This is a genomic window from Bacteroides acidifaciens, assembly GCF_024623065.1.
In the GTDB taxonomy this organism is placed as follows: domain Bacteria; phylum Bacteroidota; class Bacteroidia; order Bacteroidales; family Bacteroidaceae; genus Bacteroides; species Bacteroides acidifaciens.
The window spans coordinates 1-92,375 of sequence record NZ_JANJZR010000010.1; the positions used below are offsets into that span (position 1 = coordinate 1).

A 92,375-nucleotide genomic window follows, 5' to 3' on the forward strand; every position below is an offset into this window, starting at 1 on the left:
AACAATGCGCTGTGTACAATAAAAAGTCTCCATGAAAACTAAAGAAAGGGAGACTTTTTATTGTGTGGACTATTATTTAAATTGAGGAAAAAGATGAGGGGGGCTTTTTAGTCAGCCCCAAACCATGCGGACAAAATTATATCGAACTTACGTTAAATAAAGGAAACAACTTGGAACTTACTTCTTGTGACAGCAACATTTGCCATCACACTGTTGTCACACCGTGCTGTCACACTCTAACCTCGCACTAATCAGCCCTTTAAGTACAAAAATGTGACAGATGACAGCAAGTTTTATTTCTTATATATATGGAGAGAGGTTTTATTCTTGAGAGCATAGCGTTCATCGACTACTCTATCCGTAGGGGAAAAAGTAAAAATCAATCGCCACTCTCCTTCCCGGTAGATAAATTTACGACCGTTCGCGCCTCGAAGAATCGCCTTATGCTTTTCCTGCAAAAAGGTTTCAATACCTTGGGGCATCCCACTACCCATTGCTGCAAATTCCACTGTAACAAAGAAATGCGGTATGGATATTTCGGCTACTTTCTGGAATATATGGTCGGTTATTGTCATTTCTTAGTTTCTTTCGATACTTCCAGAAGCTTCCCATATGCATCAAAAGACTTTCGCGAAGCCAATGAAATGGTTATCATCAACGACAGCATGGAGGCGGTGAAGGTGATTACCATAATCATCATCTGATATTTAATGGCAACGTTCGGAGTACTTCCGCCTAGAATCTGTCCAATCATTGTCCCCGGGAAAGCTACCAATCCCATTACAGCAATATTCGCAATCAACGGGCTGAATGATTTAATAATCGCCTGCCGGATAAACGGTGCCTGCGCTTCCTGTCTGGTAGCCCCATTGCCCAATAAATATCTATATAATTGTTGTTCACGTTTCAATCCGCTATAATAAGTATTCAAGGCAATAACATTGCTCGAAAGCATATTTCCCATCAGAATACCGAATATCGGAACAAAGTATTGAGCACTGAAAATATTATCCAATTGAAGAACAATACCTATGAAATACAACCCTACCAACACGACACTGCAAAGAAACCCAACTGAAATCGGAATCAGCAAAATACTGCGTTTCAACTGGGTACGTACCAATGCGGTTTGTCCGGCTACGAATATCATAATAATCACCCAAAGGAAATTAATCCAGGGATTATTCCATAAAAAAAGATATTTCAAGTACATGCCGATGAAGAACAGTTGGATAATCATCCGTATTGTACCGATCACGGCAGGTTTCAGTAATCCTGTCTTGAATTTCCATAAATAAAAGAACGGAATGGCAAGCAGAAGCAAGCCTATGGCTAAGTTATAATATGATATGTCAATCGTTCCCACGGTATATATTCTTACTGTTTTATTCGATTTGGATTATAGTTCTATTACATAATGACACCCCGATGCAAAGTCCTTGTCGTGAGACACAGCAAGTACAGCCGCTCCTTTTTCCGCCTGTCGCCGGAAAAAAGAAAGCACTTTATCGGTTGTTCCGGAATCCAAGGCAGAAGTCGGTTCATCTATGATAATGAGAGGTTTATCAAGCATCGCAGCCACTGCAAGCATAATACGTTGCCGTTGTCCGCCCGAAACTTCATTCACTCTCTTTGTATATAATTCGTGATCCAATCCCAATTCGTCAAAGCACGCGAAAAGCCTTTCTTCCGAAAAAGGAACCGAGCGGTTCACTTTCAACTCGAACGGCAGGGCGACCATTTCCTTCACCCATTCAAATGGTAACGCTAACTCTTGCGGAATCCATGCAATCTGACGCCGGACACTATCAATAGTGGATCTATCAAGAAATATTTCCCCCACTCGAATAGTCCCTTCTTTCAATGGGACGAATCCCATCACTGCATTCAGCAACGATGTTTTTCCGCAACCGGATTGTCCTACGATACAGGCTGTTTCTCCCCGTTCCAGTTTCAGGTTAAAACCGGAGAAAAGCACTTCTGTCCCAAAGGTTATGCAGGCGTTATTGATATGTAACATTTATTTGTTCTCTTGAAATTCTCGCCAAAAGTACACAAAAAACAAGACTTTTCGGATATCGATGGGAAACAAAAGCGGGAGGTTTTGTATAAATCCGACAGAACGACATGTTTTGTCGTCATAGCTCATTATCTTTGCCGGTAGAAATCCAAAAGAAAGCAGACTATGGGAAAGAAATTGGAAGGCATACAACGAATGCTGGTTATTATCAACAAATTGAAAGAAAGGCAACGTTATGTTCCGCGTGAAGAGCTGGAGGAATATGTGCGGCTTCGCATGGAAGAGCGTGACGCGACGCCTGTTGATATTCGGACCATACAACGTGATTTTAAAGATATAGAAGATTTGTTCGGTATTTGCGTCCGCTTCGACAAAAAACGGAACGGCTATTATATCAATGAAGAGGACAGTCTGATTAACGAGCAATACGAACGCCTGTTGCTGAACTTCGATTTACTGAATGCTTTGGATAAAACATCCAATCTGCATACTTATGTCCTTGCCGAACATCACCGTCCGTCTGACACCGAATGCCTTCCGGCATTGATAAAGGCCATCAAATTCTCTCATCCGGTAGCATTCGATTATATATTATTGCTGTCCGGTAAAACTTTGACATGATAGGAAATGGACTATTTTTATCTCATACAGCATGAAACAGACTCGTATAGATGTCTTTTAAGGGCTTTTTGATGCTTAATGCTACCAATTTCACATCGCCTCAAATGACAAGCCCTTTTTCGTAAAACAGGTGTAACTTATTATATTTGTAGAGAATATATGATTTTGTCGTTTTTTACCGGACAGCAATAATTATATATATGTACGCGAAGAAGGCAGAATGCGTGAAAAGAAAGTCCTTCCCCATTATCTGAAAGAAGACCAGCAACGCTGGTATCTTCTCGCCTACGATAATAACGTGCTGAAAATATTCAACGTAGACTGTATCCGTAACCTCCGGATTTATTATGAAGAAACCTTCAAGAAAGATATGAATATTGATGCAAACGACTTATTTAAGGACAGTTATGGTATCTGGAACCAGCCGGATATTCCCATAGAAAATATTGAATTGAGTTACAGTGCACTAGATGGCAGATTCTTAAAATCTGTTCCTCTGCACCATTCGCAGACAATCATTGTAGACAACGAAACAGAATTCCGGATTACATTGCGCCTCCGTATTACCAATGATTTTGTAATGGCGTTGCTTGCACGTAGCAGCTCACTTACGGTAATCAAACCGTTACATCTTCGAGAACGCGTCCGAAAGGTGTATGAAGAAGCACTGCAGAGGAATGCATGAAAATAGAACTTCAATTTCCTAAATATGAAAATAAAAAAGATATTCAGAACCGTAGGTATCTCAGCTCTTGTTGTTGTCTTTAGCTATTTTGTCTATCAAGACCAGTTGGCACAGAAAGAATTAATGAGAAGTCTTGACAGGAATGCTTCGTCCATTCATCCTGATTCCGGCAATTGTTCATACACCTCTTCTTCACTGAGCAACGAAGATGAACTTCTTCCGAAAACAGAAAAGAAGGAAAATGACTCCAACACTTATTACCCGGAAGATGATTTCAACGGACGTTTGGATGATTTTCTTGCCGATCCGGAAGATGAGATGACTTTTCCATCGGAAGTTTTCGATACACAAATAGATGAATGCGATGATGAACTGATAGAAAATGAGATTGATTATTAGCGAATAATTTATACGCTAAAAACAAAAAACAATGCCCTTGAAGTGTTATATTGCAAAAGATTGTCTATATTTGCAACGTTGTCACAAGTAGTTGTGCAACTTTACATATAATTAATAGATGAAAGTGTTTTGCTTTTATCCTTATTCGGGAAATCTGGTAAATTTCAAAAGGAACAGGGATAACAATAACACTCGTCACTTGTATTCCATTATGCGCTGTCATGTGCATATCTATACAAGTGTGGGGTATTGTTTATTTGTTCCTTAGGTTTACCAGAGCCTCCCGATAGATAAACAGATGACTCCACACTTTCTTTTTTATGTATAACCTCATTTTAGGGAGTCGAAATGATATTATAAATAGGATGTTTATGGAAAAAAAATCGGCAATTCCCAAACCAGAAATTGGAGTTAGGATTCTTCTTTCTCGAAAAATTGGTGTAAAAAAACATAATGAAGACTTTTTAATTCTAACAGCGCTATTCTGTTTATTCATGTTATGTTGGATATTTGCGTTTTTAAATTTTATAGGAATAGATGTTTAATAATATAAACTTTGATTATATGGAAAACAATAATGAAATGAAAAAGATTGATTCTTCAATGGTTGAATGTCCCTATTGCAAGAATGTGATAGAAGCTCCTGATAAACCGGACGTCATATTCAAATGTCCCAAATGCCATAAAGAACTCATTACTTACGATAAAAGGAAAGAATCTGACATATTATCAAAAGAGCAGAACGCATACTGAGAATCGATCAACTTCCTTAATATTTATTCCCAAAAATATCTATTTCCCTGTTAGGCATTGAGCCGAATCCAGAAAAATCAAAACTATGGGAAGAGGGGATTAAATTTGTGGTAATAGCTGCATAAGTGTTAAAGAAATATTTGACGAACTATTATTTATGAACAGAATTACATTAAAACCATTTGTAAGAGAAAATTTAGACATTTTGTTTGTCGGCTTAAATCCAGCCGTCATATCTAATCAGAAAGGACATTACTTTTCAGTAAAGCAATCTTTTTGGAATCAATTATATAAAAGTGGACTGATTTTAAAAGAAGTCGATAAAGAATATGCTGATGAATGTATATTTGGAGATACAATCTTTAATATTAATCAACGGAATTTTGGTATAACAGATTTAGTCACTAATATAGCAAACAGCAATAGTACTGAAGTCACCCCAACTATGGCGCACTGCATACAATTAGAGAGAACAATTCTTGAATACAAGCCCAAAGTAGCAATCATTTTACATAGTAAAGTCCTTAAAATATTTATTCATAAACATTTGGGATTAAAAAAGAAATACTTTTCTAATTGTGGTAATATGGGGCAATTATTAAGAAATAGTGATACGACCTTTTTCAATATTGCCTTTCCACATGGAAACGCAATACCTGATGCTGCCAAAATTGAAAGATATAAAGAAGTGAAAGAGTTTATTTTAAAATAGATGCATAACAAAATTGCAACAAAGTGTAATGAATCGATTGATAAACAATTTATTACACTTTGTTTTTCTATAAAACAGCCAAGAGAAGACAAATCACTGTTGTTATCTTGAGATTTTCGCCTGAATTATGTCTATTGAAATTGCCTATGATTCAAACCTTACTCTGCCACCCACTTTTCAATGTTTCTTGTCTCAGCGCTGAAATTCACCCCTATTTTGAACAGTCGGCGCTCGTCACTCTCAAAAGGTTTCGCATAATGTTTCTCATTAATCTGTCGCAAAGCCTCTTCAGCCGTACCCTCCAGTTTGAATTCCATGACATAGATAAATTTATCAGTTTGCAAGACAAGATCGATACGTCCCCGACTTGTATGATATTCTACTTTTACATAAAAACCGACTAATTTGAACACGATAAAGAGAACATTCTGATAATGCAATTCCAAATCGCGAACCATCTCATAAGGAGTATCTGCAAAAAAACTCTGAAGACGACGGAAAAAAGAATCATAATCTCCAGAACGGACTTCACGAACGAACTTCTGAATCTCAAAAGATGATTCTACGGCATTTATATTGGCATAAAAAGGCATGAGATATTTCACAAAACCTTCCTCTACTTCACGATTGGGAAATCCCAAACGATAAGTCTCAAATTCACGATCGTAGCCTTTTATGGTAAGATAACCGCTCTGATAAATCACAGGGATAGGATTGTCGGAAGTTGAATCAATACTATTCAGTACATCAGCACTGGTTTCTTCATGAGCCATCCGGTGAAGATCGTAATGATGTTTTTTTAGCAATTCGACCAAATAAGTAGGTGTCCCCGTTTCAAACCAGTAGTTACCAAACGTATTGTATTTAAGTGTATTAAGTAAGCTAAACGGATTATACATACCTACAGAATCATGAGTAAAATGATAACCATCATATCTTTCACGCATTTCAGTACAAATTTTATCATACGCCAAATTCTGCGCATCAGCAAATTCATGCAATTCTGTTTCAAAGTTCTCATGCAACTCATGATCACTGATTCCGCAGATTTCAATGTATTGCTGACGCATAGATATATCCTCCAGGTTGTTCAGGTCACTAAACACGCTCACCTTTCCGGATTTTGTCACTCCTGTGAGCATGCCAAACTTAATGTAGCCATCCTTGCTTTTTAAAGCTCCATAAAAGGCCTTCAATGTATCACGAAAACTCTTCTGAAGTTCATCATTGCCGATTGCCTGCAACATAGGCTTATCATACTCATCCACCAAAATAACGACACTCTGTCCCGTCTGCTCACAAGCACGCTGAATCACACCTTGAAAGCGAGAAGCGAATGTTTTCTCGTAATCCTGTGCGCCATAGAGAGCTTCCCAACCGCGTAAAGCACTTTCTAAAACTTGGTCGAGCGCTTCGGGAGTCGTATATTTCTCCGCATTCAGATCTAAATGCAAAATGGGATATTTAATCCACTCCTTTTCCAGCTTCTCCATCGCCAATCCTTCGAAAAGTTCTTTTTTCCCTTGAAAATAGGCTTCCAAAGTAGATAGTAACAGGCTTTTCCCAAAGCGACGTGGACGACTTAGAAAATAGTAACTGCCCGTTTTCACCATCTGATAAATCAAGGCAGTTTTATCTATATAGCAATAACCACCTTTACGTATTTTTTCAAAGTTCTGTATGCCAATAGGATAAATTTTGTTACTCATATACTCATATTATTTAGGAGTTGACAGATACAAAGATAGACTTTTCCACCCAATAACACAAAGTTCGATATGAAAGTTTTTTCTTTCATCGTTTAATGTAAAGTTTTCCAATTTTAATTTATCTTTGTCTCACTAATTAATTCAAGAAAAGTTATGATACTGAACGAAAGAGATGCCCGTCACGAGCATGTACTACAAGTAGCCCGCCAAATGATGACGGCTGCGCGTACTGCTCCCAAAGGAAAAGGAATCGATATTATCGAAGTGGCACTAATCACGGATGAAGAGATTAAACAACTATCGGACACTATGATAGCTATGGTAGAAGAACACGGAATGAAATTTTTCCTTCGTGATGCTGACAACATTTTAAATGCCGAATGTGTTATATTAATAGGAACGCGCGAGCAGGCACAAGGCTTGAACTGCGGCCATTGCGGTTTCACCACCTGCGCCGAACGTACCGAAGGAGTTCCCTGCGCATTGAACAGCATAGATGTAGGCATCGCCATAGGCTCCGCCTGTGCTACGGCAGCCGATTTGCGTGTAGATACACGTGTGATGTTCTCCGCCGGACTGGCAGCACAACGCCTGAACTGGCTGAAAGACTGTAAGACGGTAATGGCAATTCCGGTAAGCGCATCCTCCAAGAATCCGTTCTTTGACCGGAAGCCAAAGCAAGAAACGAATTCATAATAATACGTAATGATTGCGCAACAGGCACACTAATGACTGACGCAGACAATAAACTGATTTTATAAATAACTAAATAGATAATAGTCTTAATGGGAATCATGGTTGGACTTCCCAGCCCAAGCGGCTCGGAAAAAGATTTGCAGTTGAATTTCGGCAAAAATATGACCGTGCAGGTAGAAATGAGAGCACCTCATCTGCCCGCCGAATGGCATATGCAGAGTGGTATACAGTTGACATGGCCACACGCCGGTACAGACTGGGCATACATGCTGGCAGAAGTGCAAGAGTGTTTTATAAACATAGCCAGGGAAATAGCGAAACGAGAGTTGCTATTGATTGTCACCCCCGAACCGGAAGAAGTGAAAAAACAGATAGCCGCTACCGTCAACATGAACAACGTCCGCTTTCTGGAATGTGCCACCAATGATACATGGGCACGCGACCACGGAGCCATCACCATGATAGACACCGGCACCCCTTCCCTGCTCGACTTTACATTTAACGGTTGGGGACTGAAATTTGCTTCCGAACTGGATAATCAAATCACCAAACAAGCGGTAGAAGCCGGGGCTTTGAAAGGCCAGTATATCGACCGCCTCGACTTCGTTCTCGAAGGAGGCTCTATCGAAAGCGACGGAATGGGCACACTGCTCACTACCTCCGAGTGTCTGCTTTCTCCCCAACGGAACGGAAAGCTGAACCAAGCAGAGATAGAAGAATACCTGAAATCCACCTTCCATCTGCAAAAGGTTCTTTGGTTAGACCACGGCTATCTTGCCGGCGACGACACTGACAGCCACATCGACACTTTGGCACGTTTCTGTTCTACTGACACCATTGCTTACGTGAAATGCGATGACAAAGAAGACGAACACTACGAAGCATTGCTCGCAATGGAGGAACAACTGAAGACATTCCGCACCCTAGCAGGAGAACCCTATCGCCTGTTAGCCTTACCGATGGCAGACAAGATAGAAGAAGACGGCGAACGCCTGCCCGCAACTTACGCGAACTTCTTGATTATGAACGAAGTTATTCTATACCCGACATACCATCAGCCGGTGAATGACCAAAAAGCAAGTGAAGTGTTACAACAAGCATTTCCAGACCATCAAGTAATCGGAATAGATTGTCGTGCCCTGATTAAGCAACACGGTTCCCTGCATTGTGTCACCATGCAATACCCATTAGGAGTTATAAAATAACAAATGAATCAACCAAGTAATTATTCATTATGAAAAAGATAAAAGTCGGAATCATCCAACAATCCAATACCGCAGATATTCGGGTCAACCTGATGAACCTCGCAAAGAGTATCGAGGCTTGCGCTGCTCACGGTGCGCAACTGATTGTGCTTCAAGAGTTACACAACTCACTTTATTTCTGCCAAACAGAAAACACCAACCTGTTTGATCTGGCTGAACCCATTCCCGGACCATCCACAGGCTTTTATTCCGAGTTGGCAGCCGCCAATAAAGTAGTCCTTGTCACCTCTCTTTTTGAGAAACGTGCACCGGGAATTTATCATAACACTGCCGTTGTTTTCGACCGTGATGGAAGCATTGCGGGAAAGTACCGGAAAATGCATATTCCCGATGACCCGGCTTACTACGAGAAATTCTACTTCACTCCCGGAGACATCGGTTTTGAACCCATTCAAACCTCATTAGGAAAGTTGGGCGTATTGGTATGCTGGGATCAATGGTATCCGGAAGCTGCCCGTCTGATGGCACTGAAAGGCGCGGAACTATTAATTTATCCTACCGCCATCGGCTGGGAAAGCAGTGACACGGACGATGAAAAAGCCCGCCAACTCAACGCCTGGATTATTTCGCAGCGTGCACATGCCGTTGCCAATGGTCTTCCTGTTATCTCTGTCAACCGTGTAGGACACGAACCCGATCCTTCTGGACAGACAAACGGCATTCTATTTTGGGGAAACAGTTTCGTTGCAGGACCGCAAGGAGAATTTCTGGCACAAGCCGGAAACAATCATCCGGAAAACATGGTAGTGGAAATAGATATGGAACACTCAGAAAACGTCCGCCGTTGGTGGCCCTTCCTCCGCGATCGCCGGATTGACGAATACGAAGGACTTACCAAACGCTTCCTCGACTAAAGTTCAATGCAGAAGTTCTCCAATAAAGTTTACTCCCAAGACATAAAAGAGGATATTTATAAATATCACAACACCCCAAAGGAACCGTCTAACGAATTCTAAATATTGAAAATCACCCACGCTACAGATAGTTATAGCGTGGGTGAAATTATTAATGAGGGACTTGTCAGACAGCCCTTTCTATAATTTATTATGTGAAAAATGTCCCCTACTGCAGTAAAAAAATAAGAATGGCACAGAGCCAAAATCTAAATTTAAAACTCTGTGCCATTCCTATACACTATATATAATAACTATTTCATTGAAAAGTTATTTTCTTGTTAGCTAGAAAATTAGCCCCTCCATAAATAAACAACCCCAAAAATTGAGCCAGATATTCATTTACATCCAATCCTTCCACTAATAAAATAAGGAATAAGAATTGTGCTGTATACGCCAACCCGAAAGCAGAACAAAAGAATAGTATCTGTTTCCAGATACTATTCTTTTTATTTTCTACAGGGAATATCCAATATTTGCACCAGATAAAGTTATGAATCTGAGCTATCAGGTACGCTGTTATATTAGCCACCATATAGTCACCGTCGAATGATATTTCTTTCATCATCAACCATACAACCAATGCCATAATGAGGGCATTCATCGTACCGATTACTATAAAACGGAATATGCGTACAGATTCTTTCACTCGCCTTCTTTGAAATCAACAATCAGATTAAGTTCGTCAAGTTGAGTCTGGTCAATTGCAGACGGTGCATCCAACATCACGTCACGACCGGAGTTGTTCTTCGGGAATGCGATACAGTCGCGGATAGAATCCAAACCGGCAAACAAAGACACCCAACGGTCAAGTCCGTATGCCAAACCACCATGAGGAGGCGCACCATACTTAAAGGCATTCATCAGGAAGCCGAACTGTGCTTCTGCCTTTTCAGGAGTAAATCCTAAAATCTCGAACATCTTTGCTTGCAACTGTGCATCGTGGATACGGATAGAACCACCACCTACTTCAACCCCGTTGACAACCATATCGTAAGCATCAGCGCGCACTGCCGCCGGATCAGTATCCAACAACGGAATATCCTCTTCCTTCGGATGAGTGAACGGATGGTGCATAGCCATCAGGCGACCTTCTTCTTCACTCCATTCGAACATCGGGAAGTCAATTACCCAAAGGCAAACAAATTTATTCTTATCGCGCAAGCCCAACTGAGACCCCATTTCCAAACGGAGTTCGCAAAGTTGTTTGCGTGTCTTCATCACATCATCACCGGACAGAATCAGAATCAAGTCACCTGGTTTGGCACCAAATGCTTCCTTCATCTGCTGAAGAACTTCTTGTGTGTAGAACTTATCTACGCTTGATTTTACTGTACCATCTGCTTCCACACGAGCATAAACCATACCTTTGGCACCAATCTGAGGTTTCTTCACGAACTCGGTCAACGCATCCAGTTGCTTGCGGGTATAAGTTGCAGCACCTTCGGCACAGATACCACCGATATAAGCAGCATTATCAAATACAGAGAATCCGTGACCTTTCATAATATCCATCAGTTCCACGAATTTCATGCCGAAACGCAAATCCGGTTTGTCGCTACCATAATATTTCATGGCATCAGCCCAAGCCATACGCTGGAACGGTTCGGTCAGTTCCACACCGCGAAGGGTCTTGAACAGATGTTTAGCCATCCCTTCGAAAGTAGTGATAATGTCTTCCTGTTCTACGAAACTCATTTCACAGTCAATCTGTGTAAACTCAGGCTGACGGTCGGCACGCAAGTCCTCGTCGCGGAAACATTTCGCAATCTGGAAGTAACGGTCGAAACCGGAAACCATCAATAATTGCTTCAAAGTCTGCGGTGATTGCGGAAGTGCATAGAACTGTCCCGGATTCATACGTGACGGAACGATAAAGTCTCGTGCACCTTCCGGAGTAGAACCGATCAGAACCGGTGTTTCTACTTCGATAAAACCAAGGCTATCGAGATATTTGCGCACTTCGATTGTCATTTTGTGACGCAGTTCCAAGTTAGAGCGAACAGCGTTACGGCGCAAATCCAGGTAACGGTATTTCATACGGATATCATCACCGCCATCCGTATTGTCTTCAATGGTGAACGGCGGAGTCATGGCAGTGTTCAGCACGTTCAATTCGGAAACAATGATTTCAATGTCTCCGGTAGGAATGTTGGCATTCTTACTGAAACGCTCGTTCACAGTTCCTGTGATTTGAATGACGAACTCACGTCCCAATTTATTGGCACGTTCACAAAGTTCAGCATTGATTTCTTCGTTAAAGACTAATTGAGTAATTCCGTAACGGTCGCGAAGGTCGATGAAAGTCATACCTCCCATTTTACGGCTACGCTGTACCCAGCCAGACAGCGTTACTTGCTTATTTGCATCAGAGATTCTCAGTTCTCCACATGTGTGTGTTCTGAACATATATTTTCTTATTTAATAAACGATTATCACTTGCGTTTTCTTTTTGGCCGAACCAAAACTCTGCAAAAGTACGTAATAATTTGTAATTCGTGATTAGTTACCCTTAATTTTCTCAGACTTTCTTTGTCAACTTTTGCAATATTTTCTTGTTTTTGTCTGTTATATTGTCAACGATGGCTTCATTCATCAATTTAATGCCATTCATATATTCTTGCGCTCTTTGAAGCACATTGGCTGCATCTTTTTCAGCCGCATGCGGCACTACTACACGTAATCCGCTTTGGATTAACTCAATATTGACATCTGCGTCTGTCTCCATGGGGTCACCGTCGAAATGCACCACTCCCGGAGTATTCCGGCGAATACACAACTTCTTGCAACGGAAAGTCTTGATACGGCTATTCTGGTCGATTGTCTTATTAAATAGCTGAAAGGCAAGTGAAGGTACATCCAGAACGGTGAACGGTTCTAATATGGTGACATCCAACAGACCATCTGTCAGAGTGGCTTGTGGGGCAATATAAGCATTATTTCCATATTGTGATGCGTTTCCGCAAGCAATAAGAAAAGCCTTGTACTTGGACACTCCGTTTTCAGTCTCCAGTTCGTAAGTCTCCGGCTGATATTTTAGGCTTTCCTGCAATGTTTTTTCCAGATAAGTCAATAATCCGCGTTTGCCGGCATGCGCAAACTTCAGACTGACAAAAGCGTCAAATCCTACTCCACAAGTGCAGAAGAAATCTGTTCCGTTAATCTTACCATAATCTATTATATCCGTACATCCCTCATTAAGCACCTCCAATGCTTTTTTCGGTTCCATAGGTATATGCAGATGTCGCGCCAGCCCATTACCCGATCCGCAAGGTATAATCCCTAAAGCTGTATCAGTATGCACCAGCGAACGAGCTATTTCATTGATTGTCCCGTCTCCACCGATAGCCACCACTACATCCGTTTTTTCTTCCGCAGCTTGGGCGGCTATCTCTACTGCATGACCGGCTCTTTCTGTATATACTACTTCCCAAGAGTATTTCGTCTTGTCTATTTTCTCATCCAGCAAGCTAAGAACCAATTCTTTACTTTGTGTCCCGGAAATAGGATTGACGACGAATTTTATTTTTCTCATACTTTCGTTCATGCTATTCTTGTCGATTGTAGACGACAAAAGTAATATAAATATCTTAAATTTTAATCTATTAGAGGTTTCTAATCTCAAGCTAGCAACTTTTTTCTCTTAAAAAGAATGTATGAAAGCAAATTTTGTTATCTTTGCCCCCTGTTTTAAACACTTGTTAAGACAAAAGGATATTAGACCGTCGACGAATGGTCTGAGTATGAGTATTATAAATTATAATTCATGGGATTATTACAAGATAAGTTAGCTAAGTACGACCTGCCACAAAAGTTTATGGCACAGGGCGTTTACCCATATTTCCGTGAGATAGAAGGAAAACAGGGTACAGAGGTAGAAATGGGCGGACACGAAGTGTTGATGTTCGGCTCCAATGCATACACTGGCCTTACGGGAGATGAAAGAGTTATTGAAGCTGGTGTTCAAGCCATGCATAAATATGGTTCCGGATGCGCAGGGTCACGTTTCTTGAATGGTACGCTTGACCTGCATGTTCAACTGGAAAAAGAATTAGCTGCTTTCGTTGGTAAAGATGAAGCTCTCTGTTTCTCTACCGGTTTTACAGTAAATTCAGGTGTCATTCCTGCCCTGACAGACCGCAATGATTATATCATCTGTGATGACCGCGACCACGCATCCATTGTAGATGGTCGTCGCCTCTCCTTTTCCCAGCAATTAAAATATAAGCATAACGACATGGCTGATCTGGAAAAGCAACTTCAAAAGTGCAACCCGGATTCAGTGAAACTAATCATAGTGGACGGCGTATTCTCTATGGAAGGTGACTTGGCAAACTTGCCCGAAATCGTACGCTTGAAACATAAATACAATGCTACTATCATGGTAGACGAAGCTCATGGTTTGGGGGTATTCGGAAAACAAGGACGTGGAGTTTGTGACCATTTCGGTTTGACTCACGAGGTTGACTTGATTATGGGTACTTTCAGCAAGTCTTTGGCTTCTATCGGTGGTTTTATTGCTGCTGATTCTTCAATCATCAACTGGCTGCGTCATAATGCGCGTACTTATATATTCAGCGCATCCAATACTCCGGCTGCTACTGCATCCGCTTTGGAAGCTCTCCACATTATCCAGAACGAGCCGGAAAGACTTGAAGCATTATGGGAAGCTACCAACTATGCATTGAAACGTTTCCGCGAAGCCGGATTTGAAATCGGTGCTACCGAATCACCTATCATTCCTCTTTATGTGCGTGATACGGAAAAGACTTTCATGGTTACGAAACTGGCTTTCGACGAAGGTGTATTCATCAATCCGGTTATTCCACCGGCATGTGCTCCACAAGATACGTTGGTACGTGTGGCATTGATGGCTACTCATACAAAAGAACAGATTGACCGTGCTGTAGAAAAGTTGGTGAAAGCATTCAAGGCTTTGGATATTTTATAATCAGTATTGATAACCCTATAAAAAAGCTACTTTCCTATATTGAATTGGGAAAGTAGCTTTTTTATTTATTCAATAAGATGAATATTCACCTATCAATTACATTATTTCTGTTTTGCATAGCGAATCTCCATTCCCCGATTATCCAAAACTAATGAATCAGCCGTCAGCTTTTTAATCGCCATTGTATCTGTAAATTCAATTGTCTGTCCATTACCAATACTTTTTCCGGTCAGAATCAGTTTGCCACCTTCCTGTTTCCAACTTTCATAAATTAATGTAGCCATATTAACAGAAGATGCACCACCACCCTCTTCCATTTTAATACCTTGTACTTGTCCCGCCATACCCGGTACAGGCTCTACCCATGTACCTACCACTGAAGTAGCACTACCGCCACACGCAGCCAATAACCCTGCCAACAGAGTTGCTGCCAACATTTTCTTTCTCATAATTTTGCGTTATTGTTAGATTAATTATTTATTCCGGATCTTCTTTCCTATCACAACTACCTTTTGGGCGGTCGGTATAGTACTCGAACCGGGTTCTTCCTCTTCTTCTATATAATTCACTCTCACCGTATCTCCCAACTCAAAACCTGTGACATCGTTCGGTTCCTGATCCATCGTACTGATAAAAAGCGTATCTCCTTTTGAAGTGATTAACATAAAGTTATTCATTGAAGCATCTCCTACAACTCCGGTTATTGTTTTCTCTTCTTCTGTTGGAGCTAGTATTAAGGTATCCTCTCCCACTTCCTTCTCGATAGCCTGTTTTCCTTTCGATTGACACGCATTAAGACCAATCCAAACTGCAAACAATAAAAACACCTTTATTCTATTCATATACATTCTCTTATTTGAAATAAACTTGGAATTATGCAAAGATACTGTTTTTTCAAATGTCTTTTGATGTAAAATCTGTGAATACCACTAGCACCATACACTTTTTTAACTCCAAACTCACGCGCCCGTTTCAAGATAATAACCGTATAGATATTGATAAAATTGAAGATTCCTACCAACAATAACATACATGCCACGATAGATAAGACCGTGATATGCTCTTTATTTCCCCTCAAGAAAAAACTGGATTCCGAACTTACCACTTTATCAAAATATAACTCTTTCAAAGGCAAGAGTCTGAATTGTATAGGTGAATGACCAAAACAAATCAATGACTGCGGTTTTGATATTTTCTCATTAAAACTCTTTAGTTCAGTCCCTTTAGCCAAGCGTGCTATACAGAATCCCATCCGAGTCCAATCCATATACTTTCCCTGATTCACAGGAGTTATCAGGTCAAATTGCAATGAAGACTTGGTATCTGGTTCATCTACAACTCCCCGTATGGTAAGCGTATAACCTGCCGAAGAGACAAACTGCCTTCCGAGTGGCTCCTCATCTCCCCAAAGATGCTTGGCATACTGTCGGGTAATGATTGCATCATCCGGACGTTGAATAGTCTTAATGCCCGATATGACTGGATAGTCCATTAATTGCAGAAACAAGCTGTCTGTCACTAGGACATTGACTCGATAGCGATGTTCGTCGTATATGATATAATCATCTTTATAAGAAATACCATACGAATACCCCTCTACCTCGGGATTCTTCATCGGGTCAATAAAATTGGGATCATTCCTGTCTGCATTATCAATAATGGAAATGCCACCATTACTTCTTTGAGCCGTCAATATATATAATTGATTCAAGTTCTTACAGAAATGGTCAACTGTTAATTCCTGATGAATATAGCGCACTATGATTAACGTTGCCGCTACACTCACCGCCAATCCAATAATATTGATTATCGTATAAATCCTGAAACGAAATAATGCTTTAATTGATGATAGTTGATTTTTCATATCCATCTTATATGTTATACGATTCTATTACTCACTCTTAATCACTTCTGCCGGATTTTGAATGGCAGCTTTCCAAACTCTCCATACAATGCTTGAGAAAATAACAAGAAGCATTCCCGCAAATATTCCTATATATATCCACAAGTTTACCGGAGTCTGTTTTACATAGTTTTCAAGCCAACGTTTCATAATGACATATCCTAATGGAAAAGCAATGCATGATGCCATAACAAGTAATAGCAAGTATTCTTTAAAGAATAAGTTCAGAATCAGCCTTGCGCTGGCACCATTTACTTTACGGATGGCTATTTCTTTACGACGTTGCTGACAGGATAAAGTTACTAACGAAAATATACCGAATACTGCAATTATTATACAAATAGCGGAAACTACACTTAACAGCTTACACAATGTTCTCTCTGATTTCATATAAGCGTCATAAACTTCTTCCATATTAGACAACATCAATTCTGCATTCGGATTAACTTTATTCACTTCTGCTTTTATCTTTTCAGACACAATGTCCCAAGTTCCTTCCTTCACTTTGAAAATAATACCTCCTCTGTCTCTACTATCCGGTAAATGAAACATGGCAGGAGCTACCGGATGTATTGGAGCGTTATATGAAATATTTTTAATGACACCTTTCACTATATATTGCTTTCCTAATTTACCTATTTTCTTTCCTATCGGTTGTGTCCATCCTAAAGCTTTCACAGCAGCCTCATTTATAACAACCATATCTTTTCCATCCTTTTCATCCAACATATTTCCGTCCAATACCTCAACTCCAAAGAAATCGGCATACTCCTGATTAATCGTTTCATCTTCCAGTTCAATATATTGTTCACTATCAGTATTTTTTCCGTCCCATTCTTTTAATCTATATGTTGAATAGTACATCTTGGGAATAGGTGTATGAAAACCATTCAAACATTCTGCTATTTCAGGTATCTGATTCACTACTTCTTTGAAAGGGATATTTTCAGAGCAATAAACTACTGCCCCCACATTATGCCGCTCTATTCCAAGTTCCCTAGTATTCAATAGAAAATGAAGTTGCATCATCATTACCAAAGTACAAAACACAAAGCCTAAGCTGATAAATAGCTGAAAAAAAATACTGATTTTATAAAACCATCCTGAGAGATGTGTATTTGACTTCTTGCTTATATTATTAAGTAGAGTTCGCCTACTGATATATTGTATAAGCAGAGATGCAAAACCAACTGTCACGGCAACCAATGATAAGATATAAACAAATACTTCAATATAAAAGAATGAAGTGCTTTCATCAATTTGTGACAAACGTTTGAAAGTGGGCAAAATTAACTCTATCAACACCAAACCTACTCCTGAAGATAGAAGCAGTAATAAGACTAGTTCTGTGAGAAGTAGGGTAAGTAAACCTCTATTTGATGAACCATTAACCTTTCTCAACGCCAACTCACGTCTACGCATCCGGATACGAGTCACCAGCATTGTTAAATAATTGCATATTCCACAAATGATGACCAAACCACTAATACAAGCAAAAAGACGAATATGATCCAACTTCACATTTACATCTTCTCTTGGATGAGTACTCCGCAGTGTCGATAATAGGGCAATAGGCGTAGAGATTGGATATTTATGGCCTTCTTGTTGCACTTCATGTTCTGATAATCTTTGTTGTAATGCTTTCATATCACAGTTGGGATAAGTGCGAAAAAGCGTTTGACATCGTTGGCGTCCCCAATTAGGGCTTGCATCATAAAATGGTAACAATATATCGAAAGAAAACAAAGAATGCCCTTCCCATGACTTTACAATTGCGACAATTGTTTTTTCTTCATTATTTTCTTCGAAAATCAAGTGTTTACCTATCGGAGATTCTTTTCCAAATATTCGTTCTGCCGTATTTTCAGTTATAGCAATTTCATCCTTTTTTAGCTGTAAATGATTATCTCCGTCCAATACCTTAATATTGAACATTGAAATGAAACTTGAATCTACTTCTATCCGCCGTACCGAAAACTCGGTATCCTCATTCTTAATCTTTTTTTCATCCCAATCATAATAGATACAACATACTTTCTCCACCTCAGGACAGTTCTTTGCCAAATAATCAGCTAAAAAGCTAGATGAATTATAGTTAAATCCGTCTCCATAAAGACGAAAGCTACTGCCTGCCAAATAAATACGATCGGCCCCCTCATGAAAATCGTCATAAGTCATTTCATAACGAATCCACAAAGCAGACAGCGCAAAACAAGTAAATCCGACTGCCAATCCGATGATACTGACAAGACTTTGTGTCTTATACTTCATCAGATTGCGAAAGGCTACTTTAAGATAGTGTTTTATCATGATACCTCATTTATAGTTGCTTGATGCAACGTACTTACATGCTTACTTCCGTTACCACCTGACCGTCAAACAAGTTGATGATGCGATTGGCATAGCCGGCGTCATGTTGCGAATGGGTTACCATGACAATTGTTGTCCCCTCTCTATTCAGTTCACTCAACAACCCCATGACTTCCTTACCATTTTTGGAGTCCAAATTACCAGTCGGTTCATCGGCAAGAATCAGTTTAGGATTGGCGACTACTGCACGGGCAATAGCAACACGTTGTTGCTGACCTCCGGAAAGTTGTTGAGGAAAATGCTTGCTACGATGAGTAATAGCCATTCTCTCCATCGCTGTCTCAACCCTTTTTTTCCGTTCGGATGCCGAGATTCCCATATAAAGTAAAGGCAGTTCAATGTTTTCATACACATTCAGTTCATCTATCAGATTGAAACTCTGAAATACAAAACCAATGACTCCTTTACGGAGATTTGTACGCTGCGATTCCGTATATTTCGAAACTTCCGTACCATTCAGATAATACTCCCCTCCCGTCGGGTTATCCAAAAGCCCTAAAATATTAAGCAATGTGGATTTTCCACAACCGGAAGGCCCCATAATGGCTACAAACTCACCTTGCTTCACCTCGATGCTGACATTATTCAGCGCCCAAGTTTCCACTTCTTCTGTCTTGAAAATCTTCTGTAAGTTTACTGTCTTAATCATGATCGTAAATTTATATTGTTCGTAAATTATATCATTCTTTTATTCATTCTTGATAGACTCCACCGGATTGATTCTTGCAATCCTCATGATACGAAACCAGATAGTCAATGCCGTTACCATGGCAACAGACAGAAAAATTCCTGTCCAAAACCAGCATCCGCAGTTAAAGAATACTGTATATATTTGTTTCCACCACTGCAACACCATGTACACCAACGGAAAGGATATAATGGCAGTAACCACCAACAAAGCTATATACAAACGGGCAAATAACCAGATTATATGCCTGATTCCGGCTCCATTTACCTTACGGACAGCAACTTCTTTCTGCCTGCGTTCGGTGTCGAGAGTAATGCTGGAATATACACCCAACAATGTAATAATGATACTGACCATTGCGAAAAACAAAATAATATCTTTCAGGATATATTCCATAGCCTGCATCTCATAAAGGTCATCCTGAAATGTGCGTACCTGACAGGGAATATTTTCCGGCAACATCTCCTGACGGATCCTTTCAATCCACTTCACTACTTCCTTTTGTTGCTGAGGATAGCATTTCACATAACAATGTCCTACATATACGGATGGATCATAGAGTATAAAAGCGTAACCGCCGCTATGATTATGAATATCGGTCTGAAAAGGGGCACAAACTCCGCATACAGTATAATCATTGTTCTGGTCATAGAAATTCATCCCGATCACATTCTTCTTTTGCTTGTTCTGCCATACCTCATCCATGACAAGATCCTGTTTTGTCAGGATAGTCCTACCTTCCTTTACCGGAATATTCATAAAAGTAAAAAAGTTCAGCGGCACACACATAATATCAATATCAGTCCAGGAATTATCATTCCCTTTTTCGGTCATCAGCAGATTGCCGGACACTCCCTGCGTATAAGCGATATCTGACAACAGAATATCCTTCACCCCTGCATGTTGTTTGAAACGTTCTACCATGTCCAGCTTTTCTTCGTTTTTCATGAACGGATAATCTAGCGGGATACTCAGAATTGCCTCTTTCTCTTTCTGGCTTAATGTATGGAACAGTGTTTTGGTTGTTGTTTCCGATTGCAAGAATAACGCAACGGTGAATGATACAAATATCCAGCAGATAAAGAACTGAATACCTAACATAAAGTTACGTCCCCATTGTTTTCTGCGACGCTTGTTGCCCCCATGCATTCCGTCCTGTATTGAAATCCTGCGGATACGGACAGATACAAACATACAGATGACAGCACAAAGCAGAATGAGAAAAATGATATATTGCAAAGCGTGTTTCAAAAGGACGGCAGGAGGAAAAGTCATCGTAATACCCGACAGGGAAAAATCCATCCTGTCGCCAATCAACTCTATTCCCCATACAACCAGAAAGGAAGAAGCAACTATGACAATCAGTGACTGTACAAACAGCAGACAGAATTGTTGACTCCAATTACATCCGGCCATTTTCATAATACTGTATTCCTTAGTGCGATTGAGAAAAGAACCGATAAGAAAATGGAAGAAATTGACAAGTCCGACCAGCAGTATTAATGTACCGACTATTCCGGTCGCCCACCCCAGGACAAAAGCGCCTTTTTTTTGACTCCGGTCGCCAATGTAATTCGCTACAACCGAATATGCCTGATTATACATGGTATAACTATAATTGCGCTTCGAAAATTGTTGTTCCAGTGCGGCTATATCCGCATGAGGAGAAAGCAGGACATACGTTAAGGCTCCTGTCATGTCATGACGCTTCGGGCTTTGAAAAAGCCCTTCGCTATCATTTAACACCATAGCATCAGTATGTGTCATAAAGCTGAAACCATTGTTCAACGGAATATCCTCCATTACTACCTGGACAGTGTACACAATACCTCCTGTTTTCGGAGTACTTTCAGGCGAAGTATGGAGTCGTCTCATCAACGTCAGATGCTTGCCGATAGCAGTTTCAATCTTACCGAATATCTTTATGGCGGTAGATTCACTCAAAATGACAGCATTAGGCGTCCGGCTGGCCGTCTCCCAATTTCCCGCCAGTATCCGGGGAGTGAATACCTTATTATATAACGTATCTATTTCTATCGTCTCAAGTTCATAAGGCAGTGATTTCTCTTCTGAAATCCCGGCAAGAAAAGAACGTTCACGGGAATATGCCATACAGGAGATTGCTTCCACCTCTCCCATCGCCCATGTACGGAGTTCTTCGGACAAAGCCACCTGCGTGCCGGAAAAACAAGTGCCGGTCTGGTCATCATAAAGATTCAGTTCCACAATGCGGGTGTAATTACTGAAACAATGATTGGTCGTTTCAACAAAACGGCTGCAATACATACATATACAGAAACATAGCAATCCTACTGCAAGACCGATGATAGAGATTATATTTTGTGTCTTGTATTTCAACAGGTTTCTGAATGCAACTTTCAAATAATGTTTTATCATAATGTTTTTACTGTTAACTCTTTAATCCAATATCAATTCTTCCACATCGCCAAAGGTATCATATCCCGTCGTAATTACCCAATCTCCGGGCTGCAAACCTTCTGTAATTTCATACTGCTGCGGATTTTGGCGGCCGATAGATAAAGGAACGCGGACAGCTTTTGTTTTTGAAGCATTCACTTTATAAATCCATTGCCCTCCCGTAGCCTGATAGAAATTACCGCGTGGGATAACAAGCGCCTGTTCCGGTTGCCCCAATTCTATCTGCACACGAAAACTCTTGCCCACTCTTACGTTATCAGGCATATCACCTGTAAAAACAAGATCGACATCAAACATACGGTCTTTCACTTCGGGGACTACTTTCGTTATTTTCAACGGGTATTTCTTTCCCTGATAATTGATAGTGGCAGGCAATCCGGTAGTAATCCGGTCAATATAATATTCACTGAGCGAAGTATGGATCTTATATTGGTCAAGCACCTTTATTTCAGCTATGCTTTCACCGGAAGAGACTTGTTGCCCGGGAGTAACCTTTACAAAGCTAAGCTGTCCTTTTATCGGAGCTGTTACCACCAAATTATTCAAGCGTTCATGAGCGCGTTCATATTTCTTCCGTTCCCTTTCCCGGTCGTTACGAATCAACTCTTTACGAATCATTGTTACAGCAGAATCATGCCGCAGGCTCTCCTGTTGCAAAGCTGCATTCTTCTGTTTGTAATTATACTCATCTTCAGCCACTTGCAGTTGAGCCTTGCTCTTTACCCCCATCTGATACTCTTCACGGTCAAGGGCAATGCTTTTTTTCAGACGTTCAAGCTCATAATTATTTGTCAGAGCCTGCTGTTTCAGATTCAGACTCTTTTGCTCCATTTCAATCTCCTGCTCCTGATAGGTAATCATTTGCTTTTCCCATTCGTCACGCTGGTCTTCGATGTTACGAAGCAAGTCCGGATTGGAAAGAACAAGAATCGTATCACCTTGCTGAAGCAAACTGCCTTCTTCTCCCACTATCTTTTCTACACTTCCCGCTTCGCGGGTATTGACCTTGATAGTCAATATGGGTTGAACCAATCCTTCCACATCTACATATTCCATGAAGTCAGCATCTACCACTTCCGCTATCTGGATATTCCCGACATCAACACGTAGTTTTCTGGGACCTGATGAAAGGATGATTACATAAATCAGAAAGGAGAGAAACAAAAGTCCCCCTATCAGATAATATCTATAACGAATGTACCACGGCTTCTTTTCTAATTTTATATCCATAAGGTCATATAGTTTTTTATATTCATATCAATTACAAGAAAATCATTCAACCCTATTCGACGAGAAGATTATAATCCTCCGTCAGCAACCTGTTTCTCTCAAAATCATATAGCGTCATACTACGAAGTGTATAATATAAACTCCAATAGTTATATAAAGCCGATACGTAATTACGGCGTGCGCTATCTTTTTCTGAAATAGAAGCGTTCAAATCAAGAATGGTTGATTTTCCCAATATATAAAGTTTACGGGCAACTTCATTCCTCCGTCGGGCAGTTTCATCTGTGCGGGCAGCGATACGGACACGTTGCGTTTGCAGATTAAACTGCTTCACCAGTTTGCGGACATTCAGTTCAAAATCCGTCCTGCTTTGTTCCACCTGCGTATAAACCAGATCACGGTTAGAACGGGCTACCCGTACCTGACCTTTTCCCCGTCCCCAGTCTAAAATCGGCAGGGAGATACTTAAACTTACATATTGCTGGTCTAAAAGGTTCCGATAGGCTTCCGGCAATTTGTCCGCCGTCTGTGTCAGTCCGAAACGGAGATAAATATCCGCCTTCAAACCGGCATTGGCACGGGCTCTCGCAACAGCGCTTTCACTTTCCAGCTTTCGTCGCTTCATCGTCTGTATGTCAGGACTATTTTCATACGCCAGTGCCAGCGCCTCATTCAGATTGATGCTGAAATCCGGCACCCGGGAACTGACACGTACACGAATTTCCTTGTCTTCCTGAATACCTAGATATGAACGAAGCTCCTGCATACAGTTATCCATTTCAATGCGGGCATTCATACGGTTCGTTTCTTCTGTCAGACGATTAAGTTCCAGTTGCAGCATCTCATTTTCTGTTATCGTACCTATATTATAGCGCCCTTGGGCATAGTGGTAAAGTGTATCTGCATTCGCATAATTGAACGACGCTATGTCGTAATTGCTTTGGGCGGTAGCTAAAGCAAAGAATTTATTAATCGCACTGGCTGAAACAAGTTCCAATGTCTCCACATAACTTTTCTTAGCCTCCTGATAACGTACGGGTTCTATACGCTTATCCCATTTCAGACTATTATAGCCAAAAAGTGACTGCCGATAGCCTATCATAACAGGTGAAGTCTGCCATGAATATTTATGCTCGCTGAACAAGTCCATACGTTGGACAGATGTTTCGAGAAACAAGGAACCTCCTGTCCAGGATACGTTTTGTGAAAGATTCAAAGTCAGGTCAGTATTCAATAAGTTCTGCTCGACAAACTTAACCGAACCGTCACCCATTGTTATCTTATTAATGGCACGGTTCAAATTAGGAGCGGATGTCAAACTCAAAGTCGGTAAATAATTGGCACGATAATATTTATAATTCCAATAAGCAGAACGAAAACTATGGCGTGCCGTTTGCGCGTCGGGAGATTCCAAGCGCGCTATTCTTACGGTCTGCTCCAGTGACAGCTCCATTGTCTGATTCTGGGCAGACGATAATTCCGTCGACAGGATTCCAATGCTTATGCAGATTAATTTCAGGTTCATCCTTCGTTATATTTATTAATTTATTATTCAAAACCTGTGCCATTTATATAAATTACTATACTTCAAACAGATACGTTTATCCCTCTTCTATTATCAGCGTGCAAATACGCACAAAACTAGTGCGCAATCGCACATACAACACATGATTATTATCCATATCTTTGCCGATGTAATAAAAAAAAGCAATAAATCTATTCAGCAAAAGAAATGAAAGAAGCAAGCAAACTGGGGAAAATACTTATAGTAGACGATAACGAAGATGTCCTTTTCGCCCTCAACCTGTTATTGGAACCTTATGCGGAGAAAATAAAGGTAGCCACCACTCCTGACCGAATCGAACATTTCATGACCACTTTTCAACCCGATCTTATCTTATTGGATATGAATTTCAGCCGTGACGCTATTAGTGGTCAGGAAGGATTTGAGAGCTTGGAGCAAATACTGCAAATTGACCCGCAGGCTATTGTTATCTTTATGACCGCCTATGCAGATACAGACAAAGCAGTGCGGGCTATCAAAGCCGGCGCAACAGATTTTATTCCCAAACCGTGGAAAAAAGAAAAACTACTGGCCACACTCACTTCCGGAATGCGGTTGCGCCAGTCACAACGAGAAGTGAATATCTTAAAAGAGCAGATAGAAGTACTTAGCGGTCAAAACACATCGGAAGGAGACATTATCGGAGAATCTCCTGCCATGCAGGAAGTTTTCACTACAATAAACAAACTAAGTTGTACAGATGCCAATATCCTGATTCTAGGAGAAAACGGAACAGGAAAAGACGTGATTGCTCATTTCTTATATCGCTGTTCTCCCCGATACGGCAAGCCTTTTGTCACCATTGACTTGGGAAGTATCCCCGAACAATTGTTCGAAAGCGAACTGTTCGGATTTGAAAAAGGGGCTTTCACCGACGCTAAAAAATCAAAAGCCGGGCGAATGGAAGTTGCCACCAACGGAACTCTGTTTTTGGATGAAATCGGCAATCTTTCACTTCCCATGCAATCGAAACTATTGACTGCTATCGAAAAGCGACAAATCAACCGTTTAGGCAGTACACAAGCCGTTCCTATTGACGTCCGCCTGATTTGTGCCACAAATGCGGATATTCGCCAATTAGTGGATGAAGGAAACTTCCGGCAGGACTTGCTCTATCGTATCAATACCATTGAAATACATATCCCGCCGCTCCGCGAACGTGGTAATGATATTATTCTACTGGCCGAACACTTCCTGCAACGGTATGCACGTAAATACAAAAAGGATATGCGCGGCCTGACCCGGGAAGCCAAAAACAAACTATTAAAGTATGCCTGGCCCGGAAATGTGCGGGAATTGCAGCATACGATAGAACGCGCTGTCATATTAGGAGACGGCTCTTTATTAAAACCTGAAAACTTTCTGTTCCATGCCGCTCCTAAACAAAGGAAGGAAGAAGAAACGATATTAAATTTGGAACAACTGGAACGCCAGACCATTGAAAAAGCAATGAAACTTAGCGAGGGAAATATTTCCCGTGCCGCCGAATATCTGGGCATAACCCGCTTTGCCTTATATCGTAAACTTGAAAAACTAGGCTTATGAAACGATATGCAATCAGAGTGTTCTTACACATCTTATTTATAATGCTGCTTTCTATCGGAAGCTGCCTGCTGTTTCAAAAACAGTTATGGTTCAGCACCACTATCTGCATCCTACTGTTGATAACTACCGGTGTACACCTCTATCGTATGCAGTTTAAACAAATTAATTTGTTGCGACGGCTGACAGACGGACTCCGGTATAATGACATGACGCAAGCCTTCCACCCGCCTTTCAAGAATAAAATAATGAATGAGTGGGCAGAAGAACTTTCGGAAAGCCTGAAAGACTTTCGGGGAAAACTGCTGGCAGAGGAAATTAAGCACCAATATTACGAAAACTTATTGAACAAGGTAGACACAGCCGTACTTGTTGCCGACAGATCCGGACATGTAGAATGGATGAATCAGGCGGCCGTCACCCATTTAGGACAAATCTCACAATTACCGGAAGCATTACTAATCGCTTCTGCGACTAATGATATTCCAATTATCCGTATCGAACAAAACAGCACTGTCCTGGAAATGGCCATTTCTTGCACCAAGTTTGCGACACAAGGAAAAGAGCAACAAATAATCAGCCTGAAAAATATCCATTCCGTACTGGAACGAAATGAAATGGAAGCCTGGCAAAAGCTGATACGTGTACTGACTCATGAAATCATGAATTCCATCACACCGATTATTTCTCTTTCCGAAACACTAAGTGAAAGAGGAATACCCGAACAGCTTGGAGAAAAAGAATACTCCATTATCCTGCAAGCCATGCAAACTATTCACAGAAGAAGCAAAGGGTTACTAGAATTTGTAGAAAACTATCGTCGTCTGACACGAATCCCCGCTCCTGTCCGCACCAAAGTTTCTATTGCAGAACTATTCATGGATTTAAAGAAGTTATTCCCGGAAGAATACATTCATTTTGAAACTCCTTTATCAGAACTGAACTTGTATATAGACCGGGCACAAATAGAACAAGTCCTCATTAATTTATTGAAAAATGCCCGCGAGGCGTGTGGAAAGCAAGCAGATAAAAATATTCGGGTAACAATAATCACTTCACCTGCCAACAATAAGATTATGACAGTATCCGACAATGGAGAAGGCATTTTACCGGATGTTCTGGACAAGATATTTGTACCTTTCTTTAGTACCAAAACAACCGGTTCGGGTATCGGACTCAGCTTATGCAAGCAAATTATGACTTTGCATGAAGGAAGCATCAATGTAAAATCAGAATCAGGCAAAGGAAGTAGATTCATTCTCACCTTTCCTAAATAATGGGTTATTGCAATTTTGCAACTGTTGTGTATAAATTGCGATTCTTCATTAAGATAGAGAGAGTTAACGCACCTGCTTTGGGAGCAGGGGGGGCTAACTCTCTTAAAATATACAAATAAAAAAAAGCTGGTACAAACTGTATCAGCTCAAAATTACTTACTTTATCTTTTTCGTCGGGGTAGCGGGATTCGAACCCACGACCCCCTGCTCCCAAAGCAGGTGCGCTAACCGGACTGCGCTACACCCCGAAAAACTTTTAACTTAATAACCCTCTTTCTTTGTAGTCGGGGTAGCGGGATTCGAACCCACGACCCCCTGCTCCCAAAGCAGGTGCGCTAACCGGACTGCGCTACACCCCGCTACTTTTTGAAGGGTTTTCTTTTCAAAAGCGGTGCAAAGATAGAGAGTATTTTTTAATTAACAATAGCCAAACGGATGTTTTTTATTTATTATTTTCCAATGATCTGAATTTCACCCGTTTGCATCTCAACTTTTTTTTCCTGACAGAAATCAAATTCCTTTCTGCAAAGTACCGGCCTACAAATTAAAGTATAGATGTCATGGCGTTTATTGAGATGAATTAACTGAAAATATATTTTGGTAGAATGAACCAACTTTCACTGTTTTCTGTTTTCAAAGTAGAAACTAAAAAAAGAAAAGTCATATGAAAACAAAAAAGCAAAAAGAAACCAATGAAAAAGAAGTTCATTTGTTAGAACAAAAAGGATATGAAAGAATGGTGAATGAGATTGTACCAATGCAACAGGTAGAAGCTTGTCATAATCCAACTAAAAAAGAAGTAAAAGAGGCTGTAAGGAAATTGAATCCTGATATAAACAGCTTGGGTAGTAGAGGATGAATTCATCCTCTACTCCTCTATATTTACATATTCAAATAATACTCTCGCGTCAAAGCTATATATTTCTCGCTATATTGATGACGGGCTAATTCCGTCAATAATTCTTCAATTACACATTCCTGATTAGAAAAAGTAAAAGTAATCAAGGTGCGTTTAGGAATACCGCTGGGCTTAGTTATCACATTTAGCTGCCGGACTGCATATAAATTCTTCGTTGCAGCTATCATCTTCACCCTATCAGCTACATCCGCCGGAATCACAATCGTAAAAGTTCCATCTTCCGCCAATAATCCGACCACTCCTTCCAACAATTCTTCATAGGTCAAAGAACCATTATGTCGGGCTGCATTTCTCTGTTGGTCCGGACACTCTAATGAATCAACAAAATACGGGGGATTAGAAACAATCACGTCAAATTTGTCGGAAGATTGATAGTCTCTGAAATCAGTCTGCACTACCTCTACCCGCTCCTTCCAAGGAGAACGAGTTACGTTTTCCCTAGCCTGTCCGGCAGCGGCTCCATCTATTTCCAATGCTATAATATCCGCATCCGGCAGACTGCGTTGAGCCAACATTAAAGCAACCAATCCTGTCCCCGTCCCGACATCCAAAATTTTATGTGCATTCTGAACAGAAGCCCATGCTCCCAAAAGCACCCCATCCGTACCCACTTTCATAGCACACTTATCGTGCCACACCGTAAACTGCTTAAATTGAAAATAAGGATTTGACATTTTATTCGCTTATTTTTAAACCTGTTTTATTCTACTATTTTATTGGAAACCGCCAAAAATAAATAATTATTATGGAATACTTCTTCAATAGCCTCATATTTTGGCATTGTTTTTGTGTTTTTATTCCAAGCAGTGCTTTATTATTAGAGAGAATCGATTAACTTTGCAAACGATTTATGCATATTTGTATGACATAAGCTAAATTAAAACGAAAAGATGAAAGAAAGATACTTATTGGAAGATGTAAGCGATAACAACGGTTTCTCGTTAATTACTGATTATGATGGTAGCGATGAGAACGCATTCAATGTAAATATTAAATCTGGTGAAATTCTTCCGGTCCTTCCCCTTCGTAATATGGTGTTGTTTCCCGGAGTATTCCTACCTATTACGGTAGGTCGCAAATCTTCTCTGAAACTCATACATGATGCCGAGAAAAAACATAAGGATATCGCGGTAGTATGTCAGAGGTCGGCACATACGGAAGATCCTAAACTGGAAGATTTACACAACATTGGTACTGTAGGACGTATTGTGCGTGTATTGGAAATGCCCGATCAGACAACCACCGTCATCATCCAGGGAATGAAACGGTTAAATCTGAAAAGCATTACCGATACCCATCCATATTTGAAAGGCGAAATAGAACTCCTGGAAGAGGAAATACCGAGCAACAATGACAAGGAATTCCAAGCCTTGGTAGAAACATGTAAGGATTTGACTATGCGTTATATCAAATCATCGGATACAATGCACCAAGACTCGGCATTTGCCATTAAGAATATCAACAACTCGATGTTTCTGGTTAACTTTATCTGCTCCAATCTGCCATTCAAGAAAGATGAGAAAATTGATTTGCTGAGCATCAATTCTTTACGTGAACGTACTTATCGTTTATTGGAAATCTTGAACCGCGAAGTACAGTTGGCTGAAATCAAGGCATCCATCCAAATGCGGGCACGTGAAGACATCGATCAGCAACAACGTGAATACTTCCTGCAACAACAAATTAAAACTATCCAGGACGAATTAGGTGGCGGTGGTCAGGAGCAGGAAATAGAAGAAATGCGCCAGAAAGCAGAAAAAATGCGTTGGAGCGCAGAAGTCAGAGAGACTTTCATGAAGGAACTGGCGAAACTGGAACGTACCCATCCGCAATCACCGGATTACAGTGTACAACTGAATTATCTGCAAACAATGCTTAATCTCCCGTGGGGCGTTTATACAACTGATAACTTGAATCTCAAAAATGCAGAAAAGACGTTGAATAAGGACCACTACGGATTGGAGAAAGTGAAAGAACGCATTTTGGAGCATTTGGCAGTATTGAAATTAAAGGATGACATGAAATCACCGATTATCTGCCTATACGGCCCTCCGGGAGTTGGTAAAACATCTCTTGGAAAATCTATCGCGTCTGCACTCAAACGCAAATATGTGCGTATGTCTTTAGGCGGTGTACATGATGAAGCAGAAATCCGTGGTCATCGCAAAACATATATAGGTGCTATGCCGGGACGAATCATCAAGAGCCTGATAAAAGCAGGTGCCTCCAACCCGGTGTTTATCCTGGACGAAATAGACAAAGTCAGCGCAGACCGACAAGGAGATCCTTCTTCTGCATTATTGGAAGTGCTTGACCCGGAACAGAATACCTCTTTCCATGATAACTTTTTGGATGTGGATTATGACCTTTCAAAGGTATTGTTTATTGCAACAGCCAATAATCTGAATACAATCCCCGGTCCATTGCTCGACCGTATGGAATTGATTGAAGTAAGCGGATATATTACGGAAGAGAAGATTGAGATTGCCCGCAAACATTTAGTTCCCAAAGAACTTGAAGCCAACGGACTTAAAAAGACAGATATTAAACTTCCCAAAGATACATTGGAAGCTATTATCGAATCATACACCCGCGAAAGTGGCGTTCGTGAACTGGAAAAGAAAATCGGCAAGATTCTCCGCAAATCAGCCCGTCAATACGCAACCGACGGTTATTTTGCCAAGACAGAAATCAAGCCTGCCGACTTGTACGATTTCCTGGGAGCACCGGAATATACGCGTGACAAGTATCAGGGAAATGAATATGCCGGTGTAGTTACCGGATTGGCGTGGACAGCTGTAGGCGGTGAAATCCTTTTTGTCGAAACCAGCCTGAGCCGTGGCAAAGGCGGACGCCTTACCTTGACTGGTAACCTGGGAGATGTAATGAAAGAGTCTGCTATGCTGGCGCTCGAGTACATCAAAGCCCATGCTTCTATCTTGAATTTGGATGAAGAGATTTTTGACAACTGGAATATTCATATCCACGTACCCGAAGGGGCAATCCCCAAAGACGGTCCATCCGCAGGTATCACTATGGCTACTTCTTTGGCATCTGCCTTGACGCAACGAAAAGTGAAAGCAAATCTTGCCATGACAGGAGAAATCACGCTTCGCGGCAAAGTACTTCCAGTCGGTGGCATCAAGGAGAAAATTCTGGCTGCCAAACGTGCCGGAATCAAAGAAATCATCATGAGTGCCGAAAACAAAAAGAATATAGACGAAATTCAAGATCTCTATTTGAAGGGACTGACTTTCCACTATGTAAACGACATAAAAGAAGTATTCGCCATCGCGCTGACAAATGAGAAAGTTGCGGATGCCATTGATTTATCTGTAAAGAAAGCTAGCCAGGAATGACATTTGACTTACAATATACAGACACTAAAAGTAATGCCCGTGCCGGTCTGATAACAACAGACCACGGGCAGATACAGACACCGATTTTCATGCCGGTAGGCACATTGGGGACTGTCAAGGGAGTACATCAAACGGAACTTAAAGAAGACATTCAGGCACAGATTATTCTGGGCAATACCTATCATCTCTATTTGCGTCCGGGACTGGAAGTGATTGAAAAAGCAGGCGGACTGCATCGCTTTAACGGCTTCGACCGCCCCATGCTGACCGATAGCGGCGGTTTCCAGGTATTTTCATTAGCCGGAATCCGAAAACTCCGAGAAGAAGGTGCCGAGTTCCGTTCACACATTGATGGTAGTAAGCACATTTTTACTCCGGAAAAAGTGATGGATATAGAGCGTACGATTGGTGCTGATATCATGATGGCTTTCGACGAATGTCCTCCGGGAGATTCGGATTATGCATATGCCAAAAAGTCATTGGGATTGACACACAGATGGCTTGACCGCTGTATCAAACGTTTCAATGAGACTAAGCCTAAATATGGCTACAACCAGTCCCTCTTCCCTATTGTTCAAGGGTGTGTCTATACTGATTTGCGAAAGCAATCGGCTGAGTTTGTCGCCTCTAAAGGAGCCGACGGAAATGCTATTGGCGGTTTGGCGGTAGGCGAACCGGTCGACAAGATGTATGAAATGATAGAAGTCGTCAATGAGATTCTTCCCAAAGACAAGCCTCGTTATCTGATGGGAGTCGGTACTCCCGTCAATATTCTTGAAGGTATCGAGCGCGGAGTGGATATGTTCGACTGCGTTATGCCGACACGAAACGGACGAAATGGCATGTTGTTCACCAAGGATGGCATCATCAATATGCGAAACAAGAAATGGGAAATGGACTTCTCTCCTATTGAAGCGGACGGAGCTTCCAGTGTAGACACATTATACACTAAAGCCTATTTACGCCATCTTTTCCACGCACAAGAACTGTTGGCTATGCAAATCGCCTCTATACACAATCTTGCCTTCTACTTGTGGCTGGTAGGCGAGGCACGCAAGCATATCATTGCAGGAGATTTCTCGACCTGGAAACCGATGATGGTTAAAAGAGTATCAACTAGATTATAAAGAATGAAAAGCAATCGATTTATAAAACGGCTGGATTGGTATATCATCAAGAAATTCTTGGGGACATACGTATTTGCTATTGCACTAATCATTTCTATCGCAGTGGTATTCGACTTCAACGAGAAGATGGATAAACTGATGGAACACGAAGCTCCGTGGAGTAAAATCATTCTTGAATACTACATGAACTTTATTCCTTATTTCTCCAACCTGTTCAGTCCGTTGTTTGTATTCATTGCTGTCATTTTCTTTACTTCCAAACTTGCGGAGAACTCTGAAATTATTGCTATGTTCTCTACCGGTATGAGCTTCAAGAGAATGATGCGCCCATACATGATTTCTGCCGCCATCATTGCATTAACAACCTTTATGTTAAGCTCATACGTAATTCCTAAAGGAAGCGTGACGCGTCTGAATTTTGAGGACAGGTATATCAAACCTAAAAAACAAAATACAGCGCGCAACGTACAGTTGGAAGTTGACAATGGAGTCATAGCCTATATAGATAACTATAACAATGCTATGAAAACAGGAAACCGTTTTTCCTTGGATAAATTTGTCGACAAGAAACTCGTTTCCCACTTAACTGCACGCCGCATTACTTATGACACGACCACCGTTCATAAATGGACTATCCATGATTATATGATACGCGAACTGGACGGACTAAAGGAGAAAATCACCAAGGGGGATAAAATTGACTCTATAATCAATATGGAGCCTTCCGACTTCCTCATTATGAAGAATCAACAGGAAATGTTGACCAGTCCCCAGCTAAGTGATTATATTGAAAAACAGAAACGAAGAGGATTTGCCAATCTCAAAGAATTTGAGATTGAGTATCATAAGCGGATTGCCATGTCATTCGCCTCTTTTATCCTGACAATCATCGGAGTATCCCTTTCGTCACGAAAAACGAAAGGCGGTATGGGACTTCACTTAGGAATCGGATTAGGGTTAAGTTTCTCTTATATCCTGTTCCAAACCATCACCTCAACCTTTGCAGTCAATGGGAATGTACCTCCTGCCATTGCAGTTTGGATTCCGAACATCCTCTATGCAGGCATTGCTTTCTTCTTATACCAAAAAGCACCTAAATAAGGAAAGGATATATATAAAATAGAAATTCCGTCTATTCTTGCTTTAAGCAAGTATAGGCGGAACTTTTTTTTGTTGTATCCATTTCCTCTTTTGTCTATTCTCCGTCAGTCGCCATATGGCAATTCGGAAAATTCTCCTTTCTCCTTACATCTTTAAGATTGTCAACCAATCTTTTCCACATAAGCAGAAAGTTCTGCAGCAGAGATGTTTTTGGCTATAATCACACCATTTCCATCCAATAAATAGTTAGTGAATCCCCGATTTAAACGGTATTTTTTAAATAATCTGGAATCCTCGCCTTCTGTTTCCACGAAACAAGTGGGCGTAACTATTTGATCCTTACGAACGGTTTCCTTAAAAATTGACTGATATTCGTCAAATGAGATAGAAACCATTTCCACATTATGAGAAGAACGAAGCGCATTGCTCAAACTTACGTTCTGCATCCGGGATTGCGCGTCATAACTTGCCCAAAAACTCAGCAACACATACTTCCCTTTCAGATTTCCCAATTTGAAGGATGGTTGCTTTTCTGATGTAGATTCGATTTTAAAATCCGGGGCTACATCACCCTCACTCAAACCTCCGGTAGGTTTGTCTTTCTCAACGAAAGCGGTCAAGGAACAAATTAGTAATACAACAAAAATCCACTTTACATACTTCATGTAATTCGGTTTTAGTTAATACTATCCGGGACTGTCCTTAAACAGTGGTTTCTTCCCGAAACGTTGTCTTTTCAGGCATCAGGCGAAGAGGAATCCGCTGATTATCAGAGCCTTTGTTTTTGAAACCAGGTGCAAAGGTAAGTAATTATTAAATTAACTTCCAAGCGAATAAGCAAAAATCTCACTTTTCGGGTATAACTTTTTATGTTATTTAGCATAAAAACGAACTTTTTTCTCTACTTTTGCAGGATAAAAGTCTATTTCATATGCAACCATCAAATACTGAATTGATTCTGATTCGAGTTACTGGCGAAGATCGCCCGGGGCTGACCTCTTCCGTGACTGAAATACTAGCCAAATACGATGCTACTATCCTTGACATCGGCCAGGCGGATATCCATAACACATTGTCATTGGGTATTCTTTTCAAGAGCGAAGAAAGACATTCCGGTTTTATTATGAAGGAATTGTTGTTCAAAGCTTCTTTGCTGGGAGTTACCATCCGGTTCGAACCGATTACTACAGAAAAATACGAGAATTGGGTGGGTATGCAAGGAAAAAACCGTTATATCCTGACCGTACTTGGGCGTAAACTTTCCGCTCGTCAGATATCGGCAGCAACCAGCGTATTAGCCGAACAAGGTATGAATATTGACGCAATTAAACGTCTGACAGGTCGTATTCCCCTGGACGAATGCCAAACAGATGCGCGTACACGTGCTTGCATTGAGTTTTCAGTAAGAGGTACTCCCAAAGACCGTATTGCCATGCAGGAAAGTTTGATGAAGTTAGCCAGCGAATTGGAAATGGACTTCTCTTTTCAACAAGATAACATGTACCGCCGCATGCGTCGCTTGATTTGTTTCGATATGGACTCTACATTGATCGAGACAGAAGTGATTGACGAACTGGCCATCCGTGCCGGTGTCGGTGACGAGGTAAAAGCCATCACAGAAAGCGCAATGCGTGGCGAAATAGACTTTACGGAAAGCTTTACCCGTCGTGTAGCCCTACTAAAAGGGTTGGATGAGTCTGTTATGCAAGAAATAGCAGAAAGTTTGCCCATTACAGAGGGAGTGGACAGATTAATGTACGTACTGAAAAAATATGGTTATAAAATCGCTATCCTTTCCGGTGGATTTACTTATTTCGGTCAGCATTTGCAAAAGAAATATGGAATAGATTATGTATATGCCAACGAACTGGAAATCATCGACGGAAAATTGACCGGACGTTACTTGGGAGATGTTGTAGACGGCAAACGAAAAGCCGAACTGCTACGCCTGATCGCACAAGTGGAAAAAGTCGATATTGCACAGACCATTGCCGTAGGTGACGGTGCCAACGATCTCCCGATGCTGGGAGTTGCCGGTCTGGGAATTGCTTTCCATGCCAAGCCCAAAGTAGTGGCAAATGCCAAGCAATCTATCAATACCATCGGGCTTGATGGAGTGCTCTATTTCCTCGGATTCAAAGATTCTTACTTGAATATGTAATTAGACCGCAAAAAAAAATTATCTTTGCTGACAAATTAATAAAAGAATGAAGTTTTCCGAACTACAATTAAACGAGAATGTACTTGAGGCGCTTGATGCCATGCGCTTTGACGAATGCACGCCCATCCAGGAGCAAGCAATTCCAATCATACTTGAAGGGAAAGATTTGATAGCCGTAGCACAGACTGGTACGGGTAAAACAGCAGCATTCCTGCTTCCTATATTGAATAAACTATCCGAAGGAAAACATCCTGAAGATGCGATCAACTGTGTCATCATGTCTCCTACCCGCGAATTGGCGCAACAGATAGACCAGCAGATGGAAGGGTTCTCCTATTTTATGCCGGCATCGAGTGTTGCCGTATATGGCGGAAATGACGGCATTTTGTTTGAACAGCAGAAAAAAGGGCTTACTTTGGGAGCCGATGTTGTTATTGCCACTCCCGGGCGTCTCCTTGCCCATTTAAGCCTCGGATATGTAGACCTTTCCAAGGTTTCTTATTTTATACTGGACGAGGCAGACCGGATGCTCGACATGGGATTCTATGAGGATATTATGCAAATAGTGAAATTTTTACCGAAAGAGCGGCAGACCATCATGTTTTCTGCAACTATGCCTGCCAAGATACAACAACTGGCAAATACGATCCTGAATAATCCGGCAGAAATAAAGCTAGCCGTTTCAAAACCTGCTGATAAGATTATCCAAGCCGCCTATATTTGCCATGAAGATCAAAAACTGGGTATTATACGCAGTCTCTTTATTGATGAAGTCCCCGAACGTGTCATCATCTTCGCATCTTCTAAAATAAAAGTCAAAGAAGTGGCTAAAGCCTTGAAGTCTATGAAGCTGAATGTAGGAGAAATGCATTCGGATCTCGAACAAGCTCAACGAGAAGCGGTGATGCATGATTTTAAAGCCGGACGAATCAATATACTAGTCGCCACAGACATCGTTGCCCGTGGCATTGATATTGATGATATTCGTTTGGTTATCAACTTTGATGTTCCTCACGACAGCGAAGACTATGTACACCGTATCGGACGCACGGCGCGTGCCAACAATGACGGAGTAGCACTCACGTTTGTCAACGAAAAAGAGCAGAGTAACTTCAAAAACATTGAGAATTTCCTCGAGAAAGAAATCTACAAGATTCCTATTCCTGCAGAATTAGGAGAAGCACCGGAGTACAAACCGCGTTCTTTTAACAAGAACAAGTATGGTAATAGCTCTAAAAGAAGGAATTTCCGGGGAAAGAATAATGGTGGAAAAGGAAACAACCGCCCCTCGCCCAAACAGAATTAAAATAAAACTCGTTATTGTTATTTGGTGGAAGTTATAGCCAAGTTTCCCTCAAAACTTACTTCCATATCTGCAATGCTATATATTAAACTTTCCGGAATGGCTAAAACAGCTTGATAATGAAAACCATTCCGGTCTACTTTTACAAACTTCGTATCCGACAAAATAGCTTGCGTCAAAAAATCTTCAGGAACTATCTGGTCAAACATCTGTTTAGTAATATCGCTGGCAAATAAACTCTTTTTACCCTCGTAAACACAGATGTGCATCACATTATCGTAATACACATTATCCATGCTAATTCCGTCTTCAGAATAGGTTGTTTTGATAACTTTCATTTTAGAAGGGTTAATATAAACATAAGCACGATAGCGAGTGCCATTATATATCACTACACTATCACGTCGAGTCACTTCGGTATAAGTTGGAATCACCAGCTCCTGGCGAACAAATGACAATGAATCATTCAGGTCCTCTGATTTGTGCAGTTTGATAATGTTATCTGTTATGGAATGAAACCAGAATATATGTTCTGCCTGCTTATCAATCTTGTAATAAGTCGTATCATTGCCATAAGTATAGAGAGTATCCCGTATAATTTTAAACGCAATCGGAGCACTCTGCACATCGGCATAGTAGATGGTATCCCCCTCCACGCGCATCAACGGGCTCTCAGTCTCATCGTCCAGCCAGATACCCTGTAATAATTCCTTAGCATTCGCATCCTCTTTTCCCTGTTCCGAGAAATATAGATTCTTATTACCGCTACATGCAGCAGAAAAAAATACTATTAACGATATAACAACATATTTCATCATCTGTCTTAGTTTTGCCTAAAGATACTCTTATTTTTTCATTTACCAATACAATGATAAGTGAATCCGAGCTCTTCCATCTCTTTTTTCTCGTATATATTACGTCCGTCCAATACAATCTGCTGAGCCATTGTCTTTTTTATCACAGCCCATGAAGGCAAACGGAATTCTTTCCATTCGGTCACCAGCATTAAAGCATCAGCATCAAGCACCGCATCGTACATATCACAAGCATAATAAATGCTATCCCCAATCCGGCGTTTGCATTCCTGCATTGCTGCCGGATCGTATGCACGTACCTGGCAACCGGCTTTTAATAGCTTATCAATCAAGACCAATGCCGGAGCTTCACGCATATCATCCGTTTCCGGTTTAAATGCCAATCCCCAAAGAGCAATTGTCTTACCTTTCAAATCACCGTTAAAATGCTTCATCAGCTTTTCGAACAAAATACTCTTCTGCCGTCCGTTCACTTCTTCTACAGCACTAAGCACCCGCATTGTATATCCATTCTGTTCTGCGGTTTTAATGAGAGCTTTCACATCTTTAGGAAAACAAGAACCGCCATATCCGATACCCGGATATAAGAATTTACGTCCGATGCGCGTATCCGAACCAATTCCGCTACGTACCATATTCACATCAGCCCCGACTATCTCACAAAGATTTGCTATATCATTCATAAAGCTGATACGGGTTGCCAACATTGAATTTGCCGCATATTTAGTCATTTCCGCAGATGGAATATCCATGAAAATCACTCGGAAGTTATTCAATAAAAACGGTTTATATAACTTGGACATAAGTTTCTCCGCACGTGCCGACTCTACTCCTACTACTACACGGTCCGGGCTCATAAAGTCGCTGATTGCATTTCCTTCTTTCAGGAATTCCGGGTTGGAAGCAACATCAAAATCTACCTTCACCCCTCTTTTATCCAGTTCTTCCTGAATGACTGCACGAACTTTGCTGGCAGTACCTACCGGCACTGTACTCTTGGTTACGACCAGTTTATATTGTTTCATATTGCGACCAATAGTACGGGCTACTTCCAAAACATATTTCAAGTCGGCGCTACCGTCTTCATCCGGAGGTGTGCCAACAGCGCTGAATATAACCTCTACATCATCCAGGCAACTCTCTAATGACGTGGTAAACTTCAATCTCTTTGCTTTCATATTACGAAGCACCATCTCTTCCAATCCATTCTCATAAATCGGGATGATTCCCTTCTGCAAAGATTCTATTTTCTCGCTGTCAGTATCCACACAAGTTACATTCACGCCGATTTCAGCGAAACATGTACCTGACACCAGACCTACATATCCGGTTCCTACAATCGCAATTTTCATACTTTATATTTTATTGCTTTAGAAGTTATTCAAAATATGCAGCATTCTTGAAAGCCGTCCCCTCTCTGTCCTTGGAAGACAATACCATTTGCGAGTCAGTCAGCGGCCAATCTATTCCCAATGTTGCATCATTATATAAAATAGAAGCTTCTGCCTGTGGAGTATACTTGTTGTCTACCTTATACGTAAAGATAGCTTCTTCGCTTAATACAGCAAAACCATGTGCAAAGCCACGTGGAATAAAAAACTGTCTCTTATTTTCCTCGCTAAGCAATACGGACACATGTTTTCCGAATGTGGGTGATGATTTACGCAAATCAACAGCAACGTCCAGCACTTCTCCTTTAATGACGCGAACCAATTTGGCCTGGCTATATTCACCTTTCTGATAATGCAATCCGCGCAATACGCCAAAGGAAGATTTCGATTCATTATCCTGTACAAAATTTACAGGCCCGATATTGGCTTCAAACTCTTCTTGCTTAAAGGCTTCCATAAAATAGCCACGTTCGTCGGAGAACACTTTCGGCTCTATCAGCCACACTCCGTCTATTTCCGTCTGTATATAGTTCATCGTTATAGTAATAAAAAAACGATGCAAAAGTAGTGAATTTTTCGTAGTTTTCTGGGATATATTCAATTTATCTCTTAATTTTGCACACATGATTGAATTGGCACAACATATAGAGATTTTATTACTGGAAAACGACTGCGTTATCGTTCCGGGATTTGGTGGATTCGTAGCACATCATGCTCCTGCAACTCATATAAAAGAAGAGAATCTTTTTTTGCCCCCTACCCGTACTATCGGCTTTAATCCACAATTAAAGTTGAACGACGGAGTATTGGTACAATCTTATATGTCAATTTACGACACGAGTTTTGCTGATGCCAACCGCATCGTAGAAAAAGAAGTAAGCGAGTTTATCGGACTTCTTCATGAGGAAGGTAAAGCGCATTTGGAGAATATAGGTGAAATTCATTATAACATTTATGGAAATTATGAATTTATCCCTTATGATTATAAGATAACGACTCCTTCACTTTATGGTTTGGATTCTTTTGAAATGCACGAACTTTCTACTCTGCAACAGAAAGAAAAGGTACTAGTACCTGCTAATCTGGAAAAAGAGAAAAAAACTTATGAAATCAGCATCAACCGTGCATTTCTTCGTAATGCAGCCGCTATGATTGCCGCTATCGTATTGTTTTTTGCTTTTTCAACTCCGGTAGAGAATACCGATGTTCAGAAGAACAATTATGCACAGTTATTGCCCGGTGAGCTTTTTGAGCAAATCGAAAAGCAATCGGTTGCAGTAACTCCCGTTCTTGTAAAAAATAATATTGCTGTTGCACAAAAAGCTAAAAAGTCTTCCGCTTCAAGCAAGACTTCATCTACTCCAAAGCTAACAGCGAATAAAGCACAAACATCAAGACCTATTGCTGTAAAAGAAGTAAAAGTTGCTAAACAAGAAGCTGCCCCCACCCCTGTATCTGTTAAGCCACAAGCGAAGGTAGATCATCCTTATCATATTATAGTAGCAGGCGGAATTAGCCTTAAAGACGCAGAAGCTATGGCAAATCAATTGAACGCAAAAGGATTTGCAGAAGCAAAAGCCTTGAATACTGATGGCAAAGTACGTGTCAGCATCCGTTCATTCGAAAAACGTGAAGAAGCTACCAAACAGCTATTGGAGCTTAGAAAAAATGAAAACTACAAGAATGCCTGGTTACTGGCAAAATAAAATCCCCTATAAAAAGCATGAAACGAGTTCTTTGTCCCAAATGCGAGAATTACCTTTATTTTGATGAAACCAAATATAGCGAAGGTCAATCGCTTGTATTTGTTTGCGAACATTGTGGCAAACAGTTCAGCATCCGGCTTGGAAAAAGCAAAGTAAAGGCTCTTAGAAAGGAAGAAAACTTGGAAGAAGAAGCTGAATCCCATAAAGAAGAATTCGGATATATCACTGTTATCGAAAATGTTTTTGGGTTCAAACAAATACTCCCGTTGCAAGAAGGAGATAATGTCATAGGAAGACGTTGCGTAGGAACCAATATTAATACTCCTATCGAAAGTGGTGATATGAGCATGGATCGCCGCCACTGCATCATCAATATAAAACGCAATAAACAAGGAAAACTTGTTTATACATTACGTGATGCTCCCAGCCTGACAGGTACATTTCTGATGAATGAAATTCTGAGGGATAAGGATCGGATACGTATCGAGGATGGTGCTATTGTGACTATTGGGGCTACTACGTTTATTTTACACGCTGCTGAATAAATTCTCCTTTTTTAGCAAAAATATTATTCATAATTACGATGCAGTTATAGGGCCTATAGCGGATGATGGTGTTGCCCTACAAATCGGACTTTTCAAAGATGGATATATTAACTTGGCTACATTGGCAGAGACATTAAAATATAGGAAACTGAATAATCAATATTATTTTGGAACACCTAAGGCTATCAAATTACTGAGAAGATTATGAATACGAAAGAATATTTAGTGCAAAGCATCGTCAGTCAGATGACAATCTATCTGATGAATGATTTTCATTGGGATATGCAAACAGCTTTAAAAGCCATTTATCATTCGGAACTTTTCCAAAAATTAGATGATTCTGAAATAGAGCTATATATCCAAAGTCCCAAGTATGTTTATTTGTTTCTCAAAAAGGAGCTAACTACTGGGAAATATATTTAATATATTCGGAAAAAGGTATACACACTCAGGTAGTCATAAAAATAATAAGGATAGGCATCAGCATTATTATTGATGTTCCTATCCTTATTTGTTTTATGTTCACACTATATCCGGATGTTCCAAGGAAAATACCATTTGCGAGATTTTTTGTAAAGAAAATATCCTATTAAAACTGCATAAAGGATACAATAGGAAGATGAATGCTTTTCACACGCTGATATAGAGTGTCACTGACCACTACCGACTTTTTCTTTTATTACCAATAGTTCCCATCCTGTTTTCTTAATGTTGTACAAATCCCCCCCAACCTGGGTATATCCTAATACCTTTTGTAGATATTGCTACCCCTTTACTATATTTTTCATGTAGTAAATATACTATATTATCATTTCCCCCCCATGGAGCAGATATTAACCCGTTTCTATTAAGATTAACTTTTACAGCTTCACCTGTTTGTAAATCTCGTTTATACAAATTATTAGTAACTCCATGTTCAAAATCTCCCTCTAAGATGAATTTGGGAGACTTTACAGTATATTTGCCATGTAAATAGCCATTCTCATCCATTTCCGTTTCTAAAGATGAGCCATCTCTATGTGAAGTGAACCTCCCTACTAAAATATTGTTTTTATATTCAGCGTTTACTAATTGCAATATTTTTCCTGTAGTAGTTTCTTTTTCCTGATATTGAAATGTTCCATTAGGTATACCATTCAAATATGTTATTAATACATCAATTTCAATCTTTCTTAAGAAGGGGTCAATGTATTTTATCTTCCAAGCCCCATCTCTATAATCATCTTTAAATTCTCCTTCAATTTTCAGGCTATAAGGAGCTTGCATACCTCCTTTTTTACTTATTGATTCACATTGAAATTTTCCATGGAAAATTCTTTGATATCCTACTTCATAATACTGATAAGTACAATTAGAGCTAGAGTTTGGATAAGGAACTCCTATAGGATAATCTCCTGTGTATGTTTTTATTTTACTTTTATAAGTACTATCAAGTTCAGAAAATGAAATACCTGTTATCTTTTGAAACATTTCATTGGCTATTTTATTACCTTGTTTCGCTGCTGGTATGATATATTTTAACGAATTTCCGATTTGAGATCCCCATTGGTTATAATAATTTGCGAGATTCAATTGCGCTGTTACTTCCCCTTGTGCTGCGGCTAGTGACAACCATTTTATTGCTTTAGTGAGCAATTCGCTTTTCTTCTCCAAATTATTAATACTTTGTCCTAGGTCAATCGCACTTTTAAAATAATATTCACCAATAAAAAGTTGGGCATCACGAGAACCATTCTCAGCTGCTTTAAATTCCCATTCCCAAGATAAATCTCTATTCATATCTACTCCATCGCCATTACCATACATTATAGCTAATACATGTTGTGCTGATGCATAGTTTTTTGTAGCAGCTTTAGAGAACCATTCAAAAGCTTTAGTGGCATTCTTTTCTATCCCTTCGCCTGTGAGATAACAATATGCGACTTGATATTCAGCTGCTGGAATTCCTTGAGCAGCAGCTTTAGACCACCATTCTAAAGCCTTTATGTAATCTTTCTTTTTATGAAAGTTGTTTCCAACCTTTAATTGTGCTTCAGGATTTCCTAAAGTGGCTTTTTCTATTAGCTCCTGTTCGCTATTATTTTGCGCCATACTTATTAAGCTGATAAAAAGAAAAAAAATTGCCAGACAAATTTTAATTTGTTTTTTCATGATTGTATATATTGATTAATAAAATACAAATTAACACCTTAAATATTTAAATTATTAAAGCAGAATGAGATAATATATCTATTTATGAATCTTCTACAAGAAGGTATCTTTTGCTATATTTCCTATAGTATTAGTTGTCACAACATCAAATGTTGCACTTATAATACCACCTATGAAAGGAACAGTCTTACCTAAATTAACAACTCCCTTTTGTCCAAACTTAGTAAGTAGTTTGAATCCAACAGCTTGATTTATCTTTTTCAAGACTTCACCTGATATTTTCTTTATTCCTTGTATCGCTAATTTGCTACCAAGAGTAACTCCAAAATCTTTTGCTACTTCAGCAGTAGAAGTTGCTGCTATACATGAATAAACAAGAGTTCTTACACGGTCATCTTTTACATCATACCCACCCATAATCGCTATGGCGGCAACCATACGAACTTGGACATAAAGAACACTAGTTATATTAGCAGGGAGGGTAAGCGGTAGTGTTAAAAGTCCGCCTACCCCTGTAATAAATCCACTTGTGCCTGCTTTTGTATTTTGCCATCTAATTAGAGAGTCCACTTTATCTACCAATAAACCCTCTTTCTTTAAATAATCATTTGCCATGTCTTGTGCAGAATCTAATCCTGAAATCCCATTGACAGCTTTATCATATGCCCAATCAAGTGATTTTAAAATGACTTCCTGACTTAAAGAAGTAAATTCATTTTCCATAATACATCATTATAAAATGATGCCTATAAGTCTCCAAATTCAGCAATGATTATTAATCTATTGAATACAAGAAAGGCGTGAGACTTGTCTGCCAGTTCATCGAAACTGAGGCATCGCCAAACGCCTTTCTAGTATGAACGAGAAGAAACAATACTCTCACGCCATTTTGACATATGGATACAGCATAGGCTGTACGAATATATACAAAACAGAATGAGCGTCATATTGCCTCTGTCCACTAGAATAAAATTTGGCGAATTTCAGTTTCGGGACAAAGCAAAAACGCTTTCTTATGTCTGCTAAAGCACAAATTGTGTCTTAACAATTGCAAAGATACGTTTTTTCTTCAATATGGCGCTCTAATGAGAGTATTATTTCTTCTTAAAATGCTTCTTCTTAAAAAACGGATAGCATATATTATAAAACGGATTTCATCATAATAAGTAAAATTAATTTCACAGTCACAACTCCAATAGCAGTTTGTTAAACAGCAAAAAAGAAAGTGTGGAGTTATTAGTCTATCTATACAGGAGGTTCTGGTAAACCCAAGACATAAATAAACAATACCCCACACTCATAAAGCGTATGTAACAAAAACACACATTGCGATACAAGTGACGAGTGCTATTGCCATCCTTATGTCTTTTGAAATTTACCAGATTTCCTGTATAAGGATAAAAGCTAAACACTTTCATCAATCAATATAATGTTGAGCAACTTACGCCACTACAACGCTGCAAAGATAAAAATTATTTCTCACAAATAACATTTTTTGAAAAGGTTGATACAGGAAAAAAACAAAAGACCTCCTATTTCTTTTATAAAGGTAGGTGGAAAAAAGAAAGGAGAACAAAATATAATCCCAGTAGAAGTCCCGTTTTTCCGTATGCAATTCTTACTAAAACTCTGCTCCTAATAGCAAATTCGCCGTTGGGCAACGGTGAAATCATCGTTGGGCAACCATGAATTCGCCGTTGCCCAACGACGATTTAAACCATACCTACCCGAAATGTCAAAAAAATAGGGAAAGTTCCCGAAAGAACTTTCCCTATCAAAAGCAATTTTTAGTAAAAACTAAGCCGCCGGATCAGGATCCGGGGTTTCTCCAGAATCTCCACCAGAACCACCACCTGCGTCAGGCTCACCACTGTTGCCACCATTCGTATCTGCCACATTACCGCCAAACAACTCTATGCTCGCAGAGCCAAGCATTTCCTTGAACGCACTTCCCGGAGTAAAGACTATCTTTCTCCTAATAATTGTATTGGCATTCACGTCTTCTACACTATTTTGGCTTTCCGCATTGATAGCCGGACGGAATGAACCAAACTCTCCCAACTTCACAGAGAACCCTTCTTCTATGAAAGATACCATGGTATCTTGTACGCCTTTCAGCACTACGTCCACCATAGCCCGATGGATACCCGTCCGCTGATTTACCTCGTCGCATAACTTGTTATAGTTGATGCTTCCCACTAGTACATTTGCCGCAACATACTTTTCCACCTTATTGTCCTTGTCAAAACACAAGGTGATTTTTTTCTTTTTATATCTTATTGCCATATTTGCTATAGATTAAAAAGTGATACAATATACAGAAGTCACTCTACTGACTTCACAACAAAGGTATAAGTCTTATTCAAGATTTCCTAATAGGGAAATTTTGAAAAAAGGCAGTTTCATTCTTTGTTTATTTACAAATATGAAATAAGACATACAAAATGCAAATTCAAGTCAATCAAATGAATTATATAACTGTAAATCAATATATTAAAAATAAAAACAGAAAGAAAACAGGTGACATATAAAAAATAAACGGCCTACTAAGGATTTGAAGCTTTCAAAAACGCGGAAAGTAAGAAAATAAAGAATGAGAAAAATAAAAAATGCAGAAACAGAGAATTTTCACTTTTAATAATCATTAACCAACCATTCCAAATAAGCAAACAAAAAGAGCGTTTTGAAAGTTATATTTCCTATCAAAACGCCCCTTATATTCATGTTCGACTTTCGTCGTCTCTTATCTATTGCAGGATACCTTTCACAGTCTCCAACATACCTTTTTCCTGAATTGAATCCAAATCCGCTTTCACGGCTTCTGTCAATCCCGGAATCTTATTCAGGTCTTCACCCCAGATGAATTCTGCAGCCAGAACACCTTCAGCAACTTTCTTTGTGCACCCTGTTGCCCAAAGTTCTTTCAGTAAATTCATGATTTCAGGAGCGTCATTCGGTACAATTTCAGTACCATCTGCACGTACACCACCCTTATAATAAGTAATGATAGCAGCCAAACCAAGTACCAATCCTTTCGGAAGTTCACCTTTACGTTCGAGATAAGTTTTTAATCCCGGCAGGTCACGAGTTTCGTATTTCGGGAATGAGTTCAGCATAATGCTTGTTACTGCATGGTCTACAAACGGGTTATTGAAACGTTCCAATACGTCGTTAGCAAATTTCTCTAATTCATCTTTCGGCAAATTCAATGTTTCCATCAGTTCGTCAAACATCACCTTATGGATATATTTACCGATTACTTCGTGCTGACAAGCATCACGAACGATATTCACTTCGGACAGATAAGCAACCGGAGAAAGAACCGTATGAGGACCATTCAACAGAGTAACTTTACGTTCATGGTAAGGAGCTTCCGAAGGAACGAACAATACATTCAAACCTGCCTTGTCAGCCGGGAATTCTTTAGCCACTTCCTGCGGAGCTTCGATTACCCACAGATGGAAAATTTCAGCCTGAACAACCAAGTTATCATCATATTGCAATTTTTCTTTGATAGCAGCAATATCCTTGCGCGGGAATCCCGGAACGATACGGTCTACCAGTGTCGCATACACGCCACAAGCTTCCTCAAACCAAGTCTTGAATTCATTACCCAGGTTCCACAATTCAATATACTGATAAATCGTTTCTTTCAGTTTATGGCCGTTCAGGAAAATAAGTTCGCATGGGAAGATAATCAAACCTTTCGTTTTATCACCGTTGAATGTTTTAAAACGATGATACAGCAATTGAGTCAATTTACCCGGATATGATGAAGCAGGAGCATCATCAAGTTTGCAAGTTGGATCAAAAGCGATTCCGGCTTCTGTAGTATTCGAAATAACGAAACGCATTTCCGGTTGCTCTGCCAACTTCATGAACTCATCATTTTGAGAATAAGGGTTCAAGGCACGGCTAATTACATCAATCATTGTCAGGCTGTTAACCACTTCTCCTTTATCCAATCCTTGAAGATTGACATGATAAAGGTCGTCTTGTGCATTCAGCATGTCAACCATACCTTTATCAATCGGTTGAACCACTACCACACTACTATTAAAGTCTGTTTTCTGGTTCATGTTATAAATAATCCAATCTACAAATGCGCGTAAGAAATTACCTTCGCCAAATTGGATAATACGCTCCGGACGTTGTGTTTTAGGAGCAGTTTCTTTGTTTAATGCTTTCATGTTAGTTGTAATTTATAAAGTTGATATTATACAAATTCAAAATAAAAATCAATATTCTCTTTAATCAATATGTCGATGGGCATATATTTCACGGAATCGACTGCCTTCTTAAATACTACGTGGTCACACAATGCTTTCACTCCACAATATCCTTGCAATCCGGGACGCTGTCCTATCAGATAATGCACATCACCCGATTTCAAAAGATCTACATTTGCTTTCAGAAGGTCATATCCTATCAATCCCTTCATACTACGTCCTGCATGACGAAGATACTCCCCTAACTGATAGACTCTGGAATTAAAGACAACGCCAAGCACAGCTTTCGGATGCGCCTGGAAAAATTCATCCAATGTCTGCTGATTGTTTTCCTGGTTGGATTTATTGAGCACCACTTCATGAATCGTCAAATTGTTGTACTCTTCAGTTATATAGTTCATGAAACCTTTCAAACGGCGCTGCATCTGTATTTCAGCAGGATTATCCTTATTATTACTTAAAAACAGAACCAGTTCCTGCCCTTCTCCTACCGAATAATTGCGCATTAATATTTTGGCCGCAATATATCCACTTTTGTATGAATCCTGCCCGATATATGTCAACGCATCCACCTCTTCCATATTAAAATCGACAAAGGCATAAGCTATCTTGTTCTCTTGCAGATAGGCTGTCAATGACAACGTTTCTTCCCGGAAATTCGGAGCAATCAAAACAGCATCCACATTACTATCCTTAATAGCACAACAAGCCTCTCGATAACTCTCCTCATCACCATGATGATAGCACAGATAATCCACACTCACATTGAAAGGACGCAATTCCTGCCGTGCACGTTCAATACCACCCACTACCGAATGCCAATAATCATGTTCTATATAATAAGGAATCAAGCAAATGAAAGAATATTTCTTTTTAGCAGCCAATCCGATAGCAAATACATTCGGTTGATAATGAATCTCATCCAACACCTTTTGTACTTTAGCTTTGCTCTTGGGAGATACGTCACCCCGATTGTGCAGTACCCTGTCAACCGTTCCGGCGGAAACACCGGCCATGCGGGCTATGTCTTTAATGGTATAGTTCTGGTCCTCCATAGTGCTAAAACTTAAATATTATAAATAATCGCTGCAAATATACGAATTATTTTGTTACTACAAGTAAATTTTCTATTTTTGTGTTCGATAACGGCTAATAAAACTAAAACGAAATTTACACCTATTAGCTTTAATATCAATACTATATAGGTATAAATACGGAAAGTAATAATTTTATATACTTAAAACACAGTAATAATGAAGAACTTCATGGACGAAAACTTCTTGTTGCAGACAGAAACTGCACAAAAGTTGTATCACGAGCATGCGGCTAAAATGCCGATCATCGACTATCACTGCCACTTAATCCCTCAAATGGTAGCTGACGACTACAAGTTTAAATCACTGACTGAAATATGGTTAGGCGGAGACCACTATAAATGGCGTGCAATGCGTACCAATGGCGTAGACGAACGTTTCTGCACAGGAAAAGATACCACAGACTGGGAAAAGTTCGAGAAATGGGCGGAAACCGTTCCTTATACATTCCGCAACCCGTTGTATCACTGGACTCACCTTGAACTAAAGACAGCATTCGGCATCAACAAGATCTTGAACCCGCAAACTGCACGTGAGATTTACGACGAATGTAACGAGAAGCTGGCTCAACCCGAATATTCAGCTCGCGGAATGATGCGTCGTTACCATGTAGAAACCGTATGTACTACGGATGATCCTATCGATTCACTGGAATACCACATCAAAACCCGTGAAAGCGGATTTGAAGTAAAGATGTTGCCTACTTGGCGTCCTGACAAGGCGATGGCTGTAGAAGTGCCTGCTGATTTCCGTGCTTATGTAGAAAAATTAGCAGAAGTAAGCGGTGTTACTATCACCAACTTCGATGATATGATTGCCGCTTTACGCAAACGTCATGATTTCTTCGCAGAACAGGGATGTCGTCTGTCTGACCATGGCATCGAAGAGTTCTATGCAGAAGATTATACAGATGCAGAAATTAAGGCTATATTTAATAAGGTATATGGCGGTACAGAATTGACTAAAGAAGAAATCCTGAAGTTCAAATCTGCAATGCTTGTCATTTTCGGAGAAATGGATTGGGAAAAAGGATGGACTCAGCAATTCCACTACGGTGCTATCCGCAATAACAACACCAAAATGTTTAAACTGTTAGGCCCCGACACCGGTTTTGATTCTATCGGTGAATTTACAACCGCTAAAGCAATGGCTAAATTCCTCGACCGCCTGAATACGAATGGCAAACTGACCAAAACAATCCTTTACAACCTGAATCCGTGCGCAAACGAAGTTATCGCTACTATGTTAGGTAACTTCCAGGATGGTTCTATAGCTGGAAAAATCCAATTCGGTTCAGGATGGTGGTTCCTGGATCAGAAAGATGGTATGGAAAAGCAGATGAACGCCTTATCTGTTCTCGGTCTTTTAAGCCGCTTTGTAGGTATGTTGACAGATTCGCGCTCGTTCCTCTCCTATCCTCGTCACGAATACTTCCGTCGTACATTATGTAATCTTGTAGGACGTGATGTAGAGAATGGAGAAATCCCGACATCTGAAATGGTACGTGTCAACCAGATGATTGAAGATATTAGCTACAATAACGCTAAGAACTTCTTCAAGTTCTAACCATCAGAATAGAAATATAAACAAAGCCGCTGTTTGAATTCAAATTCAAGCAGCGGTATTTTTAGCTCCCCCCCAAAAAACCAAGTAATAGCGTAAATATTTATATAAATAAGGAGGAATATTTTACTCCATTTTTTAGTCCTACAATTATTACTTTGTCTTAGCAACTTTATTATATCTATCTAGTGAATAAAAACTTTTAATTCAATTGTTTAAACACCATTGGATTACAACGACAACTGCAATATTTCTTTTATCAAATAGAATAATTTCATACATCCATAAAATATTCATTATTTTTTTTTAACTAATATAAGTTTAGAAAATCCGCTAAATTATTTTTAATTTTGCACCGTAATTCTTTTTAGGGAAAGAAGTTGCAAAATAAAAAATGTATAGGTTTGACAAGCGAGCAAACCAGAGGGAAATTCTATAATTGGGATTAATTTATAAATGGAATACAGAATTCTACTGCTGATAGTGTCGATGCTTTTCACCGGTACGGTCATGGCAGAAGGTACGTTAAACAAAGATACGATCAGTGTACGCGTTTATTTCCGGCAAGGTTATTCAATTTTGGAATCTGCATATCGAAATAATGGTACACGTTTGGAGATGTTTGCCGCACAGTTCCGTGCGCTACAGGCAGACCAGACTATTCGTCTACGATACATTCATATAGATGTCGGTACTTCACCGGAAGGAAGCAGTAGTCTTAACAGGCGCCTTTCGGATAAGCGGGCAATCCAAATTATGGATTACTTGCACAATCACACATCACTCCCCGATTCACTAATGAAATTTAATTCGCATGGTATAAACTGGGAAGGGTTGAAAAAGCTAGTCTCAGCATCGGATATGTCTTATAAAGACGAAGTTCTTGAGATTTTACACACCATGCCAAAACAGGTGTCATGTAACAGCGGAATCGAAGACGAATGCAAGCAGCAGTTGAAAACGCAACACGGTGGACAACCCTATAAGTATATGTATAGACACTTCTTTCCTGAGTTGCGAAGTGCGAATGTAAATATATACTGCGAATTCGAGCGCCTGCCAAAATTGGAGCGGCCTATTGCTATAGCCAATCACCCTGCTCCAAAAGTTGAGACTCTACCTATGAGTTTAGAGAGCACACACACAGCTCCAGTGTCAGCACCACTCAAGCCTTTCTGTATGGTTCTGAAAACCAATATGCTCTACGATGCACTTCTTATTCCCAACATAGGTGCGGAATTGCACATCGGGCAAGGATGGTCTGTCGGCTGCAACTGGATGTACTCATGGTGGAAAAACGACACGCGCCATAATTACTGGCGTATATATGGAGGTGAATTGGGCATCCGTAAATATATTGGTCGTCGTGCAACCAAAAATCCACTCACCGGGCATCACCTTGGCATCTACAGCCAAATATTGACTTATGATTTCGAAACCGGCGGTCGTGGCTATATGGCAGGAACACCGGGTGGTACACTGTTAGATAAAGCTAATTATACTGTAGGATTGGAGTATGGTTATTCACTACCTGTCAACCGAAAACTTAGCATCGACTTCACGCTTGGTGCAGGTTACATGACGGGGCAATATCATGAATACCTGCCTCTTGATGGGTGTAATGTGTGGCAAAGTACCAAACAGCGTCGCTGGTTTGGCCCAACGAAAGCGGAAATATCGTTGGTGTGGTTCGTCGGACGCAATAGTTGCAACGGGAAAGGAGGTAAACGATGAAAAAGACACATTGTTTCTCCACCCATATGCTTTATCTCACAACATCCCTGCTGATGGTGGGATGTGAGCACAAAGAGCTATGCCACGACCATCCGCACACAACGCAGCTACAGGTTGTCTTCGACTGGGCGAAAGCCCCCGACGCGTCTCCCAAATCCATGTCGCTCTACCTGTTTCCACAGGATGGTGGCAAGGCGCTGCGTTACGAGTTCGCAGGTCATAAAGGCGGCAAAATCCGGGTACCGGCGGGACACTATGACGCATTGTGCCTGAACAGCGACACAGAAGGCATCTACTACCGCAACACAGATAAAAGAACAACTTTCGAGGTGACGACGCGCACGACAGCACTCCTGTCACGTCTTTCTTCATTGGGTGTGCCCTCTCAAAATGCGCCCCGCGCCGAAGGGACGAAAAACGAACGTGTGGCATTGGAGCCGGACCGTGTGTGGAGCGACCATACGGAAAACATACAACTGAAAAAAGCTACCGACGGTCAATCGCTTACGCTTTATCCGGAAATATCGATACACACATGTACCATCGAAATCCGAAATGCTGAAAACCTGAAATATGTATCGGGCGTCAGCGCCTCTATCTCAACCATGGCAGGCGGCATGTTGCCGGGCATAGGACCGAACGCGTTGTCCGAAGAACGGGTCACAATCCCCTTCGGGGTCGCCATGTCGGCCGACAAGACAACCATAACAGGTGGGATACAGAGTTTCGGTCACTGCCCGTTCACTCAGAACAGCCATAAATTGGTTGTTTACACCGTGTTGGCAGATGGCAGCAAATGGTACTACACATATGATGTGACCAAACAGTTCCATACAGCTCCGAACCCACAGCATGTGCATATCCTGTTGGAAAAATTACCAATTCCGAAGCCGATCGTCGATGGCGGTGGTTTCGACCCCTCAGTTGACGAATGGGAGGATATAGAAGTAGACATCGAGATGTAAACAAATCATAATTAATTCACACAACTAAATTTTTATTTCTAATTAAATTTTTATTTTTTTATTTATGAAACAGAAATTATTTTTAGCAGCTATGGCAGCAATTGCCATGACATCGTGTTCAAACGACGAAACTTTGGAAATCAACACTGGTACTGAGCGAGCTATCGACTTCCGTACTGCAATGGCGACACGTGCCACAGAAACAACCACTGCCAACCTTGACAAATTCTATGTTACAGCGTTTAACGAGAACAAATTAAATTTTCCGTATTTCGAAAACTTAGAGTTCAAAAGAACAGAGGCAGAGGAAGAAGGAGAAAGTACTTATTTTACATCAGAGGATAAATATTATTACCCTGGTGATGGTTCAAGTTTGACTTTTTACGCTTATGCTCCTTCTGCGACAGATTTAGGAACCATCGTTAAGACTGACAATACAAATAAAAATCTTACCCTTGACTTTTCACCTGCTGAAGAGATTTCCAAACAAGTAGACTTTATTACTGCAAATGCCACAGGTAGCAAGAATGATGCAGAATTAGGTGTAGCTTTGAAGTTCGCCCATCGTCTTTCACAGATTGAAATTAAGGGTAAAAGCGAAAATACAAGCTATGATTTCAAAGTAAAAGGTATACGTATTGGAAAAGTTTGTTCAAAAGCTTCCTTTGATTTTAAAAATGGAACATGGGAACTTTCAGAGGATGAAGATGTTGATGTGGCAATATATGAAAAAGTGTATGCTGATGATGCTGATCCAACAGAATTATCAGCAGAAGCTACTTCATTTATGGCCGGAGATAATGCCATGCTACTTCCGCAAAGATTAGAAGCATGGCAACCACAAGATTCTGACAATACAAACAAAAAGGCATACCTCTCAGTACTTGTACGGGTCACAACCAAAGCTGGCGCATTAGTATACCCATTCGATGGTGATGAAAGAGACTATGCATGGGCTGCCATACCTGTTGGAATTGAGTGGGCAGCTGGAAAAAAATACGTGTATACTTTGGACTTTACTACAGGAGCAGGCTTTGTGGATCCTACTGAAGATGAAAACAAAGGTGAGTCTGTTATAACAGGAGAAATCAAATTTACTGTAGATGTCGAAGCCTGGTCTGAATCTGAAGAAGAAGTGGAGGTACCGAGAGACCCAAATTTGGATATTGATGAAGGTGAATTTCCAGACCAATGGGAAGACTAATAAGATATCACATCTTATTATAACCCCAAGATAGTCACAAAACCAATTCTTATTGTTTGATAAAAATCAAACATAATAACGTAACAACCCGGCTACTGAAAATCAGTAGCCGGGTTTTATTTTCAACGCCCAAGCCTCACCTTAAAAAGCGAAGGTTCAGATATCAATAGCATGGATTATGAATATAGATGAGCCACTCCAATTTTATGTTTAAATTTTCGGGCTGCCCCCAATTCGTTGTCGGACTGCCCCTATACACCTATATAACAAAAAAAGAGATAACTTTAGCCATCTCCTTTTTGTACACCCTCAGGGACTCGAACCCTGGACCCACTGATTAAGAGTCAGTTGCTCTACCAACTGAGCTAAGAGTGCAACATTAAATTTGTGTTGCAACTTCGGAATTAGTACACCCTCAGGGACTCGAACCCTGGACCCACTGATTAAGAGTCAGTTGCTCTACCAACTGAGCTAAGAGTGCTTATTTCCTCGTTTGCGGTTGCAAAAGTAGGTCTTTTATTTTATTTGACCAAACAATAATGCAGCTTTTTTACTATATTTTTTTCGCTTTTATTCGAACACATAAAGCTCGGAAGGCGTATTTCGCTTTAAAGCAAGCAGTTGCACATCTTTGCCAACAATAACACCTTTGTTCTTTAATTTCCATTCTACAGTTTTAAAAGCCAACTCCGGATGATTATTATCTTTACTCAAGTGGCATAACCAGATATATCGCAAGTGTTCCGTGATATTTTCCGCTAAAAACTCAGCAGTATCCGAGTTACTCATGTGTCCGGTCTTACTTGTGATCCGCTCTTTCAGATATTGAGGATAAGGACCCATTTTGAGCATTTCTTCATCATAGTTAGCTTCCAGAATCAGATAATGTGCCTTGCCAATATAATGAGCTGCTGTAGAAGTAATCTCCCCAAGGTCAGTTAAAAAAGAAAATACTTTGCCATCTATTTCGATGCAGTATCCCACATTATCCGTACCATCATGCGGAACCTCAAAAGATTCAATGCGGAAATCCTCTAAAACCATAGGTTCCTGTTTTTCCAAATAACGAACTGACGAACTAAGCTTCTCCGTCATACAATAACTGCGATTGATTCCTGCATGAATACGTGCCGTTGTGTAAACCGGAATGTTTAACTTCTCACCCAAATGGCCTACAGCCTTGATATGATCCGCATGATCATGCGTAATAAATACGGCACGGATACTATCCATCAAGATATTGAAATCCTTCAGTGTCTTTTTTATAGTACGAATACCAATCCCAGCATCTATCAGTATTCCATAGGTTTCAGTGCCTAGATAATAACAGTTCCCACTACTGCCACTCGCTAAGCTTATAAATTTTACTTTCATGTTTTATCTTCTTTGTTAAAAAATAAAAATGCCGTCAACTTTTACAGCAAAGTGACGGCAAATATACGTAAAAAAAGGAGAAATTTACTGATTAGCTTTCTTCTTTTTGTCGATGGATTCGGTGATCTTTGCAAATAATAGTAATGCTATAGCAGCAATCAGACCAATTGCAGCGAAGTAATACCATATATAATGTGCATTTGCGCTAGCAGCTTCCCATGCTGCACGTGTCTCGAACAAGGCTGGATCCGGACAATATTTGGTCAATAAGATTCCCGCCAATCCGAAACCGAAGATAGACGAAAGGAAAGAATGCAGATGGCTGAATCCTAAATACATCCCTTCTTCCCCTTTAGGAGCCTGCAAAGAGAAATATTCCAAATAGCGTGGCGAAATGAAACATTCGGCAAGTGCCTGCACAACGATACCTGTCACCATCATCAACGTAATATTGCTTATCCCGGAAAGCAAGTCATTGCCGAGCAGGTTTCCACATGCCATCAGCAAAGCTGAAACAGGAATCAAAAACATTCCCACATTCATTGAAGTGATAGCGCTACGCTTTGCCATCAGACGTGTGATAAAACTAACACAGCATACCACCACAAAAGGATTCACATTGGCAATCCAACCCGGCTTTGCCGTTTCGCCGGCCATACGAATCACATACTTCGGCATCGTGGCATAAAGTTGTTGTTGCACCATCCAGAATCCTGTGACAATCAGTATAAGAATCAACAAACGCCAGTTCGTTATAATTCTCATGAACCCCTGCCCGATCTCATGAAGGCTCTTTCCTTCTCCTGCCGTATGAGTGGATTTATAAAGAAAAACAACAGCAAGCAAAGCAATAATAGTCATCGCTCCAGAAAAATAATTGATATAGATATATGCCTGCTCGCCAATCACATTCCGCAAAGGATCAATAATCGTCTTACCGGTGAAAGCACCTATATTCACCAGCATATAAAAAATAGAATAACCGCGGGCACGGGTAGCCTCTGTTGTCTCCTTAGCCACAGAAGCTGAAATAATGGATTTGATGAAAGAACCACCCACCATAAGAATAAACAAGACAGGCACAATCATCCAACGGGAATAGCTATCAGGCAAACCGTTAAACCGGGTCGTCGCGCCATAACTTACTAATCCGGCCGTCTCTAATAAAGTAGGCAAAACTCCTAGCCCCAAATATCCGACAGATAATAAAGAGAACGCTATAATCATTGATTTTCGGAAACCGATCTTATCGGCATAAGCACCGGAGAAAATAGGAAGCAGATATAACCCGCCGGAGAAAAGACCGGAAATCATACTTGCTTCAAAATCATTAAAACCTAAAATAGAAGATAGATAAATAGTGAGAACGATAAAAACGGCATAATACGCCATACGTTCAAACAGTTCGACTGTGTTGCTAACCCAAAATGCTCTCGTAAAGCCTTTGGCAGCACGCTGAGGGGAATTGTTCATGTAGTGATAATTTTTATTATAATGTTAATTCGGAACAAAGATACGTTTTTTTGATTTACTGTCCGTATCTTTGTCTAAAATTAGGTATTAAAAAAGAACTATGATTATAGCTGTTGATTTTGACGGAACGATTGTAGAGCATCGTTACCCGCGTATTGGTGAAGAAATTCCATTCGCAGTAGATACACTGAAGTTGTTGCAACAAGAAAAGCACCGTTTGATATTGTGGAGTGTGCGCGAAGGTTCACTTTTGGACGAAGCTGTCGAATGGTGCAAAGCCAGAGGCTTGGAGTTTTATGCTGTCAACAAGGATTATCCTGAAGAACAAAAAGACCACCAAGGCTTCTCCCGAAAGCTGAAAGCCGACATGTTTATAGACGACCGCAATTTGGGCGGACTGCCGGACTGGGGAGTTATCTATGAAATGATAAAAGAAAAAAAGACATTCGCAGATATATACAGTCAAAATGGAGAAGAGGAAAAAACATCCTTGAAAAAGAAAAGAAGATGGCTACCTTTTTAGACGCTCAAATAAATGTGAATTTTGCCTATTTTGATTAAAAATGTGACTAAACAGTCGATTTTTGCGACTATTCGGTGTATATTTGCATCCCCTTATTTCTCGTGCCCTTATTAAAATCACGAGTATTATATGTTTATTTTGAAAATTGTGCACTCTCATCAAGCGTGATTAGAGTGCACATATATTTATAGGCAATACCATTCGTATGTTCTATTATGCTTCTTTATTCTCCCATTTCTCCCTAAATTCCCATAACTGTTCAATAATGGGATGAAAAGTAGAATTTTCCCAGTTTCTGTCAATCATCGCGATTAAAGATTCCAAATACTGTTTACCATCAATAATAGTAGTACACTTGTTAAGCTGATATTTTTCAGTCGGATAATTTTTAGTCTCAAGCATTTTTTTCGCCCAGCCCAGCAGTTCCTGAACTGATTCATTGTCATAATGTTGCGTCATATCTATTCTATTTTTCGACAAAGATACAAAGTTTATTTATTCATGAATAAAGTTATTACTTTCTTTTCAATATCAGACCTTTCTGTTTTTTATCATCAGCATAGAACAAACTAACGATATTTTACGTTTATTGCAAATAGAGATGAACTTAAAAATAGGACAACTTATGATTTACAATTTTTTATTTCCTACCAAGCCCAATACAACAAAAGTTTCTTTGTTGCTGCTGGCAGTCCGGATAATATTCGGAATATTATTAATGAACCATGGCATTCAGAAATGGAGCAATTTTCAGGAACTATCGGCGGTCTTTCCTGATCCTTTGGGAATAGGAAGTCCAATATCTCTCGGACTGGCTATTTTTGGCGAGCTTGTGTGTTCAATGGCATTTATCGTCGGCTTCCTGTACCGGTTGGCAATGATTCCGATGATTTTTACAATGATCGTGGCTTTCTTTATCGTTCACGCGAATGATGCATTTGCAGTTAAAGAAATGGCCTTCATTTATTTAATCGTATTTATAATCATATATATTGCCGGTCCCGGTAAATTCTCAATCGACCATATTATCGGGAACGAATTACAACGGCGAAAATCTAAATCATACAAAAAATAGGAACAATAACGTTGATTAATAAAAAAATACTATATTTGCATACATCTAAAAGAGAATATATAAACATTTTTTATTAATCAAAAACATTTTGACATGAAAAGAGGGAAACTGTCTTTAGTCGCAGTAGTACTTAGCGGCAGCCTATTATTCAGTTCTTGCGTAGGTTCATTTAGTTTATTCAATCGCTTGTCTTCCTGGAACCAGTCTGTTGGAAACAAATTTGTAAACGAACTTGTATTTTTGGCTTTCAACATCATTCCGGTTTACGGAGTAGCTTATGTGGCAGACGCTCTAGTAATCAACTCTATTGAATTCTGGAGTGGCTCTAATCCGATGGCTAATGTAGGTGACGTGAAGAAAGTAAAAGGAGAAAATGGCAACTACATGGTGAAAACGCTAGAGAATGGTTATTCTATCACAAAAGAAGGTGAAACTGCTTCCATGGATCTGATTTACAACAAAGAAGCCAATACTTGGAATGTTGTAGCAAACGGTGAAAGCACGGAACTGATAAAGATGAACAATGACGGCACAGCCGATTTGTTCTTACCAAACGGTGAAAAAATGAATGTAACCTTGGATGCCCAAGGTATGATGGCAGCTCGCCAGGCTACAACAAGCAACCTGATGTTTGCGGCCCGCTAATAAACAAAAGACAAATATCAAGGAGATGAAACCTGTCCAAGTGAGTTTCATCTCCTTTTTCATTATCATTCTATTCTACAAATTTCTTTCATATTATGAATAAGCTATACATAATTATCCTTTCATCCTTATTATTCATATGTTTATCATGCCAGCAACAAACACCCAAAACTCAAATAGAACAAACGGCTATAGATTTCTGTGAAGCCTTCTATAACTTCAATTATCCGGTAGCCCAAGAGTTGAGTACTCCGTCTTCCCTATCCTACCTTAGTTTTTGGGCATCTAATGTCCGGCAAGTCCACTTGAATCAATTAAAAACACAAGGAGCTGCTAAAGCCACAGTTATTTCAAGCGAAATAGATGCCAATACCGAAAGAGCCACAGTTGTCTGCCAAATAAAGAACGTGCTTATCATAAATCCGGTTAATGGAAAAACGAAGCAGATAAATACCCTGCAAGATACGCTCGAACTAACAAGGGAATATGATAAATGGCTGATTAAAAAGGATATCCCACTGCGAAATGGAAAGCAAAATCACGACTAAATTTAGGATGGACAATAGGGAAATGTTCTTTCCTTGTCTCAAAAGCTGGATTAACCGCTTTCATCCCCCCGTCAAAACGAAGGATGAAGAAATCCAAATCGAGCCGCAGCCCTAATCCGTAAGCCACCGCTATCTGCTTATAGAACTTATCAAACTCGAAAACGCCACCCGGCTGATTCGCATAGCTTCTTATAGTCCAGATATTGCCGGCATCTACAAATACCGCTCCCTGGAACTTCCAAAATAATTTACTCCGATACTCGATACTGGCGTCCAGCTTAATATCACCGGATTGGTCCAACAAATTCCCATTTCCCGCAAAAGAACCCGGTCCCAAATCCCGTACAGACCAACCACGGACACTGTTAGCTCCACCTGAGAAATATTGCTTCTCAAACGGGATTGTTTTTGCATTTCCGTAAGGAACCGCAATTCCTACACCTGCATGAAATGCAAATGAATTACGACGGTCTATTCTTATGTTTTTAGCAAAATCGAATTCGCCTTTGAGATATTGTGCATAAGGAATCCCCAGTATTGCATACTCGCCATTATCATTTTTACGAATACTCGTTGCTTTGGACAAAGCATACATTATATTTCCGGCTGATTCGAAATTAAAACGAATAGAATATGAGTTGGCAGCAATTGTATTATTTACAATAGAACCGCCTACACTATTATAATTATAGCTATATCCCATATTTATAATCAATCGGTCTTGATAATTATATTGGAAAACCTGATTCTGCCCCTTATTTATATAATCCTCCCTAAACTTTTCGGAAATACGCGGCAAATAGAGGAAACCTATGTTAATCAAATCGATACGATGTTGTATTCTTTGACGTTGACTCCATTTATAGCTCCAGTTGGCAGAAGCCATCGTGCGCAGAAATTCAGGTCGCAACTGATAATTATACTGTAATCCAAACTCCGTAGTAGCGCGGATTTTCCGCTTAAAGTCCGAAGAAAGAAAAGGAAACAGGAAGTTAGGGAAATTAATGCTTGTCTCTACCCCATATTCAGTATAGTTATTATTCGAATAACCTGCCTGCAGACCGGAAATCACTTCATAAGCTCCACGGAACTTTATCATAAAAGTCTCCGAACCACGAAAAAGGTTCCGGTTCTGGAAAGAGACGGAGGCCGCCGCCCCCAGGTCACCGGCAGAGTTAGTTCCCTCAACCTCGAAAGCTATGGATTTATGCTTGCTTTTAGTCAACATCACATAACAATCAAGTTTCGCCGAATCGCCTATCTGAGTTTCGACAAAACGGATATTAGTATATTTCAATGCAGGCAAACGTCCGAAACTGGAATATGTATGTTGCACGTTCCGTTCATTATACAAATCTCCGGAGCTAAAACGCAAATTATCCGTAAGCACTTTAGGGCGCAGGTACAGCTTATCTTTATAATAAATCGGATATCCTTTATAATGAACAGAATCATTGATTTCCACACTACTCATCGCCGAAGACTGCAACACATCATAATCTGTAATGAAATTAATTTTGTTTATCCAATATTGCTGGTGCGCTCTTGCAGAATCACTGGCATGAGGCTTATATGGTCGCAAAGATTGGGTTAAATCTACATTATAAGTATTGCGTACTGTATCAGCAGTATAACCAATATAGTCTTTATTGAATTTATAGTAACCATTCCGCAGCAGTCTGTCCGTGATACGCTGCCTGTCCGCATCCAATATATTGACATCAAAATCCATTCCCTCTTTCAGCAGGCCTCCGGCAGAATCCCTTTTCAGGATACCGGCTATCTTAGGGTCAGTTATGTCATATTTAATAGTTCGGACAATGTATGGTTTTCCCGCTGTCACATCATAATATAATTTTATCTTTTTCTTTTTTATCTTCGTCGAACGTTTCACCGTTGCCGCCATATATCCCATATTATGTACAGCTTTAGTAATCTCTTCTTCAGAACGTAACGCTTCTTCCTCACTGTATATCACAGGGGCATCCCCTATTCTTCTCAAGAACTTATTCCCCCATTTGGCAGAGTCGCGTCCCGAAAGGTTATAGACATAAAGCTGCGTCTTTATCAAACTGAACCACTTGGCGTTAGGATTCTGACGCACATACATGCGCAAAGAAGAAGGGCGGATGTTTTTCTGGTCCGTACGAATCTTGACTTCATCTAACAAATAAGAACCATCCGGCACAAACTTAGTGGCAGTGCACGAAGCAAGTGACAGGACAGCAGCGGAAGCAATCAAAAAAAGGAAATTTCTCCTCATACGGTTTTTACGTCGATAGTATAAAAAATACGATTACAAAGATAAATTATATTTTCCGATGAGGAAAATAAATTAAGAAAAAGAGGGCAAAGTGAGGATAGATTGGAAATATCTTTATAGCTTTGCAAAAGAATATCAAATTTATGGCATCACTGAGTAAAAACAAAATAAAGTATATCCACTCGCTGGAACAGAAGAAAATACGTAAGGAAGAACGAGTTTTTCTTGCCGAAGGTCCCAAACTGGTAGGCGATTTGCTTGAGCATTTTCCTTGTCGTTTTTTGGCTGCCACTTCATTATGGCTCCAAAAGCACACGGATATTCATGCAAACGAACTTGTGGAAGTTTCTCAGGAAGAACTTTCACGAGCCAGCCTGCTGAAAACTCCCCAACAGGTACTTGCTATTTTTGAGCAGCCCCAATATACCCTCAATCCGGAAGTAGCCTGCCACTCCCTTTGCCTGGCATTGGACGATGTTCAGGATCCCGGAAATTTGGGTACCATTATCCGGTTGGCTGATTGGTTCGGTATCGAGCATATCATTTGCTCACAAAATACGGTAGACGTGTATAATCCCAAAACAGTGCAGGCAACCATGGGCGGAATCGCACGGGTAAAGGTACATTATACTTCTCTTCCGGATTTTATCCGTTCACTCGGAGATAATACTCCTGTGTTCGGTACTTTTCTAGACGGGAAAAACATGTACGAGCAGCCATTATCCACTACCGGACTGATTGTTATGGGAAATGAAGGAAACGGTATAGGGAAAGAAGTGGAAACATTAATCAACCGGAAGCTATATATACCCAATTATCCGCAAGGGCAGGAAACTTCCGAATCACTGAATGTAGCCATTGCTACCGCAGTAATCTGTGCCGAGTTCCGTCGACAGGCTGCATGGAAATAAAATCAAAGGGATAGAATAAATAAGGGAGCAAGGCTTCTCCCCGCCTTTGAAACTCATCAAGAAACTTCCCCAAACAATGGGAAGGTTGATTGGCAGCAACAGGAAGATTTAATTGAAACACTGGGATGTTTTTCAAATTCATCCCAGTGTTTTCTATTTCTTCCATCCGACTCACAGGAAACAAAACTATAACTCCCGGCATCCATTCGACAGACTCTATTTCTTCAGTCAATGGGAATATATTTTGGACAATTCCTTCATCATTTATCTCCACCACCTGCTGCTTTATAAATCCAATGTCAGGTATCAGTAAATAATGAGATGCAAATCGTTTCATAATAATTAACGGGGTTGGTTTCTTTGCTGTTGTCTTTTACGTTGGTTCATCTGCCGTTCTCTTCTTTGCTCCAGCCTTTCTTGCTGGATATGTTGTTCTACTTCAATCTGTTCCGGCTTCTTTTCACGATGTGTTCCCGTACGGCGACGGTTCATCTCTTCCGGTGTCAGACGTTGCAATTCATCTTTATTATCTTTTACTACCTTATGCAAAGAATCGGTTTTCTCTTTATCAGAAAGTTTCTTCAATGAATCCACCCGCAAAGCTTCTGTCTTATTCAATGAATCACGGACAGCAAAAGCAAGTGTATCCGTACAATGATAACGGGTCATCGTAAATCGGTCTGCCAATAACGCTCCTGCCTTCTTTGGGTTTTCTACCGGATAATAAATGAAGCCTCTTATCTCCTTCATCTGCCCCAATGTATCTGCAAACAAACGTATCTGCTGAATACCCGGTCCGGTCACAGTCTCCCAATGATTGATTGTATCTTTCTCGTATATTACCTGCATCGCCATAGTAACGGCTCTCAAAGAATCGGCAAGCATCGGTTCAAGAAAACGATAGTTCACTTCCCACACCAAAGTATCGCGGTCTTTATAATTAGAATCGGTCGGCAAAGCAAATACATACTGATTATTCATCCTTTCACCGGTCAGGCGCACCATGCGCTGCCACGGCCAAACATCGATACTATCACCGGGTTTTGTCATTTTCGGCTTCTTGTCACGTTTGGCAATCAGGTCACCGACAAATTCCTGTTCGTCTTTCAAACGTTTCCGCACCTTATCATAAATTTTTGATAGCACTTCTGTATTACGTGTGTACCATACCATAGATGAATCAAACGCAGCCTGTGTAGTCCCGTACTTCTTAAAAACAGCATCTATGTACAATGCTTTCTTATAATTTTCGCTATAAGGCAGATTGTCTCCCATGGATCTTGCCAAATGATAATCATACAGCAGATTCTCCATCTTCGACTCCGAAATTACATCATTGGGTCTTTTCACTTTACACCCGGCTACCGCAAACGCAAGCATGCAGACAAGACACAGATGAAACCGAAATTTATTTTTCATGATCCGTAGCTTCCTTTTTATCTTTATCCATCGAATGATAAGACTCATTCAGATATTTACTATAAAAGAGCAACAAAGCAATGATACCACAACTGATGGCGGCATCCGCAAAATTAAAGATCGGGCTGAAGAATATAAAATGTTCCCCACCTACAAACGGCATCCACGTAGGCCAGTTCGTATCTATGATTGGAAAGTAAAACATATCCACTACTTTACCGTAGAACCAGGTAGAGTATCCCCCGCCCTCAGGCATAAACGTCGCAATTTGGGAATGTGTGCTTTCGTTGAAAATCACTCCATAGAATACACTATCGATAATATTACCCAATGCACCGGTCAGAATCAAGGCAACACAAACAATATATCCGGTTTTAAAGCCTTTCTTCACTATTTTATAAAGATACCAGCCTATCAATGCCACAGCAACGATACGGAATGTTGTCAGGAATAACTTGCCAAAGATTTCCATACCGAAAGCCATACCATTGTTTTCGGTGAAATAAATATAAAACCAGTCCGTCACACGATTGCTTTGATGCCAGTACATATGAGTTTTAACCCAGATTTTTATAATCTGGTCAATAATCAATACGGAAAAGATGACGAGAAGGGTAATTCTTCCCTTCGTGAATAATTTCTTCATGTGTTCATTATAAATTAAACATAACGAGCTACAAGTGCCGTGCGTAAAATTTGCGCAGCTACTTGTAGCTCGTCACTCGTAGCTTGTGTAGCTATCTATTATTTTTTACCACTGTTTTTGGCCTCAATGCTCAAAGTGGCATGAGGAACAGCACGCAGACGCTCTGCCGGAATCAATTTTCCGGTTTCACGGCAAATGCCGTACGTCTTATTCTCAATACGTACCAAAGCTGCTTGTAATCCTTGGATAAACTTCAGCTGACGTTGTGCCAGACGGGTTGTTTCTTCCTTGGAAAGTGTATTAGCTCCCTCTTCCAACACTTTATATGTAGGAGATGTATCATCGGTATCATTACCATCCAATCCCATCAGACTCTTCTTCAACTGTTCATAGTCACGTTGGGCCAATTCCAGTTTCTCCATAATGATGGCACGGAATTCTTCGAGTTCCGCATCCGAGTATCTAGTCTTTTCTGCCATAATCTCACAATTTAAAAATGTTAATCAATGATAGTATTAGTTTTTCATCACATTCACGAACAGTGAGAAATCGTCAAAGTTAAGCTCTGTACCGTTTTCCACTTCATCAACAAGTTCCAAAGATGTGCCTAAAACCTGGTTACAAATATAAGTATTATATTCTTTTACCGCATCATCTGTTTGCGTATTTTTCGAGATTGTTATTTTTATTTTGTCTGTAATCTCGAAACCGCTCGATTTACGTATATTTTGAATACGGTTCACCAGTTCGCGGGCAATACCCTCACGACGCAACTCCTCGGTAACAGTCACTTCAAGCGCCACAGTCAGCTTGCCTTCGTTGGCCACCAGCCATCCAGGAATATCCTCGCTGATGATTTCTACATCTGTCGCTTCGATGATAGCTTCCGCCCCATCCAGGTTCAATGCATATTTCCCGTTCTTTTCCAATTCAGCGATGGCTTCCTGTGACATTTCAGCAACTGCAGCAGCTACTGCCTTCATCTGTTTTCCAAATTTCGGGCCGAGTTTCTTAAAGTCACATTTCACTTTCTTCACCAATACACCGGCAGCACCGTCAACAAACTTGACTTCTTTGATATTTACCTCGTTCATAATCAGGTTCCTCACGGCTTCGATATGAGCTTTCTGCTCTTCATCTACCACCGGAACCATGATACACTGTAACGGTTGGCGAACCTTGATATTCACTTTACGCCGCAATGCCAGTACCATAGACGTTACGTCCTGTGCCATTTGCATACGGGCTTCCAATTCCTTGTCTATAATCTCTTCCTGACATTTCGGGAATTCGGCAAGATGGACGGAAACCACATTGTCACGTCCTGTTGCAGTAATCAAGTCTGTATATAAGCGATCTGCGTAGAACGGTGATATAGGAGACATCAATTTGGCAACTGTTTCAAGACAAGTGTACAGTGTTTGATATGCAGACAATTTATCTTGTGTAAATTCACCGCCCCAGAAACGTTTACGGTTCAAGCGAACATACCAGTTGGACAAATTATCATTCACAAAATCGGAAATCAAACGACCTGCCTTGGTCGGCTCATATTCATTATAGCAAGCATCTACCTCTTTAATCAATGTGTTCAATACAGACAATATCCAACGGTCGATTTCCGGACGTTCCGCCATCGGCACGTCGGCTTCCTTATATTCAAATCCGTCTACGTTGGCATAAAGCGCGAAGAATGAATAGGTATTGTATAAAGTACCGAAGAACTTACGGCGAACTTCTTCCACTCCTTCCACATCGAACTTCAAGTTATCCCACGGAGAAGAGTTAGTAATCATATACCAGCGTAACGGGTCGGAACCGTACTTTTCAATCGTAGTGAACGGATCGACAGCATTGTTCAAGCGTTTGGACATCTTGTTACCATTCTTGTCAAGCACCAGTCCGTTAGAAATAACAGCCTTGTATGACACGCTGTCGAATACCATCGTAGCGATAGCATGCAGCGTAAAGAACCATCCGCGTGTCTGGTCCACTCCTTCTGCGATAAAGTCAGCCGGATATACCTTGCGGTTGTCCAGCAATTCCTTATTTTCGAACGGATAATGAATCTGCGCATAAGGCATAGCACCCGAATCGAACCAAACGTCAATCAAATCAGATTCACGCTTCATCGGCTGACCGTCTTTCGACACCAATATGATATCGTCTACATACGGACGGTGAAGGTCAATCTTATCATAGTTCTCTTCAGTATATTCGCCCGGAACGAAACCTTTATCCTTGTACGGGTTGGATTTCATAAATCCGGCAACTACCGATTTTTCTATTTCATTATAAAGTTCTTCTACAGACTCGATACACTTTTCATCTGTATTATCTTCCGTGCGCCAAATTGGTAACGGAGTACCCCAATAACGGGAACGGCTCAGGTTCCAGTCATTCAGATTTTCCAACCACTTGCCAAAACGACCTGTTCCGGTAGATTCCGGTTTCCAGTTGATAGTCTTGTTCAGTTCCATCATCCGTTCCTTGCAAGCCGTAGAACGGATAAACCAGCTATCCAGCGGATAATAAAGCACCGGTTTGTCTGTACGCCAACAATGCGGATAGTTATGGACATGTTTCTCTATTTTGAAAGCCTTATTGTCCGCTTTCATCATCATGGCAATCACAATATCCAGAGATTCGGCAGCCTGCGCAGCTTTTTCATCGTATTTGCCATCTACCATAAACTGAGGGTCATAGGCATTCTTCACCCATGCGCCCTGGTAGTCTTTATATTTGTCTACATCCACACATTCTTTTACGAAAGTCTCATCCAGTTCATCCAACAGATAGAATTTACCAGTCAAGTCTACCATCGGGCGAGTTTCACCTTTCTTATTAATCATGAACAATGACGGGATGCCGGCAGCACGTGCCACATTCGCGTCGTCCGCACCAAATGTCGGTGCGATGTGAACGATACCCGTACCATCTTCCGTAGTCACATAATCACCCGGTATTACACGGAAAGCTTTATCACTAACTTTCCAAGTACCGTTTTCGGACACTTCAACCGGTTTCACCCAAGGAATCAGTTGTTCGTATTCCATGCCAATCAGGTCGGCACCCTTATATTCGGCAATAACCTTGAATGGCACAAGCTTATCTCCAGGCTTATAATCTTCCAAATTCAAGTCTGCCGCTTTTGCATTGAAATGTACGTTCAATAAAGCCTTTGCCAGAACAACCGTAATAGGTTCTCCGGTATAAGCATTATAAGACTGTACGGCAACATAGTCAATTTTGGGTCCTACACAAAGAGCCGTATTTGAAGGTAATGTCCACGGAGTAGTTGTCCATGCTATAAAATAAGGAGTTCCCCACTCTGCCATTTCCGGCTTGGGGTTCTTCATCTTAAACTGGGCAACAGCAGTTGTATCTTTTACATCACGATAACAACCCGGCTGGTTCAGCTCGTGCGAGCTCAACCCTGTTCCGGCAGCCGGAGAATACGGCTGAATAGTATATCCTTTATATAATAGTCCTTTTTTGTGCAATTGTTTCAGCAACCACCATAATGTTTCAATATAGCGGTTGTCATATGTGATATAAGGGTGCTTCATATCCACCCAATATCCCATCCGATGAGTCAGGTCTTCCCACTCTTTGGTATACTTCATCACATCTTTGCGACAAGCAGCATTATAATCGGCAACAGAGATTTTCTTACCAATATCTTCCTTTGTGATACCTAATGCTTTTTCCACACTCAGTTCCACAGGCAGTCCGTGCGTATCCCATCCGGCTTTACGCTTTACCTGATAACCTTTCATCGTTTTGTAACGGCAGAAAATATCCTTAATCGTACGAGCCATTACATGGTGAATTCCCGGCATACCGTTAGCCGAGGGCGGTCCTTCAAAAAATACAAATGAAGGGCAGCCATCACGTTCTGTCATACTCTTGGCGAAAACCTGGTTCTCGTCCCATTTCTTCAGCACATCTTTGTTCACCTGTGAAAGGTCAAACTGCGAATACTCAGTAAATCTCTTACTCATAGCTGTATCTACGATTTTACTATATTACAATTTACACTTTGAGGGGTATCCCCGTTTTTAAGGGTGCAAATTTACAAAAACATTTGTTTAGTTGAGCAAAAAGCAATGACTTTTAATCAGAATCATGTGAAGTTAATGATTATAAACGGCTTGTGCCCTAAACAAAACAATTCAAAAGCGACAGGATATGAAGTTCCACAGGGAGCGTTCTCTTTGTAGGACAAAGACGGGTATTAGTAATTATTATAACCATTATTTCCCTTACCGCATGGATATGGGCTTTTATCTTATTAGGCAACAGCCATTCCCATACCGCTTATTTTGTAGCAGAATACCAGGATTCCGGCACGTATTTTAGCAGGATTAGGAGCAATCCGTTTCACCCTGTTTTCTATCGTTAGCATATTGGAAAGCGGAACTTCTTCGAGGTAAAAATATAGCGTCACTATCCGGGGCACATAGTGACGCTATCCTAAGCATATAGTGACGCCATCGTGACAGGATAGCGTCACTATTTTTATTTCTTCAATCTGACCTCGCAAACATCGTTCCAGCAGTCTTCAAAATAAAAAAGCATTATACTTAAATATTGAATCACATAGAAAAAACAGACCTACCTATATTGGATAATCTGCCATTTTTTTTGTTTTATGAAGTAATACTTCTATATTTGTGTATGCATAGGACTTATGCCAAGCATAGGAATACGTAAACAAAATAAAGTAGAATTTGCATAAATGGTAACAATATGGAACAACTTATAGAATTATCACCTACTGAAATTAAATTAGCTTTCGTTGCTTCTTGCATTGAAGGGACTGCACGTCGGCTCGGCAAATCCTATCAAGAAATATACGCTCGAATGAAGTCCGTAGGGATGATAGCAAATTATATTCTACCTAATTATGAGGTACTTCATACCGAAAGTCGTGAACATGTGACAGATAATATGATAGAGTGTTTAACTACATGGGAGAGTAAAAAATGAAAATAACTGTATATCACGGCGGAACAGAAGTAGTCGTTAATCCAATCTGTGGCTTCGGACGCAAAAACCTTGATTTCGGGCAGGGATTCTATGTTACAAACATTAAAGAGCAAGCTTCCAAATGGGCTATAGCTATATCGGCCAAGAGACAGGCTAAAGCATTAATTAACATCTATCAATTAGATCGTGATACAATTCTGAAAGAAGGACGCTGCAAAATATTTAAAGCCTACGATGCCGAATGGCTGGAATTTATAGTAAACAGCCGAAAAGGATTGAATCCGGCAGCTAATTACGATTATATCGAAGGTGGTGTAGCTAACGACCGTGTTATTGATACCATAAATTTATATATGGCAGGATTAATGAATGCAGATGTAGCTTTACAACGTCTCGCTATGCACCAGCCGAACAATCAAATTTGCCTGTTAAACCAAGAATTAATTGATAAATACCTTAGTTATGATGGAACAGAATCTGCAGAATGACCCCGTAAAATCTCCTGTTATCCAAGAAATGATATTAAGTAACCGGATTGGCTGCATATCAGCCGAACTGGCAAAACGGCTGAATATTGCTCCCGAAAGAGCATTGGAATTATTTTATGAAAGTAAAACCTGCGCAGACTTACATAATAAAAATACTGGTCTCTATTTGTATGGCAATCTCTATATAGCTGATGAATTTATAAGAGAACATGAATACAAATAAGCTATTGATTCTCTGAAAGATATGTATAGAAATGATTATGACACCATACCATTGACATGATGTCATAATCTTGATGAAATTACACTAACCTAATTTATTTGTTTTTCTTCCAAAGCTTGCTCATATCTTCCAGTGTCTTGCCTTTCGTTTCGGGCACCCAACGCCAAACGAAGATGGCGGCAGCTACACAGATAATTCCATAAAGGCTGTATGCGAACATCGGACTGAAATCGTACAATGCCGGGAAAGTGGAAGATATAATATAATTAAATATCCATTGGAAAGCTACAGCGATGGCAACTGCCTTGCCACGAATTGTATTCGGGAAGATTTCCGAAATCAATACCCAGCAAATCGGTCCCCAAGACATCATAAAGAATGCGGCATATACGATAACCGAAACTACCGGAAAGATTCCCTTTATAGCCATGCTATCACACATTGCTACCGCAAATGCCCCTACTGCCATACCGATAGAACCGATAATCAATAGCGGTTTACGTCCGAAGCGGTCTACTGTAAAGATAGCAACCAATGTGAAAATGATGTTTACGATACCCATAATAACCGTTTGCATCATACCGCCACCTTCTGCGCCTGCATTTTCAAAAATGCGCGGAGCATAATAAAGTACCGCATTAATGCCGATAGCCTGTTGGAATACGGAAAGAAGAATACCGATAACAATTACTGCCACTCCATAAGTAAAGAGTTTTTCTGTCTTTTCGTGAGCAGTAGCCTTGATATCATTAAGGATTTCCTGAGCTTTTGCTTTACCATTAATTTTTTCCAAAATAGAAAAGGCTTTTTCTTCCTGTTGTACCAATACCAAATAACGGGGAGTTTTCGGCACGAAGAACAATAACAAGCCAAAAAATGCAGCAGGAAAAGCTTCCGAACCAAACATATAGCGCCATCCTTCTTGTACAGTCCACATATCAGACTCAGAACTTACTGATAAAACACCGGCAGCATCTTTCAGAATAACAGGATTCTGATGGTCGCCCATAATCAGGTAATTCACAAAGTACACCACCAGCATACCGAAGATAATGGCAAACTGGTTGCACGAAACAAGTGTTCCGCGAATGTTGGAAGGGGCTATTTCCGCGATATACATCGGACAAACGGCAGATGCCAGTCCGACGCCGATACCGCCTAAGACACGATAAAGATTAAACGTAATCAGCAAGTCCATATTTGGTTTTCCGTATTCGAAGAACAAAACCTCAGGATAATAAGAACCTAATGCTGAAAGGAAAAAAAGTACAGCGGCAAGCCTCAACGAATTACGGCGTCCCATACGGGAAGCGAAAATACCGGAGAGCGCACCACCAAGTACGCAACCTATCAATGCACTGGAAGAAGTGATTCCATGCATTACTTTGTTATATTGGAAATCAGAGGCTGAAAGAAAAAAAGCTTCCAATCCTTTTTCTGCTCCGGAGATAACTGCCGTGTCATAACCGAAAAACAGTCCGCCCAGGATAGCAACGGATGTGATGGAATACAAATAGAGTTTGCTTCCTTCGTTCGTTGTATTGTTCATAGTTTCTTTAAGTTGGATAAAGTAGTGTGTAGTAGTTGGATTAGATATAAAAAGAAGGTGATAAAGCAGCAGTTCAACCACTGCTTTACCACCTTAATGTTAGATTTTAATTAGCAATACATATTCAGAATTGCTTCATAAAGTTCTTGCTTGCCGCTAGTCTGCTTCGGTTCACCGTTTGCTTTTGCATAAGCAACTACATCTTCCAAAGTCAACTTGCCATCTTCAAATTCTTTACCTTTACCGCTATCAAATGAAGCGTAACGGTCGGCCAGCATTTTCTTGTATGGGGATTCGTTCAGCAGAGCAGCTGCGCTTTCCAATGCACGAGCCATAGCGTCCATACCTGCGATGTGAGCGATGAAGATATCTTCCAGGTCGGTAGAGTTACGACGAGTCTTAGCGTCGAAGTTTGTTCCACCGTTACCCAAGCCGCCGTTGCGGATAATTTGCATCATAGCCTGAGTCAGTTCGTAGTTGTCAATCGGGAATTGGTCTGTATCCCAACCATTCTGATAATCACCACGGTTAGCGTCGATAGAACCCAACATACCGTTGTCTACTGCTACTGCCAATTCGTGTTCGAAAGTGTGGCCAGCCAAAGTTGCGTGGTTTACTTCAATGTTCACTTTGAAATCTTTATCCAAGCCATGAGCTTTCAGGAATCCGATTACCGTTTCTGTATCTACATCATACTGATGTTTTGTCGGTTCCATCGGTTTCGGTTCAATCAGGAAAGTACCTTTGAAACCACGGGCACGAGCATAATCACGAGCGATGGTCAGCATTTTTGCCAAGTGTTCTTTTTCACGTTTCTGATCTGTATTCAGAAGAGACATATAGCCTTCACGGCCACCCCAGAATACATAGTTCTGACCACCCAGTTCGATCGTTGCATCGATTGCGTTCTTAATCTGAACAGCAGCACGAGCTACTACGTCAAAATCAGGGTTAGTAGCAGCACCGTTCATATAACGTGCATGGCCAAATACGTTGGCAGTACCCCACAACAGTTTGATGCCAGTTTCAGCTTGTTTCTGTTTTGCGTATGCTACGATTTCTTTCAGGTTAGCTTCGTATTCTTCGATGCTTGCACCTTCAGAAACCAAGTCTACATCGTGGAAACAGTAGTATTCGATACCCATTTTCTGCATGAATTCGAAACCTGCGTCCATTTTATCTTTTGCAGCCTGAACTGCGTCAGCATTACCATTCCAAGGGAATTGCTTTGTTCCGCCACCGAATTGGTCGCCACCTTCAGCACACAAAGTATGCCACCATGCCATAGCGAATCTCAACCAATCTTTCATCTTCTTACCGTTGATAACCTTTTCAGCATCGTAGTAACGGAATGCCATCGGATTCTTACTATCTTTACCTTCGAACTTAATCTTTTCAATTCCCGGGAAAAATTCTTTTGTTGCCATAATTCTTTTATTTTTTAAAATGGTTATTATTTAAATTGTTAATTATTTATCTGAAGAAAGAACCGGAGCCGGTATCTTGCCTGCCATTGATTTTTCAAGGCGATATTTCCATTTGGCATACGCGTCAGCATATTCCTGACGTTTTGCCACATTAGGTTCAATCACATCCAGTTTGTCGAGTGTAGCAAACGCCTCGTTATTATCCTTGTAGATACCTGCACCGATGCCCGCACCTTTCGCAGCGCCTACGGAACCATCCGTATCGTAAAGCTCGATAGTGGCTCCCGTCACTCCCGCCAGAGTATCGCGGAAGATAGAACTCAAGAACATATTAGCGTGTCCGGCATGAATCATCTTCACAGGAATTCCCATTTGCTCCATGATATCAATGCCATATTTAAAAGAGAATACAATACCTTCTTGGGCGGCACGAATAATATGATGCTTGCCATGCGTATTAAAATCCAGTCCACGGATACTGCAACCGATTTCTTTATTGTTCAGCATACGTTCGGCACCGTTGCCAAAGGGCAGGATACTGATTCCCGCACTGCCGATAGGAGCTTTGGAAGCCAATACATTCATTTCATTATAAGATATTCCTTCGGGAGCAATGTTGCGTTTCACCCATGAATTGAGAATACCCGTTCCGTTGATGCAAAGCAATACTCCCAAACGTGTCTGATCTATGGTATGATTGACATGTGCAAAGGTATTGACGCGTGACTGCGGATCATAGTTCACTTCACCGTTCACGCCATAAACCACTCCCGATGTTCCTGCCGTAGAAGCAATCTCTCCCGGATTAAACACATTCAGGGAAAGGGCATTGTTAGGCTGGTCGCCTGCACGATAGGTAATCGGTGTCCCTTCTTTCAGTCCAAGCTCTTTGGCAGCTATTGCATTTACACGTCCTTGTTCTGCAAATGTCGGCTTAATATCTGCAATCAAAGAAGAATCAAATCCGTAATAATCCATTAAGAAATCAGCCACCCGGTTGTTCTTGAAATCCCAGAACATACCTTCCGAAAGTCCGGAAACAGTTGTGCAGATTTCTCCACTCAACTTCATGGCAATATAATCGCCCGGCAGCATTATCTTATCAATCTGCTCATAGATGGCAGGTTCGTTTTCTTTAATCCACGCCAACTTGGAAGCGGTAAAGTTTCCCGGTGAGTTCAACAGATGAGAAAGACATCTCTCCTCCCCGATTGTCTCAAACGCTTTCTGACCGTATGGCACCGCACGGGAGTCACACCAAATGATAGCAGGACGCAATACATGCTGGTTCTTATCAACACAAACCAATCCGTGCATCTGATAAGAGATACCGATGGCTTTAATTTCGGCGGCACTCACTCCGGATTCGGTCATAATAGCCTGTGTGGACAACTTTAAGTTTTCCCACCAACTCTCCGGATCTTGTTCCGCCCATCCGGGATTCACTGCAATAATATTCGCTTCTGTTTTCGGAAAAAATGCCGAGGATACACATTTACCAGTCTCCGCATTTACCAAACTCGCTTTTACAGACGAGCTACCTATGTCATAACCTAATAGAAACATAATTTTATTTACGATTAAACGATTTACTATTTACGATTTAACGCTCAATGTCCGACAATTAATGCTTTAACATCCAACACCTAATACTTAATACTTGATACTTGAACAGGGTCTACCTCCTTACCTTATTATATATCTTCTTATCAAATTTATAATAACGGGCAGCACGGTGAGCCACTCCCTGTTGTTTTTCTTCCAAAGGAACTACATATTCCATCATGGCTATTTTTTTATGGAAGTTGCGCACATCTACGGCTTTGTCGTATACCAACTCAAAAAGAGTCCTTAATTGAGCGGCTGTAAATTTGCGCGGAAGCAGCTCGAACAACATGGAAGGATTGAATTCTACGAACTGACGGATATAAGTCATCGCTTCCCGGATAATCAGATTATGGTCGAAAGCCAATGTCTTGACGTCTTTCAAAGCGACCCAGCAAGCTTGGTGATCGTCCAGATTCTTATCCAACGCGCGGTCTATCTTCACCATCGACAAATATGCAATGGTAACAATACGCTCCACTTTTGACTGCATAGCTCTTTCCAACCAACGTACATCTTTCGGATTACTCGTTCTGTTTTTAGAACCAAATGCTTTAAACTGTATCAGATTCACATTTTTAAGTCCTGTCAGTTCATACAAAACTCGTTGTGCTGCTTCATCCAAGGCTTCATCCATATAGATAAGACTTCCGGGAAGTTTCATATCATGATATACTTCCCCATTATCCTCACCTGCACGTTTTACAAGCAACACTTTCAGTTGTTCTCCGTCAAAACCAATCACTACACAGTCTACTGATATATGATTGTTTGCCAAAGGTGTATTTTTCTGTATATTCTGCATATCTTTTTCTTTAAGACGATGCAAATATAGAGGCTAAAAACCATCAAAACAAAATAAGAATTATGCTATAAAACATTGTTTTTCATCGAAATACATATCATACATCATACAATATGAATAGTTAGTGTTATCTTACGAATTACAATATGTATTTTAGTATTTCCACGAGTGGATAATTTTATAAAGTACAAAAACCGGACGGACGCTTTATTATCAGTACTTTTCATATAAATTCCACTAAACGGAAACAAAGATACTTATTGTACTTTAAACGATATGTCATTTTGTACCTTATCGTTTTTTATTCTATCTTTGCAGAGTAAATATTAAAAAATCTAAAATGGAACATCATCCAGTCATTTTATCCATTGCCGGCTCCGATTGTTCGGGAGGCGCAGGTATTCAGGCAGACATAAAAACAATCTCGGCTTTAGGCGGATATGCGGCATCGGCCATCACCGCAGTCACCGTACAAAACACATTGGGAGTACGCACCATGCAAGCTATGTCCCCTGAAATTGTCCGCGGGCAGATAGAGGCTGTGATGGAAGACCTCCAACCTGTCGCAATAAAGATAGGCATGGTACATGATATTCAGATTGTCCGTGTCATTTCCGATTGTCTGAAAAAGTACAGACCGGAATATGTCGTGTACGACCCAGTAATGGTATCTACCAGCGGGCGAAAGCTAATGACGGACGAAACCATCGAAGAGATAAAGAAAGAGTTGCTGCCACTTGCCACCTTAATTACGCCTAATATAGACGAAGCCACCGTGCTCACGGGCAAAAGTATCCATAATATCCGGGAAATGCAGGAAGCAGCTGAAATATTGACGGATAATTTCCATACCAGCCTTTTAATAAAAGGCGGTCATTTGGAAGGAGACGACATGTGCGACCTCCTACATACTGCCGACTCCATATACCATATATATAAAGAGAAAAAGATAGAAAGCCGTAATCTGCACGGAACGGGCTGTACCCTCTCCTCTGCTATCGCCACCTGTCTGGCCAAAGGCTATCCCATGCAAGAATCCATCCGGCATGCCAAGAATTATATCACTCAGGCTATCATTGCAGGAAAGGACTTGCATATCGGTCACGGCAACGGTCCGTTATGGCATTTTCCCGCCCCCATTGCGCAAATGTGTACATTTTGTGCGGTCGTATCATAAAAATACGTAACTTTGCACCCGCAATTAAAAATCAATTAAATAATAAAAATATGAAAGCATTTGTATTTCCCGGTCAAGGCGCCCAATTCGTGGGAATGGGTAAAGACCTGTATGAAAACTCAGCTTTAGCAAAAGAATTGTTTGAAAAAGCAAATGATATCCTTGGATATCGCATTACAGATATCATGTTCAACGGCACAGACGAAGACCTTCGTCAGACAAAAGTGACTCAACCTGCCGTTTTCCTTCATTCCGTTATCTCTGCCCTTTGCATGGGCGACGACTTCCAGCCGGAAATGACTGCCGGCCACTCACTTGGTGAGTTCTCCGCTTTGGTAGCTGCCGGAGCCTTGAGTTTTGAGGATGGATTGAAACTTGTGTATGCACGTGCAATGGCTATGCAGAAGGCTTGCGAAGCGACTCCTTCCACCATGGCTGCCATCATCGCACTGCCGGATGAGAAAGTAGAAGAAATCTGTGCAGCAGTAAATGCAGAAGGTGAAGTTTGCGTACCTGCCAACTACAACTGCCCGGGACAAATCGTTATCTCCGGCTCTGTGCCGGGCATCGAAAAGGCTTGCGAACTGATGAAAGCTGCCGGAGCCAAACGTGCCCTTCCGTTGAAAGTGGGCGGTGCTTTCCACTCTCCGGTGATGGATCCTGCTAAAGTAGAACTGGAAGCTGCCATCAAGGCAACAGAAATTCATACTCCCAAATGTCCGGTATATCAGAATGTGGATGCTCTTCCTCATACCGACCCTGCAGAAATCAAAAAGAACCTGGTTGCTCAATTGACTGCTTCCGTACGTTGGACACAATCAGTAAAGAATATGGTTGCCGACGGCGCTACTGATTTTACAGAATGTGGTCCGGGTGCCGTACTTCAAGGATTGATCAAAAAGATTGACGGTACTGTCAATGCTCACGGTATTGCATAAATATCCGTAAGACAGACTTACTTTTTAAAGGATATAGAGTGTGTTGGTAATAGCTGCCAACACACTTTTTATTTTCATCCGATACCGTTCTTGGTAAAATGGGGGCTCAACCGCGCTGTAATTATGCTTCAATGCAGTCAACAATCACCGGCGGGAGAAAGTTTTCCGACAAGCGCCCCGTTTTGTTAACGGATGCAAACGCAATAGAAGATAGTTTGTCCGCATTTTGAAAAACGCAACAAACCATCCATCTATTTACATCATTTAACAATCAAGCATCAAATTCCGCTCCATCCTCGCTTCATGAAGCATTCATTTTCGTTTCTTCACGGATATTAAGTAAATATTTATTCAATTTTAGAACGGAGAAGGAACGAAGGTGATACGAAGGTGATACGGAGAAGTGACGAAAAAGCAGCGGACAAGCGGGGAAAAGACAAAAAAACGGAATCGTGGGGAAGTCTCCGGAAGGAGCTTGTTTTTTCGTTTTTTTATCAGTCCGTTAACCAAGATTAAGCGTCCGGAGTGAACCGCCGAATGGAAAACCTTGGGCACGGATGTTGCAGAGCCATAACAAATAGCAATCACTATCTATTTATTCAATATTAGTTCTTTGGCAATGCTTCTTTCACTACCATTGAACGACCTACATATTCTGCACCGTTCAATTGTTTGATAGCATTGTTAGCTTCTGCATCATCCGGCATTTCGATAAACGCAAAGCCTTTTGATCTTCTTGTTTCCCGATCTGTGATTAACTTTACTGAAGCAACCGTTCCATACTCTTCCATTACATGTCTCAAATCTGATTCCTTAACGTTATAGCTAAGATTTCCAATGTACAAATTCATAAAATACAAATATAAAAAATTAATAATTCAACAAGAAAGTTCTGGGAAGATCTTAATTAGAGATGGATATGCTCAAATCAATGAGAAGATACACGTAAAAAATCAAATCGTAATAAACCTTTTTATTGTTGTTGGCACAAAGGAAAGCATTATTGGGAGATAATGCACTATACCCCCTCCTTTTTCTTTTCTCAAAACATCTTTTTTATGAAAATAGGCCAATACTTAACGCTCTTTCCCTCTATTATCGACTGCTTATGATACAGGTTATTTTTGAGTGGTTTATTTCTAAATATTGCTGTCCGGTAAAAAACGACAAAATCATATATTCTCTACAAATATAATAAGTTACACCTGTTTTACGAAAAAGGGCTTGTCATTTGAGGCGATGTGAAATTGGTAGCATTAAGCATCAAAAAGCCCTTAAAAGACATCTATACGAGTCTGTTTCATGCTGTATGAGATAAAAATAGTCCATTTCCTATCATGTCAAAGTTTTACCGGACAGCAATAATTTCTAAAATGTAAAATGAACAAAAAAAGAGGCTGAACTCCCTGATGTGAAGACAGCCTCTTTATATATCAGTTATTACAACTATCCGCAATGGAAATACTTATGAACCAAATCAAGCATTTCCTGCGGTTTTCCGTCCAAGTCCGCACGCAGTGTCTTATCTTCATAGCTACGCAGTTTACGGATAATGCCGTCAATCATTGCCGGACTAAATACATTGTATTGTTCAAAAATAGCCCGTTGTTGTTCCAGACAATCGGCAGACGCAACGCAGCTATCCGGTAATTGAGCCAATGTCTGCAACTTATCTTCGTTTTCTTTCTGGTGAATATTCAAAAACAGAGGTAAAAAAGATATTATTAAAAAAATAAAATGCTACTTTTGTAAAAGACACCACCTTATATATAACGTTATATGCAATACATTTACAAATATCATTCCCCTATCGGCGGAATAACAATCGCAAGTGACGGTGATTCCTTGACAGGTTTGTGGTTTGACGGGCAGAAATATTTTGCCGCTTCGTTGTCTCCTGAACACGAAGAAAAAACATTGCCCGTATTTGAGCAAACCAAAGAATGGCTCGATTGCTATTTCAGCGGAAAGAATCCCGGCTTCATGCCTGACATACACTTGGAAGGCACTCCTTTCCGCCTCTCCGTATGGAAAATATTAAAAGAAATCCCTTACGGCAAAGTCATTACGTACAAGGATATTGCCAAAGAAATAGCCCATCGGAACGGACTGCCGTCCATGTCAACGCAAGCGGTAGGCAATGCGGTGGGGCATAATCCGATTAGCATTATCATACCCTGCCACCGGGTTGTAAGTTGCAATGGCAGCCTGACAGGATATGCAGGCGGTATTTCTAAAAAGATAGAATTACTCACTCTCGAACAGGCGGATATGACAAACCTGTTCGTACCGAAGAAAGGGACGGCACTATAAATCCGAAAAAAGACCTGCTTGCCAAACCTGGGAAACAACATTCCGTTTCCGATTTTGCTCCGTCATTCACCGATAAACTATCCAAACAGGATGCCAAAGACCAAGCGGACAAATCAAGCTATACCATATCCAGATTCAAAGAAAGCGAAGAGCAGAAGGTTGAAATAGACGATTTCGGGTTCTGACCGACGTAGCATTAGAGTAAAGTTTCCATCCGACATAGTAAAAACTATCTGTTATATTCCTTCTACTTTCAATAAATTCACTAAATTCGTAGCGAATTAAAGAAAGAAAAAAACTCATGGAGGTATATACAAACAATTGGGCGAACCGGAAGTATCAGCTAGGTTATGCTCTAAGTGGAGGATTTATTAAAGGATTCGCTCATTTGGGCGTAATGCAGGCTCTCTTAGAGCATGATATCAAACCGGATATTATCTCCGGAGTTAGCGCCGGAGCTCTTGCGGGAGTCTTCTACGCAGACGGTAATGAACCTCACCAAGTGCTGGACTACTTTTCCGGGCACAAATTTCAGGATCTGACCAAACTGGTAATCCCCAAGAAAGGATTATTTGACCTTTGCGAATTTATTGATTTTCTCCGTACCAATGTAAAAGCAAAGAATCTGGAAGACCTTCAGATTCCCTTAATCATTACGGCAACTGACCTTGACCACGGACGTATGGTTCACTTTCACCGTGGTTCCATCGCCGAACGGGTAGCCGCTTCGTGTTGTATGCCTGTCATGTTCGCTCCGGTCAACATTGAAGGAACGAACTACGTAGACGGCGGATTGATGATGAACCTTCCGGTTTCTACCCTCCGCAGAGTATGCAACAAAGTGGTAGCAGTCAATGTAAGTCCAATCATGGCACAAGATTATAAAATGAATATTGTCAGCATCGCCATGCGCTCATTCCACTTTATGTTCCGTGCCAACACCTTCCCCGAAAGGGAGAAATGCGATTTACTGATTGAACCTTACAACCTCTACGGATACAGTAACACAGAATTGGAAAAAGCGGAAGAAATATTTGAGCAAGGATATAATACAGCCAACGAAGTACTGAATCAATTACTGGAAAAAAAAGGAAAAATATGGAAATAGCCCCTATTTTCCGAGAAGAACAATGAATACGAATATTAAAATCTACTCTATATGAATGATGAGAATAAAATAATTATCTATCAAGTGTTCACCCGCCTGTTCGGCAATAATAATAACCATTGCGTCTACAACGGGGATATAGCTGCCAACGGTTGCGGTAAAATGGCAGACTTTACTCTCAAAGCACTTGGAGAAATCAAGAAACTGGGCAGTACGCATATTTGGTACACAGGAATTATCGAACATGCTACCCAGACAGATTATCGCCGATACAACATCAGCCCGGATCATCCCGCTATTGTGAAGGGCAAAGCCGGTTCGCCTTATGCTATCAAAGATTATTATGATGTTGACCCGGATCTGGCAAACGATGTGCCGGGACGTATGAAGGAATTTGAGAACTTGGTGCACCGAACACATCGTGTGGGACTAAAAGTTATCATAGACTTTGTCCCCAACCATGTAGCCCGCCAGTATCATTCGGACGCACAACCGGATGGCACAACGGAACTGGGAGCCAACGATGACTCAAACATCGCTTTCAGCCCTTATAATAATTTTTATTATATTCCACAAGCGGAACTTCATGCACAGTTTGATATGAAAGACGGCGCCGCAGAACCTTATCACGAATTCCCTGCTAAAGCAACAGGCAATAATCGTTTTGACGCCACTCCTAATATCACCGACTGGTATGAAACCATCAAACTGAATTATGGGGTGGATTATCAGAATGGTGGCACCTGCCATTTCTCCCCGATTCCGGACACATGGATTAAGATGTTGGACATACTTCTCTTCTGGGCGTCTAAAGATATCGACGGCTTCCGTTGCGATATGGCCGAAATGGTCCCCGTTGAGTTTTGGGAATGGGCTATTCCGCAAGTAAAAGAGGCTTATCCTGAAATTCTTTTCATCGCTGAAGTCTACAATCCGAATGAATACCGCAACTATCTGATGCGTGGCAAGTTTGACTATTTGTATGATAAGGTAGGCTTATATGACACGTTGCGCAATGTAGCATGCGGATATGAATCCGCTGCTGCCATCACGCATTGCTGGCAAAGCCTGAACGGAATAGAGAAGAGAATGCTTAATTTCCTCGAGAATCACGATGAGCAACGTATTGCTTCCGACTTCTTCGCAGGCAATCCGCGCAAAGGAATTCCTGCGCTTATTGTTTCGGCATGCATGAATACGAATCCTATGATGATTTATTTCGGTCAAGAATTCGGAGAAATGGGAATGGACAGTGAAGGATTCAGCGGAAGAGACGGAAGGACTACCATATTTGACTATTGGAGCGTAGACACAATCCGCCGCTGGCGCAATGGTGGCAAATTTGACGGTAAGATGCTTACTGAAGACCACAAACGGCTCTATAATATCTATCAGAGGATACTGACACTTTGTAATGAGGAACCGGCAATCAGCAAAGGAGTATTCTTTGACTTGATGTATGCCAACATAAACGGCTGGCGTTTCAACGAACGTAAGCAATACACCTTTATGCGGAAATACAAAAATGAATTATTGTTTTTCATTGTCAATTTCGACAGTCAACTGGCAGATGTGGCAATCAATGTACCTTCACATGCTTTCGACTTTTTGCAAATTCCTCAGATGGAGTCTTATCAAGCTATAGACCTGATAAGTGGCGCAAAAGAAGAAATCTGCTTATTGCCATATAAACCGACAGATGTATCGGTCGGAGCCTACAATGGAAAGATTCTGAAAATTACTTTTTAAGTGAAAGGTAAGTAAAAGTTAAGATTTATAAGTTCATTGCAACCCGGTCCTCATAATGACCGGGTTATTTTATGTATATCGCTCAAACAAATGTTCTCAAAGGCTGTTTTAGGTAAATAAACAACCCTCCAGACTCAAGGATTATGAAGAAAATTAATATTGGAGTATTCTTGTTGCTTTTGCTGTTATCCATATCTGCTTTCGCAGGCACCCCGCCCGACAATGGGCAAGTGACTTTCAGAAAAATGTATCCGAAAGCAAATGACATAGCTTGGTCGCAGGATGATGTATATAAAGAAAACCCTCGCAAATCATTGAATATCTGCGAGGGTTCTTTATTTTAGAACAAATTATTATTTCTTCTTTCTAAGCACTACGGCACTACGCGCAGGGATATAGAGTTTCAGCCATTCTTTCTTTTCCTGTTTGTACAATGGATCGGCAATCGTAAAATGAACAACAGAGTCGTCTGCCAAACCATTTCCGCCAAATACTACATTGTCTGTATTCAGTATTACTTCATATGCTCCCGGCTCTACCAGGAAACCATAATCAACAAATGACTGTTTCGGATTGAAGTTGAAGACGAATATCAGATCTTTACGTCCATATGCCAATACCTGGTCACCGTCATTATGCCATATTTCCTGAACAGGCGTTGCCTGGAAGTCTTTCACACTCTTGATTACTTTCAGCATCTCCGCATCAAAATCACCCATATAGTGATAAGTCAGATTCTGGTTGTCTACCAAATCCCACTGGCGACGGGCATATTTGCAAGACCATCCATTCCCTTCGCGCGGGAAATCAATCCATTCAGGATGGCCAAACTCATTTCCCATAAAGTTCAGATAACCGCCATTAATGGTAGTAGACGTCAGCAAACGAATCATTTTGTGCAAAGCAATGCCCCGGTTGACAATGTAATTTTCATCTCCCTTTTGCATATGCCAATACATATCAGCGTCAACCAGACGGAAGATAATTGTCTTGTCTCCCACCAATGCCTGATCGTGACTCTCTGCATAAGAGATGGTCTTTTCATCCTGACGGCGGTTGGTTACTTCCCAGAACATGCTGGAAGGTTTCCAGTCCTCATCAATCTTTTCCTTGATTGTCTTAATCCAATAATCAGGAATGTTCATAGCCATACGGTAATCGAATCCGTAGCCGCCGTCTTTCACTTTCGCAGCCAATCCCGGCATACCGGAAACTTCTTCTGCAATTGTTATTGCTTTCGGATTCACTTGATGAATCAGTTCATTGACCAATGTCAGGTAACAAATTGCATTGTCATCCTGATGACCGTTGAAGTAATCTCCATAATTACAGAAAGCTTCACCCAATCCATGGCTATAATACAACATTGATGTCACTCCATCAAAACGGAATCCGTCGAACTTATATTCTTCCAACCAATATTTACAGTTGGACAACAGGAAATGAATCACTTCGTTCTTACCATAATCAAAACAAAGAGAATCCCAAGCCGGATGTTCGCGGCGACCGCCCGGATAGAAATACTGGTTGGGATCACCGGCAAAGTTTCCCAATCCTTCCACTTCGTTCTTTACAGCGTGTGAATGAACGATGTCCATAATCACAGCAAGCCCCAACCCATGAGCTGCATCAATCAATGCCTTCAACTCATCGGGAGTCCCGAAACGGGAGGAAGCGGCGAAGAAACTGGATACGTGATATCCGAAACTTCCATAATAAGGATGCTCCTGGATAGCCATAATCTGGATGCAGTTATATCCTTCTTTAGCAATACGCGGAAGTATCTTTTCGCGGAATTCGTTATAGGTCCCGACTTTTTCCTCTTGCTGTGCCATTCCGATATGGCATTCATAAATCAGCAAAGGATTCGTGCTGGGCTTAAACGTTTTCTTCTTGAATTTATAGGATTTCTCCGGTGCCCATACCTGGGCGCTGAATATCTTGGTCTGTTCATCCTGAACTACACGTGTAGCCCAAGCAGGAATACGCTCACCTTGACCACCATCCCAATATATATTCAGTTTATACAAGTCTCCATGATGGATAGCATCGGCCGGCAAGTTAATTTCCCAATTGCCGTTCTTTAGTTTTTTCAACTTGTAGGCAGCTTTTTCTTCCCAGTTATTGAACGTACCTACCATATATATATGCGTAGCGTTCGGTGCCCATTCGCGGAAAGTCCACCCCTTATCGGTACGGTGCAATCCGAAATAAAGATAACCTGACGCAAAGTCCGAAAGAGTCTGTTTGCCTTTGTTAGTCAGTTCGGCTTCCTTGTTCAGCACAAACTGATGACGACCTGCAATAGCATCGGCAAAAGGTTCCAACCAAGGGTCATTTTTAATAAGATTAAGTGTCTTTTCCATATCAGAATTGAATTTAGATTATGCTTTTACTTTTACGATTACTTTCTTCACACCATCCGGGGTAATGCCGGGAGCATGTCCGTCCTGAGGAAAGAATATAGCAAACATTCCCGGTTTCACGGCAACATAAGTTTCGGCTAATCCTTCAAAAAAAGTAATATCCTTTTCTACATTATAAGGAGCATCTGTGGGAACACAGTCCTTAGCAGCAGTATAACCCATAATTTCCGTTCCAGACAATGGAATCTGAATATCGATAAACTCATTATGTGTTTCCAATCTGGCTTCTTCTTTGGTCTTTGGCTTGGTTTGTGCAATATTCACCAGCAGATCTTTTCCTTTCAATTCTGTCTTACCGATTTCCATGGCTTGAAGGTCATGAGATTTCAGAAATTCAATAGCTTGTGCAAATAAAGGATTTAAAGACGCATATTTCTCCAAATTTTCTAAAGTATCTACTATCATATAAGTTCAATTTTAAAGTTTATATATTAGGTATTATTCAAAATCATCAATCGTATAATTAATAAAATCGGCAAACCGCTTGAATTGGCGGAACACCTTATCTATCTGCTCCAATACATCCGGCTGGGTAAAGAAGTTATCGGGGACATTATAGGAACAGACATATTCCTTGCATTTCAGATAATCAATGTACTTGAAATCTCTCGGGAAACCTTTAGGAGCTGTTTTCAGGAAGTCTTCTCCAATCACTGGAAAGTATTTCTTAAATTCCGGGTCTTCTACAATGGAAACAAACTCCTCAATATTATCATAAATAGATTGGCGGACAGCTTTCAATATATTGGAAGGCAGACAGAGGCTTCCTCCGGCAAGCATCGAACCGTCCGGTTGCAGATGCACATAGTATCCGCAATGGTCGGACTTCTTGCCCTTCGCATTGATATAACCGCCGAAATGTATCTTATAGGGTGTTTTATCCGTAGAGAAACGGGTATCCCGATAAATACGATAGGTACAGTCTTTGGGTTGGATTCCCCGGACTGTTTCATCAAACAGAGAAATACGCGCAATCACTGTTGCCAAAAAATTGTCGAACTCAGCACGGGCCATCTCATATTCTGCCTTATGCTCATTAAACCACTCACGATTATTGTTCGCGGAAAGATCTTTTAAAAACTGAAAGATAACGGGTATGTTCATCTTTATCATTTTCTATTATTATCTTACAAACGTACAAATTTTATTTCATATAAACTACAAAAGGGAACAAAAGGACATAAAAAAAAGCATCGGCCTGGTAAACCGATGCTCTAACACATTTATCAAAAAAACAGACTCTTCTGCCTCTGACGTACTTTAGCTTTCACAAGTGGAGTACAATCTCTTTAATTAATCTTATATCTAATACTATGAAAAACACATAAATATAACAGTACAAAAGGGGCTTTTGTTCAGCACTTCTCTGTATATTTCAGTTAATAATAGTTTATAGAATCAAATGTTTGTCATCAACAGGCAGTATGATACATCCCCAGTCAATCATTGCATTGAATAACATGATTTTAGAATATTTCCCCAAATGTGCCTGTGGAATATCTTTTTCTACAATAATCTTCTTGTCCAACAGCTCGGCGCGTTTTGTTCCCCGAAGCAATGGGTGGGAAGGGGTGCACCACATCTTCCCGTCATAGAGTGCCACGTTAGCAATAGAGGTGTCTGTCAGACAACCGTCTTTTACTATTAAAACATCATCCGCCGTTTTCCTTTGGGCATACAAGGCATTCAAATTTTCCCGGTTCGTGCTTTTATACGTATAGTCGACAGTATCAGCTACCACCAGGCGCAAAGAAGAAATGTCCCGCATCTGATAAGGCACATAGGTGATTTCTTCTATTTCTTTGCCATATACAACCCTGCATTTGTATACTCCTGCCAACGATTGCGGCGAAATTAACGCCCGCAAATCAATTGGGGCGCTGTCTTTCCAAAAGATCGCACGGGTTCTATCAAAACGTTCTATATGATAGTCAAGATTATAAACCTTTCCATCCTCTATCCGGATGGTTTCAATAAATAGGCACATATACTTTTTGTTTCATTTCATTATATTCGCTTTCCACATCACTTTGGCAGGTAATTCCACCACCGCTTTTGAAATACATCTTTTCCCCTTCCTGCTCTACGAAACGTATCATAACAGCGCTATCCAGATTTTCACCGTCAAAATATCCCATAATGCCTGTATAAAATCCCCTGTCATAGGTTTCTGCTTCTTGAATTATCTGCATCGTTTTTTTCTTCGGAGCCCCTGTTATAGATCCTGCGGGCAATAACTTAAAAATAATATCACCTAAGTGCGCGTGATAATCATCCGGCAGAGTTCCCTGAATTTCCGAACTTGTCTGAAGGATAGAACCGAGATTAGTCCGTAAGGTATCAATATATCGGTAGCGGGATACTGATACTTGATTGGCAACCATGCTTAGATCATTCCGTATCAAGTCCACAATAGTGGCATGTTCTGCCGCTTCTTTCGGATCATTTATCAGCAATTGGGCGGCATCAGGAATTGAAGCGTCGATAGTTCCTTTCATTGGGAAGGAGCAAATTCTTCCTTGATGGATTCTGACAAATATTTCAGGAGAAAATACTGTAAACGAATCTTTTAACCATAACTTATAGGTAGCTCTCGAACGGGAATAAATATCTTTCAGAGTGAGGTTGGTTTCTATCGGAGTGCGACAAGTCAAGTTCGTGAGAAAGCTGTTTCCTGCAAAAATATTTCTTTGAACGATATGAAATGAATGCCTATAAGCGTCAAAAGATTCGGGCAACGGTTTCCAACGAATATGTTTTTCCTTATTATTTGGAAACGAATCCTCATAGCTTTTGTCTGATACCGGTTGATTGGTAAATCCATTCAGATTATAAAGCAATTCTGCAGAATCTACGGATGAAACATCTTCTACATAAGAAGCGTCTTGTAGGTAATTTATAATAAAGATAAAAGGGCGACGGGATATTCCCAGCTCATTCATCTGCTTGACAGCCTGTTCCTTGGTATATAAATGCATAAAATCCTTCTGTGTTAGGAACGGCAAAAGTACACAAAAAAGTATGGATTAAAAAAAATGCAATAAAAAAGGGTTGCCAAATGTGTCTATCGGCAACCCTTCATACTTCTTTATAAGAATCTGATTACTTCATGGCAGCTTTCACTTGCGGAAGCATTTTCTTCACGTTTTCGTTTTCCGGTGATACTTTGGCAGCTTCTTCCAAATAATCTACTGCTTCTTTAAATCTGGCATCAGCTTTTTCTTTTTCTGCTGCATATTTATCAGCATCCGAATTTGCCAAAGGAGCGGCTTTTTTCAAAATATTAGCTCCGTCATTGTAGCAAAGAACTCCCAAGCTGTAAAGGGCATTCGTCTTATAAGACTTATGATTCAAAGGGATTACTTTTTTAAAGTTCTCTTCTGCTTCCTCAGCCTTACCTGCTTTCTGGGCAGCAAGTCCTGCTTTCAAGAAATGAAGGCTATAATTCTTTATCATTACCTTATTATTTGGATCAACTTTCAATCCTTCTTCCAATGTAGCTACGTATTCATCAGTCTTCTTCAATGCATCTAAAGCCGCCGCCTTACGAGCATATGCATTTCCTATATTGAACTTCTTTTCGATGGCTATATCAAAATATGTAACCGCTTCAGGATACTTCTTTATTTCATTAGCAGCCATACCACAATAATAAGCCGTTGCTGAATCTTGATTATTAGTCTGCTTCAAATATTCACTGAATTTGGCATACGCTACGGAATAATTCTTAGCGTTAAATGCATCATTTCCTTCTTTCTTAATTTGAATAGGATCGGTTTGCGCAAAAAGGTTAGTTACTGTAATACAAAATGCAAATAAAAAAATAAATTTCTTCATAACTTATATGTGTTTTTAGTTGTTTATCGCTCAAAAGTAAGCCTTATAATACAAAAACACAACCCTATTTAAGTTTTTTGAGCTTTTTGAAAGCAATATAACGTTCGTTATTCTTCGTAAAAACAATGATTCGCTATCCATACATATTATAATGCATAAACAGATGAAATATTATCTCCTCATAAATTACTGATTCATAGTTATAAAAAAAAATATAAATAAAAAAGTGACGAAAAGTTTTTGAAATTTCATAAAAAGCACTACCTTTGCATCCGCAAATAAGGATGGTTCCGTAGCTCAGCTGGATAGAGCAACGCCCTTCTAAGGCGTGGGTCAAGCGTTCGAATCGCTTCGGAATCACAGTTAACATCCGGTAACATTCATATGTTACCGGATTTTTCTTTTAAATAGCTGATATTAAACGTTTTACTTTCGCCCCGTTTAACTTTTAATAACCTGTCTGTGTAGGCATATTTGTAGGCATATACCCTCTACAGGCATAAAATAGGCATATAAAAATGACGGCAATAAGAATTGTAAGACAAGGCAAAAAAGGCAAGACCGACCGCCTCCCCCTGTATGTGGAATTTTATATCAACCGCGAAAAAATAAGGATCGCGGTAAGGTTAAGTGTCACGTCCAAAGAATGGGATGAGCAAAACGAAGTGATAAAAGGCCGGGACAAAGAAAGTAAAGACAAAAATCTAATCATCTCAAACATCCGGTCACGCGTAAGCGATATATTTGTCCGTGCCCGTCTTAAAAATGAGACGCTGACAAAAGAAAGTTTCTTTCGTCACTATAACAATCCTTCCGATTTTGGTACCTTCTTTGATTTTGCACGGGTTTACCTCAAACAAATTAGCAAAACTATTTCTTTCGGTACCTGGAAACATCACGTTTCTATCATCAAGAAACTGGAAACATTCGCCCCCGGCCTTGTATTTTCAGAGATTACCCATGAATTTCTCCTGTCTTTCTTTGCATATCTCCGCAAAATAGGTAACATGGATTCTACGGCATGGCGTAACATGGCTACTATCAAAATATATGTAGGTGCCGCCATACGCGGCGGTTATATGGAACAGGACCCGTTCGCGGCCATAAAGATACGTCGCCCCAAAAGTGAGGTTATATACCTGACGGAAGAAGAACTCCTCCGCCTGACCGCCTTGTACCGGTCCGGCCGCCTGGAAGAATGTACCCAGAACGTACTTCGCTTTTTTCTGTTTCTTTGTTTTACTTCTTTGCATATAGGCGATGCAAAAGCATTGCAGATAAACCAGTTCATAGGGAATGATCTTCATTACACACGGGGCAAGACCAAAATACCGGTAACTGTACCTTTATCGGACCCGGCACGTTATATCTATGAATATTATCGGGCCGGACGTACAAAAGGCAACCTGTTTATGAACCTTCCCACGGATCAGGATATAAACCGGGTACTGAAAACTATAGCCGGTAAAGTAGGAATAACAAAGGATATCAGTTCAAAAACCGGCCGGCATACATTCGCTACCCTGTATTATAAGAAAACACATGATATCGTAACTCTATCCCACCTTTTGGGACATAGTTCTATAACTATGACAATGGTTTACGCACATGTTCTGGAAGACGAGCGCGAAGTGGGGATACACGCTTTTGATGATATGTTATAAGGAAAGAGAGGGTACGGCGGAACTGTCCGAAAGTAACGGTTCCGCCGCTTTATCTTCTACAACGTCAGAAAAACAAGTAGAATCGTAAATACGGTAATACAAACAGGCACTAA

General features: G+C 40.5%; 85 protein-coding genes, 5 tRNA genes and 4 pseudogenes. 44 read left to right on the forward strand and 50 right to left on the reverse strand.

What is annotated here, in order from left to right:
* Positions 1-293: 293 nt before the first annotated feature.
* The 3 genes from NSB03_RS04530 to NSB03_RS04540 are packed head-to-tail and all read right to left on the reverse strand — an operon-like array spanning position 294 to position 2,020.
* On the reverse strand, positions 294-575 hold the full coding sequence (locus NSB03_RS04530) for a hypothetical protein (protein WP_024988866.1): 282 nt from the start codon (positions 573-575) through the stop codon (positions 294-296).
* Positions 572-1,366, reverse strand: coding sequence for an ABC transporter permease (locus NSB03_RS04535; protein WP_257466246.1), 795 nt, complete (start codon positions 1,364-1,366; stop codon positions 572-574). The genes NSB03_RS04530 and NSB03_RS04535 overlap by 4 nt, the downstream gene beginning before the upstream one ends.
* Positions 1,367-1,399: 33 nt before the next feature.
* Complete coding sequence (locus NSB03_RS04540) at positions 1,400-2,020, reverse strand: ABC transporter ATP-binding protein (RefSeq protein WP_024988865.1); 621 nt, start codon at positions 2,018-2,020, stop codon at positions 1,400-1,402.
* Between the two features lie 165 nt (positions 2,021-2,185).
* Here NSB03_RS04540 and NSB03_RS04545 point away from each other — a divergent pair, with 165 nt between their 5' ends.
* The 6 genes from NSB03_RS04545 (at position 2,186) to NSB03_RS04570 (ending at position 5,190) form a co-directional block, all read left to right on the forward strand.
* Positions 2,186-2,641, forward strand: coding sequence for a hypothetical protein (locus NSB03_RS04545; RefSeq protein WP_257466247.1), 456 nt, complete (start codon positions 2,186-2,188; stop codon positions 2,639-2,641).
* A gap of 196 nt (positions 2,642-2,837) precedes the next feature.
* On the forward strand, positions 2,838-3,326 hold the full coding sequence (locus NSB03_RS04550) for a helix-turn-helix transcriptional regulator (protein ID WP_257466257.1): 489 nt from the start codon (positions 2,838-2,840) through the stop codon (positions 3,324-3,326).
* A 24-nt stretch (positions 3,327-3,350) separates the two neighbouring features.
* Positions 3,351-3,725, forward strand: coding sequence for a hypothetical protein (locus tag NSB03_RS04555; RefSeq protein ID WP_024987041.1), 375 nt, complete (start codon positions 3,351-3,353; stop codon positions 3,723-3,725).
* Between the two features lie 371 nt (positions 3,726-4,096).
* Positions 4,097-4,270, forward strand: a complete 174-nt coding sequence (locus NSB03_RS04560; protein WP_257466248.1) for a hypothetical protein — start codon at positions 4,097-4,099, stop codon at positions 4,268-4,270.
* A 37-nt stretch (positions 4,271-4,307) separates the two neighbouring features.
* Positions 4,308-4,478 (forward strand): hypothetical protein, encoded by a 171-nt coding sequence (locus NSB03_RS04565; RefSeq protein WP_257466249.1) that lies wholly within the window; start codon positions 4,308-4,310, stop codon positions 4,476-4,478.
* A gap of 157 nt (positions 4,479-4,635) precedes the next feature.
* A complete protein-coding gene (locus tag NSB03_RS04570) occupies positions 4,636-5,190 on the forward strand; it encodes a uracil-DNA glycosylase family protein (protein WP_024987040.1) in 555 nt (184 codons plus the stop codon).
* A gap of 158 nt (positions 5,191-5,348) precedes the next feature.
* Here the strand turns inward: NSB03_RS04570 and NSB03_RS04575 are convergent, their stop codons facing one another.
* Positions 5,349-6,899, reverse strand: a complete 1,551-nt coding sequence (locus NSB03_RS04575; protein WP_024987039.1) for a PD-(D/E)XK nuclease domain-containing ATP-binding protein — start codon at positions 6,897-6,899, stop codon at positions 5,349-5,351.
* Between the two features lie 153 nt (positions 6,900-7,052).
* Here NSB03_RS04575 and NSB03_RS04580 point away from each other — a divergent pair, with 153 nt between their 5' ends.
* From NSB03_RS04580 to NSB03_RS04590, 3 genes are all read left to right on the forward strand, one after another.
* Positions 7,053-7,595, forward strand: coding sequence for a ferredoxin domain-containing protein (locus tag NSB03_RS04580; protein ID WP_024987038.1), 543 nt, complete (start codon positions 7,053-7,055; stop codon positions 7,593-7,595).
* Between the two features lie 89 nt (positions 7,596-7,684).
* Positions 7,685-8,800 (forward strand): agmatine deiminase family protein, encoded by a 1,116-nt coding sequence (locus tag NSB03_RS04585; RefSeq protein WP_024987037.1) that lies wholly within the window; start codon positions 7,685-7,687, stop codon positions 8,798-8,800.
* 29 nt (positions 8,801-8,829) lie between these two features.
* On the forward strand, positions 8,830-9,714 hold the full coding sequence (locus NSB03_RS04590) for a carbon-nitrogen hydrolase (RefSeq protein WP_257466250.1): 885 nt from the start codon (positions 8,830-8,832) through the stop codon (positions 9,712-9,714).
* A 298-nt stretch (positions 9,715-10,012) separates the two neighbouring features.
* Here NSB03_RS04590 and NSB03_RS04595 read toward each other — a convergent pair whose 3' ends face one another.
* The 3 genes from NSB03_RS04595 to NSB03_RS04605 all read right to left on the reverse strand — a co-directional run bounded on the left by NSB03_RS04595 (position 10,013) and on the right by NSB03_RS04605 (position 13,300).
* A complete protein-coding gene (locus NSB03_RS04595) occupies positions 10,013-10,402 on the reverse strand; it encodes a GtrA family protein (protein ID WP_024987036.1) in 390 nt (129 codons plus the stop codon).
* Entirely contained in the window at positions 10,399-12,162 is a 1,764-nt protein-coding gene (gene aspS / locus NSB03_RS04600) for an aspartate--tRNA ligase (protein WP_024987035.1), read from the reverse strand. Before aspS ends, NSB03_RS04595 begins: the two co-directional genes overlap by 4 nt.
* A 112-nt stretch (positions 12,163-12,274) precedes the next feature.
* A complete protein-coding gene (locus tag NSB03_RS04605; RefSeq protein ID WP_024987034.1) occupies positions 12,275-13,300 on the reverse strand; it encodes a diacylglycerol/lipid kinase family protein in 1,026 nt (341 codons plus the stop codon).
* A gap of 219 nt (positions 13,301-13,519) precedes the next feature.
* On the opposite strand from NSB03_RS04605, the gene spt reads away from it, so the two are divergent.
* Positions 13,520-14,704 (forward strand): serine palmitoyltransferase, encoded by a 1,185-nt coding sequence (spt, locus tag NSB03_RS04610; RefSeq protein ID WP_024987033.1) that lies wholly within the window; start codon positions 13,520-13,522, stop codon positions 14,702-14,704.
* A gap of 101 nt (positions 14,705-14,805) precedes the next feature.
* On the opposite strand, the gene NSB03_RS04615 is transcribed toward spt, so the two are convergent.
* From NSB03_RS04615 to NSB03_RS04650, 8 genes are read right to left on the reverse strand one after another with little or no spacing between them, the layout of a single operon-like run.
* Positions 14,806-15,153, reverse strand: coding sequence for a lipocalin-like domain-containing protein (locus NSB03_RS04615; RefSeq protein ID WP_024987032.1), 348 nt, complete (start codon positions 15,151-15,153; stop codon positions 14,806-14,808).
* Between the two features lie 24 nt (positions 15,154-15,177).
* The gene (locus NSB03_RS04620; RefSeq protein WP_024987031.1) at positions 15,178-15,546 is read right to left on the reverse strand and encodes a hypothetical protein; all 369 of its coding nucleotides are present in this window, start codon (positions 15,544-15,546) and stop codon (positions 15,178-15,180) included.
* Entirely contained in the window at positions 15,543-16,568 is a 1,026-nt protein-coding gene (locus NSB03_RS04625) for an ABC transporter permease (protein WP_257420304.1), read from the reverse strand. The genes NSB03_RS04620 and NSB03_RS04625 overlap by 4 nt, the downstream gene beginning before the upstream one ends.
* A gap of 27 nt (positions 16,569-16,595) precedes the next feature.
* Positions 16,596-18,917, reverse strand: a complete 2,322-nt coding sequence (locus tag NSB03_RS04630) for an ABC transporter permease (RefSeq protein WP_024987028.1) — start codon at positions 18,915-18,917, stop codon at positions 16,596-16,598.
* 34 nt (positions 18,918-18,951) lie between these two features.
* Positions 18,952-19,653 carry an ABC transporter ATP-binding protein gene (locus tag NSB03_RS04635; RefSeq protein ID WP_285819499.1) on the reverse strand — a complete coding sequence of 234 codons (702 nt, stop codon included), beginning with the start codon at positions 19,651-19,653 and terminating at the stop codon, positions 18,952-18,954.
* A gap of 12 nt (positions 19,654-19,665) precedes the next feature.
* Positions 19,666-22,062 carry an ABC transporter permease gene (locus NSB03_RS04640; RefSeq protein WP_024987027.1) on the reverse strand — a complete coding sequence of 799 codons (2,397 nt, stop codon included), beginning with the start codon at positions 22,060-22,062 and terminating at the stop codon, positions 19,666-19,668.
* 21 nt (positions 22,063-22,083) lie between these two features.
* Complete coding sequence (locus NSB03_RS04645; RefSeq protein ID WP_257466252.1) at positions 22,084-23,334, reverse strand: efflux RND transporter periplasmic adaptor subunit; 1,251 nt, start codon at positions 23,332-23,334, stop codon at positions 22,084-22,086.
* A gap of 52 nt (positions 23,335-23,386) precedes the next feature.
* Positions 23,387-24,859 (reverse strand): TolC family protein, encoded by a 1,473-nt coding sequence (locus tag NSB03_RS04650; protein WP_257466253.1) that lies wholly within the window; start codon positions 24,857-24,859, stop codon positions 23,387-23,389.
* A gap of 207 nt (positions 24,860-25,066) precedes the next feature.
* Between NSB03_RS04650 and NSB03_RS04655 the strand changes: the two genes are divergently transcribed.
* Both NSB03_RS04655 and NSB03_RS04660 read left to right on the forward strand, forming a co-directional pair.
* Positions 25,067-26,443, forward strand: coding sequence for a sigma-54-dependent transcriptional regulator (locus tag NSB03_RS04655; protein ID WP_024987026.1), 1,377 nt, complete (start codon positions 25,067-25,069; stop codon positions 26,441-26,443).
* On the forward strand, positions 26,440-27,717 hold the full coding sequence (locus NSB03_RS04660; protein WP_024987025.1) for a sensor histidine kinase: 1,278 nt from the start codon (positions 26,440-26,442) through the stop codon (positions 27,715-27,717). Before NSB03_RS04655 ends, NSB03_RS04660 begins: the two co-directional genes overlap by 4 nt.
* A gap of 173 nt (positions 27,718-27,890) precedes the next feature.
* Here NSB03_RS04660 and NSB03_RS04665 read toward each other — a convergent pair.
* Positions 27,891-27,965 (reverse strand) — tRNA-Pro (locus NSB03_RS04665).
* Between the two features lie 36 nt (positions 27,966-28,001).
* Positions 28,002-28,076, reverse strand: a tRNA-Pro gene (locus NSB03_RS04670).
* Between the two features lie 305 nt (positions 28,077-28,381).
* On the opposite strand from NSB03_RS04670, the gene NSB03_RS04675 reads away from it, so the two are divergent.
* Positions 28,382-28,576, forward strand: coding sequence for a hypothetical protein (locus tag NSB03_RS04675; protein ID WP_024987024.1), 195 nt, complete (start codon positions 28,382-28,384; stop codon positions 28,574-28,576).
* 23 nt (positions 28,577-28,599) lie between these two features.
* Here the strand turns inward: NSB03_RS04675 and NSB03_RS04680 are convergent, their stop codons facing one another.
* Positions 28,600-29,310: a tRNA1(Val) (adenine(37)-N6)-methyltransferase gene (locus NSB03_RS04680; RefSeq protein WP_024987023.1), complete on the reverse strand. Its 711-nt coding sequence runs from the start codon at positions 29,308-29,310 to the stop codon at positions 28,600-28,602.
* A gap of 216 nt (positions 29,311-29,526) precedes the next feature.
* Here NSB03_RS04680 and lon point away from each other — a divergent pair, with 216 nt between their 5' ends.
* From lon to NSB03_RS04695, 3 genes are read left to right on the forward strand one after another with little or no spacing between them, the layout of a single operon-like run.
* On the forward strand, positions 29,527-31,995 hold the full coding sequence (gene lon / locus NSB03_RS04685; protein ID WP_024987022.1) for an endopeptidase La: 2,469 nt from the start codon (positions 29,527-29,529) through the stop codon (positions 31,993-31,995).
* Positions 31,992-33,122, forward strand: a complete 1,131-nt coding sequence (tgt, locus tag NSB03_RS04690; protein WP_024987021.1) for a tRNA guanosine(34) transglycosylase Tgt — start codon at positions 31,992-31,994, stop codon at positions 33,120-33,122. Before lon ends, tgt begins: the two co-directional genes overlap by 4 nt.
* A gap of 3 nt (positions 33,123-33,125) precedes the next feature.
* Positions 33,126-34,223 (forward strand): LptF/LptG family permease, encoded by a 1,098-nt coding sequence (locus NSB03_RS04695; protein WP_024987020.1) that lies wholly within the window; start codon positions 33,126-33,128, stop codon positions 34,221-34,223.
* Positions 34,224-34,384: 161 nt separating this feature from the next.
* Here the strand turns inward: NSB03_RS04695 and NSB03_RS04700 are convergent, their stop codons facing one another.
* Positions 34,385-34,888, reverse strand: coding sequence for a thioredoxin family protein (locus NSB03_RS04700; RefSeq protein ID WP_024987019.1), 504 nt, complete (start codon positions 34,886-34,888; stop codon positions 34,385-34,387).
* A gap of 266 nt (positions 34,889-35,154) precedes the next feature.
* Here NSB03_RS04700 and serB point away from each other — a divergent pair, with 266 nt between their 5' ends.
* Together serB and NSB03_RS04710 are read left to right on the forward strand one after the other, a co-directional pair.
* A complete protein-coding gene (gene serB, locus NSB03_RS04705; RefSeq protein ID WP_024987018.1) occupies positions 35,155-36,384 on the forward strand; it encodes a phosphoserine phosphatase SerB in 1,230 nt (409 codons plus the stop codon).
* A gap of 46 nt (positions 36,385-36,430) precedes the next feature.
* Positions 36,431-37,690, forward strand: coding sequence for a DEAD/DEAH box helicase (locus NSB03_RS04710; protein WP_121765125.1), 1,260 nt, complete (start codon positions 36,431-36,433; stop codon positions 37,688-37,690).
* Positions 37,691-37,707: 17 nt separating this feature from the next.
* Here NSB03_RS04710 and NSB03_RS04715 read toward each other — a convergent pair whose 3' ends face one another.
* Genes NSB03_RS04715 through rfbC form a run of 3 tightly spaced genes read right to left on the reverse strand, consistent with a single transcriptional unit; the run spans position 37,708 to position 40,428 of the window.
* Complete coding sequence (locus tag NSB03_RS04715; protein WP_024987017.1) at positions 37,708-38,505, reverse strand: DUF4738 domain-containing protein; 798 nt, start codon at positions 38,503-38,505, stop codon at positions 37,708-37,710.
* A 35-nt stretch (positions 38,506-38,540) separates the two neighbouring features.
* Positions 38,541-39,854: a UDP-glucose dehydrogenase family protein gene (locus NSB03_RS04720; protein ID WP_121765124.1), complete on the reverse strand. Its 1,314-nt coding sequence runs from the start codon at positions 39,852-39,854 to the stop codon at positions 38,541-38,543.
* A 25-nt stretch (positions 39,855-39,879) separates the two neighbouring features.
* Positions 39,880-40,428, reverse strand: coding sequence for a dTDP-4-dehydrorhamnose 3,5-epimerase (gene rfbC, locus NSB03_RS04725; protein WP_024987016.1), 549 nt, complete (start codon positions 40,426-40,428; stop codon positions 39,880-39,882).
* A gap of 88 nt (positions 40,429-40,516) precedes the next feature.
* On the opposite strand from rfbC, the gene NSB03_RS04730 reads away from it, so the two are divergent.
* From NSB03_RS04730 to NSB03_RS04740, 4 genes are read left to right on the forward strand one after another with little or no spacing between them, the layout of a single operon-like run.
* Positions 40,517-41,599 carry an HU domain-containing protein gene (locus NSB03_RS04730; protein ID WP_024987015.1) on the forward strand — a complete coding sequence of 361 codons (1,083 nt, stop codon included), beginning with the start codon at positions 40,517-40,519 and terminating at the stop codon, positions 41,597-41,599.
* A 17-nt stretch (positions 41,600-41,616) separates the two neighbouring features.
* Positions 41,617-42,144 carry an FHA domain-containing protein gene (locus tag NSB03_RS04735; RefSeq protein ID WP_024987014.1) on the forward strand — a complete coding sequence of 176 codons (528 nt, stop codon included), beginning with the start codon at positions 41,617-41,619 and terminating at the stop codon, positions 42,142-42,144.
* Positions 42,107-42,352 (forward strand): DUF3990 domain-containing protein, encoded by a 246-nt coding sequence (locus tag NSB03_RS20855; RefSeq protein WP_128824294.1) that lies wholly within the window; start codon positions 42,107-42,109, stop codon positions 42,350-42,352. Before NSB03_RS04735 ends, NSB03_RS20855 begins: the two co-directional genes overlap by 38 nt.
* Positions 42,349-42,567: a hypothetical protein gene (locus NSB03_RS04740; RefSeq protein ID WP_024987013.1), complete on the forward strand. Its 219-nt coding sequence runs from the start codon at positions 42,349-42,351 to the stop codon at positions 42,565-42,567. Before NSB03_RS20855 ends, NSB03_RS04740 begins: the two co-directional genes overlap by 4 nt.
* 282 nt (positions 42,568-42,849) lie before the next feature.
* On the opposite strand, the gene NSB03_RS04745 is transcribed toward NSB03_RS04740, so the two are convergent.
* The 5 genes from NSB03_RS04745 to NSB03_RS04765 all read right to left on the reverse strand — a co-directional run bounded on the left by NSB03_RS04745 (position 42,850) and on the right by NSB03_RS04765 (position 49,579).
* Positions 42,850-44,295: a tetratricopeptide repeat protein gene (locus NSB03_RS04745; RefSeq protein WP_257466254.1), complete on the reverse strand. Its 1,446-nt coding sequence runs from the start codon at positions 44,293-44,295 to the stop codon at positions 42,850-42,852.
* Between the two features lie 93 nt (positions 44,296-44,388).
* Positions 44,389-45,018 carry an EcsC family protein gene (locus tag NSB03_RS04750; RefSeq protein ID WP_128824293.1) on the reverse strand — a complete coding sequence of 210 codons (630 nt, stop codon included), beginning with the start codon at positions 45,016-45,018 and terminating at the stop codon, positions 44,389-44,391.
* 1,074 nt (positions 45,019-46,092) lie between these two features.
* A complete protein-coding gene (locus tag NSB03_RS04755; RefSeq protein ID WP_024987011.1) occupies positions 46,093-46,581 on the reverse strand; it encodes an HU family DNA-binding protein in 489 nt (162 codons plus the stop codon).
* Positions 46,582-47,042: 461 nt separating this feature from the next.
* Positions 47,043-48,485 carry a tagaturonate reductase gene (locus tag NSB03_RS04760; RefSeq protein WP_257466255.1) on the reverse strand — a complete coding sequence of 481 codons (1,443 nt, stop codon included), beginning with the start codon at positions 48,483-48,485 and terminating at the stop codon, positions 47,043-47,045.
* A gap of 26 nt (positions 48,486-48,511) precedes the next feature.
* Complete coding sequence (locus NSB03_RS04765) at positions 48,512-49,579, reverse strand: LacI family DNA-binding transcriptional regulator (protein WP_024987010.1); 1,068 nt, start codon at positions 49,577-49,579, stop codon at positions 48,512-48,514.
* 198 nt (positions 49,580-49,777) lie between these two features.
* Here NSB03_RS04765 and uxaC point away from each other — a divergent pair, with 198 nt between their 5' ends.
* The 4 genes from uxaC to NSB03_RS04785 all read left to right on the forward strand — a co-directional run bounded on the left by uxaC (position 49,778) and on the right by NSB03_RS04785 (position 55,084).
* Positions 49,778-51,184, forward strand: coding sequence for a glucuronate isomerase (gene uxaC / locus NSB03_RS04770; protein ID WP_024987009.1), 1,407 nt, complete (start codon positions 49,778-49,780; stop codon positions 51,182-51,184).
* A 453-nt stretch (positions 51,185-51,637) separates the two neighbouring features.
* Positions 51,638-52,915, forward strand: a complete 1,278-nt coding sequence (locus NSB03_RS04775) for a DUF3575 domain-containing protein (protein ID WP_024987008.1) — start codon at positions 51,638-51,640, stop codon at positions 52,913-52,915.
* A gap of 53 nt (positions 52,916-52,968) precedes the next feature.
* Positions 52,969-53,880 (forward strand): DUF5119 domain-containing protein, encoded by a 912-nt coding sequence (locus tag NSB03_RS04780; RefSeq protein ID WP_257466258.1) that lies wholly within the window; start codon positions 52,969-52,971, stop codon positions 53,878-53,880.
* Between the two features lie 64 nt (positions 53,881-53,944).
* On the forward strand, positions 53,945-55,084 hold the full coding sequence (locus NSB03_RS04785) for a fimbrillin family protein (protein WP_024987006.1): 1,140 nt from the start codon (positions 53,945-53,947) through the stop codon (positions 55,082-55,084).
* 302 nt (positions 55,085-55,386) lie between these two features.
* Here NSB03_RS04785 and NSB03_RS04790 read toward each other — a convergent pair.
* From NSB03_RS04790 to NSB03_RS04805, 4 genes are all read right to left on the reverse strand, one after another.
* Positions 55,387-55,459 (reverse strand) — tRNA-Lys (locus NSB03_RS04790).
* 33 nt (positions 55,460-55,492) lie between these two features.
* Positions 55,493-55,565, reverse strand: a tRNA-Lys gene (locus NSB03_RS04795).
* Positions 55,566-55,654: 89 nt separating this feature from the next.
* Positions 55,655-56,458 carry an MBL fold metallo-hydrolase gene (locus tag NSB03_RS04800; protein WP_175629331.1) on the reverse strand — a complete coding sequence of 268 codons (804 nt, stop codon included), beginning with the start codon at positions 56,456-56,458 and terminating at the stop codon, positions 55,655-55,657.
* A gap of 84 nt (positions 56,459-56,542) precedes the next feature.
* Positions 56,543-57,931 carry a peptide MFS transporter gene (locus NSB03_RS04805; RefSeq protein WP_024987517.1) on the reverse strand — a complete coding sequence of 463 codons (1,389 nt, stop codon included), beginning with the start codon at positions 57,929-57,931 and terminating at the stop codon, positions 56,543-56,545.
* Between the two features lie 100 nt (positions 57,932-58,031).
* Between NSB03_RS04805 and NSB03_RS04810 the strand changes: the two genes are divergently transcribed.
* The gene (locus NSB03_RS04810; RefSeq protein ID WP_121764975.1) at positions 58,032-58,454 is read left to right on the forward strand and encodes a BT0820 family HAD-type phosphatase; all 423 of its coding nucleotides are present in this window, start codon (positions 58,032-58,034) and stop codon (positions 58,452-58,454) included.
* A gap of 213 nt (positions 58,455-58,667) precedes the next feature.
* Here NSB03_RS04810 and NSB03_RS04815 read toward each other — a convergent pair whose 3' ends face one another.
* Positions 58,668-58,913 (reverse strand): DUF6965 family protein, encoded by a 246-nt coding sequence (locus tag NSB03_RS04815; RefSeq protein WP_024987516.1) that lies wholly within the window; start codon positions 58,911-58,913, stop codon positions 58,668-58,670.
* Between the two features lie 166 nt (positions 58,914-59,079).
* Here NSB03_RS04815 and NSB03_RS04820 point away from each other — a divergent pair, with 166 nt between their 5' ends.
* The 3 genes from NSB03_RS04820 to NSB03_RS04830 all read left to right on the forward strand — a co-directional run bounded on the left by NSB03_RS04820 (position 59,080) and on the right by NSB03_RS04830 (position 60,722).
* Entirely contained in the window at positions 59,080-59,529 is a 450-nt protein-coding gene (locus NSB03_RS04820; RefSeq protein WP_121765041.1) for a DoxX family protein, read from the forward strand.
* A 93-nt stretch (positions 59,530-59,622) separates the two neighbouring features.
* Entirely contained in the window at positions 59,623-60,174 is a 552-nt protein-coding gene (locus NSB03_RS04825; protein WP_024987515.1) for a DUF3332 domain-containing protein, read from the forward strand.
* Positions 60,175-60,269: 95 nt separating this feature from the next.
* Positions 60,270-60,722, forward strand: a complete 453-nt coding sequence (locus NSB03_RS04830) for a nuclear transport factor 2 family protein (protein ID WP_121764972.1) — start codon at positions 60,270-60,272, stop codon at positions 60,720-60,722.
* Here the strand turns inward: NSB03_RS04830 and tamL are convergent.
* A complete protein-coding gene (gene tamL, locus NSB03_RS04835; RefSeq protein WP_136013745.1) occupies positions 60,676-62,985 on the reverse strand; it encodes a translocation and assembly module lipoprotein TamL in 2,310 nt (769 codons plus the stop codon). The genes NSB03_RS04830 and tamL overlap by 47 nt on opposite strands.
* A gap of 143 nt (positions 62,986-63,128) precedes the next feature.
* Between tamL and NSB03_RS04840 the strand changes: the two genes are divergently transcribed.
* Positions 63,129-63,896 (forward strand): TrmH family RNA methyltransferase, encoded by a 768-nt coding sequence (locus tag NSB03_RS04840; protein WP_136013744.1) that lies wholly within the window; start codon positions 63,129-63,131, stop codon positions 63,894-63,896.
* Here NSB03_RS04840 and NSB03_RS04845 read toward each other — a convergent pair.
* The 5 genes from NSB03_RS04845 to ileS all read right to left on the reverse strand — a co-directional run bounded on the left by NSB03_RS04845 (position 63,847) and on the right by ileS (position 69,965).
* Complete coding sequence (locus NSB03_RS04845; RefSeq protein WP_024987514.1) at positions 63,847-64,233, reverse strand: hypothetical protein; 387 nt, start codon at positions 64,231-64,233, stop codon at positions 63,847-63,849. The genes NSB03_RS04840 and NSB03_RS04845 overlap by 50 nt on opposite strands.
* Before the next feature lie 5 nt (positions 64,234-64,238).
* Positions 64,239-65,315, reverse strand: a complete 1,077-nt coding sequence (locus tag NSB03_RS04850; RefSeq protein WP_024987513.1) for a DUF4296 domain-containing protein — start codon at positions 65,313-65,315, stop codon at positions 64,239-64,241.
* Entirely contained in the window at positions 65,305-65,961 is a 657-nt protein-coding gene (locus NSB03_RS04855) for a lipoprotein signal peptidase (protein WP_024987512.1), read from the reverse strand. Before NSB03_RS04855 ends, NSB03_RS04850 begins: the two co-directional genes overlap by 11 nt.
* A gap of 98 nt (positions 65,962-66,059) precedes the next feature.
* Complete coding sequence (locus tag NSB03_RS04860) at positions 66,060-66,440, reverse strand: TraR/DksA family transcriptional regulator (protein WP_004295883.1); 381 nt, start codon at positions 66,438-66,440, stop codon at positions 66,060-66,062.
* Between the two features lie 36 nt (positions 66,441-66,476).
* Entirely contained in the window at positions 66,477-69,965 is a 3,489-nt protein-coding gene (gene ileS / locus NSB03_RS04865; RefSeq protein ID WP_136013743.1) for an isoleucine--tRNA ligase, read from the reverse strand.
* A gap of 168 nt (positions 69,966-70,133) precedes the next feature.
* On the opposite strand from ileS, the pseudogene NSB03_RS04870 reads away from it, so the two are divergent.
* From NSB03_RS04870 to NSB03_RS04890, 5 genes and pseudogenes are all read left to right on the forward strand, one after another.
* Positions 70,134-70,294: pseudogene (locus NSB03_RS04870) on the forward strand (DUF2776 family protein); the annotation flags it as partial.
* 10 nt (positions 70,295-70,304) lie between these two features.
* A pseudogene (locus NSB03_RS04875) lies at positions 70,305-70,397 on the forward strand (DUF2776 family protein); the annotation flags it as partial.
* Positions 70,398-70,713: 316 nt separating this feature from the next.
* Positions 70,714-70,953 (forward strand): DUF3791 domain-containing protein, encoded by a 240-nt coding sequence (locus NSB03_RS04880; protein WP_135037685.1) that lies wholly within the window; start codon positions 70,714-70,716, stop codon positions 70,951-70,953.
* A complete protein-coding gene (locus NSB03_RS04885; protein WP_257466256.1) occupies positions 70,950-71,441 on the forward strand; it encodes a DUF3990 domain-containing protein in 492 nt (163 codons plus the stop codon). The genes NSB03_RS04880 and NSB03_RS04885 overlap by 4 nt, the downstream gene beginning before the upstream one ends.
* Positions 71,416-71,664 carry a hypothetical protein gene (locus NSB03_RS04890; protein ID WP_024987510.1) on the forward strand — a complete coding sequence of 83 codons (249 nt, stop codon included), beginning with the start codon at positions 71,416-71,418 and terminating at the stop codon, positions 71,662-71,664. Before NSB03_RS04885 ends, NSB03_RS04890 begins: the two co-directional genes overlap by 26 nt.
* Before the next feature lie 94 nt (positions 71,665-71,758).
* Here the strand turns inward: NSB03_RS04890 and xylE are convergent, their stop codons facing one another.
* From xylE to NSB03_RS04910, 4 genes are all read right to left on the reverse strand, one after another.
* Positions 71,759-73,213, reverse strand: coding sequence for a D-xylose transporter XylE (gene xylE / locus NSB03_RS04895; RefSeq protein WP_024987509.1), 1,455 nt, complete (start codon positions 73,211-73,213; stop codon positions 71,759-71,761).
* A 110-nt stretch (positions 73,214-73,323) separates the two neighbouring features.
* Positions 73,324-74,640 carry a xylose isomerase gene (gene xylA, locus NSB03_RS04900; protein ID WP_024987508.1) on the reverse strand — a complete coding sequence of 439 codons (1,317 nt, stop codon included), beginning with the start codon at positions 74,638-74,640 and terminating at the stop codon, positions 73,324-73,326.
* A 42-nt stretch (positions 74,641-74,682) separates the two neighbouring features.
* Complete coding sequence (locus NSB03_RS04905; protein WP_024987507.1) at positions 74,683-76,206, reverse strand: xylulokinase; 1,524 nt, start codon at positions 76,204-76,206, stop codon at positions 74,683-74,685.
* A gap of 112 nt (positions 76,207-76,318) precedes the next feature.
* On the reverse strand, positions 76,319-77,050 hold the full coding sequence (locus tag NSB03_RS04910) for an NUDIX hydrolase (RefSeq protein ID WP_024987506.1): 732 nt from the start codon (positions 77,048-77,050) through the stop codon (positions 76,319-76,321).
* A gap of 340 nt (positions 77,051-77,390) precedes the next feature.
* On the opposite strand from NSB03_RS04910, the gene thiD reads away from it, so the two are divergent.
* Together thiD and fabD are read left to right on the forward strand one after the other, a co-directional pair.
* Positions 77,391-78,227 (forward strand): bifunctional hydroxymethylpyrimidine kinase/phosphomethylpyrimidine kinase, encoded by an 837-nt coding sequence (thiD, locus tag NSB03_RS04915; protein ID WP_024987505.1) that lies wholly within the window; start codon positions 77,391-77,393, stop codon positions 78,225-78,227.
* Between the two features lie 50 nt (positions 78,228-78,277).
* A complete protein-coding gene (gene fabD / locus NSB03_RS04920) occupies positions 78,278-79,165 on the forward strand; it encodes an ACP S-malonyltransferase (RefSeq protein WP_024987504.1) in 888 nt (295 codons plus the stop codon).
* A gap of 605 nt (positions 79,166-79,770) precedes the next feature.
* Here the strand turns inward: fabD and rbp are convergent.
* Together rbp and NSB03_RS04930 are read right to left on the reverse strand one after the other, a co-directional pair.
* A complete protein-coding gene (gene rbp, locus NSB03_RS04925) occupies positions 79,771-80,016 on the reverse strand; it encodes an RNA-binding regulator (RefSeq protein WP_024987503.1) in 246 nt (81 codons plus the stop codon).
* A gap of 595 nt (positions 80,017-80,611) precedes the next feature.
* Positions 80,612-80,866, reverse strand: a pseudogene (locus NSB03_RS04930) (glutamine synthetase); the annotation flags it as partial.
* A gap of 78 nt (positions 80,867-80,944) precedes the next feature.
* Here NSB03_RS04930 and NSB03_RS04935 point away from each other — a divergent pair.
* The 4 genes and pseudogenes from NSB03_RS04935 to NSB03_RS04950 form a co-directional block, all read left to right on the forward strand.
* Positions 80,945-81,478, forward strand: a complete 534-nt coding sequence (locus NSB03_RS04935) for a methylated-DNA--[protein]-cysteine S-methyltransferase (protein ID WP_024987501.1) — start codon at positions 80,945-80,947, stop codon at positions 81,476-81,478.
* A gap of 301 nt (positions 81,479-81,779) precedes the next feature.
* Entirely contained in the window at positions 81,780-82,586 is an 807-nt protein-coding gene (locus NSB03_RS04940; protein WP_024987500.1) for a patatin-like phospholipase family protein, read from the forward strand.
* Positions 82,587-82,637: 51 nt separating this feature from the next.
* Positions 82,638-84,335, forward strand: a complete 1,698-nt coding sequence (locus tag NSB03_RS04945; protein WP_024987499.1) for an alpha-amylase family protein — start codon at positions 82,638-82,640, stop codon at positions 84,333-84,335.
* Between the two features lie 143 nt (positions 84,336-84,478).
* Positions 84,479-84,628: pseudogene (locus NSB03_RS04950) on the forward strand (PepSY-like domain-containing protein); the annotation flags it as partial.
* A gap of 60 nt (positions 84,629-84,688) precedes the next feature.
* On the opposite strand, the gene NSB03_RS04955 reads toward NSB03_RS04950, so the two are convergent.
* The 6 genes from NSB03_RS04955 to NSB03_RS04980 form a co-directional block, all read right to left on the reverse strand.
* Positions 84,689-86,701: an alpha amylase C-terminal domain-containing protein gene (locus tag NSB03_RS04955; protein WP_136013737.1), complete on the reverse strand. Its 2,013-nt coding sequence runs from the start codon at positions 86,699-86,701 to the stop codon at positions 84,689-84,691.
* An 18-nt stretch (positions 86,702-86,719) separates the two neighbouring features.
* Positions 86,720-87,166: a NanQ anomerase/TabA/YiaL family protein gene (locus NSB03_RS04960; RefSeq protein WP_024987497.1), complete on the reverse strand. Its 447-nt coding sequence runs from the start codon at positions 87,164-87,166 to the stop codon at positions 86,720-86,722.
* 33 nt (positions 87,167-87,199) lie between these two features.
* On the reverse strand, positions 87,200-87,874 hold the full coding sequence (locus NSB03_RS04965; RefSeq protein WP_162222460.1) for a DUF2461 domain-containing protein: 675 nt from the start codon (positions 87,872-87,874) through the stop codon (positions 87,200-87,202).
* 277 nt (positions 87,875-88,151) lie between these two features.
* Positions 88,152-88,748, reverse strand: a complete 597-nt coding sequence (locus tag NSB03_RS04970; RefSeq protein ID WP_024987495.1) for an aminotransferase class IV family protein — start codon at positions 88,746-88,748, stop codon at positions 88,152-88,154.
* Positions 88,732-89,739, reverse strand: coding sequence for an aminodeoxychorismate synthase component I (locus tag NSB03_RS04975; protein ID WP_024987494.1), 1,008 nt, complete (start codon positions 89,737-89,739; stop codon positions 88,732-88,734). Before NSB03_RS04975 ends, NSB03_RS04970 begins: the two co-directional genes overlap by 17 nt.
* 124 nt (positions 89,740-89,863) lie before the next feature.
* The gene (locus NSB03_RS04980) at positions 89,864-90,598 is read right to left on the reverse strand and encodes a tetratricopeptide repeat protein (RefSeq protein ID WP_024987493.1); all 735 of its coding nucleotides are present in this window, start codon (positions 90,596-90,598) and stop codon (positions 89,864-89,866) included.
* A 286-nt stretch (positions 90,599-90,884) separates the two neighbouring features.
* Here NSB03_RS04980 and NSB03_RS04985 point away from each other — a divergent pair.
* Positions 90,885-90,958 (forward strand) — tRNA-Arg (locus NSB03_RS04985).
* Between the two features lie 158 nt (positions 90,959-91,116).
* Positions 91,117-92,262, forward strand: a complete 1,146-nt coding sequence (locus NSB03_RS04990) for a site-specific integrase (RefSeq protein WP_024987492.1) — start codon at positions 91,117-91,119, stop codon at positions 92,260-92,262.
* The last annotated feature ends 113 nt before the right edge of the window (positions 92,263-92,375 follow it).

What these genes read in the sequence shown, in the direction of transcription:
- NSB03_RS04660 (WP_024987025.1), top strand. Translation starts at nt 26,440, where the DNA reads ATGAAACGATATGCAATCAGAGTGTTCTTACACATCTTATTTATAATG.
- lon (WP_024987022.1), top strand. Translation starts at nt 29,527, where the DNA reads ATGAAAGAAAGATACTTATTGGAAGATGTAAGCGATAACAACGGTTTC.
- rfbC (WP_024987016.1), bottom strand. Translation starts at nt 40,428, where the DNA reads ATGAACTATATACAGACGGAAATAGACGGAGTGTGGCTGATAGAGCCG.
- aspS (WP_024987035.1), bottom strand. Translation starts at nt 12,162, where the DNA reads ATGTTCAGAACACACACATGTGGAGAACTGAGAATCTCTGATGCAAAT.
- NSB03_RS04710 (WP_121765125.1), top strand. Translation starts at nt 36,431, where the DNA reads ATGAAGTTTTCCGAACTACAATTAAACGAGAATGTACTTGAGGCGCTT.
- NSB03_RS04885 (WP_257466256.1), top strand. Translation starts at nt 70,950, where the DNA reads ATGAAAATAACTGTATATCACGGCGGAACAGAAGTAGTCGTTAATCCA.
- NSB03_RS04560 (WP_257466248.1), top strand. Translation starts at nt 4,097, where the DNA reads ATGGAAAAAAAATCGGCAATTCCCAAACCAGAAATTGGAGTTAGGATT.
- NSB03_RS04955 (WP_136013737.1), bottom strand. Translation starts at nt 86,701, where the DNA reads ATGGAAAAGACACTTAATCTTATTAAAAATGACCCTTGGTTGGAACCT.
- NSB03_RS04580 (WP_024987038.1), top strand. Translation starts at nt 7,053, where the DNA reads ATGATACTGAACGAAAGAGATGCCCGTCACGAGCATGTACTACAAGTA.
- NSB03_RS04755 (WP_024987011.1), bottom strand. Translation starts at nt 46,581, where the DNA reads ATGGCAATAAGATATAAAAAGAAAAAAATCACCTTGTGTTTTGACAAG.
- NSB03_RS04765 (WP_024987010.1), bottom strand. Translation starts at nt 49,579, where the DNA reads ATGGAGGACCAGAACTATACCATTAAAGACATAGCCCGCATGGCCGGT.
- NSB03_RS04945 (WP_024987499.1), top strand. Translation starts at nt 82,638, where the DNA reads ATGAATGATGAGAATAAAATAATTATCTATCAAGTGTTCACCCGCCTG.
- NSB03_RS04555 (WP_024987041.1), top strand. Translation starts at nt 3,351, where the DNA reads ATGAAAATAAAAAAGATATTCAGAACCGTAGGTATCTCAGCTCTTGTT.
- NSB03_RS04910 (WP_024987506.1), bottom strand. Translation starts at nt 77,050, where the DNA reads ATGCAGAATATACAGAAAAATACACCTTTGGCAAACAATCATATATCA.
- spt (WP_024987033.1), top strand. Translation starts at nt 13,520, where the DNA reads ATGGGATTATTACAAGATAAGTTAGCTAAGTACGACCTGCCACAAAAG.
- NSB03_RS04675 (WP_024987024.1), top strand. Translation starts at nt 28,382, where the DNA reads ATGAAAACAAAAAAGCAAAAAGAAACCAATGAAAAAGAAGTTCATTTG.
- NSB03_RS04905 (WP_024987507.1), bottom strand. Translation starts at nt 76,206, where the DNA reads ATGTTTCTATTAGGTTATGACATAGGTAGCTCGTCTGTAAAAGCGAGT.
- thiD (WP_024987505.1), top strand. Translation starts at nt 77,391, where the DNA reads ATGGAACATCATCCAGTCATTTTATCCATTGCCGGCTCCGATTGTTCG.
- NSB03_RS04695 (WP_024987020.1), top strand. Translation starts at nt 33,126, where the DNA reads ATGAAAAGCAATCGATTTATAAAACGGCTGGATTGGTATATCATCAAG.
- NSB03_RS04760 (WP_257466255.1), bottom strand. Translation starts at nt 48,485, where the DNA reads ATGAAAGCATTAAACAAAGAAACTGCTCCTAAAACACAACGTCCGGAG.
- NSB03_RS04640 (WP_024987027.1), bottom strand. Translation starts at nt 22,062, where the DNA reads ATGATAAAACATTATTTGAAAGTTGCATTCAGAAACCTGTTGAAATAC.
- NSB03_RS04545 (WP_257466247.1), top strand. Translation starts at nt 2,186, where the DNA reads ATGGGAAAGAAATTGGAAGGCATACAACGAATGCTGGTTATTATCAAC.
- NSB03_RS04815 (WP_024987516.1), bottom strand. Translation starts at nt 58,913, where the DNA reads ATGACGCAACATTATGACAATGAATCAGTTCAGGAACTGCTGGGCTGG.
- serB (WP_024987018.1), top strand. Translation starts at nt 35,155, where the DNA reads ATGCAACCATCAAATACTGAATTGATTCTGATTCGAGTTACTGGCGAA.
- NSB03_RS04590 (WP_257466250.1), top strand. Translation starts at nt 8,830, where the DNA reads ATGAAAAAGATAAAAGTCGGAATCATCCAACAATCCAATACCGCAGAT.
- NSB03_RS04630 (WP_024987028.1), bottom strand. Translation starts at nt 18,917, where the DNA reads ATGATAAAACACTATCTTAAAGTAGCCTTTCGCAATCTGATGAAGTAT.
- fabD (WP_024987504.1), top strand. Translation starts at nt 78,278, where the DNA reads ATGAAAGCATTTGTATTTCCCGGTCAAGGCGCCCAATTCGTGGGAATG.
- NSB03_RS04775 (WP_024987008.1), top strand. Translation starts at nt 51,638, where the DNA reads ATGGAATACAGAATTCTACTGCTGATAGTGTCGATGCTTTTCACCGGT.
- NSB03_RS04615 (WP_024987032.1), bottom strand. Translation starts at nt 15,153, where the DNA reads ATGAGAAAGAAAATGTTGGCAGCAACTCTGTTGGCAGGGTTATTGGCT.
- NSB03_RS04800 (WP_175629331.1), bottom strand. Translation starts at nt 56,458, where the DNA reads ATGAAAGTAAAATTTATAAGCTTAGCGAGTGGCAGTAGTGGGAACTGT.
- NSB03_RS04855 (WP_024987512.1), bottom strand. Translation starts at nt 65,961, where the DNA reads ATGAAGAAATTATTCACGAAGGGAAGAATTACCCTTCTCGTCATCTTT.
- NSB03_RS04970 (WP_024987495.1), bottom strand. Translation starts at nt 88,748, where the DNA reads ATGTGCCTATTTATTGAAACCATCCGGATAGAGGATGGAAAGGTTTAT.
- NSB03_RS04715 (WP_024987017.1), bottom strand. Translation starts at nt 38,505, where the DNA reads ATGATGAAATATGTTGTTATATCGTTAATAGTATTTTTTTCTGCTGCA.
- NSB03_RS04780 (WP_257466258.1), top strand. Translation starts at nt 52,969, where the DNA reads ATGGTGGGATGTGAGCACAAAGAGCTATGCCACGACCATCCGCACACA.
- NSB03_RS04655 (WP_024987026.1), top strand. Translation starts at nt 25,067, where the DNA reads ATGAAAGAAGCAAGCAAACTGGGGAAAATACTTATAGTAGACGATAAC.
- NSB03_RS04880 (WP_135037685.1), top strand. Translation starts at nt 70,714, where the DNA reads ATGGAACAACTTATAGAATTATCACCTACTGAAATTAAATTAGCTTTC.
- ileS (WP_136013743.1), bottom strand. Translation starts at nt 69,965, where the DNA reads ATGAGTAAGAGATTTACTGAGTATTCGCAGTTTGACCTTTCACAGGTG.
- NSB03_RS04805 (WP_024987517.1), bottom strand. Translation starts at nt 57,931, where the DNA reads ATGAACAATTCCCCTCAGCGTGCTGCCAAAGGCTTTACGAGAGCATTT.
- tamL (WP_136013745.1), bottom strand. Translation starts at nt 62,985, where the DNA reads ATGAGGAGAAATTTCCTTTTTTTGATTGCTTCCGCTGCTGTCCTGTCA.
- NSB03_RS04845 (WP_024987514.1), bottom strand. Translation starts at nt 64,233, where the DNA reads ATGAAACGATTTGCATCTCATTATTTACTGATACCTGACATTGGATTT.
- NSB03_RS04935 (WP_024987501.1), top strand. Translation starts at nt 80,945, where the DNA reads ATGCAATACATTTACAAATATCATTCCCCTATCGGCGGAATAACAATC.
- NSB03_RS04540 (WP_024988865.1), bottom strand. Translation starts at nt 2,020, where the DNA reads ATGTTACATATCAATAACGCCTGCATAACCTTTGGGACAGAAGTGCTT.
- NSB03_RS04840 (WP_136013744.1), top strand. Translation starts at nt 63,129, where the DNA reads ATGGCATCACTGAGTAAAAACAAAATAAAGTATATCCACTCGCTGGAA.
- rbp (WP_024987503.1), bottom strand. Translation starts at nt 80,016, where the DNA reads ATGAATTTGTACATTGGAAATCTTAGCTATAACGTTAAGGAATCAGAT.
- NSB03_RS04605 (WP_024987034.1), bottom strand. Translation starts at nt 13,300, where the DNA reads ATGAACGAAAGTATGAGAAAAATAAAATTCGTCGTCAATCCTATTTCC.
- NSB03_RS04680 (WP_024987023.1), bottom strand. Translation starts at nt 29,310, where the DNA reads ATGTCAAATCCTTATTTTCAATTTAAGCAGTTTACGGTGTGGCACGAT.
- NSB03_RS04980 (WP_024987493.1), bottom strand. Translation starts at nt 90,598, where the DNA reads ATGAAGAAATTTATTTTTTTATTTGCATTTTGTATTACAGTAACTAAC.
- NSB03_RS04700 (WP_024987019.1), bottom strand. Translation starts at nt 34,888, where the DNA reads ATGAAGTATGTAAAGTGGATTTTTGTTGTATTACTAATTTGTTCCTTG.
- NSB03_RS04530 (WP_024988866.1), bottom strand. Translation starts at nt 575, where the DNA reads ATGACAATAACCGACCATATATTCCAGAAAGTAGCCGAAATATCCATA.
- NSB03_RS04965 (WP_162222460.1), bottom strand. Translation starts at nt 87,874, where the DNA reads ATGATAAAGATGAACATACCCGTTATCTTTCAGTTTTTAAAAGATCTT.
- NSB03_RS04830 (WP_121764972.1), top strand. Translation starts at nt 60,270, where the DNA reads ATGAATAAGCTATACATAATTATCCTTTCATCCTTATTATTCATATGT.
- NSB03_RS04735 (WP_024987014.1), top strand. Translation starts at nt 41,617, where the DNA reads ATGAAACGAGTTCTTTGTCCCAAATGCGAGAATTACCTTTATTTTGAT.
- NSB03_RS04820 (WP_121765041.1), top strand. Translation starts at nt 59,080, where the DNA reads ATGATTTACAATTTTTTATTTCCTACCAAGCCCAATACAACAAAAGTT.
- uxaC (WP_024987009.1), top strand. Translation starts at nt 49,778, where the DNA reads ATGAAGAACTTCATGGACGAAAACTTCTTGTTGCAGACAGAAACTGCA.
- tgt (WP_024987021.1), top strand. Translation starts at nt 31,992, where the DNA reads ATGACATTTGACTTACAATATACAGACACTAAAAGTAATGCCCGTGCC.
- NSB03_RS04975 (WP_024987494.1), bottom strand. Translation starts at nt 89,739, where the DNA reads ATGCATTTATATACCAAGGAACAGGCTGTCAAGCAGATGAATGAGCTG.
- NSB03_RS04575 (WP_024987039.1), bottom strand. Translation starts at nt 6,899, where the DNA reads ATGAGTAACAAAATTTATCCTATTGGCATACAGAACTTTGAAAAAATA.
- xylA (WP_024987508.1), bottom strand. Translation starts at nt 74,640, where the DNA reads ATGGCAACAAAAGAATTTTTCCCGGGAATTGAAAAGATTAAGTTCGAA.
- NSB03_RS04565 (WP_257466249.1), top strand. Translation starts at nt 4,308, where the DNA reads ATGAAAAAGATTGATTCTTCAATGGTTGAATGTCCCTATTGCAAGAAT.
- NSB03_RS04645 (WP_257466252.1), bottom strand. Translation starts at nt 23,334, where the DNA reads ATGGATATAAAATTAGAAAAGAAGCCGTGGTACATTCGTTATAGATAT.
- NSB03_RS04585 (WP_024987037.1), top strand. Translation starts at nt 7,685, where the DNA reads ATGGGAATCATGGTTGGACTTCCCAGCCCAAGCGGCTCGGAAAAAGAT.
- NSB03_RS04890 (WP_024987510.1), top strand. Translation starts at nt 71,416, where the DNA reads ATGATGGAACAGAATCTGCAGAATGACCCCGTAAAATCTCCTGTTATC.
- NSB03_RS04730 (WP_024987015.1), top strand. Translation starts at nt 40,517, where the DNA reads ATGATTGAATTGGCACAACATATAGAGATTTTATTACTGGAAAACGAC.
- NSB03_RS04940 (WP_024987500.1), top strand. Translation starts at nt 81,780, where the DNA reads ATGGAGGTATATACAAACAATTGGGCGAACCGGAAGTATCAGCTAGGT.
- NSB03_RS04960 (WP_024987497.1), bottom strand. Translation starts at nt 87,166, where the DNA reads ATGATAGTAGATACTTTAGAAAATTTGGAGAAATATGCGTCTTTAAAT.
- NSB03_RS04740 (WP_024987013.1), top strand. Translation starts at nt 42,349, where the DNA reads ATGAATACGAAAGAATATTTAGTGCAAAGCATCGTCAGTCAGATGACA.
- NSB03_RS04785 (WP_024987006.1), top strand. Translation starts at nt 53,945, where the DNA reads ATGAAACAGAAATTATTTTTAGCAGCTATGGCAGCAATTGCCATGACA.
- xylE (WP_024987509.1), bottom strand. Translation starts at nt 73,213, where the DNA reads ATGAACAATACAACGAACGAAGGAAGCAAACTCTATTTGTATTCCATC.
- NSB03_RS04850 (WP_024987513.1), bottom strand. Translation starts at nt 65,315, where the DNA reads ATGAAAAATAAATTTCGGTTTCATCTGTGTCTTGTCTGCATGCTTGCG.
- NSB03_RS04620 (WP_024987031.1), bottom strand. Translation starts at nt 15,546, where the DNA reads ATGAATAGAATAAAGGTGTTTTTATTGTTTGCAGTTTGGATTGGTCTT.
- NSB03_RS04825 (WP_024987515.1), top strand. Translation starts at nt 59,623, where the DNA reads ATGAAAAGAGGGAAACTGTCTTTAGTCGCAGTAGTACTTAGCGGCAGC.
- NSB03_RS04990 (WP_024987492.1), top strand. Translation starts at nt 91,117, where the DNA reads ATGACGGCAATAAGAATTGTAAGACAAGGCAAAAAAGGCAAGACCGAC.
- NSB03_RS04720 (WP_121765124.1), bottom strand. Translation starts at nt 39,854, where the DNA reads ATGAAAATTGCGATTGTAGGAACCGGATATGTAGGTCTGGTGTCAGGT.
- NSB03_RS04570 (WP_024987040.1), top strand. Translation starts at nt 4,636, where the DNA reads ATGAACAGAATTACATTAAAACCATTTGTAAGAGAAAATTTAGACATT.
- NSB03_RS04625 (WP_257420304.1), bottom strand. Translation starts at nt 16,568, where the DNA reads ATGAAAAATCAACTATCATCAATTAAAGCATTATTTCGTTTCAGGATT.
- NSB03_RS04860 (WP_004295883.1), bottom strand. Translation starts at nt 66,440, where the DNA reads ATGGCAGAAAAGACTAGATACTCGGATGCGGAACTCGAAGAATTCCGT.
- NSB03_RS04650 (WP_257466253.1), bottom strand. Translation starts at nt 24,859, where the DNA reads ATGAACCTGAAATTAATCTGCATAAGCATTGGAATCCTGTCGACGGAA.
- NSB03_RS04810 (WP_121764975.1), top strand. Translation starts at nt 58,032, where the DNA reads ATGATTATAGCTGTTGATTTTGACGGAACGATTGTAGAGCATCGTTAC.
- NSB03_RS04750 (WP_128824293.1), bottom strand. Translation starts at nt 45,018, where the DNA reads ATGGAAAATGAATTTACTTCTTTAAGTCAGGAAGTCATTTTAAAATCA.
- NSB03_RS04745 (WP_257466254.1), bottom strand. Translation starts at nt 44,295, where the DNA reads ATGAAAAAACAAATTAAAATTTGTCTGGCAATTTTTTTTCTTTTTATC.